The 111,558-nt window shown below is 72.5% G+C and carries 91 protein-coding genes and 1 pseudogene; 41 read left to right on the top strand and 51 right to left on the bottom strand.

Annotated elements, in window-relative coordinates; translation table 11 throughout:
• Positions 1–182: 182 nt before the first annotated feature.
• Complete coding sequence (locus ABZX96_RS17970) at positions 183–545, bottom strand: WhiB family transcriptional regulator (protein ID WP_355545292.1); 363 nt, start codon at positions 543–545, stop codon at positions 183–185.
• A gap of 318 nt (positions 546–863) precedes the next feature.
• A complete protein-coding gene (locus ABZX96_RS17965) occupies positions 864–1,511 on the bottom strand; it encodes a DUF1707 domain-containing protein (RefSeq protein WP_355545307.1) in 648 nt (215 codons plus the stop codon).
• A 268-nt stretch (positions 1,512–1,779) separates the two neighbouring features.
• Between ABZX96_RS17965 and ABZX96_RS17960 the strand changes: the two genes are divergently transcribed.
• The 6 genes and pseudogenes from ABZX96_RS17960 (at position 1,780) to ABZX96_RS17935 (ending at position 12,093) form a co-directional block, all read left to right on the top strand.
• Positions 1,780–3,474, top strand: a complete 1,695-nt coding sequence (locus tag ABZX96_RS17960) for a fumarate hydratase (RefSeq protein WP_355545289.1) — start codon at positions 1,780–1,782, stop codon at positions 3,472–3,474.
• Between the two features lie 369 nt (positions 3,475–3,843).
• Positions 3,844–5,247 (top strand): class II fumarate hydratase, encoded by a 1,404-nt coding sequence (locus ABZX96_RS17955; protein WP_355545286.1) that lies wholly within the window; start codon positions 3,844–3,846, stop codon positions 5,245–5,247.
• Positions 5,248–5,516: 269 nt separating this feature from the next.
• Positions 5,517–6,200: pseudogene (locus ABZX96_RS17950) on the top strand (DUF402 domain-containing protein); the annotation flags it as partial.
• A 497-nt stretch (positions 6,201–6,697) separates the two neighbouring features.
• Positions 6,698–7,381, top strand: coding sequence for a class I SAM-dependent methyltransferase (locus tag ABZX96_RS17945; protein WP_355545283.1), 684 nt, complete (start codon positions 6,698–6,700; stop codon positions 7,379–7,381).
• A gap of 47 nt (positions 7,382–7,428) precedes the next feature.
• Positions 7,429–9,825, top strand: coding sequence for a SpoIIE family protein phosphatase (locus ABZX96_RS17940; protein WP_355545280.1), 2,397 nt, complete (start codon positions 7,429–7,431; stop codon positions 9,823–9,825).
• Positions 9,826–10,620: 795 nt separating this feature from the next.
• A complete protein-coding gene (locus tag ABZX96_RS17935) occupies positions 10,621–12,093 on the top strand; it encodes a catalase (RefSeq protein WP_355545277.1) in 1,473 nt (490 codons plus the stop codon).
• A gap of 84 nt (positions 12,094–12,177) precedes the next feature.
• Here ABZX96_RS17935 and ABZX96_RS17930 read toward each other — a convergent pair whose 3' ends face one another.
• Positions 12,178–14,433: a transglycosylase domain-containing protein gene (locus ABZX96_RS17930; RefSeq protein WP_355545274.1), complete on the bottom strand. Its 2,256-nt coding sequence runs from the start codon at positions 14,431–14,433 to the stop codon at positions 12,178–12,180.
• Positions 14,434–14,781: 348 nt separating this feature from the next.
• Between ABZX96_RS17930 and ABZX96_RS17925 the strand changes: the two genes are divergently transcribed.
• From ABZX96_RS17925 to ABZX96_RS17895, 7 genes are all read left to right on the top strand, one after another.
• Entirely contained in the window at positions 14,782–15,684 is a 903-nt protein-coding gene (locus ABZX96_RS17925; protein WP_355545305.1) for an SPFH domain-containing protein, read from the top strand.
• An 83-nt stretch (positions 15,685–15,767) separates the two neighbouring features.
• Entirely contained in the window at positions 15,768–16,139 is a 372-nt protein-coding gene (locus ABZX96_RS17920; protein ID WP_355545271.1) for a hypothetical protein, read from the top strand.
• A gap of 642 nt (positions 16,140–16,781) precedes the next feature.
• On the top strand, positions 16,782–17,468 hold the full coding sequence (locus tag ABZX96_RS17915) for an ABC transporter ATP-binding protein (RefSeq protein WP_355545303.1): 687 nt from the start codon (positions 16,782–16,784) through the stop codon (positions 17,466–17,468).
• The gene (locus ABZX96_RS17910; RefSeq protein WP_355545268.1) at positions 17,465–19,906 is read left to right on the top strand and encodes an FtsX-like permease family protein; all 2,442 of its coding nucleotides are present in this window, start codon (positions 17,465–17,467) and stop codon (positions 19,904–19,906) included. The genes ABZX96_RS17915 and ABZX96_RS17910 overlap by 4 nt, the downstream gene beginning before the upstream one ends.
• Positions 19,907–20,121: 215 nt before the next feature.
• On the top strand, positions 20,122–20,646 hold the full coding sequence (locus tag ABZX96_RS17905; protein WP_355545265.1) for a PadR family transcriptional regulator: 525 nt from the start codon (positions 20,122–20,124) through the stop codon (positions 20,644–20,646).
• A complete protein-coding gene (locus tag ABZX96_RS17900) occupies positions 20,643–21,332 on the top strand; it encodes an ABC transporter ATP-binding protein (protein WP_355545262.1) in 690 nt (229 codons plus the stop codon). The genes ABZX96_RS17905 and ABZX96_RS17900 overlap by 4 nt, the downstream gene beginning before the upstream one ends.
• Entirely contained in the window at positions 21,329–23,719 is a 2,391-nt protein-coding gene (locus ABZX96_RS17895) for an FtsX-like permease family protein (RefSeq protein WP_355545259.1), read from the top strand. The genes ABZX96_RS17900 and ABZX96_RS17895 overlap by 4 nt, the downstream gene beginning before the upstream one ends.
• A 206-nt stretch (positions 23,720–23,925) precedes the next feature.
• On the opposite strand, the gene ABZX96_RS17890 is transcribed toward ABZX96_RS17895, so the two are convergent.
• Both ABZX96_RS17890 and ABZX96_RS17885 read right to left on the bottom strand, forming a co-directional pair.
• On the bottom strand, positions 23,926–24,894 hold the full coding sequence (locus tag ABZX96_RS17890) for a hydrogen peroxide-inducible genes activator (RefSeq protein ID WP_355545256.1): 969 nt from the start codon (positions 24,892–24,894) through the stop codon (positions 23,926–23,928).
• A 68-nt stretch (positions 24,895–24,962) separates the two neighbouring features.
• Positions 24,963–25,220 (bottom strand): hypothetical protein, encoded by a 258-nt coding sequence (locus tag ABZX96_RS17885; protein WP_355545253.1) that lies wholly within the window; start codon positions 25,218–25,220, stop codon positions 24,963–24,965.
• A 275-nt stretch (positions 25,221–25,495) separates the two neighbouring features.
• On the opposite strand from ABZX96_RS17885, the gene ABZX96_RS17880 reads away from it, so the two are divergent.
• Both ABZX96_RS17880 and ABZX96_RS17875 read left to right on the top strand, forming a co-directional pair.
• Positions 25,496–26,050, top strand: coding sequence for a peroxiredoxin (locus ABZX96_RS17880; protein ID WP_355545250.1), 555 nt, complete (start codon positions 25,496–25,498; stop codon positions 26,048–26,050).
• Positions 26,051–26,054: 4 nt separating this feature from the next.
• Positions 26,055–26,588, top strand: coding sequence for an alkyl hydroperoxide reductase (locus ABZX96_RS17875; protein WP_355545247.1), 534 nt, complete (start codon positions 26,055–26,057; stop codon positions 26,586–26,588).
• Positions 26,589–26,811: 223 nt separating this feature from the next.
• Here ABZX96_RS17875 and ABZX96_RS17870 read toward each other — a convergent pair whose 3' ends face one another.
• The 4 genes from ABZX96_RS17870 to ABZX96_RS17855 all read right to left on the bottom strand — a co-directional run bounded on the left by ABZX96_RS17870 (position 26,812) and on the right by ABZX96_RS17855 (position 32,967).
• A complete protein-coding gene (locus ABZX96_RS17870) occupies positions 26,812–28,443 on the bottom strand; it encodes an AI-2E family transporter (protein WP_355545244.1) in 1,632 nt (543 codons plus the stop codon).
• 536 nt (positions 28,444–28,979) lie between these two features.
• A complete protein-coding gene (locus ABZX96_RS17865; RefSeq protein WP_355545241.1) occupies positions 28,980–29,711 on the bottom strand; it encodes a transglycosylase SLT domain-containing protein in 732 nt (243 codons plus the stop codon).
• Between the two features lie 591 nt (positions 29,712–30,302).
• Positions 30,303–31,625 (bottom strand): PhoH family protein, encoded by a 1,323-nt coding sequence (locus ABZX96_RS17860; RefSeq protein WP_355545238.1) that lies wholly within the window; start codon positions 31,623–31,625, stop codon positions 30,303–30,305.
• A 544-nt stretch (positions 31,626–32,169) separates the two neighbouring features.
• Positions 32,170–32,967: an isoprenyl transferase gene (locus ABZX96_RS17855; RefSeq protein WP_355545235.1), complete on the bottom strand. Its 798-nt coding sequence runs from the start codon at positions 32,965–32,967 to the stop codon at positions 32,170–32,172.
• Positions 32,968–33,094: 127 nt separating this feature from the next.
• On the opposite strand from ABZX96_RS17855, the gene mgrA reads away from it, so the two are divergent.
• Entirely contained in the window at positions 33,095–34,135 is a 1,041-nt protein-coding gene (gene mgrA / locus ABZX96_RS17850) for an L-glyceraldehyde 3-phosphate reductase (RefSeq protein ID WP_355545232.1), read from the top strand.
• Positions 34,136–34,551: 416 nt separating this feature from the next.
• Here mgrA and ABZX96_RS17845 read toward each other — a convergent pair whose 3' ends face one another.
• On the bottom strand, positions 34,552–35,301 hold the full coding sequence (locus ABZX96_RS17845; protein ID WP_355545229.1) for an A24 family peptidase: 750 nt from the start codon (positions 35,299–35,301) through the stop codon (positions 34,552–34,554).
• Between the two features lie 126 nt (positions 35,302–35,427).
• Between ABZX96_RS17845 and ABZX96_RS17840 the strand changes: the two genes are divergently transcribed.
• Positions 35,428–35,832: a DUF192 domain-containing protein gene (locus ABZX96_RS17840; protein WP_355545226.1), complete on the top strand. Its 405-nt coding sequence runs from the start codon at positions 35,428–35,430 to the stop codon at positions 35,830–35,832.
• A 65-nt stretch (positions 35,833–35,897) separates the two neighbouring features.
• On the opposite strand, the gene ABZX96_RS17835 is transcribed toward ABZX96_RS17840, so the two are convergent.
• Positions 35,898–36,308 carry an ArsR family transcriptional regulator gene (locus ABZX96_RS17835; protein ID WP_355545223.1) on the bottom strand — a complete coding sequence of 137 codons (411 nt, stop codon included), beginning with the start codon at positions 36,306–36,308 and terminating at the stop codon, positions 35,898–35,900.
• Positions 36,309–36,471: 163 nt separating this feature from the next.
• On the opposite strand from ABZX96_RS17835, the gene ABZX96_RS17830 reads away from it, so the two are divergent.
• Positions 36,472–37,926: an MFS transporter gene (locus ABZX96_RS17830; protein ID WP_355545220.1), complete on the top strand. Its 1,455-nt coding sequence runs from the start codon at positions 36,472–36,474 to the stop codon at positions 37,924–37,926.
• On the opposite strand, the gene ABZX96_RS17825 is transcribed toward ABZX96_RS17830, so the two are convergent.
• The 15 genes from ABZX96_RS17825 to ABZX96_RS17755 all read right to left on the bottom strand — a co-directional run bounded on the left by ABZX96_RS17825 (position 37,821) and on the right by ABZX96_RS17755 (position 51,565).
• Positions 37,821–39,062: a Cmx/CmrA family chloramphenicol efflux MFS transporter gene (locus tag ABZX96_RS17825; RefSeq protein WP_355545217.1), complete on the bottom strand. Its 1,242-nt coding sequence runs from the start codon at positions 39,060–39,062 to the stop codon at positions 37,821–37,823. The two genes, ABZX96_RS17830 and ABZX96_RS17825, sit on opposite strands and share 106 nt — an antisense overlap.
• A gap of 218 nt (positions 39,063–39,280) precedes the next feature.
• Complete coding sequence (locus ABZX96_RS17820; protein WP_355545214.1) at positions 39,281–39,862, bottom strand: TetR/AcrR family transcriptional regulator; 582 nt, start codon at positions 39,860–39,862, stop codon at positions 39,281–39,283.
• A gap of 163 nt (positions 39,863–40,025) precedes the next feature.
• Positions 40,026–40,634, bottom strand: coding sequence for an OmpA family protein (locus ABZX96_RS17815; protein ID WP_355545211.1), 609 nt, complete (start codon positions 40,632–40,634; stop codon positions 40,026–40,028).
• A gap of 8 nt (positions 40,635–40,642) precedes the next feature.
• Positions 40,643–41,230, bottom strand: a complete 588-nt coding sequence (locus ABZX96_RS17810) for a hypothetical protein (protein WP_355545208.1) — start codon at positions 41,228–41,230, stop codon at positions 40,643–40,645.
• An 80-nt stretch (positions 41,231–41,310) separates the two neighbouring features.
• Positions 41,311–41,982 carry a pilus assembly protein TadG-related protein gene (locus ABZX96_RS17805; RefSeq protein WP_355545205.1) on the bottom strand — a complete coding sequence of 224 codons (672 nt, stop codon included), beginning with the start codon at positions 41,980–41,982 and terminating at the stop codon, positions 41,311–41,313.
• A gap of 23 nt (positions 41,983–42,005) precedes the next feature.
• Positions 42,006–42,170 (bottom strand): hypothetical protein, encoded by a 165-nt coding sequence (locus ABZX96_RS17800; RefSeq protein WP_355545202.1) that lies wholly within the window; start codon positions 42,168–42,170, stop codon positions 42,006–42,008.
• Between the two features lie 390 nt (positions 42,171–42,560).
• Positions 42,561–43,454: a DUF5936 domain-containing protein gene (locus tag ABZX96_RS17795; RefSeq protein WP_355545199.1), complete on the bottom strand. Its 894-nt coding sequence runs from the start codon at positions 43,452–43,454 to the stop codon at positions 42,561–42,563.
• Positions 43,455–43,584: 130 nt separating this feature from the next.
• Positions 43,585–44,526 (bottom strand): type II secretion system F family protein, encoded by a 942-nt coding sequence (locus ABZX96_RS17790; protein WP_355545196.1) that lies wholly within the window; start codon positions 44,524–44,526, stop codon positions 43,585–43,587.
• Positions 44,527–44,652: 126 nt separating this feature from the next.
• Positions 44,653–45,996, bottom strand: coding sequence for a CpaF family protein (locus ABZX96_RS17785; RefSeq protein ID WP_355545194.1), 1,344 nt, complete (start codon positions 45,994–45,996; stop codon positions 44,653–44,655).
• 175 nt (positions 45,997–46,171) lie between these two features.
• Positions 46,172–46,603 (bottom strand): TadE/TadG family type IV pilus assembly protein, encoded by a 432-nt coding sequence (locus tag ABZX96_RS17780; RefSeq protein WP_355545191.1) that lies wholly within the window; start codon positions 46,601–46,603, stop codon positions 46,172–46,174.
• Entirely contained in the window at positions 46,600–47,013 is a 414-nt protein-coding gene (locus ABZX96_RS17775) for a TadE/TadG family type IV pilus assembly protein (RefSeq protein WP_355545188.1), read from the bottom strand. The genes ABZX96_RS17780 and ABZX96_RS17775 overlap by 4 nt, the downstream gene beginning before the upstream one ends.
• A 1-nt stretch (position 47,014) precedes the next feature.
• The gene (locus ABZX96_RS17770; protein ID WP_355545185.1) at positions 47,015–48,367 is read right to left on the bottom strand and encodes an AAA family ATPase; all 1,353 of its coding nucleotides are present in this window, start codon (positions 48,365–48,367) and stop codon (positions 47,015–47,017) included.
• A 13-nt stretch (positions 48,368–48,380) separates the two neighbouring features.
• Positions 48,381–49,097: a Flp pilus assembly protein CpaB gene (gene cpaB / locus ABZX96_RS17765; RefSeq protein ID WP_355545179.1), complete on the bottom strand. Its 717-nt coding sequence runs from the start codon at positions 49,095–49,097 to the stop codon at positions 48,381–48,383.
• A gap of 148 nt (positions 49,098–49,245) precedes the next feature.
• Complete coding sequence (locus tag ABZX96_RS17760; RefSeq protein ID WP_355545176.1) at positions 49,246–50,253, bottom strand: hypothetical protein; 1,008 nt, start codon at positions 50,251–50,253, stop codon at positions 49,246–49,248.
• 394 nt (positions 50,254–50,647) lie between these two features.
• Complete coding sequence (locus ABZX96_RS17755) at positions 50,648–51,565, bottom strand: serine protease (RefSeq protein ID WP_355545173.1); 918 nt, start codon at positions 51,563–51,565, stop codon at positions 50,648–50,650.
• Positions 51,566–51,785: 220 nt separating this feature from the next.
• On the opposite strand from ABZX96_RS17755, the gene ABZX96_RS17750 reads away from it, so the two are divergent.
• Complete coding sequence (locus tag ABZX96_RS17750; RefSeq protein WP_355545170.1) at positions 51,786–53,141, top strand: M14 family zinc carboxypeptidase; 1,356 nt, start codon at positions 51,786–51,788, stop codon at positions 53,139–53,141.
• A 185-nt stretch (positions 53,142–53,326) separates the two neighbouring features.
• Here ABZX96_RS17750 and ABZX96_RS17745 read toward each other — a convergent pair whose 3' ends face one another.
• The 5 genes from ABZX96_RS17745 to ABZX96_RS17725 all read right to left on the bottom strand — a co-directional run bounded on the left by ABZX96_RS17745 (position 53,327) and on the right by ABZX96_RS17725 (position 58,626).
• On the bottom strand, positions 53,327–54,013 hold the full coding sequence (locus ABZX96_RS17745; protein WP_355545167.1) for a hypothetical protein: 687 nt from the start codon (positions 54,011–54,013) through the stop codon (positions 53,327–53,329).
• Positions 54,014–54,212: 199 nt separating this feature from the next.
• The gene (locus ABZX96_RS17740; RefSeq protein ID WP_355545164.1) at positions 54,213–55,685 is read right to left on the bottom strand and encodes a gluconate:H+ symporter; all 1,473 of its coding nucleotides are present in this window, start codon (positions 55,683–55,685) and stop codon (positions 54,213–54,215) included.
• Positions 55,686–56,054: 369 nt separating this feature from the next.
• Positions 56,055–56,465: a RidA family protein gene (locus ABZX96_RS17735; protein WP_355545161.1), complete on the bottom strand. Its 411-nt coding sequence runs from the start codon at positions 56,463–56,465 to the stop codon at positions 56,055–56,057.
• A 5-nt stretch (positions 56,466–56,470) separates the two neighbouring features.
• The gene (locus ABZX96_RS17730) at positions 56,471–57,286 is read right to left on the bottom strand and encodes an IclR family transcriptional regulator (protein ID WP_355545158.1); all 816 of its coding nucleotides are present in this window, start codon (positions 57,284–57,286) and stop codon (positions 56,471–56,473) included.
• Positions 57,283–58,626: a sugar kinase gene (locus ABZX96_RS17725; protein ID WP_355545155.1), complete on the bottom strand. Its 1,344-nt coding sequence runs from the start codon at positions 58,624–58,626 to the stop codon at positions 57,283–57,285. Before ABZX96_RS17725 ends, ABZX96_RS17730 begins: the two co-directional genes overlap by 4 nt.
• 270 nt (positions 58,627–58,896) lie before the next feature.
• On the opposite strand from ABZX96_RS17725, the gene ABZX96_RS17720 reads away from it, so the two are divergent.
• Complete coding sequence (locus ABZX96_RS17720; protein WP_355545152.1) at positions 58,897–60,249, top strand: amino acid deaminase; 1,353 nt, start codon at positions 58,897–58,899, stop codon at positions 60,247–60,249.
• 68 nt (positions 60,250–60,317) lie between these two features.
• Positions 60,318–61,931, top strand: a complete 1,614-nt coding sequence (locus ABZX96_RS17715) for a D-aminoacylase (RefSeq protein ID WP_355545149.1) — start codon at positions 60,318–60,320, stop codon at positions 61,929–61,931.
• 57 nt (positions 61,932–61,988) lie between these two features.
• Here ABZX96_RS17715 and ABZX96_RS17710 read toward each other — a convergent pair whose 3' ends face one another.
• Together ABZX96_RS17710 and ABZX96_RS17705 are read right to left on the bottom strand one after the other, a co-directional pair.
• Positions 61,989–64,013, bottom strand: coding sequence for a P-loop NTPase fold protein (locus ABZX96_RS17710; protein ID WP_355545146.1), 2,025 nt, complete (start codon positions 64,011–64,013; stop codon positions 61,989–61,991).
• Positions 64,014–64,141: 128 nt separating this feature from the next.
• Entirely contained in the window at positions 64,142–65,668 is a 1,527-nt protein-coding gene (locus ABZX96_RS17705; RefSeq protein WP_355545143.1) for a cellulase family glycosylhydrolase, read from the bottom strand.
• A gap of 138 nt (positions 65,669–65,806) precedes the next feature.
• On the opposite strand from ABZX96_RS17705, the gene ABZX96_RS17700 reads away from it, so the two are divergent.
• From ABZX96_RS17700 to ABZX96_RS17690, 3 genes are all read left to right on the top strand, one after another.
• Positions 65,807–66,376 (top strand): hypothetical protein, encoded by a 570-nt coding sequence (locus ABZX96_RS17700; RefSeq protein WP_355545140.1) that lies wholly within the window; start codon positions 65,807–65,809, stop codon positions 66,374–66,376.
• Between the two features lie 87 nt (positions 66,377–66,463).
• A complete protein-coding gene (locus tag ABZX96_RS17695; protein ID WP_355545137.1) occupies positions 66,464–67,675 on the top strand; it encodes a pyridoxal phosphate-dependent aminotransferase in 1,212 nt (403 codons plus the stop codon).
• Between the two features lie 180 nt (positions 67,676–67,855).
• Entirely contained in the window at positions 67,856–68,359 is a 504-nt protein-coding gene (locus ABZX96_RS17690; RefSeq protein WP_355545134.1) for a hypothetical protein, read from the top strand.
• Between the two features lie 283 nt (positions 68,360–68,642).
• On the opposite strand, the gene ABZX96_RS17685 is transcribed toward ABZX96_RS17690, so the two are convergent.
• Positions 68,643–70,496, bottom strand: coding sequence for a phosphoenolpyruvate carboxykinase (GTP) (locus tag ABZX96_RS17685; RefSeq protein WP_355545131.1), 1,854 nt, complete (start codon positions 70,494–70,496; stop codon positions 68,643–68,645).
• Between the two features lie 241 nt (positions 70,497–70,737).
• Between ABZX96_RS17685 and ABZX96_RS17680 the strand changes: the two genes are divergently transcribed.
• Both ABZX96_RS17680 and ABZX96_RS17675 read left to right on the top strand, forming a co-directional pair.
• Entirely contained in the window at positions 70,738–71,466 is a 729-nt protein-coding gene (locus ABZX96_RS17680; RefSeq protein WP_355545128.1) for a hemolysin III family protein, read from the top strand.
• A 664-nt stretch (positions 71,467–72,130) separates the two neighbouring features.
• Entirely contained in the window at positions 72,131–72,808 is a 678-nt protein-coding gene (locus ABZX96_RS17675; RefSeq protein ID WP_355545125.1) for a TetR family transcriptional regulator, read from the top strand.
• Between the two features lie 78 nt (positions 72,809–72,886).
• On the opposite strand, the gene ABZX96_RS17670 is transcribed toward ABZX96_RS17675, so the two are convergent.
• A complete protein-coding gene (locus tag ABZX96_RS17670; RefSeq protein WP_355545122.1) occupies positions 72,887–74,932 on the bottom strand; it encodes a thioredoxin domain-containing protein in 2,046 nt (681 codons plus the stop codon).
• 268 nt (positions 74,933–75,200) lie between these two features.
• Here ABZX96_RS17670 and ABZX96_RS17665 point away from each other — a divergent pair, with 268 nt between their 5' ends.
• The 3 genes from ABZX96_RS17665 to ABZX96_RS17655 all read left to right on the top strand — a co-directional run bounded on the left by ABZX96_RS17665 (position 75,201) and on the right by ABZX96_RS17655 (position 79,669).
• Positions 75,201–75,767, top strand: coding sequence for a Uma2 family endonuclease (locus ABZX96_RS17665; RefSeq protein WP_355545119.1), 567 nt, complete (start codon positions 75,201–75,203; stop codon positions 75,765–75,767).
• 90 nt (positions 75,768–75,857) lie between these two features.
• Positions 75,858–75,995 carry a hypothetical protein gene (locus ABZX96_RS17660; protein WP_355545116.1) on the top strand — a complete coding sequence of 46 codons (138 nt, stop codon included), beginning with the start codon at positions 75,858–75,860 and terminating at the stop codon, positions 75,993–75,995.
• Positions 75,996–76,396: 401 nt separating this feature from the next.
• On the top strand, positions 76,397–79,669 hold the full coding sequence (locus tag ABZX96_RS17655; protein WP_355545113.1) for a tetratricopeptide repeat protein: 3,273 nt from the start codon (positions 76,397–76,399) through the stop codon (positions 79,667–79,669).
• A 500-nt stretch (positions 79,670–80,169) separates the two neighbouring features.
• Here ABZX96_RS17655 and ABZX96_RS17650 read toward each other — a convergent pair whose 3' ends face one another.
• Positions 80,170–80,430 carry a hypothetical protein gene (locus ABZX96_RS17650; protein WP_355545110.1) on the bottom strand — a complete coding sequence of 87 codons (261 nt, stop codon included), beginning with the start codon at positions 80,428–80,430 and terminating at the stop codon, positions 80,170–80,172.
• 4 nt (positions 80,431–80,434) lie between these two features.
• Complete coding sequence (gene mca / locus ABZX96_RS17645) at positions 80,435–81,307, bottom strand: mycothiol conjugate amidase Mca (protein WP_355545107.1); 873 nt, start codon at positions 81,305–81,307, stop codon at positions 80,435–80,437.
• A 95-nt stretch (positions 81,308–81,402) separates the two neighbouring features.
• Here mca and ABZX96_RS17640 point away from each other — a divergent pair, with 95 nt between their 5' ends.
• Entirely contained in the window at positions 81,403–81,813 is a 411-nt protein-coding gene (locus ABZX96_RS17640) for a DUF4307 domain-containing protein (protein ID WP_355545104.1), read from the top strand.
• A gap of 499 nt (positions 81,814–82,312) precedes the next feature.
• Entirely contained in the window at positions 82,313–82,810 is a 498-nt protein-coding gene (greA, locus tag ABZX96_RS17635) for a transcription elongation factor GreA (RefSeq protein ID WP_355545101.1), read from the top strand.
• A 311-nt stretch (positions 82,811–83,121) separates the two neighbouring features.
• Here the strand turns inward: greA and ABZX96_RS17630 are convergent, their stop codons facing one another.
• The 3 genes from ABZX96_RS17630 to ilvA form a co-directional block, all read right to left on the bottom strand.
• Positions 83,122–83,982: an ABC transporter permease gene (locus ABZX96_RS17630; RefSeq protein WP_355545098.1), complete on the bottom strand. Its 861-nt coding sequence runs from the start codon at positions 83,980–83,982 to the stop codon at positions 83,122–83,124.
• On the bottom strand, positions 83,979–85,070 hold the full coding sequence (locus tag ABZX96_RS17625) for an ATP-binding cassette domain-containing protein (protein WP_355545095.1): 1,092 nt from the start codon (positions 85,068–85,070) through the stop codon (positions 83,979–83,981). The genes ABZX96_RS17630 and ABZX96_RS17625 overlap by 4 nt, the downstream gene beginning before the upstream one ends.
• A gap of 556 nt (positions 85,071–85,626) precedes the next feature.
• Positions 85,627–86,790, bottom strand: a complete 1,164-nt coding sequence (gene ilvA / locus ABZX96_RS17620; RefSeq protein WP_355545301.1) for a threonine ammonia-lyase — start codon at positions 86,788–86,790, stop codon at positions 85,627–85,629.
• Between the two features lie 280 nt (positions 86,791–87,070).
• Here ilvA and ABZX96_RS17615 point away from each other — a divergent pair, with 280 nt between their 5' ends.
• The 3 genes from ABZX96_RS17615 to ABZX96_RS17605 all read left to right on the top strand — a co-directional run bounded on the left by ABZX96_RS17615 (position 87,071) and on the right by ABZX96_RS17605 (position 88,463).
• A complete protein-coding gene (locus tag ABZX96_RS17615; RefSeq protein ID WP_355545092.1) occupies positions 87,071–87,571 on the top strand; it encodes a MarR family transcriptional regulator in 501 nt (166 codons plus the stop codon).
• Positions 87,572–87,681: 110 nt separating this feature from the next.
• On the top strand, positions 87,682–88,215 hold the full coding sequence (locus ABZX96_RS17610) for a sigma factor-like helix-turn-helix DNA-binding protein (protein WP_355545089.1): 534 nt from the start codon (positions 87,682–87,684) through the stop codon (positions 88,213–88,215).
• A complete protein-coding gene (locus ABZX96_RS17605) occupies positions 88,212–88,463 on the top strand; it encodes a hypothetical protein (protein WP_355545087.1) in 252 nt (83 codons plus the stop codon). The genes ABZX96_RS17610 and ABZX96_RS17605 overlap by 4 nt, the downstream gene beginning before the upstream one ends.
• Before the next feature lie 436 nt (positions 88,464–88,899).
• Here the strand turns inward: ABZX96_RS17605 and ABZX96_RS17600 are convergent, their stop codons facing one another.
• A complete protein-coding gene (locus ABZX96_RS17600) occupies positions 88,900–90,060 on the bottom strand; it encodes a cystathionine gamma-synthase (RefSeq protein WP_355545084.1) in 1,161 nt (386 codons plus the stop codon).
• Positions 90,061–90,197: 137 nt separating this feature from the next.
• Between ABZX96_RS17600 and ABZX96_RS17595 the strand changes: the two genes are divergently transcribed.
• The 3 genes from ABZX96_RS17595 to ABZX96_RS17585 all read left to right on the top strand — a co-directional run bounded on the left by ABZX96_RS17595 (position 90,198) and on the right by ABZX96_RS17585 (position 92,600).
• The gene (locus ABZX96_RS17595) at positions 90,198–91,307 is read left to right on the top strand and encodes a hypothetical protein (protein WP_355545081.1); all 1,110 of its coding nucleotides are present in this window, start codon (positions 90,198–90,200) and stop codon (positions 91,305–91,307) included.
• Positions 91,308–91,603: 296 nt separating this feature from the next.
• Positions 91,604–92,269, top strand: coding sequence for a peptide-methionine (S)-S-oxide reductase MsrA (msrA, locus tag ABZX96_RS17590; RefSeq protein ID WP_355545079.1), 666 nt, complete (start codon positions 91,604–91,606; stop codon positions 92,267–92,269).
• A complete protein-coding gene (locus tag ABZX96_RS17585; protein ID WP_355545076.1) occupies positions 92,262–92,600 on the top strand; it encodes a hypothetical protein in 339 nt (112 codons plus the stop codon). Before msrA ends, ABZX96_RS17585 begins: the two co-directional genes overlap by 8 nt.
• A gap of 31 nt (positions 92,601–92,631) precedes the next feature.
• Here ABZX96_RS17585 and ABZX96_RS17580 read toward each other — a convergent pair whose 3' ends face one another.
• Positions 92,632–93,111 (bottom strand): hypothetical protein, encoded by a 480-nt coding sequence (locus tag ABZX96_RS17580; protein ID WP_355545073.1) that lies wholly within the window; start codon positions 93,109–93,111, stop codon positions 92,632–92,634.
• Positions 93,112–93,334: 223 nt separating this feature from the next.
• Positions 93,335–93,961 carry a class I SAM-dependent methyltransferase gene (locus tag ABZX96_RS17575; RefSeq protein ID WP_355545070.1) on the bottom strand — a complete coding sequence of 209 codons (627 nt, stop codon included), beginning with the start codon at positions 93,959–93,961 and terminating at the stop codon, positions 93,335–93,337.
• A gap of 55 nt (positions 93,962–94,016) precedes the next feature.
• Between ABZX96_RS17575 and ABZX96_RS17570 the strand changes: the two genes are divergently transcribed.
• Both ABZX96_RS17570 and ABZX96_RS17565 read left to right on the top strand, forming a co-directional pair.
• Positions 94,017–94,910 (top strand): helix-turn-helix transcriptional regulator, encoded by an 894-nt coding sequence (locus tag ABZX96_RS17570; protein ID WP_355545067.1) that lies wholly within the window; start codon positions 94,017–94,019, stop codon positions 94,908–94,910.
• A gap of 551 nt (positions 94,911–95,461) precedes the next feature.
• Positions 95,462–98,266 (top strand): M4 family metallopeptidase, encoded by a 2,805-nt coding sequence (locus ABZX96_RS17565; protein WP_355545064.1) that lies wholly within the window; start codon positions 95,462–95,464, stop codon positions 98,264–98,266.
• 230 nt (positions 98,267–98,496) lie between these two features.
• Here the strand turns inward: ABZX96_RS17565 and ABZX96_RS17560 are convergent, their stop codons facing one another.
• From ABZX96_RS17560 to ABZX96_RS17545, 4 genes are all read right to left on the bottom strand, one after another.
• Positions 98,497–99,912: a serine hydrolase domain-containing protein gene (locus tag ABZX96_RS17560; RefSeq protein WP_355545061.1), complete on the bottom strand. Its 1,416-nt coding sequence runs from the start codon at positions 99,910–99,912 to the stop codon at positions 98,497–98,499.
• 659 nt (positions 99,913–100,571) lie between these two features.
• Positions 100,572–101,942 (bottom strand): DUF2786 domain-containing protein, encoded by a 1,371-nt coding sequence (locus tag ABZX96_RS17555; RefSeq protein ID WP_355545058.1) that lies wholly within the window; start codon positions 101,940–101,942, stop codon positions 100,572–100,574.
• 246 nt (positions 101,943–102,188) lie between these two features.
• On the bottom strand, positions 102,189–103,442 hold the full coding sequence (locus ABZX96_RS17550) for an Ig-like domain-containing protein (RefSeq protein WP_355545055.1): 1,254 nt from the start codon (positions 103,440–103,442) through the stop codon (positions 102,189–102,191).
• Between the two features lie 478 nt (positions 103,443–103,920).
• Positions 103,921–104,223 carry a hypothetical protein gene (locus ABZX96_RS17545; protein WP_355545052.1) on the bottom strand — a complete coding sequence of 101 codons (303 nt, stop codon included), beginning with the start codon at positions 104,221–104,223 and terminating at the stop codon, positions 103,921–103,923.
• 127 nt (positions 104,224–104,350) lie between these two features.
• On the opposite strand from ABZX96_RS17545, the gene ABZX96_RS17540 reads away from it, so the two are divergent.
• Positions 104,351–104,842 (top strand): hypothetical protein, encoded by a 492-nt coding sequence (locus ABZX96_RS17540; protein WP_355545050.1) that lies wholly within the window; start codon positions 104,351–104,353, stop codon positions 104,840–104,842.
• A gap of 277 nt (positions 104,843–105,119) precedes the next feature.
• Here ABZX96_RS17540 and hutH read toward each other — a convergent pair whose 3' ends face one another.
• The 3 genes from hutH to ABZX96_RS17525 all read right to left on the bottom strand — a co-directional run bounded on the left by hutH (position 105,120) and on the right by ABZX96_RS17525 (position 109,406).
• Positions 105,120–106,691, bottom strand: a complete 1,572-nt coding sequence (hutH, locus tag ABZX96_RS17535; RefSeq protein ID WP_355545047.1) for a histidine ammonia-lyase — start codon at positions 106,689–106,691, stop codon at positions 105,120–105,122.
• Positions 106,692–107,063: 372 nt separating this feature from the next.
• A complete protein-coding gene (locus ABZX96_RS17530) occupies positions 107,064–108,158 on the bottom strand; it encodes a GGDEF domain-containing protein (protein ID WP_355545298.1) in 1,095 nt (364 codons plus the stop codon).
• 444 nt (positions 108,159–108,602) lie between these two features.
• The gene (locus ABZX96_RS17525) at positions 108,603–109,406 is read right to left on the bottom strand and encodes an enoyl-CoA hydratase-related protein (RefSeq protein ID WP_355545295.1); all 804 of its coding nucleotides are present in this window, start codon (positions 109,404–109,406) and stop codon (positions 108,603–108,605) included.
• A 642-nt stretch (positions 109,407–110,048) separates the two neighbouring features.
• Here ABZX96_RS17525 and ABZX96_RS17520 point away from each other — a divergent pair.
• A complete protein-coding gene (locus ABZX96_RS17520; RefSeq protein ID WP_355545044.1) occupies positions 110,049–110,240 on the top strand; it encodes a hypothetical protein in 192 nt (63 codons plus the stop codon).
• 106 nt (positions 110,241–110,346) lie between these two features.
• Here ABZX96_RS17520 and ABZX96_RS17515 read toward each other — a convergent pair.
• A partial coding sequence (locus tag ABZX96_RS17515; RefSeq protein ID WP_355545041.1) for an adenylate/guanylate cyclase domain-containing protein occupies positions 110,347–111,558 on the bottom strand: 1,212 nt, incomplete at its 5' end.

The raw sequence follows: 111,558 nt of genomic DNA, 5'->3' as shown, positions 1-111,558 counted from the left end.
ACCCCCGGGCGCGGGGCCCGCGCCCCCGCCCCGGCCCCGCCCCCCCCCCCGGGCCGGGCCGGGCCCCCCCCGGCCGCACTCTTTCCGACATCCCCCGCCTGCTGTTCGCAGCTCCTTCGGTTCGTTCCGCTGTCCGTGGTCTCACATGGCGCCGACGGGCCTTCCGGCACGTGGTGCGGCAGTCAACCCGCGGCGGGCAGCTGCCGTGCCGAGCGCTGGAGCTCGGTCTCCCGGCGACGGCGGCGGGCCAGCACGACCCGGCGCTCGGCCGCCGTGAGGCCGCCCCACACTCCGTACGGCTCCGGCTGCACCAAGGCGTGCTCCCGGCATTCGATCATCACCGGGCAGCGGGCGCAGACGCGCTTGGCGGCCTCTTCCCTCGCCAGCCGGGCGGCCGTTGGTTCCTTGGACGGTGCGAAGAACAGTCCCGCTTCGTCGCGGCGGCACACGGCCTCGGCGTGCCACGGTCCGGCCTCCTCGCGCGAGTGCGCTCGCTGGGGCGGGACAACTGCGACGTCCTGCAGAGGCTGATGCGGTAGCAGCACGGTCTACTCCTGACGACGGCTTCGGCGAAAGAGTCACCCTTGCCCGTCTCGCTGCGCACGACTTTTCGCACCCCGCAGCCGTACGAGAGACGATGCACCCAGCCCTACCCGCTGTACGCGGTCTTATGCACACCGTTGCCATTGCGGGTGTCGCGGGGCTTGGGCGGTCTGCTTCCGGGGCGGGCGGGCCCAGGAGCCGGGGAACGCCGGCGGCGTTGTCCCCGATCTCCGGACGGGCTTGATTCACCGGCCGACCGACCGTCGCATGAAGCCCGCCCGGCACCCCGCACCAGAAGCCACGTCAGCTACCGACGGGGACTACTCCCCCGTCACGCGCTTGTAGAGGTCGCGCACCCACTTGCCGCGCTTGGGGCGGGCCTCGACGCTGCCGAGCAGGGCGTGGCCGTGGACCTCCACTATGGGCGCCTGGGCGTCGTCCGACTCGTTCGTCCGGACCTCGAAGGAGCCGAGGATGCCCGAACCGCTGCTGCGCAGCGTCACGTTCTCCGGGACCCGGATGTCCACGCTGCCGAAGATGCTGGTGGCCTGGATGCGGACGTGCTGGCGTTCGAAGACCGCTTCGGTGAGGTCGATCTCCACGCTGCCGAAGATGGCGACGGCGTTGATGCGGGAGGGCACCCGCCAGCGGCCCTTGCGGGCGGAGGCGCTGAAGATGGCGACCAGTTGCTCGGCGCCCTCGGTCGCCGCCGGTTCCCAGTGGTACGGGCCCGGGGCCGGGCGGTGGTGGTTCGCCGCCTCCGGGAGGTCGCGGATCAGTGGTTGCAGCTCGCCCATCGTCTTGGCCCGGTAGAGGGCGTCGATGCGTTCGCTGTGCTCCTCCGCGTCCAGCCGGCCCTGGGCCAGCGCCTCGCGCAGGATGTCGGCGATCCGGTCGCGGTCCGCGTCCGAGGCGCGGAGGTCCCCTTCGGCGACCGCCGAGGGCAGCCCCGCGGCCGGCTTGGTCAGCCGGACCGGCTGCGGCTCTCTCTTGTCGAGGTCTGCGAGCTTTTCGAGCGGCGATTCGTCCACGGGCTCAGCGTACCCAAACGCGATAGATCGCGACTAGGGGTGCCGGGCCACTCTGGCACGCCACGACCGGACACGACGGCCCGGCGCGCCGCACTCCTGCCGACTGAGCCTTACCTCACAGACCCGCCCGCACCCCGGGGTTCTACGCTGTTCCCGCGCTGCCGCAGTCGTCAGCCGAAGCCCAGTCGAGTGAGGAATGGCCCAGATGTCCCCCGCATCCCGTCCCAGCCGCCCAGCGTTCGAGTACACCGACCTGCTGCCCGTAGGCGAGGACAACACTCCCTACCGCCTCGTCACTTCCGAGGGCGTCAGCACCTTCGAAGCCGACGGGCGGACGTTCCTCAAGGTCGAGCCCGAGGCGCTGCGCAAGCTGGCCGCCGAGGCGATGCACGACATCGCGCACTACCTGCGCCCCGCGCACCTGGCCCAGTTGCGCAAGATCCTGGACGACCCCGAGGCGTCGCCCAACGACCGCTTCGTGGCCCTGGACCTGCTCAAGAACGCGAACATCGCGGCGGCCGGCGTGCTGCCGATGTGTCAGGACACCGGCACCGCCATCGTCATGGGCAAGCGCGGTCAGAACGTGCTCACCCAGGGCCGTGACGAGGAGGCCCTCTCCCACGGCGTCTACGACGCCTACACCGAGCTGAACCTGCGGTACTCGCAGATGGCGCCGCTGACCATGTGGGAGGAGAAGAACACCGGCAACAACCTCCCGGCGCAGATCGAGCTGTACGCGACCGACGGGGACGCGTACAAGTTCCTGTTCATGGCCAAGGGCGGCGGCAGCGCCAACAAGTCCTTCCTGTTCCAGGAGACCAAGGCCGTCCTGAACGAGGCCTCCATGATGAAGTTCCTGGAGGAGAAGATCCGGTCCCTGGGGACGGCCGCCTGCCCGCCGTACCACCTGGCGATCGTCGTCGGCGGCACCAGCGCCGAGTACGCCCTGAAGACCGCCAAGTACGCCTCCGCGCACTACCTGGACGAGCTGCCCGAGGAGGGTTCGCCCACCGGTCACGGCTTCCGGGACAAGGAGATGGAGGAGAAGGTCTTCGAGCTGACGCAGAAGATCGGGATCGGCGCGCAGTTCGGCGGCAAGTACTTCTGCCACGACGTGCGCGTGGTCCGGCTGCCGCGGCACGGCGCCTCCTGCCCGGTGGCCATCGCCGTCTCCTGCTCGGCGGACCGCCAGGCCGTCGCGAAGATCACCGCCGAGGGCATCTTCCTGGAGCAGCTGGAGACCGACCCGGCGCGCTTCCTGCCGGACACCACCGACGAGGAGCTGACCAAGGGCGCCGGGCCGGACCTGGACGCCGTGAAGATCGACCTCGACCGGCCGATGGACGAGATCCTGGCCGAGCTGACCAAGCACCCGGTCAAGACCCGGCTGTCGCTGACCGGCACGCTCGTGGTCGCCCGCGACATCGCGCACGCGAAGATCAAGGAGCGGCTGGACGCGGGCGAGGAGATGCCGCAGTACCTCAAGGACCACCCCGTCTACTACGCGGGCCCGGCCAAGACCCCCGAGGGGTTCGCGTCCGGGTCCTTCGGGCCGACGACGGCGGGCCGGATGGACGCGTACGTCGAGCAGTTCCAGGCGGCCGGCGGGTCGAAGATCATGCTGGCCAAGGGCAACCGCTCGCAGCAGGTCACCGACGCCTGCGCCGCGCACGGCGGCTTCTACCTCGGCTCCATCGGCGGCCCGGCCGCGCGACTGGCCCAGGACTGCATCAAGAAGGTGGAGGTCCTGGAGTACGAGGAGCTGGGCATGGAGGCGGTCTGGCGGATCGAGGTGGAGGACTTCCCGGCGTTCATCGTCGTCGACGACAAGGGGAACGACTTCTTCCGCGACCCGGCGCCGGCGCCCACGTTCACCAGCATTCCGGTGCGTAAGGGCTGAGTCCCGACCGGGCTCGTACGGCCTGACGGTCTCCTCCCGGGGCCGTGCCCGTCAGGGGCGCGGCCCCGGGTCCGCACGCGGGCGTGGGCGCGGGCTTGTGGTCCGTTCGGGTGACGGGTGTGCGCCCGGCGCGCACCGTGCCCGCACCACCCCGGCGCGCCCCCTGCCGCGCCATCCCGGCGTCCCCGCGCCGGGCCGTGACGCCCCCGTCCCCCTACCGGCGGAACGGCGGCGGAACGGCGGCGTCGCGGCGGCGGAAGACGTGCGCCGCTCCGGCAGGCCCGCACCGCTTCGGAAGACCTGCTCCGTTCCGAAAGACCCGCGCCGCTTCCGGGAACAGAACCGCTGTTCGCGGGCACTGACACAGGTATGACTGAGCACAGTGACGACGGCGGGTTCCGGACCGAGCACGACTCGATGGGCGAGGTGCGCGTACCCGCGCACGCGAAGTGGCGGGCGCAGACGCAGCGCGCGGTGGAGAACTTCCCGATCTCCGGGCAGCACCTGGAGCGGGCGCACGTCGAGGCGCTGGCGCGCATCAAGGCCGCCGCCGCCAAGGTGAACGCCGAGCTGGGGGTGCTCGACCGGAACGTGGCGGAGGCGATCCAGAGCGCCGCGGCCGAGGTCGCCGAGGGGCGGTGGGACGACCACTTCCCCATCGACGTCTTCCAGACCGGCTCCGGCACCTCGTCGAACATGAACACGAACGAGGTCATCGCGACCCTCGCCACCGAGCGGCTGGGCCGCGACGTGCACCCCAACGACCACGTCAACGCGAGCCAGTCCTCCAACGACGTCTTCCCGTCCTCCATCCACATCGCGGCGACGCGGGCGGTGACCGGCGACCTCATCCCCGCACTGGAGCACCTGGCGGCGTCGCTGGAGCGCAAGGCGTCGGAGTTCGCGAAGGTGGTCAAGTCCGGACGGACGCACCTGATGGACGCCACGCCCGTCACGCTGGGCCAGGAGTTCGGCGGGTACGCGGCGCAGGTGCGGTACGGCGTCGAGCGGCTGCGGGCGTCGCTGCCGCGGCTGGCGGAGCTGCCGCTCGGCGGCACGGCGGTGGGCACCGGCATCAACACCCCGCCCGGGTTCGCCGCCGCGGTGATCGCCGAGGTGGCGCGGGCGACAGGGCTGCCGCTGACCGAGGCGCGCGACCACTTCGAGGCGCAGGGCGCCCGGGACGGCATCGTGGAGACCAGCGGCCAGCTCCGCACCATCGCGGTCGGCCTGACGAAGATCTGCAACGACCTGCGCTGGATGTCCTCCGGCCCGCGCACCGGCCTCGCCGAGATCAACCTGCCGGACCTCCAGCCCGGTTCGTCGATCATGCCGGGCAAGGTGAACCCGGTGATCCCCGAGGCCGCCCTGATGGTCGCGGCGCAGGTCACCGGCAACGACGCGACGGTCGCCACGGCGGGCGCGGCGGGCAACTTCGAGCTGAACGTGATGCTGCCGGTGATCGCCAAGAACGTGCTGGAGTCGGTGCGGCTGCTGACCAACGTGGCGCGCCTGCTGGCGGACCGCACGATCGACGGGATCACCGCCAACGCCGACCGGGCCCGCGAGTACGCCGAGTCCTCGCCGTCGGTCGTCACGCCGCTCAACAAGTACATCGGCTACGAGGAGGCGGCGAAGGTCGCCAAGAAGTCGCTGGCCGAGCGGAAGACGATCCGCGAGGTCGTCATCGAGTCCGGGTACGTGGAGCGCGGGCTGCTGACGGAGGAGCAGTTGGACGAGGCGCTGGACGTGCTGCGGATGACGCACCCGTAGGGGCGGGAGGCGGGCGGGACGCCGGTGATCCCGCCCGGCCACCGGCCGGTTCGGCTTCGGTGATGGTGACGGTGTTGGTGTCGGCGTTCGCGTCGGCGTCGGCGTTTGCGTCGGCACGACGGCGACGTGCCGGAAGGGCTCCGGCGGTTCCGACACCGGCGTCCCCCAGGCCACCCATCCCGGACACTTCCCCCACGATTGACACTCCCGTAACAGGAGTTGCGGTTTTCGTCACGGCGATGCCGCCCTTCCGGGCCTAGGATCTGCGCATGACAGCGGACATCGTGGAGACGGCGGAGGGCGGCACGGCCGACGTGCCCGGTGGGACGGCCCCCGGGCGCTGGGCTCCGGGGGACCACATCCTGTGGCGCTACCGCGACAACACCGACGACCGCATCCGCATCTGCCGGCCCATGACCGTCGTCCAGGACACCGACGAGTTGCTCGTGGTGTGGATGGCGCCGGGCACCACCTGCGTCAAGCCGGTGCTCGCCGACGGGACGCCGATCCACCGCGAGCCGCTCGCCACCCGCTACACCAAGCCGCGCCGCACCAAGCTCGACCAGTGGTTCGGCGCGGGGGTGCTGAAGCTGGCGCGGCCGGGCGAGCCGTGGTCGGTGTGGCTGTTCTGGGACAGCGCGTGGGAGTTCAAGAACTGGTACGTCAATCTGGAGGAGCCGCGGCGCCGCTGGGCGGGCGGTATCGACTCCCAGGACCACTTCCTGGACCTCTGCGTCTATCCGGACCGCCGCTGGGAGTGGCGGGACGAGGACGAGTTCGCGCAGGCCCGGCACGACGGGCTGATGACGTCGGCGCAGGCCGCGGCGGTCCGGACGGCCGGGCAGGCGGCGATCGAGCTCGTCGAGGCGTGGGGCGAGCCGTTCTCGGCGGGTTGGGAGAACTGGCGGCCCGACCCCTCCTGGCGGATCCCCCCGCTGCCCGAGCACTGGGACACGGTGCCGGACGCGGGGACGGACGCGGGAGCGGACGACGGTGCCCCGGCGTCCGTCGGCGGCCCGGCGTCCGTCGGCGGCCCGGCGTCCGTCGGCGGCCCGGTGCCCGGCGGTGACGGGGCGTCACTGGTCGGACGTTTGCCCGTTCCCTCGATGCCCGACAGTACATATGACGCCACGTCAGACACCGGCTCGTCCAGCCGCCAGAACGGTGATCGGGACGCGCGGCGGGGGCTTCCCGGCGCCCGTGAGCCCCGGTCCGGGCACCGCACCCGCCCGGAGCCTCCCTCGGGCGGCCTCCCCGGTGACCGGAGCGGTGCCGTGCCGCGCGGCACCTCGTGAGCCCCCTTGCTGCGCCCCTGGTCTTCAAACGTAGGATCGTCCTCCGCAAGACTGCACAGGTGTCACTTTCGCCGACACCGACCAGCTGAATTCCACGGGACCCATCTCCGGAGCTGGGAACAGAAATCGACCGCGGTCACAGGAGAGGCGAGGTCGTGAGCGCTGCGAGCTACGACGCATATGTAGGTCTCCACCGGCTAACGCTGGAACGACAGGGGCAGGCCGAGGCGTTCGACGCGATCGGGGACCGGTACGAGGAAGCCTTCCCCCACAAAGAGGGGCAACTCGCCTCCGGGGCCTGGCTGGCCGGCGCGCTGCCGCCCGGCTCGCGCATCCTGGACGTGGGCTGCGGCACGGGCCTGCCCACCGCGCGTCAGCTCGCCGACGCCGGGCACCGCGTGGTGGGGGTGGACCTCTCGGCCGAGATGGTCAAGCTGGCCACCGAGCAGGTGCCGGGCGCCGAGTTCCACCAGGGCGACCTGGCGGACCTCAGGGACGGGCGGCTGGGCGGGCCGGGTTCCTACGACGGCATCGTCGCGTTCTTCTCCCTGCTGATGCTGCCGCTCGCGGAGATCCCGCACGCGCTGCGCATGCTGCACGGACTGCTGCGGCCCGAGGGGCTGCTGGCCCTGGCCATGGTCGAGGCCGACGTGGACGACTGCCCGATTCCGTTCCTGGGCAACACGATCCGGGTATCGGGTTACCTGCGGGACGACTTGCGCCAGGTAGTGCGCGACGCGGGTTTCGAAGTCACCGGGGAGGACTCCTATGCGTACGCCCCGGCCAGCACGGACGTACCACCCGAGATCCAGCTCTTTCTGCATCTGCGACGCGCTTGACACGCAGCGCGCCAGGCGCGCAGCCCCGGACGGATGGAATCCCACGCGTGACGGAGCACCCCACCTCCCATGAATCGCGGCCGGCCGCCCCGCCCGCCGCGTCCTCGGCGACCTCGCCGCGGAGCCAGTCCAGGACCGCTTCGCACGGGGCGGTCCCCGACCCCCGGGGGACGCTGCGGCGGTCCACCGGGACCGGCGCCGGACTGCCCGGAGCCGGCCGTACGGGCTCCGGCTCCGCCGCCGACGTGCCCGGGGAGACGGCCGGCGTCCCGGGCCCGGCGGCCTGCGGGGGCGGCACGGCCACGAGTCCGGTGACCTTCACCGGCCGTGCCGACGACGAGACCGCTTCGGGGCACACGGAGCGCACCGCGGCGCGCGGAAGCGCGGAGGGGCGTCCGGCACCGGAAGGCTCCGGCGTGCCGCACGACACGCCCGGCCGCACGCCGGAGCCCGACCCGGCGGGCGGCCCGCCGGGCGCCGGGTCACCCGCCCGCGCACGCGAAGGCGGGCGCGCCCGTCCGCGCGGGGAGGAGGGCGCCGGGCTGCCCGCGCCCCGGCGTGCCCGCTCCCCGCAGGGCGCCCGCGGCCGGCAGGCGGGCCGGACGGCGGACGAGCCCGGCACCCCGACCGGCCGCGCATCCGCCGACCGCACCCAGCCGCCTCCGGCGCGCTCCGGGCACCCCGCTCAGCCCGGTGACGGCGCCGAGGCGGCGGCCCGGCAGGCGGGCGGCGACCGGCTGCGCTTCATCGGCGCCGCCACCCGCCGGATCGCCCGCGGCATCGACCTGGACGAGATCGTGCTCGGCCTGTGCCGGGCCACCGTTCCCACGTTCGCCGACGCGATCCTCGTCTACCTGCGCGACCCGCTGCCGGTCGGCGACGAGCGGCCCACCGGCCCGGTGGTCCTGCGGCTGCGCCGCACCGACCGCATCCCCGAGGAGCCCGACACCAACGGCAACCGGCTCCCCGTCCTGCCCCCGCAGCCCGACCTCGGCCCGGCGATGGGCGGCTGCGCCGCGGAGAACGCCGAGGTGCGGCCCGGCGGCCCGCTGGCCGAGGTGCTGCGCGGCGTGCGGCCCCTGTTCGGCGAGGCGCCGTCGGCCCGCGCGGCGCTCCCCGAGCTGCTCGGCCCGGACAGCCGGCTGCCCGGCGGCCACCGGGTGATCCTCGCGCCGCTGCGCGGCCGTCGCCGGGTGATCGGCGCGGCGGTCTTCCTGCGCCGCCCCGACCGTCCCGCGTTCGAGTCCGACGATCTGCTGGTGGCGGCGCAGCTCGCCACGCACACCGCGCTGGGCGTGGACAAGGCGGTGCTCTACGGGCGCGAGGCGTACATCGCCGACGCGCTCCAGCGCACGATGCTGCCGGACTCGCTGCCCCAGCCCACCGGCGTCCGGCTGGCCAGCCGCTACCTTCCGGCGGCCGAGACCGCCCGGGTGGGCGGCGACTGGTACGACGCGATCCCGCTGCCCGGCAGCCGGGTCGCGCTGGTCGTCGGCGATGTCATGGGCCACTCCATGACGTCCGCCGCCATCATGGGGCAGCTGCGCACCACGGCTCAGACGCTCGCGGGCCTGGATCTGCCGCCGCAGGAGGTGCTGCACCACCTGGACGAGCAGGCCCAGCGGCTGGGCTCGGACCGCATGGCGACCTGCCTGTACGCGGTCTACGACCCGGTCGCGCACCGCATCGTCGTCGCCAACGCCGGGCATCCGCCGCCGGTGATGCTCCATCGCGGCGGGCGCGCGGAGGTGCTGCGGGTGCCGCCGGGCGCGCCGATCGGCGTGGGCGGCGTGGACTTCGAGGCCGTCGAGCTGGACGCGCCCGCGGGCGCCACGCTCGTGCTCTACACGGACGGCCTGGTGGAGTCCCGCATGCGGGACGTGTGGACCGGCATCGAGCAGCTCCGCGAACGGCTGACGGAGACCGCCCGCCTGACCGGCCCCAACCCGCCGCCGCTGGAGCCGCTGTGCGACGACGTGCTGGACATGCTCGGGCCCGGCGACCGCGACGACGACATCGCGCTGCTGGCCGCCCGGTTCGACGGCATCGCGCCCAGCGACGTCGCGTACTGGTACCTCGACCCCAAGGCCCAGACGGCCGGACAGGCCCGGCGGCTGGCCCGGCGCGCGCTGGCCCGCTGGGACCTGGAGGACCTCACCGATCAGCTCGAACTGCTCGTCAGCGAGGTCGTCACCAACGCCGTCCGGTACGCCGAGCGGCCGATCACGCTGCGGTTGTTGCGGACGGACGTGCTGCGGTGCGAAGTCGGCGACGACGTTCCGCAGTTGCCGCGGCTGCGGCAGGCGCGGCCCTCCGACGAGGGTGGGCGCGGGTTGTACCTCGTCAATCGCATGGCGCGGCGGTGGGGGGCCACGCGGTTGAGTACGGGGAAGGTGGTGTGGTTCGAGTTGTCGATGCCGGTGGGGGTACGGCGGGGGAACTGACGCCGGGCGCCCGGCCGGGGCCGCACCTTCCCGGCCGGGGCCGCACCTTTCGGGCCAGGGCCCGCACCTTCCGGGCCAGGGCCCGCACCTTCCGGCCGGTCCTCCCGCACCTTCCCGGCCGGCGCCACGCCTTGCAGGCTCGCACCTTTCGGGCCGGGGCCCGCGCCTTCCCGGCCGGGGCCGCACCTTTCGGGCCGGGGCCACGCCTTGCAGGCTCGCACCTTTCGGGCCGGGGCCGCCACTTCCAGCCCGTCCGGCGATTGAGGACACCCCGGCGAGCGCGAGTACGGGCTCACGGGCGGGCGGCGGGCGATCTTTGGGCACCGGTAAACGCCGGAAGCGTTGTCCTCAAACGCCGGACGGGCTGGAATTCGCCGGACCGCCGGACCCGGACGAGCCCAACTCGGCACTCACCGGACCCGCCTCCTACAGGACGAGCTCGCACATTCCAGCCCGTCCGGCGATTGAGGACACCCCGGCGAGCGCGAGTACGGGCTCATGGGGCGGGCGGCGGGTGATCTTTGGGTACCGGTGAACGCCGGGGGCGTTGTCCTCAATCGCCGGACAGGCTTGATTTGGCGGGCCACCGTCCATCGGTGCAGGCCACCCACCGGCGCAGGCCGGACGGCCCGATTGGCTGAACGACCGGCGGAGGGGCGCCCGTTGGGTGGGCTCCGTTTCGTACTGCGTCTGGAACTGGACCGCGTCCAGCTGTTGCCGACGGCCAGTCGGGCGGAGTTGACTGCTGGGTGGGCCGCAGGCCCCCCGCACCCATGCCGATGGGAGGCGCTCCCCATGAGCAGCTCCGCGCAGCAGAACATTCCGATTCCGTACACGACCACCAACGCCGGTATCCCGGTGGAGAGTGACGAGCACTCGCTCACCGTGGGGTCCGACGGGCCGATCCTGCTCCAGGACCACTACCTCATCGAGAAGATGGCCCAGTTCAACCGGGAGCGGGTGCCGGAGCGGGTGGTGCACGCCAAGGGCAGTGGCGCGTACGGGTTCTTCGAGGTCACCAATGACGTGAGTCAGTTCACCAAGGCGGATCTCTTCCAGCCGGGCCGGCGGACGGAGATGCTGGCCCGCTTCTCGACCGTCGCCGGTGAGCAGGGCTCGCCCGACACCTGGCGGGACCCGCGCGGCTTCGCGCTGAAGTTCTACACGGATTACGGCAACTACGACCTGGTGGGCAACAACACGCCGGTCTTCTTCGTCCGCGACCCGATGAAGTTCCAGGACTTCATCCGTTCGCAGAAGCGGCTTCCGGACAGCGGCGTGCGCGACCACGACATGCAGTGGGACTTCTGGACGCTCTCGCCGGAGTCGGCGCACATGGTGACGTGGCTGATGGGCGACCGCGGCATCCCGAGGACGTACCGGAACATGAACGGGTACGGCTCGCACACCTACATGTGGGTCAACGCGGGCGGCGACCGCTTCTGGATCAAGTACCACATCAAGACCGACCAGGGCATCGAGTACCTGACCCAGGAGGAGGCGGACCGGCTCGCCGGGGAGGACGGCGACTTCCACCGCCGCGACCTGTTCGAGGCCATCCGGTCCGGCAACGCGCCGTCGTGGACGATGTACGTCCAGGTCATGCCGTTCGCGGACGCGGCGGACTACCGCTTCAACCCGTTCGACCTGACCAAGGTGTGGCCGCACGGCGACTACCCGCTGATCGAGGTCGGCCGGATGACGCTGGACCGCAACCCGGACGACTTCTTCGTCCACATCGAGCAGGCCGCGTTCGAACCGTCCAACATGGTGCCGGGCATCGGCCCGTCCCCGGACAAGATGCTGCTCGGCCGCCTCTTCTCGTACCCCGACACGCACCGCTACCGCATCGGTCCCAACTACGCGCAGCTCCCGCCCAACCGGCCGCGCGTCCCCGTCCAGTCGTACGCGAAGGACGGCCCGATGCGGTACGAGCCCTCGCGCGCGGCGGCGGTCTACGCGCCCAACTCGCGCGGCGGCCCGGCGGCCGGCACGCAGACGTTCGGGGAGCCGGCGGGCTGGGCGTCGGCGGGCGAGATGGTCCGCGAGGCGTACCGGCCGCGCCGCGAGGACGACGACTTCGGCCAGCCGGGCACGATGGTCCGCCAGGTCCTGGACGACGCCGCCCGCGACCGCCTGGTGAGCAACGTCGCCGGCCACCTCTCCAAGGGCGTCAGCCGCCCGGTCCTGGACCGCGCCCTCCAGTACTGGCGCAACGTCGACAAGGCGGTGGGCGACCGGATCGCCACGAAGGTCAACGAGGGCTGACCCACCCCCGTACACCCGAACGCGGCCCCCGCCACACAGGGCGGGGGCCGCGTTCATCTCTCCGCGAGGGGCCCGGTGGGCGTCCTACCGGGGCGGGTTCGGGGGATCGCCGTCGCCGGGATCGCCGTCGCCGCCTCCGTCACCGCTGCCCGACGGGGTGGTCGTGGGAGTGGTCGGGGTCGTCGGAGTGGTGGGGGTCGTCGGGGGCGTCGTGGTGGGGGTGTGGGTGGGCGTGCGGGTGGGGGTGGGGCTCGTCGTCGGCGTCGTGGGCTTCGTCTCCGTCGGCGTCGGGCTGCTGGAGGCGGATTCCGTCGGCGTCGGGCTGCCGCTGGCCGGCGGGGCGGGCGGGGCGGTGACGCCGGGGCCCATGTCCGATTCGAGGTCGAACTGCGCGTCGGCGTCGCCGCCCAGCGCGCCCGTCGTGTACGCGGACCAGACCTCGGCCGGGAAGCCACCGCCGTTGACGCGCGGGACGCCGGCGGTGCCCGCGAGGGTCACCTGCTTGCCGTTCTTGGACATGTCCTCGCCGAACATGCCGACCGCGGTCACCAGCTTGGGCGTGTAGCCGACGAACCACGCCGACTTGTTGTCGTCGGAGGTGCCGGTCTTGCCCGCCGCCTGGAAGTTCGTGCCCCGCATGGCCTTGGCGGCCGTACCGTCGTGGACCACGCCGCGCAGCACGGCGGTCACGGTGTCCGCCGTGTTGCGGGAGATGATCTGGCCGCCGATCGGGTCGGGGAGCTGGGTCTCCTCGTCGGAGCCGTGCACGGCCTTGACGACCAGCGCGGGCTCGACCTTCTTGCCGTGCGCGTCGAAGGTGGCGTACACCCCGGCCATCTGGAGCGGGCTGGCGGGCATGGAGCCCAGCGTCATGGCGGGCCGGGCCACGATCTTGCTGCCCTCCAGGCCGAGGTCGACCGCGGTCTTCTTCAGCTTCTCCATGCCGACGTCCACGCCCATCTGCGCGAAGACGGTGTTGACGGAGTCGTTGGTGGCCTTCTGGACGGTGATGTCCCCGAAGTTGACGTTGTCCTCGTTCTCCGGGGCGAACGGGACGTCGCTGCCGACGACCGGGCGGCGGTCGTCGCCGTTGTAGATCGTGTTCGGGGTGATCGGGTGGCCGTCCTGGGTGACGGACTTGTTCTCCAGGGCCGAGGCCAAAATGATCGGCTTGAAGGTGGAGGCGGGCTGGTAGTCGACCCGGGTCGCGTTGCTGCGGTAGTGCTGGGTGTAGCCCGCGCCGCCGTACATGGCGACGACGTGGCCGGTCTCCGGGTCCACCGAGGCGGCGCCGAGCTGGGCGTTGCGGTCCGCCTCGCGCTTGGGGTCGAGCTTGCTGGTGAGCTTCTCCTTGACCGCCTGCTCCAGCTCCTTCTGGCGCTTCTTGTCGATGCCCAGGGTGATGGTCCAGCCGCCGGCCTGGAGCGCCTGCTCGTCCACGCCGCGCTTGCTCAGCTCCTGGTTGGCGGCGTCGATGAAGTAGCCGACCTGGCCCTCGCGGCCGGGCAGCGGCTTGGGGGCGATGGGCACGGGGAACTTCAGGCTCGCGCGCGTGCTCGCGTCCAGCCACTTCATCTCGACCATGTTGTCGAGGGTGTAGTTCCAGCGCTCCTGGACGCGCTTCTTGCCCGCGTCGGAGGCCACCGCCCAGTCGTACTGGCTGGGGGCCTGCATCAGGGAGGCCAGGTAGGCGCCCTCCGCGACGTTCAGCTTGTCGACGTCCTTGCCGTAGTACGCCTGGGCCGCCGCCTGGATGCCGAACGCGTTGCGGCCGTAGAAGCTGGTGTTGACGTAGCCCTCAAGGATCTGGTCCTTGGTGAGCTTGTTGTCCACCTTGAGGGAGATCACGATCTCCTGAAGCTTGCGGCTGACCGTCTGCTCCTGGGTGAGGTAGTAGTTCTTGACGTACTGCTGGGTGATGGTGGAACCACCCTGCTTGCCCCGGCCCAGGACCGTGTTGAGGATGCCGCGCGCGGTGCCCTTCAGGTCCACGCCCGAGTCGTCGTAGAACGTCTTGTTCTCGGCGGCGACGAAGGCGTGCTGCACTTCCTTGGGGATCTTGTTGATCGAGACCTTCTCGCGGTTCACCTTGCCGGTGCGCGCCATGATCGAGCCGTCCGCGTACTTGTAGACGTTGCTCTGCAGGTTCACGTCGGCGTTGGCCTCGGGGATGTCCACGGACATGTACAGGCCGATGAAACCGAGGATGCCGAGCAGGCAGATCCCGAAGGCGGTCCCCAGGAGCTTCTTCCAGGTGAAGAAGCGGCGTATGCCGCTCTTCTTCCGTTTCGCCCGGCGGTTACGTCCTTGTTGTGCCCGTCTCGCGTCCGCTCGCCCCATCGCCTCAGCAACTCCAGTCGTTCCGCCCCCATTACTCGGCTCACGAAGCTAACACCGCATCTGTCACCAATTACTCATCGATCAAGGCTTTTCCCGACGTGACAAAGAGCACGCGACCTGGGGGAACCGTTCCGGCACCCTCGCCCATCGTTGTGAGAGAACGCTTAAAGTGATATCACTTTGCTAGACCAACGACATCAGCAAAGCCACGAGAAACGGGGAGGCAGCATGTCCGACCGGACACCCGCCGACGGGACCACGCAGGAGACGGCCCACCAGGACGCGACGAGGGCCCTGGCGAAGGGCGAGGCCGCAGGCCTGGCCACCGCCGACGCGGACCTGCCCGACATGCCGGAGCCGCAGGTCCGCGAGGTCGCCGCGCACAGCATCCCCGGCGGGCTCGGGCTCCTGCTGAGCCTCCTCGGCATCGTCCTGGCGATCGGCGTGGTCGTCGGCGGGGGCCTCATCGCCAACGGCGGCAACAACGCGGTCGGCGTCCCGATGGTCGTCGCCGGCGTCCTGCTCCTGCTGACCTGTCTCATCTGCCTGGGCGGCGTGAAGATGGTCGCGCCGGGCGAGGCCCGCGTCATCCAGCTCTTCGGCCGCTACGTGGGCACCGTCCGCACCGACGGCCTGCGCTGGGTCAACCCGCTCACCAGCGCCCGTTCGATCTCCACCCGGCTGCGCAACCACGAGACCGCCGTCCTGAAGGTCAACGACGCGTACGGCAACCCGATCGAACTGGCCGCCATCGTCGTCTGGAAGGTCGAGGACACCGCGCAGGCGCTCTTCGAGGTGGACGACTTCCAGGAGTTCGTCGCCACCCAGACCGAGGCGGCCGTCCGGCACATCGCCATCGAGTACCCCTACGACGCCCACGACGAGGACGCGCTGTCCCTGCGCGGCAACGCGGAGGAGATCACCGAGAAGCTGGCCGTCGAGCTGACGGCCCGGGTGCGGTCCGCCGGCGTGCGGATCATCGAGTCGCGGTTCAGCCACCTCGCGTACGCTCCCGAGATCGCCTCCGCGATGCTCCAGCGGCAGCAGGCGGGCGCGGTCGTCGCGGCCCGGCAGCAGATCGTCGAGGGCGCGGTCGGCATGGTCGAGCAGGCGCTCGACCGCATCAGCCGGCAGGGCATCGTGGAACTGGACGAGGAACGGAAGGCGGCCATGGTCAGCAATCTGATGGTGGTGCTGTGCGGCGACCGCGCCGCCCAGCCCGTTTTGAACACCGGCTCCCTCTACCAGTGAGTCCGCATACACCCGAGGATCGCGCCGGGGGGAGCCCTGGGGCGGCTGCCGGGGCGTCCGGTGCGGCGGACGGGGACGGCGGGGTGGCTCGCGGCGGCGCCCCCGCGGGCAAGCCCGCCGCGCGGCGGGCGCAGCGGCGCAAGCAGGTGCTGCTCCGGCTCGACCCGTCGGTGTACGACGCGCTCGCCCGCTGGGCGGACGACGAGCTGCGCAGCGCCAACGCGCAGATCGAGTTCCTGCTGCGGCGGGCGCTGTCGGACGCGGGGCGGCTGCCGAAGGACGCGGGGGCCATTCCGCGCCGGGGGCGACCGCCGAAGGCGGCGGGTGCGGGGGCGGGGCCGGACAGTGCCCCGGGCGGGGCCGCCGGGGAGCCCGCCGATGCCGTACGTCTCCCGGCCGATGAGCCTCCGGGCCGCGCCGATGGGGCGGCCCGGGACCCGTACGACGACGTGTAGCGCGCCCGCGCCCCGGTCATCCGGCCGGTGGCGTGCGGGTGCGTCGCCGTTTCCGTCGGCGGGGGGGCGGCCCTTACGCGGCCGTTCCGTGTCTGCCGGGGTGCGGTGGCGGTGGCGGGTGATTTTTGGGTGCCGGTGAACGCCGGGGGCGTTGTCCTCAAACGCCGGACGGGCTTGATCTAGCTGGACCGCCGCCCAGCAGCGAACCGGGTGGACTTGATTTGGCCGGGCCGCCGTCTGTCCGAGAACACTTCGGTGAGCGCGTGGACAGGCCCGTGGGCGAGTGGCGGGTGCGCTTGGGGACCGGTGAACGCCGGAGGCGTTGTCCTCAAACGCCGGACGGGCTTGATTTTGCCGGACCGGCGCCTATCAGCCGACGCCCAAGGCATGCACGGATAACGCCAAGGTACGCGCGGATAACGCTGAGGTGTGCGCGGATAATGCCGAGACCCGCGCGGACCATGTAAGCGCTCGGCCACTGCCGAGTAAGCATCCGGTCGGCGATGAGAGCCAGTCCACAAACGCCCCGACCAGAGGCTATACATCGCATGTATACACCTCGTGTACAGTCACCGGGTGTCCCATGGACGCCGTTCCCGTACACCGGACGACGCGTCCCCGCTCATCTATCCGGAGGCGCGCATGACCCCGGCCGGTTCCCTGCTGGAAGCTCGTTCCTTGCGAAAGGCGTACGGTCCGACGCCGGCGTTGGACGGGGCGGACTTCTCCATCCACCCCGGCGAGGTCGTCGCCGTCATGGGCCCCTCCGGCTCCGGCAAATCCACCCTCCTGCACTGCCTCGCCGGCATCATCCAACCCGACGAAGGCACCGTCACCTACGCCGGCCACCACCTCACCACCATGACCGACACCCAACGCTCCACCCTCCGCCGCACCGACTTCGGCTTCGTCTTCCAATTCGGCCAACTCGTCCCCGAACTCACCGCCCTCGAAAACGTCGCCCTCCCCCTCCGCCTCAACGGCACCCCCCGCAAAAAAGCCCAAGAACACGCCCACCACTGGCTCACCCGACTCGAAGTCGAGACCATCGCCCACAAACGCCCCGGCGAAATCTCCGGCGGCCAAGGCCAACGCGTCGCCGTCGCCCGCGCCCTCGCCCCCACCCCCCGCCTCATCTTCGCCGACGAACCCACCGGCGCCCTCGACACCCTCAACGGCGAACGCGTCATGAACCTCCTCACCGACGCCGCCCGCGACACCCACGCCGCCGTCGTCCTCGTCACCCACGAAACCCGCGTCGCCGCCTACTCCGACCGCGAAATCATCGTCCGCGACGGCGTGGCCCGAGAGGTGGGTGCCGCCGTATGACCGCCGTCGACCTCCCCACCCGCAAGCCGGACGCCCCGGCCGGGAAGCCGCCCACGGGCATCGCCGGCTGGGTGCGCGACCTGGCGATGGGCATCCGCTTCGCCGTCGCGGGCGGACGCGAGGGCTGGGCCCGCACGCTCCTGACCGCCGTCGGCGTCGGCCTGGGCGTGGCGCTGCTGCTGGGTGCCGCGTCGGTGCCGGAGCTGATGAAGATCCGGCAGGACCGTGACATGGCCCGCACGCCGTCCTCCGAAATCGTCGGCCCATCCGGCGATTCCCCGCCCGAGATCGACAAGCCCTCCGACCGGTCGATGCTCTACACCCGCGCCGGCACCGTCTTCCGCGGCATCGACGTCGACGGCGTGCTCCTGCGCCCCGAAGGCGCCCACCCGCCGCTGCCGCCCGGGGTGGCCAGGATCCCCGGGCCCGGCGAGATGGTCGTCTCCCCCGCCCTCAAGGACCTGCTGGCCTCCCCGGACGGCGCCCTCCTGCGCGAACGCCTCCCGTACAAGATCATTGGCACCATCGGGGACGAGGCCCTGCTGGGCCCCTCCGAGCACCGGTACTACGCGGGCAACGCCGACCTCGTCTACGAGGACACCGCGTCCCGGATCCTGGGATTCGGCCCCGAGAAGAAGAGCGGTCCCGACCTCAGCCCGCTCCTGATCGTCCTGCTCATCGTGGGATGCGTCGCCCTGCTGATGCCGGTGGCCATCTTCATCGGCACCGCCGTCCGCTTCGGCGGCGAGCGCCGTGACAGGCGGCTGGCCGCGCTGCGCCTGATCGGCGCCGACGCCCGGATGGTCCGCCGGGTGGCGGCCGGCGAGGCGCTGTTCGGCGCGCTGCTGGGGCTGGCGCTGGGGGCCGTCCTGTTCCTGGTGGGGCGGCAGTTCCTGGGCCGGGCCACCATTCTGGACGCCACCGCCTTCCCGTCCGACCTGACGCCGAGCCCCGGGCTGGGGGCGTTCATCCTGGTGGCCGTGCCGGTGGCGGCGGTCGCCGTCACGCTCTTCACCATGCGCCGCGTCGTCGTCGAACCGCTGGGCGTCGTGCGGGAGGGCACCGGAAGGCGGCGCCGGATGTGGTGGCGGCTGCCGATCCCCGTGGTGGGGCTGGCCGTCCTGGCGCTGATGAACGTGAACGACAGCGCCGCCCCGGACACCGTCAACGCCTACCTGGTCGGCGGCGGTGCGGGGCTGACGCTGCTGGGGACCGTCCTGCTGCTGCCGTGGCTGGTCGAAGCGGTGGTGCGGCGGTTCAAGGGCGGGCCGGTGCCCTGGCAGCTGGCCACCCGCCGGCTTCAGCTCAGCAGCGGCAGCGCGGCGCGCGCGGTCAGCGGGATCACCGTCGCGGTCGCCGGGGCCATCGCCCTGCAGGTGCTGTTCAGCGCCACCGTGGACGACTACAGCAAGGAGACCGGTCAGGACTCCACCCGCGCCCAGCTGTACGTGTCCAAGACGACGAAGGACGTCCGGGCCAGCCGGGCGATCATCGACGCGCTGAACGCGACGCCGGGCGTCCGGAAAGTCGTGGGCAGCCTGGAGTCCAGCGCTTCCCGGCCGGGGCCGCCGGGCGAGGGCGAGGAGTACGTCCCGAGCGTCGGCATCACCGTCGGCGACTGCGCCACGCTGCGCGAGATCTCCAAGGCACGCTCCTGCCGGGACGGTGACGTCTTCCTCGTCAAGGACCCCACGGGCGAGTACGACACCAACGACACGCTGAACAAGATCGCCCAGCCCGGCGCCCGGCTGCTGCTCAACGGGGACGGGGAGAAGAACGAGCCCAAGGGCGCTCCCAGGTACTGGACGGTCCCGAAGTCGGCCCAGCGGGTCGACGCGCGCCACGACCCCCTCGGCAACATCACGGAGAGTGTCTTTGCCACCCCGGGTGCCCTCGACACCACGAAGCTGGAGTACGCGTCGGCGAACGCCATGGTGAACGTCGACCGCTCCGACCCGGACGCCCTGGAGCGGGTCCGCAACACCGCCGCCCGCCTCGATCCGCTGCTGCACGTCTCCAGAGTGGAGTCGGTCAAGTACGACGACCGGTACGCGAGCATCCGGCACGGGCTGCTGATCGGCTCGGTGGTCACCATGGCCCTGATCGCGGCGAGCCTCCTGGTCACCACGCTGGAGCAGTTGCGCGAACGCCGCCGGCTGCTGTCGGTGCTGGTCGCCTTCGGCACCCGCCGGGGCACGCTGGCCTGGTCGGTGCTGTGGCAGACGGCCATCCCGATGGTCCTCGGGATGGGGCTGGCGCTCGCGGGCGGCGTGGCGCTGGGCAAGGTACTGATGCGCATGACGCACAAGTCCTTCGCCGACTGGTCGGTGATCTGGCCGCTCGTCGGCGCCGGTGCCGGTCTGATCCTGGTGGTGACGCTGCTGAGCCTGCCGCCGTTGTGGCGCATGATGCGGCCGGACGGGCTGCGGACGGAGTAGCGGCGCCACCGTGTGCGGACGCGCCCCGGGCCGGTGCGGATACCGGTCCGGGGCGCGCGCGCAACGGCGGGCGGTTCCGTCCCGTGCGGGACCCGCCGCCCGGCTCACCCGTACGCGTCCCCCCGTAGCCCCGAACCTCCAGGTCAGCCCCCGTCCAACCTGCTATACACCACACGTATACACCCCGGCTACACCCACGACGTAAGGTGGTCGTCATGTCAATCGGTCATACGCTGCTGGGCCTCCTGGAGTCCGGTCCCCGCCATGGCTACGACCTCAAGCGGGCCTTCGACGAGCACTTCGGGCAGGACCGCCCGCTGCACTACGGGCAGGTCTACTCGACCATGTCGCGGCTGCTGAAGAACGGCCTGGTCGAGGTGGACGGCGTGGAGGCCGGCGCCGGTCCCGAGCGCAAGCGGTACGCGATCACGGACGCGGGCGTGACCGACGTGGCGCAGTGGCTGGCCCGCCCGGAGAAGCCCGAGCCCTACCTCCAGTCGACGCTGTACACCAAGGTGGTGCTGGCCCTGCTGACCGGCCGGGACGCCGCCGAGGTGCTGGACACCCAGCGTTCGGAGCACCTGCGGATGATGCGCGGCCTGACCGAGCGCAAGCGCAAGGGCGACCTCGCCGACCAGCTCATCTGCGACCACGCGCTGTTCCACCTGGAGGCCGACCTGCGCTGGCTGGAGCTGACCGCCGCGCGCCTGGACCGGCTCGCCGAAACGGTTCGTTCATGACGCCCGAGGGATCGCTGCTGGCCGCTCAGGGGCTGCGGAAGACGTACGGGGCGACGCCGGCGTTGGACGGGGCGGACTTCTCCATCCACCCCGGCGAGGTCGTCGCCGTCATGGGCCCCTCCGGCTCCGGCAAATCCACCCTCCTGCACTGCCTCGCCGGCATCATCCAACCCGACGAAGGCACCGTCACCTACGCCGGCCACCACCTCACCACCATGACCGACACCCAACGCTCCACCCTCCGCCGCACCGACTTCGGCTTCGTCTTCCAATTCGGCCAACTCGTCCCCGAACTCACCGCCCTCGAAAACGTCGCCCTCCCCCTCCGCCTCAACGGCACCCCCCGCAAAAAAGCCCAAGAACACGCCCACCACTGGCTCACCCGACTCGAAGTCGAGACCATCGCCCACAAACGCCCCGGCGAAATCTCCGGCGGCCAAGGCCAACGCGTCGCCGTCGCCCGCGCCCTCGCCCCCACCCCCCGCCTCATCTTCGCCGACGAACCCACCGGCGCCCTCGACACCCTCAACGGCGAACGCGTCATGAACCTCCTCACCGACGCCGCCCGCGACACCCACGCCGCCGTCGTCCTCGTCACCCACGAAACCCGCGTCGCCGCCTACTCCGACCGCGAAATCATCGTCCGCGACGGCAAGACGAGGGACATCATGGCGGGCCTGGCATGACCACCCTCGGCCTGCGCCCGGCCACCGGCGCCAGGCCGACCGCGGCCCCCGCCACCGGTCCCGCCGCCTGGGCGCGCGACCTGGCGATGGGTTTCCGGTTCGCCGTCGCGGGCGGACGCGAGGGCTGGATCCGTACGAGCCTGACGGCGCTCGCCGTGGGCCTCGGCGTCGCCGTCCTGCTGCTCGGCTCGTCCGTCCCCACCCTGATGAACGCCTGGCACACCAGGGAGAAGGCGCGCGAGAACCTGGGCCAGGCCCACGAACCGGCCCGTTCGGACACCACCCTGCGCTACGAGCGCGCCGACACCACCTTCCGCGACGAGGAGGTCCGCGGCCGACTGGTGCGGCCGGACGGCGCGCACCCGCCCCGGCCGCCCGGGGTGGCCAGGATCCCCGGGCCCGGCGAGATGGTCGCCTCCCCCGCCCTCAAGGACCTGCTGGCCTCACCCGACGGCGCCCTCCTCCGCGAACGCCTCCCCTACAAGATCAGCGGCACGATCGGGGACGAGGGCCTGCGCGGCCCCGCCGAGCTCACCTACCTCGCGAACAGCCCCGCCCTCTCCCCCTCCGCCGGATACCGCATCGACCACTTCGGCAAGGAGGAGTACCCGCGCCTGCCGATGAGCACCAAGGCCGTCCTGCTGGTGATCACGACGTGCGTGGCGCTGCTGATGCCCGTCATGGTCTTCATCGGCACCGCCGTCCGCTTCGGCGGCGAACGCCGTGAACAGCGGCTGGCCGCACTCCGCCTGATCGGCGCCGACGCGCGCGGCACGCGCCGGGTCGCCGCCGGTGAGACGCTGTTCGGCTCGCTGCTGGGGCTGGCGCTCGGCGCGGCGCTGTTCCTCGTCGCCCGGCAGTGCGCGGGCCTGGTCACCCTCTGGGACGTCAACGTCTTCCCCGCCGACGTGACGCCCGGCCCGGCGCTCGCCGCCGCGGTCGTCGTGGGGGTGCCGGTGCTGTCCGTCCTGACGACCCTGTTCGCGCAGCGCCGGCTGATCGTCGAGCCGCTGGGCGTGGTCCGCGACCGGCCGCCGGTCCGGCGCGTCCTGTGGTGGCGGCTGCTGACGCCGATCATGGGCGCCGTCCTCCTGGCGCCCACGTGGCCGGGGAGCCCGATGGACACCCCGCGGCTGGTCGCCGGGACGCTGCTGCTGCTCCTCGGCGTGACGGCGCTGCTGCCGTGGGTCGTGGAGGCGGTGGTCGGACGGCTGCGCGGCGGGCCCGTGCCGTGGGAGCTGGCCGTGCGCCGGCTCCAGCTCAGCAGCGGCGCGGCGACCCGCGCCGTCAGCGGCATCACCGTCGCGCTCACCGGGGCGATCGCCGTCCACATGCTCTTCACCGGCTTCCAGGCCGGCTTCACCTACTCGCCCGACAAGACGAACCGGCACCCGCGGCTGGAGTTCCGCGCCGCCGCGACGAGCTGGCCGGACACCCGGCGGGCGGTCGCCGATCTGCGGGACGTCCCCGGGGCGCGGGAGGCGCACGGTGTCGTCACCGCGTTCGTGAGCCCGGCGGGCGCCCGGCCCGTCACCGAGGAGTCCGGCACCGGGTCCATGGAGGGTGGCTACGTCGCCGTCGGCGACTGTGCCGCGCTGCGCACCCTGGCCGACCTCGGCTCCTGCGCCGACGGGGACGTCTTCGTCCTGGACGACGGCGTCGACGACAACGTCGCGTACGCCCGGCCCGGCGCCCGGCTCGACCTCAACCCGCCCTGGCCCGACGCGCCGAAGGGCCCGCCCCGGCCGTGGACCGTGCCGGCGTCCGCCCGGTCCGTGAACGCCGCGACCACCGACGCCCGTTCCCTCAAGCACGGCATCCTCGCCACCCCGGCGGCGCTGGACGTCTCCCGGCTCCAGGCACCCGAGATGAACCTGACCGTCGGCTTCGACCCCGCCTCCCCCGACGCGGTGGAACGCCTGCGCAACGCCGCGGCCCGCGTCGACCCGGCGGTCTTCGAGTTCCCCACCGTGCGCGACCCGTACGAGGCCCAGTACGTCGGCCTGCGCACCGGCCTGCTCGAAGGCTCCGTCGTCACCCTCGGCCTGATCGGCGCCGGCCTGATCATCTCGACCGTGGAACAGCTCCGCGAACGCCGCCGCCTGCTGTCGGCCCTCGCCGCCTTCGGCACCCCCCGCGCCACGCTCGGCTGGTCGATCCTGTGGCAGACCGCCATCCCGGTCGCCCTGGGCCTGGGGCTGGCGGTGGTCTGCGGGCTGACGCTGGGTGTCCTCCTGCTCACCAGGGCCGAGAGCCCGGTGGTGGTGGACTGGCCGATGGTGGCCGCCATGACCGGCCTCGGCGCGGGCGTGATCCTCCTCGTCACCGTCCTGAGCCTGCCGGCCCTGTGGCGCATGATGCGGCCGGACGGGCTGCGGACGGAGTAGGGGCGGGGAGTCCGTTACGGGGACGGGGACGGAGCTCCGTTAAGAGGGCGGGGGCTTCGTACGAGGACGAGGGCTTCGTACGAGAACGGCGACGGGGACGGGGACGGGGCTTCGTACAAAGGACGGGGGCGGAGGCGGGCCCCGGAACGCCCCCCGTACGGAAACGCCCGGCCCCCACCCCGCCCATCCGGAAACCCGGAGACGCCCTACTCCCCCGCCGCCCCCACCGTCCGCACCGGCAGCACTCCCATCGCCTCCCGCAGCGCGTCCGCGAACTCCTCGAACTCGCCCTGGCGCGCCGCGCCCGTCCGCATGGCCAGCGCGATCCGCCGTGAGGGGGCGGGCTCCGCGAAGTACCCGGTGGTGAGCTGGTCGTTGCGGGCCGTCTCGACCCGCAGCGCGGTGCGCGGCAGCAGCGTGACGCCGAGCCCGCCCGCGACGAGCTGCACCAGCGTGGACAGCCCGGCCGCGCTGGTGGTGACCGGCGTGCCCGCGTCCCGCCCCACCTCGCGGCAGATGTCCAGCGCCTGGTCGCGCAGGCAGTGGCCCTCGTCCAGGAGGAGCAGGTCCAGGCCCTTCAGCGCCTCCCGCGGGATGTCGCCCCGGCCGCCCAGCCAGTGGTCCTTCGGGGCGACCAGGACGAAGTCCTCGTCGAAGAGGGGGATCTCGGTGACGGCCGGGACGCCGAGCGGCACGGCGAGCAGCAGCAGGTCCAGGCGGCCGTGCGCGAGGCCGTCCAGCAGTGAGGCCGTCTGTTCCTCGTGCACCTGGAGGTCCAGGTCGGGGTAGGTGCCGCGGACCAGCCGCAGTACGGTCGGCAGCAGGTACGGCGCGACCGTCGGGATGACGCCCAGCCGCAGGACGCCGGTGAACGGCGCCCGCGCCGCCTCGACCTCCTCCATGAGGTCCCCGACCGCTTCCAGCACCGTCCGGGCCCGGGCCGCGATCCGCTCCCCGGCCGGGGACAGGAGCACCCGGCGCGTGGTGCGCTCCAGCAGCTGCACGCCGAGCGCTTCCTCCAGCGCGGACACCGAGCCCGACAGCGCGGGCTGGCTCATGCCGATATCCGCCGCGGCCTCACGGAAGTGCAGGTGTTCGGCGACCGCGGCGAACGCGCGCAGCTGCGCCAGGCTCGGCTGCCGCGCCCGTCCCCCCGGGCCCATGGGCGACGCCACTGATAGACACCTCCGATCAACCTGATCAGCCTAACCGTTTCCCCTGGTCGTCACGCGCCCCGAACGCCTCACAGCGGCCGGGTGACGTGCCCGCACCGGGAGCACACCGAGATCGGCTCCCCGTCGATGTCGCGCTGCTCCCACATCGTGTGGCGGCAGCGGGGACAGCCGCTGGTGCGGATGCCGTGCGGACCGAGGAGCGGTGGGTCCGGGGTGGCACGGACGTAGGCGGCGATCCGGTCGCGTTCGAGGGCGCGGTGGGGTCCGGACATGCGCAGCAGATGCGCGAGGCGCGTGCGGGCCTCGTCGGCGAACTCGGATGTCATCGGCTGGGGAGCGTAACGCAGTTGGTCACGCGGAGCGTCGTGATCAAGCCAGTGGCACCCGCCCGGGGGAATCGCCCCGAAGTCCCCTTCACGCCCCTCGCCCCGATATGGCTGCCGTCCGCGCCCCGCCCCGACCATCTTTTAATAAGCCTCACCAATCAAAGCCACCCCCTTCGGCTATTTCTCCGATCAATACCCCCTGTGGCACGCTATGTATTCGTCCAACCCCTCTCGTAAGACCGCAAATAGGACTTACGCAGATCAAGGAGTGCACTTTGCTCACTGTCGGTGACAAGTTCCCCGAGTTCGATCTGACCGCTTGCGTCTCTCTGGAGAAGGGCAAGGAGTTCGCGCAGATCAACCACAAGACCTACGAGGGCAAGTGGAAGATCGTCTTCGCGTGGCCGAAGGACTTCACCTTCGTGTGCCCGACCGAGATCGCCGCGTTCGGCAAGCTGAACGACGAGTTCGCCGACCGTGACGCGCAGATCCTGGGCTTCTCCGGCGACTCCGAGTTCGTGCACCACGCCTGGCGCAAGGACCACCCGGACCTCACCGACCTGCCCTTCCCGATGATGGCCGACTCCAAGCACGAGCTGATGCGCGCGCTGGGCATCGAGGGCGAGGACGGCTTCGCGCAGCGCGCCGTGTTCATCGTGGACCAGAACAACGAGATCCAGTTCACCATGGTGACCGCCGGCTCCGTCGGCCGTAACCCCAAGGAGGTCCTGCGGGTCCTGGACGCCCTGCAGACCGACGAGCTGTGCCCCTGCAACTGGAGCAAGGGCGAGGACACCCTCGACCCGGTCGCCCTGCTGGCGGGTGAGTGACCTCATGGCGCTCGACGACCTGAAGTCCGCCGTCCCGGACTTCGCCAAGGACCTGAAGCTGAACCTCGGCTCCGTCATCGGCAACAGCGACCTGCCGCAGCAGCAGCTGTGGGGCACCGTCCTGGCCTGCGCGATCGCCTCGCGCTCGCCGCGCGTGCTGCGTGAGCTGGAGCCGGAGGCCAAGGCCAACCTGTCGCCCGAGGCGTACGCCGCCGCCAAGTCGGCCGCCGCCATCATGGCGATGAACAACGTCTTCTACCGGACCCGGCACCTGCTGTCGGACCCGGAGTACGGCAACCTGCGCGCCGGCCTGCGGATGAACGTCATCGGCAACCCGGGCGTCGAGAAGGTCGACTTCGAGCTGTGGTCGCTGGCCGTCTCGGCCATCAACGGCTGCGGCATGTGCCTGGACTCGCACGAGCAGGTGCTGCGCAAGGCGGGCGTGGAGCGCGAGACGATCCTCGAAGCCGTCAAGATCGCGTCGGTGCTGCAGGCCGTCGGGGCGACCCTCGACGCCGAGGCCGTCCTCGCGGAGTGACGACGTGCTCGCCGACTTAGGCCCCTTACCGGGCGCGCCGTTGGCACGCGAAGGCCCCGTGGAATCCGGACCAACGGATTCCACGGGGCCTTTTCGCGTACCGGGGGCCTGCTCGTGAGCCACTGCGCCTTCTCGTAAGCCACCGGGCTTTCTCGTGAGCCAGCGGGCCTTCTCGCAAACCACCGGGCCCTCTCGCATACCGCCTCGCGCGGGCCCGCGAGCGCTACCGCGGCTGCTCCTCCCCCGGCGGCGGGGTCGGGGCAACGTCGATCGCCGTGGCGCCGTGCGGCTGGGGCGCCATCCGCAGCGCCTGCTCCCGGGAGTACGCCCGCAGGTAGCCGACCACGGTGTTGGTCACCGCCACCAGCGGCACCGCGACCACCGCGCCCCCGATCCCGCCGATCAGCCCGCCCGCGGCCACGGACAGGATGACGGCCAGCGGATGCACCCGCACCGCCCGGCCCAGGATGAACGGCTGGAGGATGTGCCCCTCGATCTGCTGCACCGCCAGCACCACGATCAGCACCATCAGCGCCGTGAACACGCCCTGCGTCACCAGCGCGACCACGCACGCCAGCGCGCCCGAGACCACCGCGCCGACCAGCGGGATGAAGGCGAACAGGAAGATGAAGACGGCCAGCGGCACGGCCAGCGGCACGTCGAGGAAGTACAACCCGATGCCGATGAAGATGGCGTCGATCAGCGCCACTATCACCGTGCCCCGCACATAAGCCGTCAGCGTGCGCCAGGCGCGCGGCCCCGCGCCCGCCACGCCCTCGCGCGCCGCCGCCGGGACGAGTTTGAGCGTCCAGTTCCAGATGCGCCGCCCGTCGTAGAGCAGGAACAGCGTGGTGAACATCGCCAGGAGGATGCCGGTCAGCACCTCGATGACGACGGTGACGCCCTCCAGACCGGCCGAGGTGATCGCCTCGGTGTTGGCGCCCACCGCCTCCTGGAGCGTCTTGGCGATGTTGTTGATCTGCGACTCGGTGACATGGAACGGGCTCTTGAGCAGCCATTCCTTCAGTTCGGTGATGCCCTCCTGGATGCGCCGGGAGACCGAGTCGATGTTGTCCTGGACCTGCCACACCACGAACCATCCGACCAGGCCCATGATGACGAACCCACCGATGAAGGCCAGCGCGGTGGCCAGCCCCCGGGGCACGCCCCGCCGCTTCAGCCAGGCGACGGTCGGCTGGAGCAGCGCGGTGATCAGCAGCGACGCCACGAAGGCCAGCACGACCAGGCTGATGGAGGAGATGGCCTTCGCCAGCACCCACAGCGCCCCGGCCAGCACGAGCATCCGCCACCCGGCCTCGGCGGCCACCCGCACACCCCACGGCACGGCGGCGACCGGGTCGGGCTTGGCCGACACGGCGGGCGCGTACGTGGGTGGCGGGGGCACCGACTCCGGCGCGGGCGGCGGTTCCGCCGCGGCGATGCCGCCGAAGAGCTTCGAGAAACGCTTCGTCTCCGGCCCGCCCCGCGACGCCCCGCCCGATTCGGCGGCGCCGGCCGCGGCGCGCGGACGCTCGGCGGAGGCACGGCCGGGTGCGCCGGACTCCCCGGCGCCGGTCCTTCCGTACGAGGACGGGGTGGGGGCGCCGCCCGCGTCGGCCGCCGCGTCCACAGGGTGGGACGCCGCCGACGGATCCGTGGACGAGGGCGCCCGCGAGGCTTCCGTCCCTCGGCGCCCGTCCTTGCGTTCCTTGCGCCCCTTGCGCCCCTTACGGGTCGGCTCGGCCGCGGCGTCCGGGGTCGTCCCGCCCGCGCCGCCGTCCCCGCTCCGGCCTTCCGCACCCTCGGGCTCCCCGGCCCCGGCCGCTCGGGTCGCTCCGGTCTCTCCGTGCGTCACCGGCCCCTGCCCGGTTCCTCGGCGCGCCGCTTCTCCGTGCACCGTTTCTCCGTGCGCGGAGGCATCGGCGGCGGAGCGATCGGACGATGCGTCATCGGACGACGCGTCATCGGACGCGGTGGCACCGGGCGCGGCTGCTCCGCCCACGGCACCGCGTCCACCCGCGATGTCCGCACCTGACGGGTCATCCGCACGTGACGAGCCACCTGATGAACCACCCGACGACCTCTCCCCGGCACCACCGCCCGGAGCGTCCGGATGCGCCGCCGCGTGCCCAGCACGCCCCAGCTCGTCCGTGTCGTCGTCCGCCGTCGCGGCCTCCGCTCGGCGGCGCTGGTCCTCCAGCCGCTCCGCGAGCCGCGTCAGACCGGCGCCGAGGCCACCGACCCACTGAGGCAATCTGGACATGTCGTTCCTCTTCCCCTCCCGTCCCCCATGGCTGTCAGGATGACGTTACCGGGGACTGACGTGCGAAACCCCCGACGCGGTTGCCGTCGGGGGTTTCGCAGGTCAAGCAGGTGGCACGGGCCGGGGCCTCAGTACCAGTGGTTGGCCTGCCAGAAGGCCCACGCGCCGCACGGGCTGCCGTAGCGGCTGTCGCTCATGTAGGCCAGGCCCCACTTGATCTGCGTGGCCGGGTTGGTCCGCCAGTCGGCGCCGGCGGAGGACATCTTGGAGCCGGGCAGCGCCTGCATCAGGCCGTAGGCGCCGGAGGAGGGGTTGACCGCGCGGTAGTTCCAGCCCGACTCGTGGGAGACGATGTTGGAGAAGCACTGGAACTGGTCGGCCGGGACGATCTGCCGGGCGAGCGCCTGGGTCTCGGCGACGGTGTACGAGGCCTTGGCGGTGAGGTCGCCGATGCTGTCACGGCTGGTGGAGCGGGAGACGAGGGTGCTCTCCTCGCGCTCCTTCTTCTCCTTTTCGGCCTTCTCCTTGTCGGCCTTTTCCTTGTCGGCCTTGGCCTTGGCGTCCGCCGCGTCCTTCTTCTCCTGCGCGGTGCGGGCGGCTTCCTTGCGGGCCGACTCCTGCGCGGACTTCAGGGCGGCGGCGTCCGCCTGCGCGGACTGGTCTTCGGCCTGCTGCGTCAAAGAGGCCGTCTGCACCTGGGCCTGAAGGCCCGCGGGGATGTCGGCGATCGTCAGACCGGCTGCCTCGGTGTTGGCGACCGAAGGCTGCTCACTGCCCGACGCGACACCGACCACGGCGCCGACGGTGGTGACCGCGGTGGCGGAGGCCACAGCGAATCCCCGGACCGAGATCCGGCTCACACGCTTTCCTTCCAGCATCGCCCACAAGGTGACCAAAGCGGACGCAATCGTGCCCCTGGCTCTGGCCTCCCCTTGTTCCGGCCCCGGTGGAGCAGTGGGAACGGCTGGTCACGGGAGGCACTGGCCCGGTGCGTCCCCCTCGGGGGTGCGCTTGGTGCTCGGGCGGCATACGGCAGCGCTATGAAGTTCTTCGGTTGTTCCACACCGCTGGGGGTGCTGGTGTGCCGTATGCGGGGCCTGACAGAACTGAGACTCTGCCCGAAGCGGATGCGCGGAATCAATTCCCCGTTGGGTGGGAAAGGTCACACCCTGTTTACGCCGTCAGATTTTCGGAAATGCCCACGCGACAGAACGCCGCCCGGCTAAGCTCCATCGCTTCGCCGGGCGGCGCCTTCACTCCACGCGTGGTCAGATACCTCTTGGCCGGACGAATTTGACCTTATGCCGCGTTCCGCCCCCGCCTCGCGGCAGTCGGATCATCCGCATCACGGCAGTCGGACCGTCCGTTTCACGACAACCGGATGGTTCGTTTCACGACAGTCGTATCGTCCGTTTCGCGGCAGTCGGGTCATTCGCCTCGCGGCGGTCCGATCAAATGCCACCGTCCTCCAGCATTTCCGTCACCAGCGCGGCGATCGGCGACCGCTCCGAGCGGTTCAGCGTCACGTGCGCGAAGAGCGGATGGCCCTTCAGCTTCTCGACGACCGCCACCACGCCGTCGTACCGCCCCACCCGGAGGTTGTCGCGCTGCGCCACGTCATGGGTGAGCACCACCCGCGAATTGGCGCCGATCCGGGAGAGCACCGTCAGCAGGACGTTGCGCTCCAGGGACTGGGCCTCGTCCACGATGACGAACGCGTCGTGCAGCGACCGGCCGCGGATGTGGGTGAGCGGCAGCACCTCCAGCATCCCGCGCGAGACCACCTCCTCGATGACCTCCGAGGTCGTCACGGCGGAGAGGGTGTCGAAGACCGCCTGCGCCCACGGGTTCATCTTCTCGGCCTCGGTGCCCGGCAGGTAGCCCAGCTCCTGCCCGCCCACCGCGTACAGCGGCCGGAAGACCATCACCTTGCGGTGCTGGCGGCGCTCCAGCACGGCCTCCAGCCCCGCGCACAGCGCAAGCGCCGACTTGCCGGTGCCGGCCCGGCCGCCCATGGAGACGATGCCGACCTCCTGGTCCAGCAGCAGGTCCAGCGCCACGCGCTGCTCCGCGCTGCGCCCGTGGATGCCGAACGCCTCCCGGTCGCCGCGCACCAGCCGCACGGCGCCGTCGGCCGTGACCCGCCCCAGCGCCCGGCCGCGTTCCGACTGGAGGACGAGTCCGGTGTGCACGGGGAGTTCGGCCGCCTCGGGCACGTACGTCCGCTCCTGGGAGAAGAGGTCGTCGACCTGCTCGGCGGTGATGGCCAGCTCCGCCATGCCCGTCCAGCCGGAGTCGGTGATGGCCAGCTCGGCGCGGTACTCCTCGGCCAGCAGTCCGACCGACGACGCCTTGATGCGCAGCGGCAGGTCCTTGGAGACGACCGTGACGTCGTACCCCTCGGCCTGGAGGTTGCGGGCCACCGCCAGGATGCGGGAGTCGTTGTCGCCGACGCGGAACCCGGCCGGCAGCACCCCTGGATCGGTGTGGTTCAGCTCGACCCTCAGGGTGCCGCCCAACTCGCCGATCGGGATCGGGGCGTCCAGCCGCCCGAACCGCACGCGGTACTCGTCCAGCAGGCGCAGGGCCTGACGGGCGAAGTACCCGAGTTCCGGGTGGTGCCTCTTGGCCTCCAGTTCCGTGACCACGACGACGGGCAGCACGACTTCGTGCTCGTCGAAGCGGGCCATGGAGTGCGGATCCGCCAGCAGGACGCTGGTGTCGAGGACGTAGGTGCGCCGGCCGTTCTCACGGCGTTGCTTGCTGTTCACCACGGGTGGACGAACCCCCTCGGATGAGATCGGGGTGCGACGGCGTCGCGGGGGACGGGACCGGGCTCAGGCCACGATGCGCGGGCCGAGCGCCGGCCCTCCGCGTCGGCCGTGCGATCCGCACGATCCTCCGTGCTGGGCAAAGGGCCTCCCGGGCGGGCGGCGTGGGGCCGACCGCTGAGATACGGCATCCGCCGACAGGTCTTACCGGATGCCGACCTGGAAGGGATATTCCCGCGAATACGTACACCCATGCAATGGCGGACGGCGCACAGACGGTGAACGATTGGTTACAGGGAATGGCGGGCCGAGAAGACACTCCTGAGGTGGCGGCAAAACACGCCGAACCACGCGTACGGAGCGTAGGCGGCGTACGGAGCGTAGCCACCGGAAGGCATGCGGTCCCCCGCATACAACCCCCGCGCGCCGAAGCCGCTTTTCGGCCCTCTTGGGCGTCCGGGGCCTTTCCCGCCTTTCCGGCCGGCCGGGACGAACCACCGGTGCCGCCGGAAAGGCGGAAAAGCGACGAGGAGACCGGAAGGAATCCTCAGAATCCGTAACGGCGGTGCCGCGCCGCGTAGTCGCGCAACGCGCGCAGGAAGTCGACCTTGCGGAACGCGGGCCAGAAGACCTCGCAGAAGTAATACTCGGAGTGCGCGCTCTGCCACAGCATGAAACCGGACAGCCGCTGTTCGCCGCTGGTGCGGATCACCAGGTCCGGGTCGGGCTGGCCGCGCGTGTAGAGGTGCTCGGAGATCATGTCGATGCTGACGATCTCCGCCAGCTCCTCGAAGGTGGTGCCGCGCTCGGCGTGCTCCATCAGGAGGGAGCGCACCGCGTCCGCGATCTCCTGCCGCCCGCCGTAGCCGACCGCGACGTTCACCAGGATGCCGTCGTGGTCGAGGGTGGCCTGCTCGGCCTCTTTCAGTACGCGCTGCGTCTCGGCGGGGAGGAGGTCCATCGTGCCGACGTGGTGCACCCGCCAGCGGCCGTCGGCCGCCAGGCCGCGCACGGTGTTCTCGATGATGCCGAGGAGTGGGGTCAGCTCCTTCTCGGGGCGGTCGAGGTTGTCCGTGGAGAGCAGCCAGAGGGTGACGACCTCGACGTCGGTCTCCTCGCACCAGCCCAGCAGCTCGGAGATCTTCTTGGCACCGGCCTGGTGCCCCTGTTCGGTGGTCCGGCCGTCGGCGCGGGCCCAGCGGCGGTTGCCGTCGAGGATGACGCCGATGTGCTTGGGGACCTGGGCGTGGTCGAGGCGGCCCTCGACCCGGCGTGCGTACAGCCGGTAGACCAGGTTGCGCAGTGCAGGGGGGTACGGGATGCGCTTCCCGGAAAATCGCAGCATGTGTGGTCCAGCCCCTCCGTGCCGAAAAAATGGCGGTCGCCCCGTCGCCTCAAGGCGGCAACTTTACTTCTCAGGCGACGCGCCGACCCAATCAGGTGTGTCACAACTCCGTGATAAGGAGATGACCATGACTGGCACCTCTCCTTTTCACGCCGCGGCCACCCGCTATGACTCGATGGAGTACCGGCGAACCGGTCGCAGTGGCCTCAAGCTTCCGGCCGTCTCGCTGGGCTTGTGGCACAACTTCGGTGACGACCGCACGCTGGAGTCCCAGCGCGCCATCCTGCGCCGCGCGTTCGACTTGGGCGTGACCCACTTCGACCTGGCGAACAACTACGGCCCGCCGCCCGGTTCCGCGGAGCTGAACTTCGGCAAGCTCTTCGCCCAGGATTTCCGCCCGTACCGCGACGAGCTGGTCCTTTCCACGAAGGCCGGCTATCTCATGCATCCCGGTCCGTACGGCGAATGGGGATCGCGGAAATACCTGCTCTCCTCACTCGACGCCTCGCTGAAGCGGATGGGCGTTGATTATGTCGACATCTTCTACTCGCACCGCTTCGATCCGGACACCCCGCTGGAGGAGACGATGGGCGCCCTCACGTCCGCCGTCCAGCAGGGCAAGGCCCTGTACGTGGGCGTCTCCTCGTACACCTCCGAGCAGACCCGCGAGGCGGCCCGCATCCTGCGGGAGATGGGGATACGGCCCCTGATCCACCAGCCGTCGTACTCGATGATCAACCGCTGGACCGAGGACGACGCCCTGCTGGACACGCTGGAGGCCGAGGAGATGGGCTGCATCGCCTTCGCCCCGCTGGCGCAGGGGATGCTGACCGACAAGTACCTGAACGGCAGCATCCCGGAGGGCTCGCGCGCCTCCCAGGGCAAGTCGCTGAACCCGGCGCTGCTGTCCGAGGAGGTCGTCCGGCGGCTGCGCGGCCTGGACGAGATCGCGCGGCGGCGCGGCCAGTCGCTGGCCCAGATGGCCCTGGCCTGGGTGCTGCGCGACCCGCGGATGACCTCGGCCCTGATCGGCGCGAGCAGCGTGGCGCAGCTGGAGGCCAACGTGGCGGCGCTCGGCGCGCCGGCGCTCACGGACGCCGAACTCGCGGAGATCGACAAGTTCGCGACCTCGACGGATGGGGTGAACATCTGGGCGGGGCGGCGCTGAGCGGGGTGTGACCTGAGGGGGGCCGGGGGCCGGGGTGCCGGAGAGTCTGGGAGCCGCGGGTCGTGAGCTGTGACTCGGCGGTCCCGCGGGTCGGCGGTCCTGTGGCCCTGCGGCTCGGCGGCTCCGCGGTGGACCCGGGGCTCGGCCGACGTTCAGGGTCGGCGTCCGGGTCCGGCATCCGCGCCCCGTACGGGAAAACGTACGGATGGACGTGCGCACGTACGGCCGATTCCTTGCGGTCGTCCCCCTTGCGCGCGGCGCCCGAGGCCCCGGAACGATCACTTCCGCCGCACAACAAAAAGCGGGCCGGTCCGTGGGGGGGATACGGACCGGCCCGAGGGGGGGCTTCCACCATAACCCCGTCCGAGGGGTGCTGCGTGCACATACGGCGATTCCGGCGTGGTCCGGTTCGGAAATCACCCCACCGTGGCACCCCCCAGGAGCACCCCGCACCCCGCCCCAATGATCATGAAAGGCCCGTACGGCACCGCCGATTTACGGCCACCGCGCCCGGTCAGCAGCAGCCCCGCGCCGTACACCGCGCCGAGCAGCAGCCCCAGGAATCCCCCCGCGAGGACCACCGTCCACCCGTACCACCCAAGAGCGACCCCCAGCCCGAGCGCCAGCTTGACGTCCCCCAGTCCCATGCCGGCCGGGTTGATCACGTACAGCACGCCGTAGAAGCCACCGAGGGCCAGTCCGCCCAACAGCGCCCCGCCCCAGGACCCGGCCGCGCCCGGCAGCGCCGACAGGACGCCCAGCAGGAGCGCGGCACCGGCCGCGAGCGGCAGCGTCAGCGCGTCCGGCAACCGGTGCACCCTCCGGTCCACGGCCCCCAGCAGCACCGCGACCGGCGCCATCAGCAACCAGGCGGCCAGCTCCGGCCGCGGCCCGGTGGCCCCGGCCAGCACCCCGCAGACCACGGCGGTGAGGGCGGCGGTACCGAGGGCGGCGGGGCCATAGGGCCCGGACGCGCGCGGGCCGCAGGCGCGGCAGCGGGCCGGGCCCAGCCAGCCGTACGCGGGCCCGGTGATCGGGTGGCCGCCCGGGCACGTCGTCCGCCACGCCTCCTCCGGCGGGACGGACAGCCGGTGGACCGGACGCGGTAGGAGCAGCCCGGCCGCGGCACCGTACGCGGCGGCGAGAACCATCAGCATCACAGGCACGGCCCGACCCTAGGGCGATGGTGTGCCCCGTTCGTAAGGCACTTTTGCGCTGGGTGGCGTCTGCGTCCGCCGGTTTCGTCGACGGGCGCTTCCCTTGTCGCGTGGTGACGTTGTAGAACGCCGCTCATGGCGCGCTGGCAGAACGGCTCGGGGTTCCTCCGCTTCGTGGCGGTACCGGTGGACGGCGAGAACGGCGGGGACGGTGCGGGCCGTCATCGGGGCCGGGAGGTCGTCGTCCCGCTGGAGATCGCCGCGTCCTACCGGGCGCGGAGCCGGGGCCTGCTGGGGCGGGACGGGGTGGACGGGGCGCTGCTGCTGTCGCCGGCGAGCGGAGTGCACACCTTCGGGATGCGGTTTCCGATCGATGTCGCCTACCTGGGACGGGACCTGACCGTTCTCGCCGTCCGCACCATGCGGCCGGGGCGCCTGGGGCTCCCCCGGCCCCGCTCCCGCCATGTGCTGGAGGCGGAGGCGGGGGCGATGGCCCGGTGGGGGCTGGGCGCGGGCGTACGGGTGACGGTGGACGAGTGACGGTGGACGGCGAGGGCTGACGGACGCGCCGCCTGCCCCTCCCCAGACCGATCGCCCCGCGCGCTTCACCCCTCCCAGGCGGCCACCAGTGCCAGCAGTCCGGGGAAGCGGGCTTCGAGGTCGTCGACGCGGACGTGGCTGCGCCGTTCCAGGCCGTACTGGCGCTGCCGGATCAGTCCGGCCTCGCGCAGGGCGCGGAAGTGGTGGGTGAGCGTGGACTTGGGGCGGTCCAGGCCGAGCCAGCCGCAGGGGTGGTCGAAGGCGTCCGAGTGGAGCAGCAGTTCCCGGACGATGTGCAGCCGCAACGAATCGCTGAGGGCACCCATTACCGCTTCGAGCCGCAGTTCCTCGCGGGCCGGCTCGGGGAGGGGGTCGGGCGCGCCGGACGGAACCGGGCGTTCCGCGAAGGGCGGGCGAGCGGCGGTGGCGGACCGATCCCCAGTGGGGTCGGGCGGGGCCGCGTTCCGAGAGGTCATGGGTGCTGCCGTCCCTTCGGTGGGCGGAGCCGGCGGGAGACCCTCCGGCCGACGGTGAACGATCCCTTGTACGACTTGCATCGTACTGCGCAGACCCTGTACGACTTTGCTCTACAGCTTGTACGACTGAACTCGTACAGGCCCGCATCAGGAGGGGACCGCCATGCCCACAGCTCTGCCGTCCGCGCGCCCGGCCCATGCTTTACCCGCGCCCACGCGGCACCGGTCCGCCGCGGACCGCGCCGGGGAAACGCCGCCGCTCGACGGCCGGAGGGAGGGGCGGCCGGACGGGGGCGTGCGCACACGGGAGATCTGGTGGGCGGCCTGGCCGGTCTTCGCCGTCTTCGTCCTGTCGAACGCGGCGATGCCCCTGTACGGGATCTGGCAGCACCGGCTCGGCTTCACCTCCGGCACGCTGACCGTCGTCTACGCCGCCTATATGGCCGGGATGCTCGGCGCGCTGCTGGTGGCGGGGGTGGCCGCGGACCGGATCGGCCGCAAACCCGTCCTGATCCCCGCGCTGCTGGCGGCGCTGGCCGCCTGCCTGCTCTACGCGACCGCCGGGTCGGTGGCCGCGCTGTTCGCGGCCCGATTCCTGACCGGACTCGCGGCCGGATCCGCCGTGTCGGCCGGGATGGCGGCGGTCACCGACCTCGCCGCCGGGCGGCGGATCGGGCCGCTGCTGGCCGCGGCGGCGACGGCGCTGGGCGCCGGCACCGGTCCGCTGCTGGCGGGTGCGCTCTCACAGACGGCGCCCGCTCCGACGGTGACCGTCTTCGCCGTCGAGGCCGTCCTGCTGCTCACGGCGCTGGGCGCGGTGGCGCGGATGCCACTGCCCGGCCGCCGGGCGGGGCGACGCTCGGGAGCGGGGGTGAGGACGGGGACGAGTGTGGCGGCCGGTACGACGTCGGCACCCAGGAACACGGGAACGGGCCCGGCAGCCAGCATCGCGGACACGGGAACGGGAACGGCCCCGGCGGCCAGGAACACGGACGCGGCGTCCCAGGGTGCCGACGGCGCCAGGGCAGCCGGTTCCTGGGTGCGCGTGCCGTCCGTGCCGCGTGCCAACCGCCGCCATCTGGCCCTCGCCTTCGCGGCGTTCGTCCCGGGCCTCACCTCCACCTCGTTCGTCCTCTCGCTCGGGCCGTCGCTGCTGACCGGCCTCCTCGGGACCACCGACCGCGCGGTCGCGGGCGCGCTGGCCTTCGTGATGTTCGGTGCGGCGGTGGGCGCGCAGTTCGCGGTGCGGCGGCTGGCCGTCCGCACGATGCTGCTGGTCTCCGGCGCCGCCACGGTGGCCGCCGTGCTCGGGCTGGTCACGGCGGTGTGGACCGGGGCGCTCGCCCCGCTGGCGGTGGCCGCCGTGCTGGCGGGCGCGGCGCAGGGCACGGGGCAGTTCGGCGGGCTCACCCTGCTCGGCCGCGAGGTGCCGGCCGCGCGCCGGGCCGAGGCGAACGCCGCGTTCAACGCGGGCGGTTACCTGGTCGCCGGCGCGCTCCCCGTCGCGGCGGGCTACCTCAGCGACGCGGTCGGGCTCTCGTCGGGAACCACCGTCTTCGGGCTGGTGGTGGCGGCGCTGGCGGTCGCGGGCGGGACGCTGGTCGCCGCGCGCCGCTGAAGCGCGGCGGCCCAGGCCGTGGCCGCGAGCCCGGCCGCCCCCACCCCGGCCCCGACCCACGCCACGGACGCGAAGCCGTACCCCGCGTCGATGGCCAGGCCGCCGAGCATCGGCGTCAGGGTGATGCCGACGTTGAACGCCGAGGTGTTGACGGCGGGGACGAGGGTCGGCGCGTCCGGCGCGAGCGCGAACACCCGGGTCTGCAGCGAGGGGTTGGTGACGTATCCGGTCACGCCGAGGACGAAGACCAGGACGACGACGACGACCAGGTTCGCCGCCGTCAGGGCGAGCAGCGCGGAGGCGACGGTGAGCACGCCGACCCCGAGGGCGAGGGTGCGCAGGGGGCTGCGGTCGGCGGTGCGCCCGCCGATGGTCATCCCGAGCAGACCGCCGACCCCGTACAGCGCGAGCACCGCCGGCACCAGCGGCTCCGGCAGACCGCTGACCTCGGTCAGCAGCGGCGCGAGGTAGCTGAAGGTGACGATGCCGGCGCCGAAGCTCAGCAGGGTGACGAGGTAGGAGACCCACAGCGCCGGGCGCGCCAGACCCCGCAGCTCGGCACGGACGGACGGCGTCGCCCCGCTGCCGGGCCGCCCTGCGGGCAGCGCCACCAGCAACGACACCAGGCTCAGCGCGGTCAGCGCGACCACGGCCCAGAAGGCGGCCCGCCAGCCCACGTGCTGGCTCAGGAGCGTCCCCGCCGGCACCCCGACGATCGTGGCGAGGGTCAGCCCCGACCCGACGACGGACAGCGCCTTGCCCCTCACCTCCTCCGGTACCAGGCTCGCCGCCGTCCCCGCCGCCACGCTCCAGAACCCGGCGTACGCGAACGCGCTGACCACCCGGGTCGCGAACAGCACCTCGTACCCCGGAGCCAGCGCCCCGACGACGTGCCCGGCGATGAAGACGAGTTGGAACCCGAGCAGCGCCGTACGCCGTGGCAGCCGCAGCGTGGCCACGGCCAGCAGGGGGGCACCGACGACCATGCCGATGGCGAAGGCGGAGACCAGCAGGCCCGCTTCGGGGATGGAGACGTGCAGGTCGGTGGAGACGTTGGGGATCAGTCCGGCGAGCATGAACTCGGACGTGCCTTGGGCGAAGATCGCCAGGCCGAGGAGATAGACGACGGGGGGCATCGGGGTGCTCCTGTGGGTGGGTGAAAGACAGGAATGGGGGAACGATCAGTCCAGAACGTGGACACGCGAAAGCACCGGAAGCGGGAAGGGTCGCGCCGGATCACTCGGGAGGCAGGGACGCAGGGACGCAAGGAGGCAAGGAGGCCAGGGAGGCAAGGAGACAGGCACGACCGCACCGCGGCCGTGACGAAGATCTACAAGGGTCGGCGGCCCGCGCCTCAGAACGCGGCCAGCGCCGTGTCCGCGACCGACTCCAGCGCCGCCCGGCCCGCGCCGCAGCGCGCCGACACGCGCAGTCCGCTGATGGTCGCGATGACCAGGTGCGCGAGGGCGCGGGAGTCCTTGTCGGCGGCGATGTCACCGTCCCGCTTGCCCGCGTCGATGGCGGCCCGGAGGGCGGAGAGCCGTTCGCCGTAGTCGCGGGCGAGGGTGCCCGCGATCTCCCGGTCGCGCGCGGCCACTTCGATGGCCGACTTCACGACCAGGCAGCCGCGCCCCTCCTCACGGGGCGGGTACTCTTCGTCGATGATCCGCTGAAACAGGGTGCGGATCTTGCGGTGGACGGGCAGTTCGCTTTCCAGCAGCGCGAACGTCTCGGCGTTCTTGCGCTCCATGAAGCGGGCGAGCGCCCGTTCGTACAGGTCGCGCTTGCTGTTGAAGGCGCTGTAGATGCTGCTCCGCGCCAGGCCGGTGGCCTGACACAGGTCCTGGGTGGACGTCGCTTCATAGCCGGCGGCCAGGAACGCCTCCAACGCGGCGTCGACCGCCCGCTCCACATCGAACTGCCGGGGACGGGCCATGGCAGGACGCTAACAGTTGGTGGATCGATCAGTCCACCAAATCGCGCGCGGATCTCACGCTTCGGGAGGCGGACGAGTTCCCGGGCCCACGGTCGACGCCCGGCCGACCCGCTTCCGCCCCCCAACAGGCCCGCCTTCACGGACCCGTGCGACTGGCCCGCCCTCACGGACCCGTGCGGGGGAAGCTCACCTCGACCCGGCGGTTCTTCTTGCGGCCCTCCTCCGTGGCGTTGTCGGCGATCGGGTACTGCTCGCCGTAGCCGCGGATCTGGAAGGTGAGGGAGGAGTCCAGCGCCTTGGCCAGCTCCCGCTGCACGGCGTTGGCCCGCTGCTTGGAGAGGGTCAGGCCGTGCGCGGCGGACCCAAGGTCGTCGGTGAACCCGAAGACGCGCAGCGTCTTGGCGTTCTGCCGTTTGATCTCGTCGGCGATGGTGCCGATCCGGTCCAGCGCGTCCGGCGAGAGCGCGGCGCTGTCCTTCCCGAAGAGCACCTCGGCCTGGAGGGCGAAGGTCACGTTGGAGTTGGTGTCCTGCCGCCGCTCGGAACCGTCGTCGGTCTCCACGACGGACTTGATGTTGAGCACCTTCGCGGGGGCGAGGGTGGCGCCCTGCACCATGCGAAGGTCGGGGTCGCGGGGGTCGATTTCGACGGGTGGGGCGGAGTCTTCGGTCACGCCCGGCGGATCCTGGGCGTACGCGACGGATGCCGGCACGGTCAGGGCGAGGGCGAGGGCCGTGATGACGGCCGTACGAGCGGCGTACGTCGCGGTCATCGTCCCGCTCACTCCGTGATCTGGAGGGTGACGGTCGGCATGGTGGGGAGCTGGAAGTCGACTTCGGTGACCTTCTGCGGCGGGGCGGGGAATTGGGCGAACACCGGGCGGGACGCGCCGGGCCGCAAGCCGCTGAGCCCCGTCGTGCACAGGCATTCGCCGCTGGTGTCCCGCAGCACCAGGTAGCGCTTCTTGCCCGCCTTGTCGACCAGCGTGGCCCCGGACAGGGACGAACGCGACCGCATCTCCGTCTCACGCGACCGCCAGTCGATCGCGTTGAAGACCCGGGTGCCGTGGTTCGTCACCGTCCCGCTCACCGTGACGAAGCCGCCCGAGTCGCGGACCGCGGAGTGCAGCGCGATGACGATCCCGTCCGCGCCCTTCATCTCGCCGATGACCCGTCTGGTGTCGGCGGCCGGCTCGTCGGGCCCGTTGTCCTTCGGGGCCGGCGAGCCGGCCCGGGGCGTGGTCGTCCCGCCTTCCCGGGCCTGCCCGCCGCCCTCGCCGCCACAACCGGCCGCAGTGAGGGCGAGGCCGACGGCGGTCGCCAGGGCTGCTGCCCCCCTGGCCACCCTCGTGGTGCGCCGCATGCTCATGGTCGCGAATCCTTTGGTCGTCATCCGGTCGTCGTGCACTGCCGCCCTCCCCCACCGCCCGGGCACGCCGCTCGCTCCGCTCACTCCGTGAGGCGTACGGAGAAGAGGTCGGACGCCTCCGGAAGGTCCTGCGGATGCGCCGGGTCCACCGTCCATTCCTTGCCTTCGCAAAGAAGGCGCACGGGAGCCGGGCCGTCCCCTTGTCCGTCGTCGCCATCGTCGCCGCCGGTGGCCGGGGGCGTGGCGGACGAACTGGGGGACGGGCTGGGCGTGGGCCCTGGCCGGAGGGAACAGCGCGGTTCGACCACCGACGTGGCGGCGGCCTCGGCGTGCGTACTCTCCGTCACGTCGACGACGGAATGCCCGACCGTGTCGTCGGTGGTGACCTTCACGGCGAACGACGTGGGCCACGAGGAGGGCTCACACGTGGCGCCGGCCCGGTTGCGCTGGGCGAACCGTTCGGCCTGCGCGCAGGCCTCGCCGGACCCGATGCCGCGCCCGTCCAGCAGGTCGCCCGGGTCCGTACCGCTCAGCAACGCGTCGAGGAGCCCTTCACCGAGCTGATCCCGGTACTTCTGGCCCGCGGCGAGCGCCGCCGCGTCGGCCGCCGACTGCGCGTCGTTCCGTTTCGCCGCCGCCTGCCCGACGGCGAAGAAGGCGAACGCGAGGAAGAGCAGGCCCGCCACCGCGACGATGTAGAAGGGGAGGGCCTGCCCCGCGTCGCGCCGCCCGGGGCCGGTTGAGTGGGTCATGCCCGCGACCGGATGGCGCCCCGCTAGACGCCGACCACCTGGGAGATCTTGTCCGCGATGGCGTTGGCGATCTGGCTGCCGAAGTCCGTGGTCGCCAGGACCAGGACGATGGCCACCACCACCGCGATGATGCCCAGGTACTCGATCGAGGTCTGTCCCCGGTCGTTCCCCAAAACCCGCTTCGCCATCGTGTTCCCCTCCAAGGGAGGCCGGGCCGTTGCGGTCCGGCTGGTCGGTCCCCGTGGTGTCATCGCGCACAGGAGCGATCGCGACACGAGAAACGTACGCCGGAACACCCGCCCCGGAACAGGCCGCCCGTCCCGATTCCCTTGCCCCGGGGGCGAGTCGGCGGCTCGGTGTCACCGGGTGTTGGTGTGGCCGCCGCCTGGCGTCCGGTGTCACTCGACCCACCCCCGTTCAGCCGTCGTCGCCGTCCCGGGCCCGCGTCCGGCGGTGCGGGCGGGCCGGGGGTTCCACGGGTGCCGACTGTGCCATATTTCGTTGCGGGTGCGAAGGGCCCTTCCCGAGCCAGGGAGGGAATCCGGACGCGCGCCACTCCCCTCGCGCCCCCGCGCGCATCAACCGCCGAGCAGCGAGCCGAAGTTGGTGCCCGACCCCAGGAAGAAGCCCGCGATCAGCAGGATCATCGTGCCGGGGACCATGAACGTGGTGATGACCATGGTCGCCTTCGGTACCGCGCGGGCGGCCCGGCGGCGGGCGTTCTGGGCGTCGGTGCGGCGCATGTCGTTCGCGATCTGGATCAGCGTGTCGACGATCGGCGACCCCAGTTCCTCGCCCTGCTGGAGCGCGGTCACGAACTGTCCGACCTGCTCGGAGTCGTTGCGCCTGCGCAGTTCCTCGAACGCCTCGCGGCGGCTGACGCCCATGTCCATCTGCCGCAGGGTGATCCGTAGTTCGTCCGCCCAGGGGCCCTCGTACTTGTCGGCCACCCGGTCCAATGCCTGACGGAAACCGAGCCCCGCGCTGACGACGACGGCCAGCACGTCCAGGAAGTCGGGCAGCGTCCGGTCGATGGTGTCCTTGCGTTGGCGAATCGCCGCCCAGATGCCGACCTCCGTCCAGAACAGCCCGAACAGCACCATCAGCAGCCCCAGCAGTGGCTGACCGCGCAGGAACATCACCAGCGCGCCGCCGAATCCGAGGACGCCGTAGACGGCGCGCCGGGCGGCGTAGCGGTCCACGGTCAGGCCGCCGGGGTTGCCCGCGAGATCGATGCGTCTACGGACTTTGGTGACACGCTTGTCCCCCATCAGGCGTAGGACGAGGGGGGCGTAGCGCATGCCCGCCCGGTCCACCGCCGAGCCGACGGCCGTCGTCCGGGACGCGCCGACCTCCAGGGCCACGGCGATGTCCGGCGGCAGCTTGGCCTCGCGGCGGTAGAGGGCGATGCCCGCGCACGCGCCCGCCACGGAGAGGGCGGCGGCGAGGGCCAGCAGGAGTCCGAGTGCCATGGGGTCCGTTCCTCAGGGGAGTCGTCGGTGCGCGGGGCTCACACGCGGAGGCGGGCGGGGCTCGCGCGCGGAGGCGGGCGGGGCTCACACGCGCAAGTGGGCGGGGCTCACACGCGCAAATGGGCTGGGCTCACACGTCGATCTTGGAGAAGCGGCGGATGAGGAAGAACCCCACCGCGTACAGCACGAACGCCGCGACCACCGCCGCCTGCCCCAGGAACCCCGAGGTCATCCGGTCGATGGCGCCCGGCGCGATCCGGTCCATCAGCAGCAGCGTGCCGATGCCCAGGAACGGCACCACGTACGCCGTGACGACCACCTGGGAGAGCTGCGTGCGGACCTCGCGCCGGGTCTCCTTGCGCTCCTCCAGCGTCTTGGTCAGGTTGCGCAGCGAGCCGACGACCGTGCCGCCCGCCCGGTTGGCCAGCACCAGCGTCGTCACCAGGACGACGAGCTCGCGGGAGGGCAGCCGGTCGGCGAGTTCGCCCAGGGCGTCGTCGATGGAGTGGCCCACGGCGAGCTTGTCGGAGACCTTGGCCAGTTCCTCGCCGGCCGGGGCCTCCAGTTCCTCCGCCGCCATGGCCAGGGCGGTGCGCAGGGCCAGGCCCGCCTGGGTGGCGTTGGCGAGGATGCGGGAGAGCTCGGGGAGCTGGTTGATGAACTTCTCGATGCGCTTTTGCCGCTGCCAGTTCAGGAACGCGAACGCGGCCCAGACGGCGACGACGGCGGCGATCGGCCCGAAGAACGCGGCGAGCGTGGCCTGCGCGACGAGCCACAGGCCCACCACCGCCGTCAGCATGGCAACGAGGAACTCGGCCGGGGTGAGGCTGAGCCCGGTGGCCGCCAGCCGCAGTTCGAGGCGGCGGCCGAAGCGGGTGGCGCGCAGCCGGCGGTCCAGGTTCGGGAAGCGGCGGCGGGTCGCTGGCCGGCTCCCGTGGCCGCCCGCGAGCCGGTCGATCAGCTCCTGTCGCCGGGCCCGCCCGGCCGCGTACGTCCGGACGCCCGCGACCGCCAGCACCCCGCAGAGCAGGGCGGCGCCGAGGGTGAGCAGGGTGAGCCGGTCGAGGTCCATGGTCGTGTGCCGTCCGTCCCGTCGTGTCGGTGGTGGGGGATCCGATAGGTGGTGGGGGTGGCTGCTGTGAGAGAGGAAGAAGAAGCGAGAAGAGGACGAAGAGGTAGGGGGAGAGGAGGGGACCGGTCACCGGTCCGCGGTCCCCCTGGTGGCCAGTTGCTCAGGCGATGCCGCGACGCCGTACGCGGCCGGGACCGGCTCGTTCGCCAGGAAGAGGCGTTCGGCGACCCGGCGGGGCAGCGGGAAGTACCGGAAGCGGCCGTGCACGATCCGGTCCGCGCCCATGGGTTCGGCGTCGAAGCGGCACACGGTCGCCAGGCGGTAGTCCTCGTGGCCGCGCGAGTCGAGGAGGGCGACCTCGGTGATCCGGCGGGATCCGTCGGCGTGCCGGCTGAGCTGCACGATGCAGTCCACGGCGCTGTTGATCTGGTCCCGCAGCGCCTCGAAGGGGATCCGCACGTCGGACATGGACGCCAGGGTCTGGAGGCGCATCAGCGCGTCCTCGGCGCTGTTGGCGTGGACGGTGGCGAGCGAGCCGTCGTGGCCGGTGGACATGGCCTGGAGCATGTCCAGCGTCTCGCCGCCGCGCACCTCGCCGACGATGATGCGGTCGGGCCGCATCCGCAGCGAGTTGCGGACCAGGTCGCGGATGGTGATGCGGCCCTTGCCCTCGACGTTCGGGGGCCGGGACTCCAGCCGGATGACGTGCGTCTGCTGGAGCTGGAGCTCGGCGGCGTCCTCGACGGTGATGACGCGCTCGCCGTCGGGGATCAGCCCGGAGAGCGCGTTGAGCAGGGTCGTTTTGCCCGCGCCGGTGGGCCCGGACACCACCACGTTGAACTTCGCCCGCACCAGCCCGGCCAGCAGCACCACCATCTGCTCGTCCAGCGTGCCCATGCCGATGAGTTCGGGGAGGGTGTAGGCGCGGGGGAAGCGGCGGATGGTGAGGGTGGCGCCGTTCAGGGCGAGCGGCGGGATGATGACGTTGACGCGTTCGCCGGACGGCAACCGGGCGTCGACCATCGGATTCGACTCGTCCACGCGGCGGTTGACGGTGGAGACGATGCGTTCGATCGTCTGCATGAGCTGCTCGTGCGAGGCGAAGCGGACGGGGACGAGTTCCACCCGGCCCGAGCGCTCGACGTAGACCTGGTCCGGGCCGTTCACCATGATCTCGGTGATCGAGGCGTCTTCGAGCAGCGGTTCCAGGACGCCCAGCCCCAGCGCCTCGTCCACCACGCGGCGGATGAGCCGGTCGCGTTCGGCCGTGGACAGCACCGGGCCCTCGCGGCTGATGATGTGCCCCAGGACGCGTTCCAGGCGCGAACGCCGGTCCGCCGCCGCGAGGGACGACATCTCGGCGAGGTCGATCTCTTCGAGCAGCTTGGCGCGGTAGACGGCGACGAGGTGTCCGTCCTCGCGGGGCGCGACGGGCACGTCGGGGGCGGCGATGCGGGCTCTGAGGCTCATGGCGCGGTGGTTCCTCCGGTGGGGCGGGCGTTCGTCCGGTGACGGTGGCGGGCGCGGGGCCGGTCACGGGGGCGGGTGCAGCGCCACAGGTCGGCGCGGGGTCCGTCGTCCGGCCTGCCGGGCGTGGCGCGTGGGCCTCTGGGGCGCCCGGCTCCTCCCCAACCGCCGCCCCGGCTCACGGCTGTCCCGTCCCCTGGTCCGGCAGCGGCATGGTCGCGCTGCGCCGGGCGGGCCAGGGGCCGAGGCCGGGGATGACGGAGGGGATGCGGACGGTGGCGGTGGCCTGGACCGCGTCGCCCTGCGGGCTCACGCTGATCCGCGCGCCCTCCCCGATCCAGCCGCTCATCGCGGCGATGCCCGCGTTCTCGGGGGTGGTGCGGCGGTCGGCCTCGTCCAGGGACGCCGTGCGGGCCGCCGCCCGCGCCCCCGTACCGGCCTGCTGGACGGCGTACGCGGCCAGCCCGAGCTGGATCACGCCCAGCGCGACGGCCAGCAGGATCGGCAGGAACCCGAGGAATTCGAGCGAGACCTGCCCCCGGTCGCGGCCTCGGTCGCCATCCCGCTCCCGAACGCGGTCTCGTTCCCGAACGGCCCCCCGTCGCCTCACGTCCCCTCCCCCTCCTCCCGCACCGCCCCCGCCGTCCCCGTCACACTGAACGGGAAGCTCACCGCCCCCGGGAAGAGCACCGGCACCCGCACGTCCACCGTCGCCTTCCACAGCCCCGCCTCCCCCGGCCCGCAGTCGATCGACGCGTCCCGCCAGGCGGCGGGCAGGTCGTCCCGCGCCGCCGCCTGGCAGGAGCCCGGGCCGCCCGTCTCGGCGGCGGCCCCGGCCCGGGCACCCCGGTCGGCGGCGTGCCCGGCCAGCGCGTACGTGTAGCCGACCAGGACGAACTGCCACAGGAGGGCGAGCACGACCAGGATCAGCGGAAGCAGCCCCAGGAATTCGACGGTGACCTGGCCACGGTCGCGAACCGGGCACCGACCGCCATCCCGCCCCTCCCGTCGACCGCCCACCTCAGCCCTCCGCCCCTGCCCCTGCCCCCGATCCCGCCCCCGCCGGGGAGGCATCGGGCCCACCGGCCCCCGTCCCCGCCGGCAGGGCCTTCCGCCGCCGCCCGGTCAGGGACGGCCGCGCGCGGTGGGTGCCCCGGCCCGGGCGGGCCGCGGCCGGGGCCTCGACGAGGCCGAGTTCGGCGGCCAGCGCCCACAGCGCCTGGCGGACGGCGGACCGGCCGTCCAGGTCCTGCATCCGGCCGCTGTCCACATACGGCTGGAGTTCCTTGAACCCGGCGGGCACGGTGGTGCGGGCCACGGTGGTGCCGGTGGCCTGGGCGACCAGCGGGGGCTGGATCTCGGTGTTGCGGGTGAGGCGGTTGACGACGGTGGTGGTCTCGCCCGCCTTGCGGATGTGCAGCCGGTCCCACAGCCGGACCAGGCGCTTGGCGGCCCGCACGCAGACCACGTCGGGGGTGGTCACCAGGAGGGCGGTGTCGGCGAGTTCGACGGCGGCGGCGTTGCCGGACTGCATCTGGGCGCCGCAGTCCACGACGACGACCTCGTAGCGGGCCCGCAGCGCGGTGAGGATCTGGCGGGCGCCCCGGTCGTCGAGGTCCTCCCCCCGCTCCCCCTCCTCGGGGGCCAGCAGCAGGCCGAGGCCCGTGTGGTGGGCGTGCACGGCGTCCTGGAGGACGCGGGCGGACAGGTCGTGGATGCCGGCCAGGTCCACGATGGAGCGGCGGAACTGGACGTCCAGATAGGAGGCCACGTCGCCGGACTGGAGGTCCATGTCCACCAGGGCGACGCCGCGCCCGGCGGCGCGGGCGGCGAGCGCCAGGTGGACGGCGGTGACGGTGGTGCCCACGCCGCCCTTGGCGCCGGTGACGGTGACGAGCGTCCCGGCGGGCCCGGTCGCCGTCTCGGCGCCGCCGCCCAGGTGCACCCGCACGCCCGTCGCCCACTGCGCGGCGGCCCGGGTGCGGGCGGCCAGTTCCTCGTAACCGAGCGGGAGTCCGACGATGCCGCGCGCCCCGGCGTCCATGGCGGCGGCGAAGAGGGCGGACCCGGCGTCGGCGGTGATCAGGACGACGCCGACGGCGGGGAACCGCACCGCCACCTCGCGGATCAGCTCCAGCGCGGGCTGCGGGCCGATCCGCTCGTGGACGAGGACGACCTCGGGGAGGTCGTCGAAGACCGGTGGCGCGGCCGAGGGGGCGGCGGGCCCGGCCGCGGCCTGGGTCAGGGCGTGCAGCAGCGCCGCTGAGTCGGCGACCGCGGGCGCGGGTTCGGCGTCGGGCAACTGGCTGAGCAGGGAGGACACGGCCCGGGCGGCGTCGGGGTCACCGACGGCCGGGAGGATGCGGATGGTCACCTGGGCCTCCGGGTCACTTGTCGCCGTCGAGGGTGTACGTGCGCTCGTCGGCCGGGATGGTCTCCTCGTCGCCGGGGGCGACGAGGGCGAGTCGGACGTGGGAGGCGAAGGACTCGGCGTAGGCGACGCGCTGGGCGTCCTTGGTGCCGAGAGCGAAGGTGATGGGGACCTGCTCGGTGGTGCGGCGGGAGGCGCTGGTGTCGCCCGGGTCCTTGCGCTTGAGCGGCGTCAGCTCGCCGACCTCGATGACCTCGGCCCCGGCCACGATCACCTTGGACACCGGTTTGTCCTCGGGCCGCTTGCCCTCGAAGGTGGCGTAGATGTTGACCCGCGACCCGGCGGTGATCTTCCCGGCCACGCCGGTGGCCGCGTCGATCATGATGGCGATCTCCTGCCGGCCCGGCTTGAGCGCCGGCCGGGCGACGATCATGTCGTCCTGGAGGAGCGAGCCCTTGCGCAGGCGGGTGACGGCGATCTTGCCGCGTAAGGCCGCGAGGTCGGTGACGGCGGTGGGCGGCAGCCACCGGCGCGGCATCGTCACCTTCTCGAACTGGCCGTCGGTCAGCGGCTCGTAGGGCCGTACGTCGCCGCGCAGGCGGTAGGCGGTGACCTCCGGGCCGACCATGGACCGGGCGTCCCGGACCACCGACAGCACGCCGACGAACACCCCGACGGCGCACAGGACCGACAGGAGCAGCAGGATCACTCCGCGGCGCTGGCGTGAGTTCATGGGCGGGCGACCTCGTTCGGGACGGGGCGGGCCGGGGCGGCCACGCGGGCGGGGGCGAACGGACGAGAACCACTGGACGCCGGGGGGCCGGGTGGACGGGCGGTCGCCGGGGAGCCGGACCGACGGATCGGGCCCGGAACCAGGCCGCTCAGCGGACCCGCTCCACCGTCCGGCGCCCCGCCACGCCGGACGGCGCGACGGGTGCCAGCCCGCGCCGCCGCAGGGCCGACGGAGCCGCCTCGGACGGGGCGGTGGCGGGTCCGGTGAGCGCGGGCCCGGGGGCGGGGCGTGGAGCGCCCGCCGGTTCCCGGCGCGTCAAGGGGGCCGAGCAGAAGGCACACCGGTCGCCGATCAGTTCCAGACCGCACCAGCGGCACTCCTCTCTGCGGACGGACGACACCAGTTGGTAGAGCACGGTCAGGTCCGGGACGGCCGCGGCGAACTCCACCACCTTGTCGGTGCCCCACCACCGCGCGGACTCGGCGGGCAACGGGGCCTCGTACGTGCCCTGGACCTGCCAGGCGGAGGCGAGCGCGGTCTCCACCCACCAGTCGTCGACGGACCGGCCGCGGGCCACCGCGAGCCGGGTGGCGAAGCCGGGCGGGCGCAGCCCGGCGCCCTCGCCGCGCCGGTCGACGGTGACGAGCTGCGGCTGCGGCCCGGCCAGGACGGCGAAGCGGGTGCCCGGCAGCCAGGACCGCAGGTGCGTGCGCAGGTCGACCGGCACCCGGTCCAGTCGGCCGACGGTGCCCAGCAGCGCGCCCGCGTGCACGTAGTGGGCCAGCAGCCGGGCGGCTCCGGCCAGTACGCCGGGGCTGAAGTCGCCCGTCGAGAGCTGCCGCAACTGCCGGGCGAGCACGGCGACCGCCAGCGGCGGCAGGTCCACGGGGACGATCGCCATCCGCTCGCTCTCCAGGACGGCGCGCAGCGTGTGCAGCCGCCGGACGTGTTCCGGGGGGCAGGCGGTGGAGTACAGGACGACGAGGTGGCCGTGGTGGGCGAGGACGGCGTCCACGTCGGTCAGCGCCTCGTCCAGCGGGCGGGCCTGTGGCGACGGGACGACGACGGCGGCCGGGGTCTGCCGGTCGGTGGCCGGCAACGCCAGGTCGGGGCTGGTGACTGCTATCGCGGTCGGCACGTCGCGTCCCCCACTCACTCCGGTCACCGGAAACCCCGGAACCGCAGATCGGCACACCACTGCGCCACAGGCGCTCTTGGCTCAGCACTTTATCCACGAGTTCCGCCCCGGAAAACACGTTCTGGGGGAGTCGTCACGACCGTTCCGTCGTGCCGGTGGGGCGGCGGCGGCCGGTAACCAGCGCTCGGATCGAGGTGGTTGGGCAGGTCATGGGGCCGGCGGCTCCGGTCCCGACGGGGGCCGGACGCGAGGAGCAAGGTATTGATAAAGAAATATTTAAATCGAAACTAGCCTAATTGACACGAGAAATGGACGCGCGTCGCCGGGGCCCGCGGGTGCGTGCGGGCCCCGGCTTCGAGGGGGTGCGCGGAGAGCGCGGTGGGCCGTTCAGCCGTTGCCGTTCAACGGTTCGTCACCGCCGACCGGCCCCCGGCTTGGGGAGCTGGCAGCCGTCCTTGTAGAGGTCGAGCTTGTTGCCGACGCCGAAGCACTTGGTGATGTAGTACGTCTCCTGGGCGTAGTTGATGCCCTGGCGGACGGTCACGGTGCCGTTTTCGTCCACCTCACAGGGGTTGTTGACGGTGCAGCGTCCGCCGTCCTCGTTGCCCGTGTTGTTGATCGCGGTGACCTTGCCCGTGGTGTGGTCGATCACCGGCGAGCCGGAGGTGCCGCCGATGGTCTTGCAGGCGGGGGTGTAGCGGACGGAGTCCTTCCAGGTCCACTCCCCCTCCTTGAGGCGGTGGACGAAGCCGTCGATGGCGCACGTGTAGGTGCGCTTCCAGTAGCCGGAGACGACGCTGATGGCGGCGCCCTTGGCGGGGTGGGTGGCGGCCAGTTCGAGCGCCTTGATGCCGTAGCGCTGCTGTATTTGCGCGTACGTGGACGAGAGCTGGTACAGGGACACGTCGGTGTCGGTCATGGTGCCGTACGCGAGCTTGGTGGCGCGCACCGTACCGGCGTTCCCCGCGTTGGCGTTCAGGAGGGTGAAGCTGCGGGTGGAGGGCCGGTCGACGAGGACCTCGCCGGCGCCCGGCATCCCCTCCGTCAGGCAGTGGCCGTTGGACATGACCAGGGCCGGGTCGTTGTCGGCGGAGGAGGGCAGCCGTATGACCGAGCCGGAGCAGTTGCTCAGGGCCACGGTGCCCGCGTAGGTGATCGCCTTGGCCCGGGGCGCGGCGGCCGGGGCGGCCCGCTCGACCGGCGCCGTCCGCGCCTGGGTGGCCCGGGTGTCGGGGACCTGCGCCGCACCCGCCGGTCCGGCGGTGCCGCCCACCAGCGCCGCGGCGCCGAGGACGGCCGTGATCAGGGCGCCGACGAGAGGTTTCTTCATGGGGGGTCGTCCTCTCACATGTCCGTCACCGAAGTTCCTTCGGTTCGTCGTGCGCATTGTTCGGGGCGGGGCGGTGCGTGACAACGAAGTTGACATTGAGCATGACAAGTTGGCGGGTTTTCACCGTCCCGCCACGTTGACCGACCGCACTCCTTGACCGGGCCATGCCAACGCCGAACACTGTCGCCGTCGCTCGCCGCCCATCCCACAGGAGACCCGCATGCGACTTCGCCACCGCGGTCGGCGCACCACCGCCCTCGCCGCGCTCCTCACCCTCGCGCTCGCCGCGCCCATCACGGCGGCGGCGCGGGACTCCGCGCCGGAGGACCGGCCGGTCAACGCCGCCGCCGGCACCCCGGTCCGGGCCGCCGACCAGGACCGGAACCGGCAGTACGAGGTGACGGGCCCGGCCACCGTCCGGCAGCGCTCCGACCTCGCCTCCACCGGCGTGTCCATCGACGAGGTGCACGGCCGCTCCGTCGTCGTCACCGCGGACGCCGCGCAGGCCGAGGTGCTGCGCACCCTCGGCTACCGGCTCAAGGAGCTGCCCGCGCCACCCGGCGGCACCGGCAACCGGATCAAGGACTTCCCGTCCGGCTACGCGGGCTACCACAACTACGCCGAGGCCACCCAGGAGATCAACACGCTGGTCGGCAGATATCCGGCCATCATGAGCAAGCGCGTCATAGGCAAGTCCTATGAAGGCCGGGACATCGTCGCCATCAAGATCAGCAAGAACGTGGCCCAGGACGAGAACGAGCCCGAGGTCCTGTTCACCGCGCACCAGCACGCCCGCGAACACCTCACCGTCGAGATGGCGCTCTACCTCCTCAAGGAGTTCGGCTCCACCTACGGCAGCGACCCGCGCGTGACCAAGATGCTCGACAGCCGCGAGATATGGGTCATCCCGGATGTGAACCCGGACGGCGGCGCCTACGACATCGCCACCGGCTCCTTCCGGAGCTGGCGCAAGAACCGGCAGCCCAACGCCGGTTCGAGCAACGTCGGCACCGACCTGAACCGCAACTGGGACTTCAAGTGGGGCTGCTGCGGCGGCTCCTCGGGCAGCACCGCCTCCGAGACCTACCGCGGCCCCTCCGCCGCCTCCGCGCCCGAGGTGAAGGTCGTCGCCAACTTCGTCCGCGGCCGGATCGTGGGCGGCAAGCAGCAGATCAAGACCGCCATCGACTTCCACACCTACAGCGAACTGGTCCTGTGGCCGTACGGCTACACCACCGCCGACACCGCCCCCGGCCTGACCAAGGACGACCGGGACGCCTTCGCCGCCGTGGGCCGCAAGATGGCCGCCAGCAACGGCTACACCCCCGAGCAGTCCAGCGACCTGTACGTCACGGACGGCTCCATCGACGACTGGCTGTGGGGCGACCAGAAGATCTTCGGCTACACCTTCGAGATGTACCCGTCCTCGGCGGGCGCGGGCGGCTTCTACCCGCGCGACACCGTGATCGCCCGCGAGACCGCGCGCAACCGGGACGCGGTGCTCCAGCTCCTGGAGAACTCCGACTGCATGTACCGCTCGATCGGCAAGGAAGCGCAGTACTGCGCGACGAAGTAGCGGAGCGGCGCAGTAGCGCAGTAGCGGAACGGCGAAGTGACGGCGTGGCATCGCAGTGGACACGACGTCGTGGCTTCGCGGGGAAGTGACGTCATGACGACCGGCTGAGGCGGCCGGCGTGCCGGGCCCCGAAGCGGCCGGTGCGCCGGTCGCCTCCCGGCTCGCGGCTCGCGAAAGGGGCCCGTTCAGGTCGCGTTCGCGGGCAGGCCCAGGGCGCGGGCGAGGGCGGCGGAGACGAGGGCGGCGTGCTCGGGCAGTTGCCGGGCGGCCCACTCGGTGGCCAGGCGCAGGAAGTCCGTCAGATCGCGTTCGGCGTCCGCGAGCAGGCGGGGCAGTTCGGTGACGGGCAGCTCGATCACCGGGCTGCCGTCCTGCTCGGCGTCGACGGTCAGCCGGACGAGGTCACCGACGCGTTCGGCGAACGGGCCGGGGTCGTGCCCGAAGGAGGCCCAGCCGACGCCGTCCAGGAGCTCGCGCCAGTCGCCCCGCTCCTCCAGCCCGTTGCAGCAGCCCGGCAGCAGGGTGGCGCCGGTCGTGGTGTCCGTGACCCACAGGCCGCCGGAGAGGAAGAGGTTCTCCCCGGCGAGCAGCCCGTGCAGGAAGTCGCCGACCGGATCCGCGGGCCGGGGCGGGTGGGCGTCGTGTGCGGGGCCGTCGCCTTCGGGGCCGGGGCCGTCGTGCTCGGAGGCGAGGCTGTTGCGGGTGGCGGCGACGCTGTTGTGGGTGGCGGCGCTCATCACGGCCGTGCCGACTTCGTCGGGCGTGAGCGCGCCGCCGAGCGGCAGGAAGTCGTACCGTCCCACGTCGGCGACGGGCCAGAGGGCGAAGCCGTCGGGGCCCAGGACTTCCAGGACGGGGCGGAAAACGATCATCGGGCGAGTCTCGGGCACGTCCGTCCGGCGCCGCAACCGGATACCGAGGGGGTGCCACGCCCGGCCCGTCCCCCATGAGAGGCCACGGTCCGGGCGTTCCGGCGTTCGTACGCGCCCGCCCTACGGAAGGCATACGAACCCGCCCGCCCTACGGCTGGTGTTCGTCCGCGTCCCTCCCATGGGATGCGAACGCCGGCCCCTACACCACCAAGCTCACCACCGCCGCCACCGCGAACCCGGCCACCGACAGCACCGACTCCAGCACCGTCCAGGACTTGAGGGTGTCCCGTTCGGAGATGCCGAAGTACTTGGCGACCATCCAGAAGCCGCCGTCGTTGACGTGCGAGGCGAAGATGGAACCGGCCGAGATGGCCATGATGATCAGGGCGAGGTGGGCCTGGGAGAGGCCCTGGCCCTCGACCAGCGGCAGCACGATGCCGGCGGTGGTGACGATGGCGACGGTGGCCGAGCCCTGCGCCACCCGCAGCACCACCGAGACCAGCCAGGCCAGGACGATGACCGGCAGGCCGACGTTCTGGAAGGTGGAGGAGAGCGCGTCGGCCACGCCGCTGCCCTTGAGGACCGCGCCGAAGATCCCGCCCGCGCCGACGACCAGCAGGATGTTGCCGACCGGCTTGAGGGAGGCGGTGGAGACGGTCTCCAGCGACTTGCGGGACCAGCCGCGCCGCACGCCCAGCAGGTAGTACGCCATCAGCAGGGCGATCGTCAGGGCGACGAAGGGGCTGCCGAAGAACTCGATGACCGAGCGGAGGGTGGAGGGGTCCAGGGCGATGGAGGAGAAGGTCGCCAGGAGGATGAGGACGAGCGGGGTGCCGATGATGGTCAGGACGGTGCCGAGCGAGACCGGCTTCTCGTCCGCCGTCACCCCCGCCGCCCGCTGCTCGGCGACCACGGCGGAGCGGGCCTCCTCGGCGGCCTCGACCATGTCCAGCGGGACGGCGACGAACAGGCGCTTGCCGATCCAGGCGGCGTACCCCCAGGCGGCCAGCACGGCGGGCACGCCGCAGACGATGCCCATGAGGATGACCCACCCCAGGCTCACGTTGAACAGCCCGGCCGCGGCGACCGGCCCCGGGTGCGGCGGCAGGAACGCGTGCGTCATGGACAGGCCGGCCAGCAGCGGCATCGCGTAGAGCAGGATCGACTTGCCGGAGCGCTTGGCGACCGCGTACACGATGGGCGCCAGCACGAAGATGCCGACGTCGAAGAAGACCGGGATGCCGAAGATCAGGCCGGTCAGGCCCATGGCCAGCGGCGCCCGCTTCTCGCCGAACAGGCGCAGCAGCCGGGCGCTGAGCACCTCCGCGCCGCCGGAGACCTCCAGGATGGCGCCGAGCATGGTGCCCAGGCCGATGATGATCGCGACGTGCCCGAGGATGCCGCCCATGCCGGACTCGATGACCGAGACGGCGGCGGACTTCTGGACGGTGCCGAAGAGTTCGGTGACCGACAGCCCGGCCGCCAGGCCGACCGCGATGGACACGGCCAGCAGTGCCACGAAGGGCTGCAGCCGGACCTTGATGATGAGGAAGAGCAGCAGCAGGATGCCGAGCGCCGCGACGGTCAGCAGGCCGCCGGTGCCGGGTATCAGGGCGAGCAGTCCGCCGGTGTGGGGTGGTGCCGGTGGGGTGGGGGCCGCGGCGAGGAACATGCGATGACTCCGTTGTCAGTCAGGATCTTCCGGGCAGGGGGGAGCGCGGCACGGCGCCCCGTCGGTACGGGGCGCCGTGCCGTACGGCTGGTGGTGGCTCGGCGGCGAGGGGGCCGGAGGCTCAGCGGTCGTGGTGACCTCCGGGGACGAACGTCCGGAACGCGCGAGGGGATCCGGGGCGCGTTCGCAAGACGCGGTGTGCTCCGGGGAGCGCTCGGAAGCCGCGACAGGATCCGGGAAAGGCTCCGGCGAACGCTCCGGCGGCGCGACGATCTCCGAGGAACGCTCGGTGACCGGGGCGATCTCCGAGGAACGCTCGGGAAACGCGCTGGACTCCGAGGGCGGCGCGGGCGGTAACGGCAAGGGGGATCAGCCCAGGACGGCGAGCGCGTCGATCTCGATCAGCAGGCCCTTGGGCAGGCCGACGTAGACGGTGGTGCGGGCGGGCGCCGCCTCCTTCAGGCCCTCGGCCTCGAAGTACGCGTTGTAGATCTCGTTCATCTCCGCGAAGTGGTCCACGTCGGTGAGGTAGACGCGCAGCATCATCACGTCGTCCCAGGTGGCGCCGCCCTCTTCGAGGATCGCCTTGACGTTGGCGAAGGTCTGGAGGGTCTGCTCGCGCAGGGTCGGGCCGGCCGGGGTGGGGGCCTGGCCCTCCACGGCGGGCAGGAAGCCGACCTGGCCGGCGACCTGGAGGATGTTGCCCTTCTTGACGCCGTGGGAGAACTTGGCGGGCGGGGTGGTGTGGGTGGCCGGGGTGAGCGCGATCTTCTCGGTCATGGGTGTCAGTCCTTGGCTGTGGTGATGGTGCGGCCGGGCGTGCGGGGGCCGGCGGCGGGTGCCGCCTCGCCCCCTGGTGTGTGCAGCCCGGAGTACTCCCGGCTGATGGCGTCGGCGGTGCGGCGCACCAGCGGGAGCAGTTTGAGGAGTTCGTCGCCGGTGACGACGACGCTGGGCGCGGAGACGGACATGGCGGCGACCGCCCGTCCGTCCGCGCCCCGGATGGGGGCCCCGATGCAGTTGATGGCCTCCTCGTGGCCGCCCAGGTCGGTGGCCCAGCCCTGGTCGCGGACCTTGGCGAGTTCGGCGAGGAAGGCGGTCGCGTCGGGGGTCGAACGGGCCGTGTACGCGGGGTACTCCAGCCGTTCGGCGAGCGCGCGGCGTTCGGGTTCGGGCAGATCGGCCAGGAGCAGCTTGGCGACCGCCGCGACGGTGATCGCGACGGGCTTGCCGATGCGCGAGTACATCCGCACCGGGTAGCGGCTCTCGACCTTGTCGATGTAGAGGACCTCGTTCTCCTCGTACACGGCGAGGTGCACGGTGTGCCCGCAGCGTTCGTTCAGCTCGACCAGGTGCGGGTGCGCGATCTCGCGGACGTCGAGGTTCTCGACGGCCTCCTGGGCGAGGGCGAACAGCCGGGCGCCCAGGCGGTAGCGCTGGTCGGGCTGGCGGTAGACGATGCCGTGCTCGTGGAGGGTGCGCAGCAGCCGCAGGGCGGTGGACTTGTGGACGCCCAGGCGGGTCGCCACCTGCTCCAGGTTGGCCGGGCCCTGCGCCAGCAAGGGCAGGATGCTCAGCGCGCGATCGACTGTCTGACTCATGGGGTACGGACCTCCACCCGTGCGGTTCCCGGCCCCTGGCTGCCGCCGTCGCCCGTCCTTTCCCGGGCTCCGCCGTCGTTCCCGTCCCGGCCGGGGGCGGCGTCCCTGTGCGGGTCGCCGTCCTCGGTGGTCCAGCCGGGGCCGAGTCGCAGTCTCCCCCACGCCTCGGGGGCGAGCGCGACAAGGCGGTCGGCGACGGCGCGGGAGGGCGGCTCCCCTACGTCCCCGGTGACGGTCAGGGAGGCGGCGGCCATCAGGTGGCCGTGCCGGATCCGTTCGAAGACCGGCAGCCCGCGCAGCGTCGCGGCCAGGAACCCGGCGGCGAACGCGTCCCCCGCCCCGACCGGCGCCACCACGTCCACCGTCAGCGCCGGGGCGAAGGTCACGGTGTCCGTGCCGTCTTCGTCGCGCGCGTAGACAGTGGCGCCTTCGCTTCCCTGCTTGACGACGAGGGTGCCGGGCTCGGGCAGCGCCGCCCGGACGGCCGCGGGCCCGTGCAGCCCCCAGGCCGCCGCGGCCTCGTCCTCGCCGACGAAGACCAGGTCGCAGCCGCGGGCCAGGTCGAGGAGGAGTTCGGGGCCGTCGGCGGGGTGGGAGGTCCGAGGGGCGTTCGCGGGGGCGGTCCGCGGATCGTTCGTGGGGCCGTCGTCGGAGTAGGCGGCCTGCTCCTCCGCACGGCGCATCGCCCGCGCCCGCCACAGGCCGACCCGGTAGTTGACGTCGAAGGAGACGAGAGGGCGGCCGGGCGCGGGGGCGGTGATCGTGCGCAGCACGTCCAGGCAGCCGTCCGAGAGGGCGGCGGTGATGCCGGTGACGTGCACGACGCGGGCGTCCCACAGGGCGCGTTCGTCCAGCAGCGCGGGCGTCAGCGCGGAGGCGGCGGAACCGGCGCGGTAGTAGACGACTTCGGCGAGGGGGACGGCGGGGGGCGCGCCGGGCGTCCCGGCCGCGGCCGGATCGTCCGATACCGCGTCGGTGGTGTCGGGCCCGGGCTCCGCCCCCGTCGCCCGCTCCCCCACCGTGCGGAAGTAGACGCCGGTGGGCCGGACCGGGTCGCGCTGGACGTGGGAGACGTCCACGCCGTGGGCGGCGATGGTCTCCAGCAGGTGGTCGCCGAACCCGTCGGCGCCCACGCGGGAGAGCCAGCGCGTCCGGTGGCCCGTGCGGGCGAGGGCGCAGGCGACGTTGGACTCGGCGCCGCCGATGCCACGTTCGAAGGACGGCACGTCGGCGAGGCGGCCGGGCCGCGTCGGCATGAAGGTGACCATGGACTCGCCGAGGCAGACGACGTCGGCGCCCGGGTCGGGGCGGGTGCCGCCGGTGTTCGAGGACCTGGTCACGATCGGGTGCGCTCCTTGGCGTCGGGGCCGGTTCGCGGGGTGCGCGACGGTCGGAGGTGCGGGAACGGGGCGGGGACGGGGCCGGCGACCGGTGGTGGCCCCTCGGGGAGGCCACCCGTCCCGATCCCCGGCCGGAGGCGGGGCGTTGCCCGCCGTTCCGGTCCGTGTCGCTCACCATTGACCGGGCGATGGCTCGGATGTTAGACAGCAGTAAGCGATATGCGCAATGGGTGTTGCATACACTGCAACGAGAACTTCGAGGAGGCCCGCATGGCCGCCGGACTGTCCCGCTCCCCACTCGCCACCGGCGCCGGCACCGGCGGCCCGACCGGCGACCGGCTCGCGCAGAAGCTGGACGAGCCGGCCGCCGAGCGGGTCGGTCCGCAGTTCAAGGGCCTGCCGCCGGACGCCGACGGGCTGACCGTCGGCGAGCTGGCCGCCGAGCGGCGCAACCTGTTCACCGGCGGCTTCACCACGCCCGTCCTGGCCCTGTCCGCCGAATCCGTCGCGCACAACCTCGCCCTGATGGAGACCTACTCCGCCCGGCACGGCCTGGCCTTCGCCCCGCACGGCAAGACCTCCATGTCCCCGCGGCTGTTCGCCCGCCAGCTCGCGCACGGCGCCTGGGGCATCACCGTCGCCGTCCCCCACCAGGTCCGCGTCTGCCGCGCGTTCGGCATCGGGCGGATCTTCCTCGCGAACGAGCTGGTGGACGCCGCCGCCCTGCGATGGCTGGCCGGTGAGCTGGACGCCGACCCGGACTTCCGCTTCGTTTGTTACGTGGACTCCGTACGCGGTGTGGAGCTGATGGACGCCGCGCTGCGCGAGGCCGCCCCCGCCCGCCCGGTGGACGTGGTCGTCGAGCTGGGCGCCGGCGAGGGCGCCCGGACCGGCGTGCGGACCGAGGCGGAGTGCGCCGCGGTGGCCGAGGCGGTGGCCGCCGCGGACACCCTGCGCCTGGTGGGCGTCGCGGGGTACGAGGGCGAGGTACCGGAGGCGAGCCCCGAGCGGGTCACCGCGTGGCTGCGCCGCCTGGTGGCGCTGGCCGCCGCCTTCGACGCGGACGGCCGGTTCGCCGCCCTGGGCGCGGACGAGGAGATCGTGGTGAGCGCGGGCGGCAGCGCCTGGTTCGACGCGGTCGCCGAGGTCTTCGCGGAGGTGCCGGAGCTGTCCCGGCCGGTGCTCAAGCTGCTGCGCTCGGGCGCGTACGTCTCGCACGACGACGGCCACTACCGGCGGCTCACCCCCTTCAACCGCGTCCCGGAAGAGGGCGCGTTGCGGCCCGCCTTCCGCCTCTGGGCGCAGGTGGTCTCCCGTCCGGCGCCGGACCAGGCGTTCCTGAACGCGGGCAAGCGCGACGCGGCGTACGACCTGGACCTGCCGCAGGCGCAGGTCGTGCGGTCCGCCCGGGACGGCTCCGAGCGGCCGGCCACCGGCATCACCGTCACCGGCCTGTCCGACCAGCACGCCTGGGTGCGGACCGAGGAGGGCGCCGAGCTGGAGGTGGGCGACTGGGTGGGCCTGGGGCTCTCGCACCCCTGCACGTCCTTCGACAAGTGGCAGCTCATCCCGCTGACCGAGGCCGACGGCACGGTCACGGACTACCTCCGCACGTACTTCTAGACCACCGTCCGGACCACCTTCCGGTCCACCGTCCGAACCACCGTCCGAACCAGGGAGAAGGGCTCGTCATGGATCTCGTCCTGCGTGACGCCCGCGTCGTCGACGGCACCGGAGGTGCCGCGTACCGGGCCGACGTGGCCGTGGACGGCGGCCGGATCGCCGCGATCGTCGGGGAGGGCGAGGGCCGCCGCCCCACCGCCCGCCGGACGGTGGAGGCGGACGGCCTGGCGCTGTCCCCCGGCTTCATCGACATGCACGCCCACAGCGACCTCGCCCTCCTGCGCGACCCCGCGCACGAGGCGAAGGCCGCGCAGGGCGTCACCCTGGAGGTCATCGGCCAGGACGGCCTGTCGTACGCGCCCGTCGACGACCGCACCCTCGCCGAGATCCGCGCCCAGATCACCGGCTGGAACGGCGACGGCTCGGACATCGACTTCACCTGGCGCACGGTCGGGGAGTACCTGGACCGGCTGGACCACGGCTTCGACGGCCGGGGCATCGCCGTCAACGCCGCCTACCTCGTCCCCCAGGGCACCGTCCGGATGCTGGCCGTCGGCTGGGAGGACCGCCCCGCGACGGAGGACGAGCTCGCGCACATGAGGCGCCTGGTCGCCGAGGGGCTGGAGCAGGGCGCGGTGGGCCTGTCCTCCGGCCTGACCTACACGCCCGGCATGTACGCGCGGGACGCCGAACTCACCGAGCTGTGCCGGGTGGTGGCCCGGTACGAGGGCTACTACTGCCCGCACCACCGCTCCTACGGCGCGGGCGCGCTGGAGGCGTACGAGGAGATGATCGACCTCACCCGCGAGGCGGGGTGCGCCCTCCACCTGGCCCACGCCACCATGAACTTCGGCGTGAACAAGGGCCGCGCGCCCGACCTGCTCGCCCTCCTGGACCACGCCCTCGACGGCGGCGCGGACATCACCCTGGACACGTACCCCTACACCCCCGGCTCCACGACCCTGGTCGCCATGCTGCCGAGCTGGGCCAGCGAGGGCGGCCCCGCCGCGATCCTGGACCGGCTGCGCGACCCGGCGACGGCCGACCGGATCCGGCACGTCATGGAGGTCGTCGGCGCGGACGGCTGCCACGGCGTGCCCATCGAGTGGGACACCATCGAGATCTCCGGCGTCTCCGACCCGGCCCTGAACGGGTACGTCGGCAAGACGGTGGCCCAGAGCGCGGCCGAACGCGGCGAGGCCCCGTGGACGACCGCCCGCCGGCTGCTGATCGAGGACCGGCTCGGGACGAGCATCCTCCAGCACGTCGGCCACGAGGAGAACGTCCGGCAGATCATGCGGCACCGCGTCCACACGGGCGGCAGCGACGGCATCCTCCAGGGCGCCAAGCCGCACCCGCGGGCGTACGGCACCTTCCCGCGCTACCTGGGGACGTACGCCCGGGAGCTGGGCGTGCTCTCGCTGGAGGAGTGCGTCGCGCACCTCACCTCCCGCCCGGCGGCCCGGCTGCGGCTGCCGGACCGCGGCCTGGTCCGCGAGGGCTACCGCGCCGACCTCGTCCTGTTCGACCCGGACACGGTGGCCGCCGGGTCCACCTTCGACGCGCCGCGCACGCTGCCGTCCGGCATCCCGCACGTCCTGATCGACGGCCGGTTCGTCGTCGAGGACGGGCGGCGGACGGACGTGCTGGCGGGGCGGACGGTGCGGAGGGAGAAGAGTTAGGGGGCTTCTGACGGATCTCGCCGCCGGGCGGAGCGGGCTCCCCCGGCGGCCGGACCGTCAGTCGGCGGGCCCCGTCCCCGGCAGGTCGCGCTTGGCCATGATCATGAATTCCACCAGTTCGATCAGCTCGCCCGGCCGGTCCGTGACGCCCAGGGCCCGCAGCTCGGCCGCCCGCCGCCGCCGCTCGGGCGTCACCCGGCGGGTAAAGAAGATCACCGGCCCGCCGTACAGTTCCTCGCGCAGTCGCTCAACCATCTCCAGGCCCGCGTACTTGCCCGTGGGCCCCCGGCCGATGTTCGAGATCAGCAGGTCGGGGCGGGACGCCCGGACGGCCGCCACCGTCGAGTCCCGGTCGGTCGACGTCCGTACCTGTGCCCCGCGGTCGGTCAGCATCTCGGCGAGATCCTGGTTCCGTTCCGGCTTGTCGTCCACCCACAGGATGTCCAACGGGGCGGCGTCGGCCTGGAGACCGGCGAGGAACGTGAGCAGGTTCTCCACCGACTCGGCGGTGGGACGCGGCCGGTTGCGCAGGTCGCTCAGCCAGCGGTCCAGGCCGGCGTCCCGGACCGGCCCCGGCCGCGCCGCCTCGGCCCGGCGGGCCGGTTCCGGCGCCGCCGCGTCCTGCGCGGGCCGGACCGTGGGCGGCGCCCAGGCGAACGGCCACCGCTCGGGGCCGTCGTCCGCCGCCTCCCCGGCCGGGAGCCGCCACTCGGCGGACGGCAGACCGGTCGGCGCGGCCGGGCTCTGCGGTCCCTCGCGCAGCCGCAGCAGCAGGCTCGCCGCGTCCGGCAGCCGCATCAGCTCCTCGATCAGCGAGCAGAACGCCGGGTTGATCACCAGCTCCGGGAAGTCGGTGGGGAGCTGGCGCTCCAGCGCCTCCAGCACCACGTCACCGGTCACGCCCAGCGTCTGCGGCGGGGCCAGGTCGTACTGGGCCAGGAACTCCCGCAGCCGCGTCCGATCGCCCTCGCCGTTCCCGTTCCCGTTCGCGTTCCCGTTCGACAGCAGCATCCGCCGCGCCTCCCGGTACGTGCGGAACTCGGCGACCACGTCACCGTCCACCACCCCCACCGCCCCGGTCATCATCCGGTAGAAGTCCGGATAGAAGTGCTGGAGCAGGAGGGTGCGGATGACCGCGCCGGGGCCGAAGTCACGCCACACCGGGTTGAGCGTGGCTTCCAGGACGAAGCCGTTGACCAGGCGCTTGATCCGGCGCGGGTTGCGTCCGGACTGCTGCGCCAGCAGGTCCACCAGCCCGTCGTCCAGCAGCGCCGCCACCCCGGCCGTGCGGGCGCACCAGCGGATGTACTCCTTGACGCCCTGCCCGTCCACGGCCGGGACCCGGTAGCTGGTCTGGAAGATCTTCTCCATGAACGCGGAACCGGCCGGGGAGAGGTCGCGCAGCAGCCCGTTCGGGCCCAGCGCCGAGCGGTCGCAGCCGATGACGAACGCCAGCCCCGGCACGTCCAGATAGATCTTGACGGCCTCGCAGACGGCGAGCACCGTCTCCTCCGAGCAGCGGTCGAGGTCGTCGATGAAGACGACGAGCAGCCGGCGCGGCCGGTGTTCGGCGGTCTCGGCCCATTCCTGGACGAGTTCCTGGATGGCGCCGCGCATCTCGTTGCGGGCCTGGGAGTTGACCGACAGGCTCTGCCACAACTCGTTGACCAGGCCCGCGACGCCCAGCGGCCCGGTGGCGAGGGTTGCGGTGGCGCGCAGCACCCGCAGCACCGCCCGCTGTTCGGACACCCGGTGCAGACCGCGCCGCAGCACCCGGCGGTCGAAGCGCATCAGAACGGACTTGATCAGGCCCTCCAGGGCGTCCGCGCCGGTGGAGGTCCAGGCGTTGTACCAGACCGTCTCGACCTCGGGCGCCCGTGTCAGCTCCGCGTCCACCAGGCGCATCAGGCTGCTCTTGCCCATGCCCCAGCCCGCGTCCACGGCCAGGGTGAAGGGGGTGGAGGCCCGGGAGGACAGCAGCAGTCCGGCGAGCTGCCTGGCGGCCCGGCCGGTGCCGAGCAGGTCGTCGTCCGGCGCGCTCACCGGCTCGTCGTTGAGCAGCGCGAACGGGCCGCGCGCCACGGGCTCCCCGCCGTACGCCTCGGGTTCCCCTGCCGCCCGGCGGGATCGCCTCCGCGGACGGCCCGCTCGTCTCCCCGCCTCCGGCACACCGGAACCGCTCATGCCGCACCCCCCCGTATTCACCGTGTTCAGGGCTTCGGCGTGACCGTCACCGCCTGATCGCCCGGCACGGAGCGTACCGTCAGCACGCGCGCCCCCGCGTCCCACTTCACCACCGCCGCGCCCGTCACCCGCCCGCCCCGCGGGAAGGTGCGTTTCGGCAGGTAGATCTCCGTATGGCCGTTGATGTCCGCCCTCCCCCGCCAACTGACGCGCAGCGTGCGGGCCGCGGCGTCCCAGGTGTACGCCTTCGGGTCGCCGGCGATCGCCCGGGGGTAGGGGCGGTCCAGTACGGGCAGCAGCGGGGTCGGCCGCCCCTTCGCGTCCCAAGGGGCCCACGAGCCGGGGTCGTTGGACCAGTACGCGGTCCCGGCCCCCATCTCCTCCGCCATCCGCTCGACCTTCGCGACGTACTCCAGGGCGCCGGGCAGGCTCACGTTCAGCCCATACTCGCCGAGCAGCACCGGGGCCCGCAGCCGCCGCGCGGTCCGCTCGACCTGCTGCCGCCAGGAGGACAGCGTGCGGTCCACCCAGCGCGCCGTGTCGCCGTCGTACCCGCCACCGAGGTCCATGGGGAGGGGGTACAGGTGCGGGGCGTAGCCGATGCGCGCCCGGTCGCCGTCGCCGCGCGGGTCCTCGAAGTACGGGAGGGCGCTGGGCAGGCCCCAGTTGGTGCTGACCGCCTCCGGCTCGACGAAGATCCAGTGGTCCCGGTCCACGGTGCGGACGGCCTTGATGACCTGCCGGTACAGGGCGGCCAGCGGCCCGGCCTCGAAGTGCGGGCCCTGGACGGAGCCGCCCCAGGGCTCGTTCATCAGGTCGTAGCCGAGCACCGCGTCCTCGTCCGCGAACCGGCGCGCGACGTGCCGCCACGCCTCGGCGTAGTGCCGCCGCAGGTCGCGGCTGGCGGACCGGTTGCCCCAGAAGTGGTCGAAGGCCCGCAGCGCGCCCGGCTCGACGTAGCCCAGCTCCCAGGGGTCCGTCCGCTCCGCGCGCAGCCCGTCGCTCTCGGTGGCCCAGCGCGGCGCGCCGTTGCCGCTGGTGCCGGGCCCGTACACGTCCTGGTGCATGTCCAGCAGCACCCGGTAGCCCCGCTTGGCGTACCACCGCACGCGCTCGGCGACCTGATCGAGGTACGCGTCGTCGTACGCGCCGGGGCGCGGCTCGACGGCCCGCCACTGGAGGAGGAAGCGCACGAGGTTGCTCCCCATGCCCTCGTACTCGCGCCGCACGTCCCGCTCGGTGATCCACGGCAGGCCGCGGGGGTCGTCCTTGGCGCTGCTCGCGGTGTTCAGGCCGCGCAGGACGAGGGCCCGGCCACCCTGGTCGGTGATCCAGCGGCGGCCGGTGGGCGCGTCGGGGGGCGCGTCCGCCTCGGAGGGGCCGACGGCCACGAGGAGGGCGGCGGCCAGCGCCAGGACGAGGGCGAGGACGGCGGCGTGCCAAGGCCGGGAGCGGGGGCGGCGTTTGGCGGCGCTTTCGGGCGCGTCACCGGGCGCGGCCCCTCCGGTCTCGTCATGGGCCTCGCCGTCCCCGTCCGTCCGCATCCCACCCATGTACGGAGCCTAGGTCCGCCCCGTTCATGACAACAGACCGCGAACCGGCCCGGCCCCGCGAGCAACCGGCCCCGCACACGCCTCCTTCCCCCGCACGCCCCCTGTCGCCCCTCCCCCACCCGCCCTACAGTGCGCGGCATGCCGCCGAAGACCCGGATCGTGGCCGCCGTGACGGGGAGTTGCCTGCTCCTCGTCGTGCTGCTGGGCATCGGGCCGGTGCTGACGGGCCTCACCGCGAGCGCCGGTCTCACCGTCGTCCCGAGTGCGCTCGGCGCGCCGCTGTACCTCCCCGGCCTGCGCGTCACGCCGCTGGGGGACACCCCGTGGGCCGTCACCCTGAGCGAGAGTTTCGCCGCGCTGCTGCTGGTCGCGACGGCCGCCCTCGTCATGCGGCGCCACCTGCGCGGGCGGCCGGTCGGGAGCCGCGGGCGGCGGCTCGCGGTGGGGTGGTGGGCGCTGGTCGCGGGGGCGGCGGTGGCCGGGGTGTTCCGGGGGCTGGTGATGGCGCGGCTTACGGAGTCGGGGGTGATGGGCTGGTTCGGGTACGCGGTGGCCGGGGTGCTGTGCGGGGCGCTGTGGGGTGTGGTGCTGGGGTGGCTGCCGGGGCTGGCGGCGCTCGCGAGCACCGGGGCCGAGGGGGGCAGCGGGGGCGGGGCAGCCGGGGCCGGCGGCATTCGGGCTGGTACGGAGCGTGCCGACGGGCGCTGATGAGCGCTCCCACAGGCGCTGACGATGGTCATGACGGTGGTCAAAAACACTCCGCGGGACGGATGGGTCGCCCGTAGGGTGGCTGGCATGCAGGTGATCCAGTCAAGCAAGCTCGCAAACGTCTGCTACGAGATCCGTGGCCCGGTGCTTGAGGAGGCGATGCGGCTGGAGGCGGCAGGTCACCGCATCCTCAAGCTGAACACCGGCAACCCCGCGGCCTTCGGGTTCGAGTGCCCGCCGGAGATCCTGGAGGACATCCTCCGCACGGTCGGCACGGCCCACGGGTACGGCGACGCGAAGGGCCTGCTCTCCGCCCGCCGCGCGGTGATGCAGCACTACCAGACCAAGGGCATCGACCTGTCCGTCGAGGACATCTACCTCGGCAACGGCGTCTCCGAGCTGATCCAGATGTCCATGCAGGCGCTGCTGGACGACGGTGACGAGGTCCTCGTACCGGCCCCCGACTACCCGCTGTGGACCGCGTCGGTCTCCCTGGCGGGCGGTACGGCGGTGCACTACCGCTGCGACGAGCAGGCCGACTGGATGCCCGACCTGGCCGACATCGAGCGCAAGATCACCGACCGCACCAAGGCCATCGTCGTCATCAACCCCAACAACCCCACGGGCGCGGTCTACGACGACGAACTCCTGCGCGGCATCGCGGACATCGCCCGCCGCCACCGCCTCATGGTCTGCGCCGACGAGATCTACGACAAGATCCTCTACGACGGCGCCACGCACACCCCGTTCGCCGCCCTCGCCCCCGATCTGCTGACGCTGACGTTCAACGGCCTGTCCAAGTCCTACCGGGTCGCGGGCTACCGCAGCGGCTGGATGGCGGTCTGCGGCCCGAAGACGCACGCCGCCTCGTACATCGAGGGGCTGACGATCCTGGCCAACATGCGGCTGTGCGCCAACATGCCGGCGCAGCACGCGGTGGCCACGGCGCTGGGCGGCCGGCAGTCGATCAACGACCTGGTACTTCCGGGCGGGCGGCTGCTGGAGCAGCGCGACACCGCGTACGACCTGCTGACGCAGATCCCGGGCGTCACCTGCGTCAAGCCCAAGGGCGCGCTGTACGCGTTCCCGCGACTGGACCCGAAGGTCTACAAGATCAAGGACGACCGGCAGATGGTGCTGGACCTGCTGCGCGCCGAGAAGATCATGATCGTGCACGGCACCGGCTTCAACTGGCCCGAACCCGATCACTTCCGCCTGGTCACGCTCCCCAACAAGGACGACCTCGCGGACGCCGTGACCCGCATCGGCTCCTTCCTGGACGGTTACGGGCAGTACTGACCCCACCCCACCGCCATACGGACGATCAGGGCGCTCCCGTCACGCTGCGGGAGCGCCCGACTCGTCTCTGTACGCGGCACAACTTTAGACACTGTCTAAGCTAGGATGGTCTCCCAGCCGTTGCGTGTACGTACCGCCGCCCGCGTACCTGTACCGCATACGTGTCGCCAGGAGGCCCCCATGTACGAACCGATCCGCACGAAGTCGGTCCACCGCATGGCCGCCGACCGGAAGGTCCCGCAGCGCTCCCGAGAAGAGGAGCTGGACAACCGGCTCGCCGGACATCTGACCGCACTGCTGACCGTCACCGACGAACTGCGCGCCCTCACCCGGCACGCCACCGCCTTCGACGGCGGCCCCGACCTGGGCAGTCCCGCCCTGGACGGCCCTGACCTGCACGCTCCTGACCTGCACGGCCCCGCCCTCGACGGCCCCGCTCTGGACCGCGCCGCCGACCGCATCGCCGAGCAGGTCGCCCGGCTGCGCGGGGGCCGCTACCCGCTGCGCGCCGCCCCCACCGGCGCCGGGGATCCGTCCCGCCTGCCCGCCCTCCACCACCGCGCGCGGACGCTCGCCGGCATCGCCCTCTCCGTCGCCACCTCGCGCGGCGACGCCGCGGCGATCGCCCTCGCCACGGAGCGGCTGAACGCCCATGGGACGGTGCCGGATCTGGCGAGCGCCTAGCACCGGCGTCCCGGGGGACGGCCGATAACGGGCCCCGTCCCCTGAACGGCGGCCCCCTCTGGCGCCCAGGTCACGGCCCCGTACCGCGAGCGCACCCGCTTATACATGCGCACCCGTTCGCGCGTGCGCACCCGCATGGCGGGCGCGCAGCGCACAGGCACACAGGCCGGAGCCCCGCACGCCGTTGTGCGGGGCTCCGGCCTGCCGTTCGTGCGGCGTCGCGGGCGTCAGCCCAGGCGGACATCAGCCCGGACGGGCATCAGCCCACACGCGGGTCCCGACGTCAGCCCAGGCGTTCGACCAGCGCCCGGTACTCGTCCCACAGCTCCTTGGGCGTGTGGTCGCCGAAGGTGTTCAGGTGCTCGGGGATCAGCGACGCCTCGTCCCGCCACACGTCCTCGTCCACGCTGAGCAGGAAGTCGAGGTCGGCCTCGGGGAGGTCCAGGCCGTCGGTGTCCAGCGCCTCCTTGGTCGGCAGGAGGCCGATGGGGGTCTGCACGCCCTCGGCGCGGCCGTCCAGGCGCTCCACGATCCACTTCAGGACGCGGCTGTTCTCGCCGAAGCCCGGCCACACGAAGCGGCCCGCGTCGTCCTTGCGGAACCAGTTGACGTAGTAGATCTTCGGCAGCTTGTCCGCCCGGCCCTCGGCCTCGGCGCGCTTGCCGACGTTGATCCAGTGGCCCATGTAGTCGCCCATGTTGTAGCCGCAGAACGGCAGCATGGCGAACGGGTCGCGGCGCAGCTCGCCGACCTTGCCCTCGGCGGCGGCGGTCTTCTCGCTGGCGACGTTGGCGCCGAGGAAGACGCCGTGCTGCCAGCTCAGCGACTCGGTCACCAGCGGGACGGCGCTGGCGCGCCGGCCGCCGAAGAGGATCGCCGAGATCGGCACGCCCTTGGGGTCCTCCCACTCGGGCGCGATGATCGGGCACTGGCCGGCGGGGACGGTGAAGCGGGCGTTGGGGTGGGCCGCCGGGGTCTGGGAGTCCGGGGTCCAGTCGTTGCCCTTCCAGTCCGTCAGGTGGGCCGGGGCCTCCTCCGTCATGCCCTCCCACCACACGTCGCCGTCGTCGGTGAGCGCGACGTTGGTGAAGACGGAGTTGCCCCACAGGGTCTTCATGGCGTTGGCGTTGGTGTGCTCGCCGGTGCCGGGGGCGACGCCGAAGAACCCGGCCTCGGGGTTGATGGCGTACAGGCGCCCGTCCTCGCCGAACCGCATCCAGGCGATGTCGTCGCCGATCGTCTCCACCGTCCAGCCGGAGATCGTGGGCTCCAGCATGGCGAGGTTGGTCTTGCCGCAGGCGCTGGGGAACGCGGCGGCCACGTACTTGGACTCGCCCTGCGGCGGGGTGAGCTTGAGGATCAGCATGTGCTCGGCGAGCCAGCCCTCGTCGCGCGCCATGACGGAGGCGATGCGCAGCGCATAGCACTTCTTGCCGAGCAGGGCGTTGCCGCCGTAGCCCGAGCCGTAGGACCAGATCTCGCGGGTCTCGGGGAAGTGCGAGATGTACTTGGTGGTGTTGCACGGCCAGGGCACGTCGGCCTGGCCCGGCTCCAGCGGCGCGCCGAGGGTGTGCACGGCCTTGACGAAGAACCCGTCCTCGCCCAGCTCGTCCAGGACGGCCTGGCCCATCCGGGTCATCGTGCGCATGGACACGGCGACGTAGGCCGAATCGGTGATCTCCACACCGAGCGCGGACAGCGGCGAGCCCAGCGGGCCCATGCAGAACGGGACGACGTACATGGTCCGGCCGCGCATCGCGCCCCGGAAGATGCCGCGGTCGCCGGTGGTGCCGTCGCCCTCGCCCGTGAAGATGTCCCGCATCTCGGCCGGGGCCTTCCAGTGGTTGGTCGGGCCCGCGTCCTCCTCCTTCTCGGAGCAGATGAAGGTGCGGTCCTCGACCCGCGCGACGTCCGACGGATCGGACGCGGCGTAGTACGAGTTGGGGCGCTTGATCGGGTCGAGCTTCTTGAAGGTGCCCTTTTCGACGAGCTCCTCGCACAGGCGCTCGTACTCCGCTTCCGAGCCGTCGCACCACACGACGCGGTCCGGCTGGGTGATGGCTGCGATCTCATCGACCCAGGAGATGAGCTCCTGGTGGTTGGTCGGAAGGGTGGGAGCCGCGTTGTCGCGCGCCACGATCGCTCCTAGTTGAGGGTTTTGGACGGACACACACCGGTAACTCACCGGGCGTCCGCTTCTGTGGATGTTCCGCCCCTTGGGGGCTGCGACCCGGATGCTTCGTGACCGCTCATCCGGTGCCGACCGCACTCATTTGATCATCCGACCGCGATCGACATCTGTCCAGAGGGCGCCCTCGTGACCGTCACCACTCCCGGACTAATCCGTAACTTACGGTGGCGTAGGTAGCATTGCGGCCATGACTTCCGCGCCTCACGCCGCCGAAAGCCACAGCTCCCCAGTGACCGTCGCGGCCGACGCGGTCTCCGCGGTGGCTGCCGCTGCGGCGGCGCCCCTCAAGCCGAGACTGCGGGGCTGGCTGCACGCCGGAATGTTCCCCGCCGCGCTCTTCGCCGGCGTCCTGCTCACCGCGCTCGCCGACAGCCCTCGGGGCCGCATCGCCTGCGCGATCTACACCCTGACCGCCTGCCTCCTGTTCGGCGTCAGCGCCCTTTACCACCGCGGCAATTGGAGCCCGCGCGTGGACGGCGTGCTGCGCCGCCTGGACCACTCCAACATCTTCCTGATCATCGCGGGCACCTACACGCCCTTCACGATGCTGCTCGTCTCCGGAACCCGCGGCCAGGTGCTGCTGTGGGCGATCTGGGCGGCGGCGCTGGCGGGCATCGCCTTCCGCGTCTTCTGGGTGGGCGCCCCCCGCTGGCTCTACACCCCCTGCTACATCGCGATGGGGTGGGCGGCCGTCTTCTTCCTCCCCGACTTCCTGCGCAAGGGCGGCATCACGGTGCTCGTCCTCGTCGTCATCGGCGGCCTGCTCTACAGCGCGGGGGGCGTCATATACGGCATCAAGCGGCCGAACCCGTCACCTCGGTGGTTCGGTTTCCACGAGGTCTTCCACACCTTCACGCTGGCCGCCTTCGCGGTCCACTACGTCGGCATTTCCCTGGTGGCCTATTCGCATTCCTGACGGCCGGGCGCCGCTCCTGCGCGGCGCCCCACCGCCCTTCGGTGGCCGCGGCCTCGACGCCGCGGCCACTTGCCACGTCAGGGCCGCGACGCCGGCCAGCACCAGCGCCACGACCGCCGCGGTGCCGCCCATCAGGAACCCTCCGACGCACAGCGCCGCAGCGAGCACAGCGAGGACATCGCTCGCAGTACGCATCTCCGCAACACTCCCTCCAAGCATCACTGTCGGTGACCTTGCCCTCGTCACAGCGTTACACACCCCACTGACAATCAGCGGGGTGTCAGCAGAAGAGACCTGAGGGGCCACCGGAAACAGGCCGGACGACGCGCACCGCACCGGCGCGAACGGAACAAGACCGGACGCCCACCGCACCGGAACGGACGAAAACAAGCCGGAAATGGGTCGGGAACGGGTCAGGAACGCGCCGCGAGACGGGCCGGGAAACCGGGCCGGGGATGGGGACGGGGCGCGAGACGGACCGGGAAACGGGACCGGGAACAGGGCGCGAAACGAGGCCCGGGGATGGGGCGCACGCCACCACTCGTCCGGCCTCCCCCCGGCCGCCAGGCACCCGACCCCCGTCCGGAACGCGCCCGACCGGCCCCGTCCGCCCCCGTCCGCCCCCGCACGGCGCCATGGTCCGCCCCGTCCCTCGTGCCAGAGAATGGCGCCCATGGCCTCAGCACAGACGACCGCCCCCGGAGGGCGCCGCGGGCCGGGCGGGCCCCCGGCACGGCACCCCGCCACCCGGGCCGCCCCGAAGACCGGGCTCCGGGAGCGGAAGAAGATCCAGACCCGCCAGGCGATCCGCCGGGCCGCCTACCGGCTCTTCGCGGAACAGGGTTACGACGCCACCCCCGTCGACCGGATCGCCGAGGCCGCCGACGTCTCCCCCAGCACGGTCTTCCGCTACTTCCCCACCAAGGAAGACATCGTGCTCACCGACGAGTACGCCCCCACCCTGGAGGCGGAGCTCCGGGCCCGCCCCGCCGGCGAACCGGCGATCACCTCACTCCGGCACGTCGCCCTCAACGCGCTCCGCCGCATCGCCACCGAGGACCACGGCGAACTCCTCCTGCGCGTCCGCCTCGTACGGGACGTCCCCGCCATCCGGGGACGCACGGCGGAACACACCGCCCGCGACACCCGGATGATCAGCGCCGTACTCGCCGAACGCACCGGCCGCACCGCCGACGATCTGGAGATCCGGGTCGTCGCGGCGGCCACGATGGCCGCCCTCCAAGAGGCACTGATGCGCTGGGCCGAGCACGGCCGCAGCCGCGACCTGGAAGTCCTCGTCAACCAGGCGATGGACGTCCTCGCCGGCGGCCTGACGCTCTGAGGGCGGGGCCCGGGACGGCCTTGACGGACGCGCACCGGGGAGGCAGCCCCTACGAAACAGGGACCGGCGCGGCGCCCCTCACGGCGTCAGCCGGTCCGTCAGCTCGCCCGGGTCGGTGACCGGCCGGTCGCAGGTGAAGTGGCGGCACACGTACGCGGCCGGGCGGCCGTCCACCAGTGGGCGGTCCTTCAGGAGCGGCACCTCGGGGCCCTCGGGCGCGTCGGGCCGCCCCAGGGCGACGACGGCGCCCGGTGCGACCCCCAGGAGGGCCGCGCGGTGCAGGGCGCGGGTGGCGGGGTCGTCGTCCGGGCCGACCACCGCGACCTCGCGCGGCCCGTCCAGCAGTGCCTCGGCGACCGCCAGCCCCCAGCCGATGAACCGCGGCACCCGGCCGCCCAGCGCGGTGACCACGGTCAGCGCCCGCTCGGCCGCGTCCCGGTGGAGGCCGCTGCCGGTCATCGCCGCGTACGACAGGAGGGCGCCGGCCGCGGCGGTCCACCCGGAGGGCGCGGCGTTGTCGGTCGGGTCCTGGGGGCGGCGGATGAGGGTCTCGGCGTCGTCGGCGGTGTCGTAGAGCGTGCCATCCTCGGCGGTGAAGTGGACGAGGACGGTGTCCAGCAGGAGGCCCGCGAACTCCACCCACACCCCCTCGCCGGTGACCGACGCCAGCGTCAGGAACCCCTCGGCGACATCCGCGTAGTCCTCCAGGACGCCCGCGTTGCCGCCCGCCTTGCCGTCGCGCGAGGTGCGGTGCAGCCGGGCCCGCCCGTCCATATGGACGCGCACCAGCAGGTCGGCGGCGTCCGTGGCGGCCTGGACGAGATCGGGTCGGTCGAAGTAGCCGCCCACCTCCGCGAGCGCCGCGATGGCCAGGCCGTTCCAGGCGGCGACCACCTTGTCGTCCCGTCCGGGGCGCGGGCGCCGGTCACGGGCGGCGAGCAGCCGGTGCTTGACGGAGGCGACCCGCTCGGCGTCCACGAGGGTGTCGGTGTCCGGCAGTTGGAGAACGGAGGCACCCTCCTCGAAGGTGCCCTCCGGGGTGACACCGAAGTACTCGGCCGCCAGCTCCGCGTCCCGCTCTCCCAGCACCTCGCGCAGCTGCTCCGGGGTCCACACGTAGTAGGCGCCCTCGGCGTGCCGGCCGCTGCCGTCGTCGCTGTCCGCGTCCAGCGCGGAGGCGAAACCGCCTTCGGGGGTGCGCAGTTCCCGCACCAGGAAGTCGGCGGTCTCCAGGGCGATCCGCCGGGCGAGGTCGGACCCGGTGCTCCGCCACAGGTGCGCGTAGGCCCGGCACAGCAGGGCGTTGTCCCAGAGCATCTTCTCGAAGTGCGGCACCGTCCACGTGGCGTCCACCGCGTAGCGCGCGAACCCGCCGCCCAACTGGTCGTAGATGCCCCCGCGGGCCATCGCCTCGCAGGTCGCCTGCACCATCTGGAGGGCACCTTCGGAACCGGTGCGCGCATGATGGCGCAGCAGGAACTCCAGCACCATGGAGGGCGGGAACTTCGGCGCGCCACCGAATCCCCCGCGCACCGCGTCGAACTCGCGGGTCAGCGTCATCAGCGCGGACGCCAGCTCCGCAGGCCCCGGCGGCTGCCGCTCCCGGTCCCCGAGCGACGCCGACAGCGACCGCCCCGCCAGATCGGCGGCGATCCGCCCGGCCACCTCCCCGACCTCCTCCCGCCGATCCGCCCAGGCAGACCGCACGCCCTCCAGGATCTGCCGGAACGACGGCATCCCCTGCCGGGGCGTGGGCGGAAAGTACGTCCCGAAATAGAACGGCTCGGCCTCGGGCGTGAGGAAGACCGTCATGGGCCACCCTCCGTGCCCCGTGGCGGCCTGCACGGCCTCCATGTAGACGGCGTCCACGTCAGGACGCTCCTCCCGGTCCACCTTCACCGAGACGAAGTGCTCGTTCAGAAACGCCGCGATGGCCTCGTCCTCGAAGCTCTCGTGCGCCATGACGTGACACCAGTGACATGAGCTGTACCCGACACTGAGCAGCACCGGAACGTTCCGCCGCCGCGCCTCCTCGAACGCCTCGGGTGTCCAGGGCCACCAGTCGACCGGATTGTCCGCGTGCTGAAGGAGATAAGGGGAGGTCACACCAGCCAACCGGTTCATACACCTCAGCCTCTCACAACGCCCGTCCCCGTCGGCGAAGCCCGTGCGGGCGCCGCCTCGCTCGGCCGAACCGGGGCTTCGGCGGGCCCGGCAAAGGTCCCGCCGGTCCTCGGCTCGTCGGCTCGTCGGCGCGTCGCCTCGGAGAAGGGGCGGGCGGGGGAGGCCATCGCGCTCTTCCGGACATCGGGTGCCTCGCCACCGCAGGACAGTAGGTTGAGCCCGGCCCGGCAGCGCCGAAACCGCCGGGGCTCCTCGAAGGAGGCACACCATGGCCACCGAGATGGTGGTGCCCGCGTGGATGCACACCCAGATCAGCGCGGAGCAGTACGACTCCTGGTCCCAGGAGCAGTGCCCCGGCATCGAGGTCGTGGACGGGATGGTCGTCGTGAGACCGAGCGCCTCCAAGCGGCACAACCGGCTGGCCCGGATCCTGGCCAACACCCTGGACGCCGCCGCGGGCCCGGACTGGAACGCCGACACGGACTTCGACGTCCGCCTGCAAGACGTTCCGCTCACCAACCGCCGTTCGGACGTCATCGTCTACCGGGCGGAGACCATCGACGTCACGCCCACCCGCCCCGAGCACGTACTCCTGGTCGTCGAGGTCGTGTCCCCCGGTTCGGAGACGACGGACCGGATCGTGAAGGTGGACCAGTACGCCAAGGCCGGCATCCCCTTCTACTGGCGCGTCGAGCAGGCCGCCACCGGGCTCCCGATCGTCTACACGTACGTACTCGACCCCGCCACCAAGGCTTACAGGGACGGCGAGATGTTCACCGGCGTCATCAAGGCTGCCGCACCCTTCTCCGTCACCGTTGACCTGGGGATCACCTGACAGCGCTGGAAGGTTGTCTCTTCGCGATCGATCGTGATCGAGCTTGATCGATCACAGAGGAAAGCGGAAATTCCGTAATCAACACTGGCCGTGGACAGGCTCGCCGAAATCGTCGCGGCCCACGAAGCCGAACGCGGGGCCCTGACCGAGCACGAAATCGAAGCCGCGCGCCAGGAGCTCTTCGGAAACGTGCGGCGCTCCGGCGACACCGGAGAGGGCACCGCCTGAAAGACCGGCCCTCCGGTCCCTGGTCCTCGTTTCCCGGCCGAGCACATGCCGTGTCCGCGCGGAACCACCTGCCACCCCACCTCTGTCGTCCGCCGCCGGGCGTCCCCCGCCGAGCCCCGCCCCGCACTCCCGGCATCCGCGCAGGCCGGTCCACGCGGCTGCACCCGGGCGACACTCCCGCGCCGGACGCGCACCCCCGTGACCCCGCTGCCGCAACCCTCGGGCGACAGGCAAAGGTGCCGTCGGAGGAGTTATCCACAGCCCTGCCGCTCGGCGCGTGGACGCGGAACACTGTGCGTAGCGAAGGCGATCACCGCCCGAGCGGCCGGGGTCCGCGGGGGCGGGCCGCGGCCGGGAGTCGGCTGCTGCCGGAAGTCGGAGACTGCTGCAGGGGGAAGCGTATGCCGGACTCATCGACGGTTTTGCGGGACGGTCACCGCGCGGATGCCGAAAGGGTGCTGGCGCGGGCCGTGCAGGAGGAGGTGCGGCGTTCGGGAGGGCGGATCGACGCGAGCGCGCTGCTCACTCGGGGGCGGGAGGCGCTGGAGGAGCTGGCCGGGGCCGCGGCGGAGGAGTACGGCGCTTACGTCCGGGCGCTGGACGAGGCGGCGGCCGGGCAGCGGCGGCTGGTCGAGCGGCTGTCGCGCAAGGAACTGGGGACTCCCGTGGTGGCCACGGCCTTCGCCGCGGTGGCGGCCTTCGGGGCGGACCTCGTGTACGGCACGGGCACCGGGCCCGCGCTGGGGGTGGGCGTGGTCGTGGTGGTCGCCGGGGCGGTGGCCACGGTCGTGAAGCTCACGGCGGGCCACTGGCCGGCGGCGCACCGGCAGGCGGGGCTGCGCGGTCAGCCGGGCGGGCCCGAGCAGTTGCGGTTGCAGTGGCTGTCGGCCTTGGAGGTGCGTGGCATCCGGCCGTTCCTGGACCGGCAGCGGATGCTGTCGGGGGCGGCCCGGAGCCGGGCGGGGCAGGCCCCCGAGCGGCACGGTGAGCGGGGCTCGTCCACCGTGGAGCGCGTGGTGCTGCCGCAGGACGGCGCCGCCCGGCGGCGGTCCGTGCTGGAGCGGTCGTTCACCCATCTGCCGCGCCCAGCCGAGCCGTTCACCGGACGGCGCGCCCAACTGACGCGGATCGCCCAGTGGGTGCACGCCGCCCGCGCCAGTACGGAGACCAAACCGACCGTCGTGGTGCTGCACGGCGCGCCCGGTTCCGGACGCACGGCGCTGGCGGTGCGGGCGGCGCACGAGCTGCGCGACCAGTTCCGCGGCGCGTGCGCGGTGGACCTGCGCGGCGACACGCCGGGGGAGACACCGCTGCCCACCAGAGACGCCCTCCTCCATCTGCTCAACCGCCTGGGCGCCCCGCGCGAGCAGCTCCTGTTCCGGGAGCGCTCGACCCAGGACCAGCACGTCAAACGGCTCATCCAGCTCTACCACCAGCACGTGACCGGACTGCCGGTGACGGTCCTGCTGGACGATGCCAAGGACCCTGAGCAGGTGCGCACCCTGGTCCCGGAGCGCTCCGACAGCCTGGTGCTGGTCACGGCCCGGGAGCCGATGGAGCTGCCAGAGGACCTCCGGGCGTGGGTGCGGCACCTGCCGGTGGAGCCGCTGGACACCGGCGGCACGGAGGAGCTGCTGCGCGCGGTGGCGGACGAGGCGGACATCGGGGCGGATCCGTACGACGCCCCGGCGATCAGCCGCGTCACCGACCTGTGCGCCGGGCTGCCGCTGGCGGTGCGGATGGCGGGCACCTCCCTCGGCACCCGTACGCCCGCCATGCTGGCCGGCGATCTCGCGCTCCAGGAGACGGCGGAGCCGGTCGAGCGGGCCCTGCGCATGCGGTACGCGGACCAGACGCAGACGGCGCGGCGGCTGCTGCGCCGTCTCGCCCTGGTGGGCCGGGCCTCGCTGGGCAAGGCCGCCGCGGCGGCGCTGCTGGACGTCGGGGAGCAGGAGGCGCAGCAGCAGCTGACGACGCTGGCGGACGCCGGGCTGCTGGACCGGGTCCGCAGCGACCGGTACCGCCTGCACTCCCTGGTGCACGGCTTCGCGCAGCAGCGGCTGGCGGACGAGGAGGATCCGGGCGAGCGGGCCCTCGCCCAGGAGCGCCTGATCCACAGCTACGCCGAGCTGGCCGACTCCGTCATACGGCTCGTGGACGGCCGGACGTCCACCCGCGCCGACCGGTTCGGTTCGCACGGCTTCACGTCGCTGGACGCGGCGCTCCAGTGGCTGGACGACGAGACCGGGTTCATCACCGCCGCGCTGCGCAACGTCGACCAGGAGGTGGACCAGGAAGTGGTCTCCCACCTGCTGGGCGCGCTCGCCGACTACTGCCTGCTGCGCGGGGACCTGTACCGCCTCGGGGAGCTGAGCGAGCTGACCAAGGCCGCCAACCAGGGGCTGCTGGTGCGGTCCATGCGGTGGCGCACCGGCGTCGCGGCCCGCCAGCTCGGCGAGCTGGACACCGCCCGCACCACCCTGTCCTCCGTCGTCGACCTGTACTTCCAGGCCGAACACCCCGCGGGCGCCGCCCGCGCCCTGCGCGACCTGGGGATCACCCTCCAGCAGCAGGGGAATCTGACGGAGGCCGCCGTGAAGCTGCGGGAGGCACTGGCCCTCCAGACGGACGAGGAGACGCGCGGCGACCGCGCCTGGACGCTGCACGCCCTGGCGGCGGTGGAACGGGACCGGGCCCGCGTCGAAGAGGCGCTGGAGCTGCTGCGCGAGGCGCTGGAGCTGCACCGGGAGAGCGAGAGTCTGCACGGCGAGGGCTGGGCGCACTTCCAGCTCGGCCAGGTGTTCCTGCGGATGGGGGTGGTGCCCCAGGCGGAGGAGGAGTTCCGCGCGGCCACGCACCTGTACCGGCGTACGCACGACGATCGTGGCGAGGCGTGGGCGATGACGCAGCTGGGCCGGGCCCGGCTGGTGGACGGCGACCCCGGCCCGGCCGCGGAGCAGTTGCGCCGCGCGCTGCCGCTGCACCGCCGCCACGAGGACGCCCGCGGCGAGGCGTGGACGCTGTACTACCTCGGCCAGGCGCTGGAGGAGCTCGGCGACCGGGACGCGGCGGTACGGCATCTGGAGCGGTGCCGCACGATGTTCAGCCGGATGCAGGACGGCTACGGGCTGGCCTGTGCCCGGCACCACTCGGGGCGGGTCACCCGCGACCTGCGGGCGGTCCAGACGGGTTCGCTGCGCAACAGCGGGTTCGCCCGGCAGCTCCTCCAGGACGCGCGCAAGGACTTCCAGCGCACCGGCGTCCCGCACGGCGAGGCGTGGTCCTGCCTGGAGTTGGTGATCATCGACGCGGGGAACGGCCGGGCCGCGCAGGCGCTGGAGCTGGCCGGGGAGGCGGCCCGAATATTCGCCGGCTACGGCGATCGCCGGGGCGAGGACTGGGCCCGCTTCCTGCGCTGCACGCTGCTGCCGTTCGCCTCGCCGGGCGGTTCGGTGGTCGGTACGGCCGTCGCGCAGGAGGAGCTGGCGCAGCTGCTGCGGGACGGGCACGACACCCGCGACACCCAGTTGGAGGACTGCGCGGAGGCGCTCTCCCTGATGCTGGAGCGCGACATCGACCCCGAGCCCGACTGGCAGGCCTGGCGCCTGGGGATGGTGCCGAACCGGCACGCGCGGGAGGTCATGGGGGTGTCGATCGCGTCCTGGCCGCGCTGAGGACGGGCCTGGGTGGGCGGCCCCGGACGGGCGGGCCGGGCGCGACCGGGCTCGTGTGCCTCCGGGGGGAGCCGGCCGTCGCGCACCCTGCGAGGGAAACCCGGCACCCGTGCCCAGCTACACAGCACCCGTACCCGGCTACACAGCACCCGTGTCCGGGCACGCGGCAGCCCGGATCGGCCTTCCGCCCGAAGGTCCGCAGACAGCCCTGATCGAGCGCGACGGCTCACCGGGACCCGGCCCAGCCCAAACCGATCACCGGCAACCCGCCCGGCCCAGCCCGAACCCAACGCGCCCAGAACCGAAGATCATCCGAGCCCGGAGGAGGGATGCCGGACGGAGGAAAGAGGCCCGGCCCGCCTCATGACGAGGCCCGGCCCGCCTCACGACGAGGACCGGCCCACCTCATGACAAGGCCCGGCCATCCCGTGAAGAGGGACACCGGATCCGGCGGAGGGCAATGGCTCGGTTCCGCTCCGCCGGGAGGCCGGGGCGGCGACTCAGCCCGTGGGCTGTGCGCCCTTGGCGCCCTTGGCAGTGGCGGCCGGCTTCGTCCCCTCGGGGGAGTCCGGCGCCGGGGTCTCTTCGAAGTCGACCTTCTTCATCTGCTTGTTCATGGACTTCATCAGCAGCCAAACGGCACCGCCGATGACCGCGAAGACGATGAAGCCGAGGACGCCGGGGGTCACCTTGTCCTTGTCGAAGCTGTCGGCAAGGGTGACGAAGTGCGTCAGGGCGAGGGTGCTGGTCGCGCTCATCATGGGGTCAATTGTTGCGGATACCCGCGAAGAGGTCGTCCTCGGGGAGGGACGTGTCCACGAGCGACTTCGCGAGCTCGTACTCCTCCGTCGGCCAGACCTCCTTCTGGATGTCCATCGGCACCCGGAACCAGCCGCCGTCCGGGTCGATCTGCGTGGCGTGCGCGATCAGCGCCTTGTCACGGATCTCGAAGAAGTCCGCGCAGGGAACGTAGGTGGTCAGCGTGCGCTCGCGGCGCTCGAACTCCGACCAGCGCTCCAGCCACTCCCCGTAAGGCGACTCCATGCCGCGCTCCAGCAGCGCCTCGTGCAGCGCGACCGTGCGCTGCCGGTTGAAGCCCTGGTTGTAGTAGAGCTTCTGCGGCTGCCAGGGCTCACCGGCGTCCGGGTACTTCGCCGGGTCACCGGCCGCCTCGAAGGCCACCATCGTGATCTTGTGGGTCATGATGTGGTCGGGGTGCGGGTAGCCGCCGTTCTCGTCGTAGGTCGTGATGACCTGCGGCTTGAACTCGCGGATCAGCTTCACCAGCCGCCCGGCCGCCTCCTCGACGTCCTCCAGGGCGAAGCAGCCCTCGGGCAGCGGGGGCAGCGGGTCCCCCTCGGGGAGCCCGGAGTCCACGAACCCCAGCCACTCCTGCTTGATGCCCAGGATCTCCCGGGCCTCGTCCATCTCTTTCTTCCGCACCTCGTGGATGTGTTCCTCGATGTACGCGTCCCCCTGAAGCTTGGGGTTGAGGATGGAGCCGCGCTCCCCGCCCGTGCAGGTGACGACCAGCACGTCCACCCCCTCGGACACGTACTTGGCCATGGTGGCCGCACCCTTGCTCGACTCGTCGTCTGGGTGGGCGTGGACCGCCATCAATCGCAACTGCTCAGTCAAGACTCGATCCTCAATGAAACGCCGGAGATGGTGCCTCCTATAGTGACCGAAGCGTGGGCCGATTAATTCCTGGTCCCCCACCTGAAGGAGCGATCATGACAGCGCTGCGTGAAGGCGTCCCGGACGGGCGCTACGGCCGTTCCGCGGACCAGCGCGCGGACCGCAAGCTCAAGATCGTCGGTTCGGTGCTCGGTGTGGCGCTGCTCGGTGTGGTGGCCTGGTCCGGCGCCTCCTACATCACCGGCCAGGACCTGAGCGGCCGGGTCATCTCCTACGAGGTGGTCTCCGACCACGAGGTGAAGGTGCACCTGGAGGTCGTCAAGGGCACGGACGACACCGGCGTGTGCACGCTCCGTTCCCAGTCCGAGGACGCCACCGACGTGGGCCGCAAGGACGTCACCATCGACGAGCGCTCCAGCCAGGTCGACACCGAGGTCACCATCCGCACCACGGCGCGGGCGACCAACGCCGTGCTGGTCGGCTGCGGCGCGGCCCGCGAGAACTGACGCCTTCCGCCTGACGCACCGGTCCAGGCTGCCTTCCGCCTGACGCACCGGTCCCAGGCCGCCTTCCTCCCGGCGCACGGGGCCCCGCCCGCCGCCCCGGAACGGCCGGTTGCCGGGCCGGCCGCCGATCCGGACGGTGAACCCGCCGTCACGCGACGCGCACGCCCGCCGTCACTCCGCGGTCGCCACCCACATGGCCCGCACCACCGCTCGTACGGACCAGGAAGCCGCTGATCATTCAGGCGCTGCCCGGGCAGTCGCGCAGGCATACGCGCGGACGGTTTCCGGCCCCGCGGGGTGCCCGGCGCGCGCCGCACGCCACGGCCGGGAGGCGCACGCCACGCGCCACGGGACGCATCGGACATGACGCGTTCCATGCACCCAATCCCTTCCCCGACGTGCGCCGGAATTGTTAGGCTCGTGGTTTCGCCCCACCCGTGAAGGCGTCGCCTTCCTGGTAGGGCGTTTGATTTATCCCCAGTACCGACGAGGAGCACCTGTGACCCAGACCAGCGACAACGTCACCTGGCTGACCCAGGAGGCGTACGACCAGCTCAAGGCCGAGCTGGAGTACCTGTCTGGTCCCGCACGCGCCGAGATCACCGAGAAGATCCAGGCGGCCCGCGAGGAAGGTGACCTGAAGGAGAACGCCGGGTACCACGCGGCCAAGGAGGAGCAGGGCAAGCAGGAACTTCGCGTTCGCCAGCTCACGCAGCTGCTGCAGAGCGCGAAGGTCGGCGAGGCCCCCGCCGCCACCGGTGTCGTGGCCCCCGGCATGGTCGTCACCATCGCGTTCGACGGAGACCCGGACGACACCCTGACCTTCCTGCTGGCCTCTCGGGAGTACGCGAGCTCGGAGATCGAGACGTACTCGCCGCAGTCGCCGCTGGGCGCGGGTGTGAACGGCAAGAAGATCGGCGAGGACGCGGAGTACGAGCTGCCCAACGGCAAGAAGGCGTCCGTGAAGATCCTGGACGCCAAGCCGTACACGGCCTGATCCCCTCGGGAGCCGCGCCCCGGCCGGTGGCTCCCTGATGTCCCTGTTACGAGCGCGGCCCGAAGCCCTTCACGGGGCTCCGGGCCGCGCTCGTGCGTTTTACGGGGTGGGGCGGGCGCGACACGACCCCGGTGCGCGCCGTGCCGGGCGACTCGGGGCGAGCACTTCCCGAAGGACGGCGGGGGAACCCGCGCCCACCGTCCCCGGCCCGCACCCGCGTCCGCCCCGCCCGCGCCGCACCCGCCCCGCCGTGGCCGCAGGGCCCGCGCCCGTCCCGCCAGCCCGCGCCCGTCACCGCACGCGGGCCACGCTCACGCGGTCGCCGAGCGGTACTTGCGCACCGCGAGCGTCCGGAAGGCCACGATGATCAGGACCGACCAGATCAGCGACGCCCATATCGGGTGCTGCATGGGCCAGGCGTCGGCCACCGGATAGCCCTCCGGGAGGTTGCCGAAGAGCTCGCGGGCGGCCTGGACGGTGGCGCTGAACGGGTTCCACTCCGCGATGTGCCGCAGGAACGTCGGCATGTTCTCGGAGGACACGAAGGCGTTCGAGATGAACGTCAGCGGGAAGAGCCAGATCAGGCCGCCCGAGGTGGCCGCCTCGGGGGTCCGTACGGACAGGCCGATGAGCGCGCCGATCCACGAGAAGGCGTAGCCGAGCAGGAGCAGCAGGGCGAAGCCGAGGACGACCTTGCCGAGGTTCTCGTGGGTCCGCCAGCCGACCAGGACGGCCACCACCGCCAGGACCACCATCGTCAGCGCGGTCTGCACCAGGTCGGCCAGCGTGCGGCCGGTGAGGACCGCGCCGCGCGCCATCGGCAGCGAGCGGAAGCGGTCGATCAGGCCTTTGTGCATGTCGTCGGCGATCCCCGCGCCCGCGCCCGCCGTGGCGAAGGTGACGGTCTGGGCGAAGATGCCCGCCATCAGGAACTCGCGGTAGAGCGCGGGGTCGGTGCTGCCGCCGACGTTTATGGAGCCACCGAAGACGTAACTGAACAGCACCACGAACATGATCGGCTGAATGAGCCCGAAAATGATCATTTCGGGGATGCGCAGCATCCGGACCAGGTTCCGTTTGGCCACGACCAGGGAGTCGCGGACGGACCGGCTGATGGCGCCGCGCGCCTGCGGGATCCCGCCGCGCGGGACCGTTTCCACTGCCGAACTCATGCCACGTCCCCCTCGGCCGCCGCGCGCCCGGCGCGCCCGGTCTTCTCCGTCCGTGGGGCCCGGCGGCCCCGCTTGCCCTTTCCGCCCCGCGGGGAGGCCGGTCCGGTGCCGCCGCCCTCGGGGTCGCCGCCGCCGTCGCCGGTGTCCGCCTCGGCCATGTGCCCGGTGAGCGAGAGGAAGACGTCGTCGAGAGTGGGGCGGCGCAGGCCGATGTCATCGATCTCCACGCCGCGCACGTCGAGTTCGCGGATGACCTCGGCCAGCAGCTTGGCGCCGCCGGTCACCGGCATCGTGATCTTCCGCGTGTGCCGCTCGACCGCCGCCTCGCCCTTGCCGAAGCCGCGCAGGACCTCGCCGGCGGTCTCGATGTGCTCGGGCGCGTGCACCACGACCTCGACCCGCTCCCCGCCGGTGCGGGCCTTGAGCTGGTCGGAGGTGCCGCGGGCGATGACCTTGCCGTGGTCCACCACGCAGATGTCGTGCGCGAGGTGGTCGGCCTCTTCCAGGTACTGCGTCGTCAGCAGCAAGGTCGTTCCGCCGGCGACGAGTTCCTGGATGACCTCCCACAACTCCTGCCGGTTGCGCGGGTCGAGGCCGGTGGTCGGCTCGTCCATGAACATCACGGGCGGGCTGACGACCAGCGCGGCGGCCAGGTCGAGGCGGCGGCGCATGCCGCCGGAGTAGGTCTTGGCGGGACGGTCGCCGGCGTCGGCGAGGTGGAAGCGCTCCAGCAGTTCACCGGCGCGCGCCTTCGCGTCCCGCGCGCTCATCTGGTAGAGCTGGCCGACCATCGCGAGGTTCTCACGGCCCGTCAGGTACTCGTCCACCGCGGCGAACTGGCCGGAGAGGCCGATGGAACGGCGGACCGTGTCCGGATGTTTGAGGACGTCGACGCCCGCCACCACCGCCTTGCCCGAGTCGGGCCGCAGCAGTGTGGTCAGGACCCGTACGGCCGTGGTCTTGCCGGCGCCGTTGGGGCCGAGCAGACCGAGGACGGTGCCTTCCGGGACGTCGAGATCGACGCCGTCCAGTGCCCTTACGTCGCCGAAGGTCTTGACCAGACCCTCGGCGTAAATGGCGCCTGGCATGTGGGTACTCCCGAAGTGTGGGTTAGTTCCAGGAAAATCCTACTTTTGCCGGTACGTCCCGCCTCATAGACATCTGCCCCGTAGGCACACAGGAACACATGCCCGGCACGGCACGCCGACGACAGACCCGGATGCTACTCCAAAAACGCGATACATCGCGAGTCGTTGCGCATGTCGTTCGCGATACACGGCCCTCGCCCCACCGGAACGCGTGTTCCGCTCCGTCGGAGATCGCCGGACCGACGCGGCCACCGCTTCCCTGAAGAAGGAATTCCGTTGGCCCGTCTGAGTCTTGGACCTTTGCCCGCCCGCGCCCGGGGCCCCCGGGCCGCCTCGCACAGAGGAGCGACGGTGCCGGATCGCGCGCCCCGGCACGACGCGACATACACAAAACGCGATATACGCCCTACCGCCGCATCATGAAAAGCGGCGGGAAAAAACACGCCCATCCCCTGTGGGCACCCCCGTCCCCACCCCACCCCCATCCGAGGGGCGGGCTCGCCCGTGACCGGAACGTTCACGGGCGCGGTCGACGACCCGGCAGCCGGCTCCCGGTCTACTCCATGACCGTGTACCCCGCCTCGCGCAGCGCCGAGCTCACCTCGACGCAGTGCTCGGGCCCCTTCGTCTCCAGGTGCAGCTCCACCTCCGCTTCGGTGAGCCCGAGCCGCGGATCGGTCCGTACGTGGCTCACGTCAAGCACGTTAGCGTCCACCACTGACAACACCCCGAGGAGCGTGGCCAATGCCCCGGGCCGGTCCGTCAGCCGCAGCCGGAGCGAGAGGTAGCGCCCCGCGGCGGCCATGCCGTGCCGCAGCGTCCGCTGCATCAGCAGGGGGTCCACGTTGCCCCCGGACAGCACCGCCACCACCGGCCCCTGGAAGGACCCGGGCCGCGAGAGCAGCGCCGCCACCGGGCTCGCCCCGGCCGGCTCCACGACCAGCTTCGCCCGTTCCAGGCACAGCAACAGGGCGCTGGAGAGTTCGTCCTCGGAGACCGTACGGACCTCGTCGACGAGATCGCCAATGATTTTGAACGGCACATCGCCCGGCCGCCCGACCTTGATGCCGTCCGCCATCGTCGTCGGCGCCTGGATCGAGACCGGCCGCCCGGCCGCCAGCGAGGGCGGATAGGCCGCCGCGCCCTCCGCCTGCACCCCGATGATCCGCACGTCCGGCCGCAGCGCCTTGACCGCCACCGCGACACCCGCCGCGAGCCCCCCGCCGCCCACGCCGATCACGATCGTCCGCACCTCGGGGCACTGCTCCAGGATCTCCAGCCCCACCGTGCCCTGCCCCGCGATGATGTCCCGGTGGTCGAAGGGGTGGATGAAGACCGCGCCCGTCTCCCGGGCGTACTGCTGCGCCGCCGCCAGCGTCTCGTCCACCACCTGGCCGTGCAGCCGCACCTCCGCGCCGTACTCGCGCGTCGCGGCGACCTTCGGCAGCGGCGCGCCGACCGGCATGAAGACGGTGGACCTGACGCCCAGCAGGGACGCGGCGAGCGCCACGCCCTGCGCGTGGTTGCCCGCGCTCGCCGCGACCACGCCCGCCGTCCGCTCGCGCGGCGACAGCGCGGCGATGCGCACGTAGGCGCCCCGTATCTTGAAGGAGCCCGTGCGCTGCAGGTTCTCGCACTTCAGGTGCACCGGCGCGGACACCAGACCGGACAGGTAACGGCTGCCCTCCAAGGCCGTGGTGCGGGCCACCCCGGAGAGCATCTTCTGCGCTTTCTGCACATCGTCGACCGTGACGGTGGGCAGCGGGCCCGGCACGGGGGCGGAGTCGAGCACCGGTGCGGGTGTGACCGCATGTGGCGGTACGGGAGTGGACGCGTGCGGCGTGTGATCGGCCATGGCGCCAAGTCTTACAGTTCGCCTTCGGGTCGGTCCGGCCGGTCTTCGGACCCGCACGGGTTCGGACAGCGTCGGTACGGCCCGGGCCCGAGCCGCGTACTCTGTCCCCCAATCCGTACGCACCCCATGAAGCGAGCTCCCGGCCATGCCCACCTCTTCGGACATGACGACCCACACCGACCACGCTCTCCTCGACGCGCTCCAACATCAGGTGGCCGTCTTCGCCCGCCGAGCAGAACAGAGCCGGCTGGGCGGCGTCGGGCAGGCGCGCAACTCCATGGACCGCGCCGCCTACCTCCTGCTCAACCGCCTGGACCAAGAGGGCGCGATGGGCGTGAAGGCGCTCGCCGCCGGTATGGGCATCGACTCCTCGACCGTCACCCGGCAGGTCGCGCCGCTGGTCGACGCGGGGCTGGTCACCCGCACCTCGCACCCGGAGGACGGGCGCGCCGTGGTGCTCCAGCTCTCCGAGCGCGGCCGGACCCGCCTGGAGGAGGTCCGGGCCTCACGGCGCGCCCTGATGGCGTTGGTCACGGAAGGCTGGTCGGACGAGGAACGTGACTCCTTCTGCACGCTCCTGACGCGTTTCAACACGTCGTTGTCCACCATCACCGCCACCCTCCCGGCGCCGAGCGCCGCTTCCTGACCCACGGCCGGTCACCGGGCGGCCCGGTGCCGCGAGCCCGCCCCCGCCGCGCCTCTTGACCCGTCGCCGCCGCTTGCCGTGCTATGGAGGTCGAGGGGCCGGGAGGCGCTGTGCGAGAGCGGCGGATTGCGCAAGAGCGCCGCCGCGCCCAGGAGTTCGAACGCTTCGTGGCGGGCGCGGGAGGGCGGCTCCTGCGCGCCGCCGGGCTGCTGACGGGCGAGCCGGACGACCGGCCCGGCCCCGCCGCCGAACACCTCCTCGTCACCGCCCTGGCCCGCACCTACGCCGACTGGGACCGGCTGCGGGGCGAGGACCCGTACGCCCGCGCACGCCAGGAACTCGTCCGCCACTTCGCCCACACCGCCTGGCGCCACCGCCACCCCCGCGGCGGCCTCCTGGACCGCCTCTCCCCCCAGGAACGCCTCGTCCTGGTGCTGCGCCTGTACGAGGGCGTGGCCGAGGAACAGACCGCGGCCCAACTGGGGCTGCCCACCGACCGTGTGCACGAACTGTTCCGGCGCGCCCTCGGGGCGATGCGCAGCGGGTCCCCCGCGCCCCTCCCGGGCGCGCGGCCCTCCCCCGGGAACCCCCCGGGCCCCGCACCCGACCCGACGCTCGCGCACCCGGAGGTGGCCGCGTCATGACGCTCCCCGACCACAAGGAGGACCAGGTCCGGCGGCTGCTGGACGGCCCGCGCCCGCCCGTTCCCCCCGGCATGGCCTTCCAGGCGGCCGAACGGGGCCGGCGGCTCAAGGCGCGCCGCGATGCCCTGCGCCGCCTCGGGCTGCTCGCGGCCATCGCGGCCCTGGCGGCCCTCCTGGCTTGGGCGGCGGTCGCGCATCCGTGGTCGCCGCCACCGCTGAGGACGACGCCCAGTGTGGAGGGGTGGTGAGGGTTCGGGTGGCGGGCTCGCGTCCGGGCTCCGGCTGACGGGCCTTCGGCCCCTCTCGTCCCGCCTCGCCCCACCGTCCGGGCTCCGGCCGACGGGCCTCCGGCCCCTTCCGTCCCGCCTGGCCTCACCGTCCGACGACAGCCCCGATACGGACACACTCGGTCAGACACGCGGGACCGGAACCGATCGCTTCGAGGCGCCCCCTGGCGCGCCGGGCCACGCGGCCGGGAGGAGGTTTCCGGCCAATGTCCCCGAAGCCCCGCGAGCCGCTGCCGCCGGGCCCGGCGCGCCGCCGTCACCGGCCCCCGCCCGCGCCGTACCGACGCCCCCGCCCGCGCTCCCCGGCGGCCCTCCGCACACGCCGGACGGGGCCCGCGGCGCCCCCAGGTAACCAGCGCCGCGGACCCCGTCCGGCCCCGTACTCACCGGCCCCCGGCTACCCCAGGGCCTGCGTCAGGTCCGCCAGCAGGTCGTCCACCGCCTCGATGCCGACCGACAGCCGCACCAGGTCGTTCGGCACCTCCAGGGCGGAGCCCGCCGTCGAGGCGTGCGTCATCCGTCCCGGGTGCTCGATGAGCGACTCGACGCCGCCCAGCGACTCGCCGAGGGTGAACAGCTTCGCGCGGTTGCACACCTCCACCGCCGCCTGCTCGCCGCCGGCGACCCGGAAGGACACCATGCCGCCGAAGGCGCGCATCTGCTTGGCGGCGACCTCGTGGCCCGGGTGCTCGGGCAGCCCCGGGTAGTAGACCTGGGTCACCTTGGAGTGCGAGGCGAGCAGTTCCGCGATCCGCGAGGCGTTCTCGCTGTGCCGATCCATGCGGACGGCGAGCGTCTTGATGCCGCGCATGACCAGCCAGGAGTCGAAGGGGCCGGCGATGGCGCCCATGGCGTTCTGGTGGAAGGCGAGTTCGTCGCCGAGAGCGTCGTCGTTGACGACCAGGGCGCCGCCGACCACGTCGGAGTGACCGCCCATGTACTTCGTCGTGGAGTAGACCACCACGTCCGCGCCCAGGGCCAGCGGCTGCTGGAGGTAGGGGCTGGCGAAGGTGTTGTCCACCACCAGGCGGGCCCCGGACTCCCGCGCGACGGCGGCGAGCGCCGCGATGTCCGAGACGCCCAGGAGGGGATTGCTGGGGGTCTCGACCCAGATGGCCTTCGTCCGGGGACGCAGCGCCGCCCGCACGGCCCGCGGGTCGGAACTGTCGGCCACCGACCATTCCACGCCCCACCGCTCGGCCACCTTGGCGAACAGCCGGAACGTGCCGCCGTACGCGTCATTGGGGATGACCACGTGGTCACCCGGGGTGAGCAGCGTACGCAGCAGGCAGTCCTCGGCCGCCAGGCCGGAGGCGAAGGCCAGGCCGCGGCGCCCCCCGTCGAGGGCGGCGAGGTTCTCCTCCAGGGCGGTACGGGTCGGGTTGGCGCTGCGGCTGTACTCGTAGCCGCCGCGCAGGCCGCCCACACCGTCCTGCTTGTAGGTGGACACCTGGTAAATGGGCGGGACGACCGCGCCGGTCGCGGCGTCGGGCTCTTGGCCCGCGTGGATGGCGAGGGTCTCGAAACGCTGGTGGCGCTCTGTGCGCTGATCACTCATGTCTGCCGAGGGTAGTCGCCCGGGTCGGGCGGCTTTCCGGAACTTTCTGGTTGGCTGGATAGTGGAATACGTACGAGCCACGTGACCCGCTCGCCGGCTCCGCCGCCCGCCCACTCCACCGCCCGGGGACTCGCCTGATGGACGCTCTGCTGGTACTCATCGCCGCCACCGCGATCTGCGGTGTGCTCCTCGTGCCCTGGATGCGGCGCCGGCGGGCCGCGCTCGCGACGGGCCAGGGGGTGGCGGTGGCCACCGACCCCGCCGCGGGGTACGGCTTCGTCCCCGTCCAGCAGCTGGACGTGCGGCTGCCCGGCCCGGACGAGGCCCTGGAAGAGGCGCTGGAGGAGATCCGGCGCACCGGAGAGTGGCGTCCGGCGGCCCAGCTGCTGGCAGCCACCGGGGACGACTGGGAGCGCCGCTGGCAGCGCGTCCAGACGCTGGCCGGGGCCGCCGCCTTCGAACTGGCCGAGGAGCCCGGCCGGGGCGGCGTCTGGCTGCGGACGTGGCGCCTTGAGGCACCCAAGGACGCGGGCGGGGCGCAGACCCACGCGCAGTTCCTCGTCCTTCAGGCGCTGCGCGACCCGGGCTCCCAGGACTACCGCATGATCCTGGAGGAGGCCCGTACGGTCTGCCGCGAGGCCGCCCTGCTGGCGCCCGGCAGCCCCATCCCGTACATCACCGAACTCGCCGTGGCCCGCGGCCTCGGCGACCGCAAGGCCGACTACGAGGAGCTGTGGTCGAAGGTGGCCCAGCGCGCCCCGCACCACATGGGCGCCCACCTCGCCGCGCTCCCCTACTGGTCGCAGAAGTGGCACGGCTCCCGGCAGGAGGCCGACTCCTTCACCGAGCGCGCCGCCGCCTCCGCCCCGTCGGGCAGCCTGCTGCCCGCCCTGCCCTTGTTCTCGGTGTACGAGCACCTGCCCGAGGCCAACATGGTCAGCAGCCTCTACCAGAGCGCCGTCGTGGAGCGCGCCATCGAGGGCGCGCACTACGCGCTCCGCGAGGCCCCGGCCGACCACCCCATGGCGCCGCACGTCCGCCACCTCCTGGTGTGGTTCCTCGTCCGGGCCGAGCGCTACGCCGAGGCGATCGAACAACTCCGCCAGGTGGACGGCCACGTGGGCGCCGTCCCCTGGTCCTACGAGGCCAACCCGGCCGCCGCGTACGCGGCCTACCGGGGCGCCGCCATAGCGGGCTGGCAGCAGATGGGCGGCACGTCGGCGTCGTTCCCGCCGCCGGGGCACTGAGGGGCGGGGCGGGAAGGCCGTCGGGGCGCGGAGACGGGCCGGGCGCGGCGGCCGTCCGGGCGCGGCGGCGCCGTCGGCGAGCCGGTGGGCTCGCCGGACGTCGGCCTTGAGCGGCACCAGCCGGGGACCAGCCGGGACCACCCGCAGGCCGTCCCCGCAGACCGCCTCACCGTCCGCCCTCACCGTCCGTCCTCACAGGCCGTACACGCGGAATTCCCCCCGCCCCGGAAACGTTCTCCGGACAGCCGGCCCGGTCACGGGCCCCGCCCGCCCCGCCGACCCGTCTGGAGCCCGTCATGCTCTTCAGCGCCTTCAAGAACCAGCTCCCCACCCCCGACGAGGCCCTCAAGGGCCGCCCCGAGCCCGCCTTCACCGTCCCCGGACGCCACACCGTCCTCGGCAACCCGCTGGAGGGCCCCTACCCGGAGGGCCTGCACGTCGCCGACTTCGGTCTGGGCTGCTTCTGGGGCGCCGAACGCAAGTTCTGGGAGACCGAGGGCGTGTGGACCACCCTCGTCGGCTACCAGGGCGGGCACACCCCGCACCCCACCTACGAAGAGGTGTGCAGCGGCCTGACCGGCCACACCGAGGCCGTCCGCGTCGTCTACGACCCCGCCCGCGTCTCGTACGGCGACCTGCTGAAGGTCTTCTGGGAGTCCCACGACCCCACCCAGGGCTTCCGCCAGGGCAACGACGTCGGCACGCAGTACCGCTCGGCGATCTACACCCACACCCCCGAGCAGCAGCGCGAGGCGGAGTCCTCCCGCGACGCCTACCAGCCCGTCCTCCAGCGCTCCGGCTACGGCCCCATCACGACCGAGATCCTGCCCGCCGAGGGGCGCCCGTTCCACGCGGCGGAGGGGTACCACCAGCAGTACCTGGACAAGAACCCCGGCGGCTACTGCGGCATCGGCGGCACGGGGCTCTCCTGCCCGGTCGGGGTCGCCAAGGTCGATGGCTGAGCCTCTGTCCCCGGAAGCGAAGGCGACGCTGGAAGCCCTGCTCACGGGCCCCGACCCGGTGAGCAGGGCCCTGCGCGCCCAGATCCCGCACGCCCGCGTGACCGGCCACTGCGGATGCGGCTGCGCGACCGTCGACCTGACGGTGGACCGCACGGCGGTGCCACCGGCCCCCGTCACCGAGAACCCGGCCGCCGACGCCTGGTACGCCGAGCCGGACGACGCCGGGGCGCTGGTGTTCACGAAGAACGGTTACCTCTCGTCGCTGGAGGTCTACTCGTCGTCGGGCGAGTCGGTCGCCGTGTGGCCAAAGCCGCGGTTCCAGGAGGGGTGAGGCGCCGCACCGGGTGCGGAAGTGGCGCCGCCTACTGCTCGAACGCGTACACCCGTACGGAATCGAGGTGGAGCTCGTACGGGCCCATGCAGTCGGCAACGAGGGTGGCGACGAGGACACCGCATCCGCAGGCCATGTTGCGGCCCCCGGTGCCGTGCGGGCCGCAACAGCCGTGGTGCGGGTGCCCCTGGGCACGCAGCCGCAGGTCCGGTACGTCGTCGGGATGCACGACGACGGTGTTCCTCGGCCCGGCCGAGATCCAGTCGGTCATGTCGGGCGGCATGAGCAGTCGGCGCGGATGGTGCGGCCGGGGCTCGCCGGTCGGTGGGACGAACGGTGCGCCCCACGGCTCGGGATCCACCGCGTAGTGCCCTCGCGGCACGGTGGAAGGAGCCAGGAACGTCTTCTTGTCCCGGTCCCTGTCATCGTCCGAGGCCTCCGGCACGGCGGGCAGCTCCACCAGGTCAGGGGTGAGCTCGGCACCGCATTTCGCGCAGAAGAAGACCGTCATAGGGATTGTTGTAGCTGGCAGGCACCTGCCCGCGCATCCTCGTTTCCCGCGAGGCGAGGGCGTTCCTGTTCCGGAATGTGGCAGCAGCAGGCACCGCTGAGCCACGAGGCGGAACTCGCGAGTGCCTTGCGGGCGCCCGGAAAGGCAGCCGGACTCGCTGGTGCGCGTTCCCGGTCCGCTGGCGCCCGTCCTCCTCACCGGTGGGGCACCGCCCGCTCGTCCCCTACCCCGCCTGCCCGGCGGAAGCGGCAGCGGCGTCCGGCGACCCCTTCGCCACCCCCGGCCTCCTCGCCCGGAAGCGGAAGTTGTCCCGGGTCAGGGTGATGGCGGGGGTGTCGAAGCCGACGGCGTGGAGGCGGTGGGGGAGGGTTTCGGGGGGTACGGGGACGTAGGTGTCGCGGAAGTGGATGAGGCGGAAGGCGGTGCTCGCGCGGCCGTCGCAGCCGGCGAAGAGGCCGCCGGGGCGCAGGACGCGGAACGCCTCCGCGAACAGGCGGTCCTGCTGCTGCGGGGACGGCACGTGGTGCAGCATCGTGAAGCAGACGACCGTGTCGAAGCTTCCGTCCGGGAGGGGCAGGTCGGTGCCGTCCGCGTGCAGGACCTCGATCTCGTCGCCGTACTGGTGTCGCAGGCGGGCGGCGGAACTTTCGTCGATCTCGGCGACGGACAGCCGGCCGGGCGCCCAGCGCGCCAGGATGCGGGTGGTGGCGCCATAGCCGGGGCCTATCTCCAAGGTCCGGTCGCCCAGGCGGACGTCCTTCAGCGCCCAGGGCAGCAATTTCCGCTCCACTTCGCGCGCCCAGAGTTGGGAACTGCACAGCCATTGGTGAAAACGGTTCATCGAAGGCATGCGGCGATGCTAGGAAGAGGGCCGTGGTGTCCACCACGGGACAGGGGGACATGTCGTGTCGGCAAACGGACACGGGAACGAGCACGGACACGGGAACGAGCACGGGCCGGGACGCGGTGACGGGCCCGGGCCGGGGGACGCGCCCCAATACGGGTCCGAGCACGGGGGCGAACTGGGCGGCGTCCGGACGACGTTGGTACCGGAGAGCGGGCTTCCCGAGGCCGCGGTGGTCGTCGGCAGCTTTCCCATGGCGGGCGGGCAGTGGTTCGAGCGGCACTGGCACGGGGCGCATCAGCTGACCTGGGCGGCGAGCGGTGTGCTGGCCGTGCGGGCGCGGGGCAACACCTGGGTGCTGCCGCCCGTGATGGCGCTGTGGATCCCGGCCGGTGTCCGGCACGCCACCGGTGCCGCCGGGCCCGCGCTGTTCCGGAGCCTGTATTACCTGCCGGAACGGTGCCCGGTCGGCTGGACCGAGCCCACCGTCGTCGGCGTCTCGCCGCTCCTGCGCGAGCTGATCTCGTACCTGGCCGACGACCGGCTGGACCCGGCGGCCCGGGAGCGGGCGGAGGGCGTCGTCCTGGACCAGCTCCGGCCGGTGACCGTGGCGACGGTGCTGGCGCCGATGCCCCGGGACGCGCGGGCCCGGCGCGTCGCGCAGGCGCTGCGCGCGCGGCCGTCGGACGAGCGGACGCTGGAGCAGTGGGGGGCGGCGGTGGGGGCGAGCGGCCGGACGCTGGCGCGGGCGTTCCTGGCGGACACCGGCATGTCGTACGGGCAGTGGCGGACCCGGGCGCGGTTGCAGGCGGCGATGCCGCTGCTGGCGGGCGGCTCGACGGTGGCGGCGGTGGCCGCGCGGGTCGGCTACTCCTCGCCGAGCGCGTTCGTGGCGGCGTTCCGGCGGGTGGTCGGGGTGCCGCCGGGGGCGTATTTCGTGGGGGGTGAGGGGTGAGGGGTGAGGGGTGAGGCTCTGAGGGGTGGGACCGGGTGAGCACCTGAAGGCGGGCTGCGGGCTCGTCGCCGTTCGTATGGCTTCGTGGGGGCCGGGTGAGCCCTTGAGAAGGCACCGGGTGAGTTCCTGAGGGGTGGGCTGCGGGGCTCGTCGCCGTTCCTATGGCTTCGCGAGGAACGGGCGAGCCCCTGAAGGCGCTTCGTGGCTCGTCGCCGTCCGTGTCCCGTGTGTGGGGGCGGTCGGCCGCGAGGGGCTGCCGCCTCAGTCGTGTGCCAGGCGGGGGGCTCCAGGCTTCGGTCAACCGACCAGCCACAGTCGTCAACTCCCGCACCGCTACGCCCCGTTGACCGGAAATCGTCGCTCCCGCCCCACGCGTCATTGCCGTACCGCCGGGTCACCGCTTGCATGAGCATGCCGGATATGTGACGGCTGACAGGCATGTGACAGAGGGGGATACCTTGCGTGTGTCCAGAGCGCGTTCGGAGAGATCGGGCGGAGCGGAGAGACCCGGGAGAGCGGAGAGAGCCGGGGCGTTCGGGTTCCGGAGCGGGGTGACGAGTGCGGCGGCGCTGTTGGGCGCCGCCGCACTCGTCGTTTCGGTGGTGCCCGCGCAGGCGGCGTCCCCGGGTCCGCAGCCGCCCGAGCCCGGACAGGTGATCGCCGGGCAGCGCACCGAGACCCCGGCGCTGGTGGACGGCATCCGGGAACCTGCCGCGGCCACCGGTGCGGCGGCCGACGCGGCGCGCGGGCACCTCGCGGCGAAGGAAGGCCGCTACCACATCGCCGAACCGGCGCGTGACCTGCGGCCCGTACGGACGGTGACGACGGGCACCCGCGAGGTCGTGCGGCTCCAGCAGAAGCACCGGGGCGTGGACGTCCTGGGTGCCCAGTACGTCGTGCGCATGGAGCGCGAGGGCGGCAAGCGGATCGTCACCGGGACCTCCGGCAGGTACTTCACCGGGCTGCGGACCGGCGTCACGTCCGAGGTGGACGAGGCGCTGGCGATCGAGCGGGCGGTCGACACGACCACGGACCGGCTGGTGGGCAAGCGGATCCCCAAGGACGGCGTGCCGCCGCTGACCGGCACGGCACACGGGCTGGTCGTCCTGCCCAGGGGCGAGGGCGTCCTCACCCGGCACGTCACCGTGCGGGGCGCCCACCCGGTCACGGGCGAGCCGGTGCGGTACGAGGTCTACGTGGACGCCGAGAACGGGTATCCGGTGCTCCAGTACAGCGCCATCAAGACGTTCCGCGCCCCGGGCGCCGGCGCGGCGGCTCGCGCGGACGGGCAGAAGGCGGACGGGCAGAAGGCTTCCGACGCCGCATCACGCCGTCTCCGTGACGAGCCGGGCCCCGTCAAGGGTTCGGGCGTCACGTTCGACGGGACGACCGTCGAACTGCCGCTGGCCTGGGCACAGGACCGCGGGCAGTACGTGATGCGGGACCACACCCGCATGGCGGACACCAGCAAGAACACCCTCGCCACGTGGGACGCGCGCGGCCTGAGCGTCGGCGAGGTCACCGGCAGCTGGCCCTACGGCATCCAGGAATTCGGCTCACCGACCCCCGACTTCGGGAAGGACGCCACCGAGGCGGGCGCCGTGAACGCGCACTGGGGCGCGGGCCAGGTCTACGACTACTACCGCCGGCAGCACGGCCGGGACAGCATCGACGGCTGGGGCATGGCCGTCAACTCGCTGGTGGGCGTGTCCGATGGCGGAGCCCCGTTCGTCGACTCCTTCTGGGACGGCGACAAGGCGGTGTTCGGCGCGGGCGACGAGGAGTACCGCCCGTTCTCCGCCGGTCTGGACGTCGTCGGCCACGAGCTGACCAGCGGCGTCGTGGAGCGCTCCGCCGGCCTCGTCTACGCGGGCCAGTCCGGCGCCCTGAGCGAGGCGCTGGCCGACTACTTCGGCAACGCCATCGAGACCGACGTGCGCGGCATCCCCATGGACAGCCCCGACTCCGGACTGCTGGGCGAGTCGCTGTGCCGGACCAAGTCCCCGCGCGCCTGCGCGGTCCGCGACCTCAACGACGGCCGGACGACCTCGAAGTCGTTCCTCGGAGTGTCCTTCGGCACCGACAACGGCGGCGTCCACCTCAACTCCACGATCTTCTCGGGCGCCCTGTGGGACCTGCGCGAGGACCTCGGCGGCACGCTCGCCGACCGGATCGTCTACAAGGCGCTGACCGAGTACATGACCCCGCTGGACGGCTTCACCGAGGGCCGGGCCGCCGTGCTCGCCGCGGCACGGGGCCTCCAGGTGACCGACGCGCAGCTGAGGGCCGCCGAGCGGGCGTTCAGCGCTCACGGCATCGTGCCCGGCTGGGAACCGGCCATGGGCGTGGACTCCGACGTGCTCCTGGAGCGCGTCAACACGGCCTACCCCACGGTCGGCGCGGGTGGCGGCTGGTGGGTCACGGCCAAGTCGAACGAGAACGGCACCGAGCCGTCCTCCATCTGGGCCGGCCGGACGGACGGCACCGGCGCGCCCCAGCTCATCAGCCCCAACGACGGCCGCATCCACGACTCCCCGGTGACCGACGGCAAGACCGTGGTGTGGGTGGCGCACAACCGCCGGTCCGCGAGCATCCTGGCCCGGCCGCTCACGGGCGGCCTGGTCAAGACGCTGTGGCAGTCGGGCCGCCGGGGCCCGTCCAGCCTGGCGGTCGAAGGCGACGTGGTCGTCTTCGCCAGGCATCCGTCCCCGGGCGCGTGGCACGTCGAGTACCTGCGGATGAGCAACCCGAAGCCGGTGCCCATCAACGAGGAGGAGGACGTGATCACGACCTCCGCGTCGCTCGCGCACGGCCGGATCGCCTACGTCAGGGTCCAGCGCCACGAAACCGGACGCACCTACGACACCGAGGTGTACGACCTGAAGACGGGGCAGCGCACGCGGATGGGGCAGCTCGGGCAGCCCACGAGCCTCGGGCAGACCGCCGTCAACGGCAAGCACGTCTTCTGGCTGGTCCCCACCGATGACGGGTCCGGGTCCGGGATCGCGGCGGTGCGCCGCGCGGACCTGGACGGGACGAACGTGGTGGACATCAGCCCCGGCGACGGCCCGGAGGCGCTGCGCCCCGCCGACCTGCTGGCCACCGAGGACGCGGTGACCGTCCCCACCTATACGCCCGTCCCCGACACCGGCCCCGCCCCCGAGTACCGCAACGAGACGCTGGGCAAGATCTGGCAGCTCTCGGTGGACGGCACGCAGAAGGGCCGGGTGTCCTGCAACCGCGGCGAGCAGGTGATGCCCGCCGTGCCGGGCGGCCGGCAGGTGATCTGGGTCGACGGGACGACCGGTCGCACCAACCTGGTCACGCGGACCCGGCCGGCGGGGCGCTGCGGGTGAGGACCGGGGGGCCGGGTCTCCCTGTGCGGTGAGCCGTACGGGGGTTCCCTAGGGGGCGCGTGGGCGGGCGGACCGCCTCTGGAACTCCCCTAGGGAACGGCCCTGTCAGGGGCCCGGCAGGTGCTTGGCGCGTGCGGGTTCCCTACGGGGTGTCCCGCCGCCTCTTGCGCGCGGCACCGCCACGTCGTCCGGGACGTGGCGGTGCCGTCAAGGGTGGGGCGGAGGTGCCGTCAGCGGCGGGCCGCCGCCGCCAGAGTCGGGGCGTCCAGGGCCAACGGGCCCGCGGCGGACGGGAGGAGCGGGCCGGTGTTCGTCCGCTCGGGTGCGAAGCCCCGCGCGGGCTTGTTCTTGCCCGCGCCGGTGCCCGTGCCGGTGCCCGGGCCACTGCCCGTGTCGCACAGCGCGTTGGCGAGGGTCGCGTTCAGGGCCTTGTCGATGGGGCTCTCCTTCAGCCGCCCGTTCTCGTCGAAGCGCTGGTACTTCATCAGGTTGATGCCGAACGCGACCTGCCGACGGCCGTCCTCGCTGGACAGGACGTTCGTCCCGGCTCCGAAGACCCCGCCGCTGTGGCCCCAGACCCGTCCGCACCCCGGCAGGTCGATGGCGTAGATGCCGAGGCCGTAGTGCCCCTCCACCTCACCCGTCGGGCCGGGCATCGGGACGGTGGTCTGCATCTCCTTGAGCTCGGCGGGCTTGAGCAGCTTGCCGCCCAGCAGCTGACGGTAGAAGTGGTTGAGGTCGTCCATGGTGGACACCAGCGCGCCGGCGGTGCCGGCCCAGGACATGTCGTAGTCGCTGTAGTCGCGCGGCGGGTCGATCAGCCCGTAGAAGTTCTCGTACATCTTGGAGTGCGGGCCGGTGATGCGCGGCGACTTCGGGAAGTAGGTGTGCCGCAGCCCGGCCTTCTTGATCACGTTGTGGGTGATGTAGGCCTCGGGGTTCTGCCCGGTGACCTTCTTCAGCAGCAGTCCGGCGATGACGTAGTTGGTGTTGGAGTACGAGTGCTTCTCGCCCGGCGCGTTGGTGCGCGGCTCCTTCAGGCCCAGGCGGACGAGTTCCTCCGGGGCGATGTGGCGGTAGCGGTAGTCGTCCAGGCTCCTGGTGGAGCCCTCGCGCAGGGAGGGGAAGGCGCCGATGACGTAGTCGCCGATGCCGCTGGTGTGGTTGAGCAGCATGCGGACGGTGATCTGCTTCCCCAGCTCGCCGGGCACGGTCCCGGGGAGGTAGCGGGCGATGGGGGCGTCGAGGTCGACGCGGCCCTTGGCGACCTGCTGGAGGATGGCCACGGAAGTGAACGCCTTGGTGACGCTGCCGACCCGGTGCTCCATGCCGGCGGTGACCGGGCGGCCGGTCTTCACGTCCGCGACGCCGGCGGCGCCCCGCCAGTGGTGGGAGCCGTTGCGGGCGGCGGCGTAGATGCCGTACATGCCCGCGTCGACGACCGCCCGCAGGGACTTGTCGAGGGATTTGTCCCAGGTCCCGGTCGCCCGCGCGGCCAGGGGCGCGCGATCCGCCATGGTGGCGGTGGAAGCGGGGGCAGCGACCGCGGCGGTCGCCGGGGCCAGCGTCGCCGTCAGGGACAGCACGACGGCCGCGGCGATGGCGGCACGGCGTATGCCGCGGCGGTTCGGGTCGGTCAGGGGCATGGGATCTCCCGTCGTCGTCACATCACGTGTCGTCAATGCCTGATCGAACTCGGTACTCCGGCACGTCGACGGCGACCGTGGGTGTCCTCGCACGCCCCGGCCCAGCCCCCGCACGCACCGATCACGACAGGCGCGCCCCGTGCCCTAAGTGACGCATCGTCCGGGGACACCCCTAGGTGGCGCGTCGTCCGGAGAGACCCTTAGGTGACGCGTTGTCCGGACGCACCCTTACGGGCCCCCGTAGGCGCCGGACGCCGTGAGCGCCGTTGCTGTCGTGGCCTTTGATTCTCGCGAACGGCGCGGGGCGGGCCATCGTCCGAGAGCACGAGTTTGATCATGTGCATGGTGCGACGCGAGGACGAGAGGAATCGCGCCGAGGAGGACGTGCGAACAAGCCGCCGGGTCTCGTAAGGGACGTCCCCGAGCCACCGCAGCCGCCCCGCCGGGAGCCCGTAAGGGACGCCCCGGACCACCGTCGCCGCCCCGCCGGGACCCCGTAAGGGACGCCCCGGACCACCGTCGCCACCCCGCCGGGACCCCGTAAGGGACGCCCCCAAGCCACCGCCGCCGCCCCACCGGAACCCGTAAGGGGGGCGCCCCCGGACCACCGTCCCTGCCCCGCCGGGAGCCCGTAAGGCCCCAAGGAACGCCCCCCATCCCTACCGCCCCTGTCCCCCGCTCCCCAGTCGTGCCCGGTCGGCGGCGGCCGTGCCCTGTTCCCAGCCCGCCGCGTCGCGGACGCCCCGGAGCCGGACGGGGGCGGTGTCCGGGAACAGTTCGCCGGTCGTCTCCTCGACGGCCAGCTCGCGGGCGGCCAGGACGGGCAGGAGGTCGGGCTCGGCGTCCGCCGCCTCGGCGGTGGCCTCGCCGGTGGCGGCCGTCAGCCGCCCCCGGATGCGGTCCGCGTACGCGACGAGGAAGGTCTGCCGGAACTCCCGCGTCCGCCGGGACCGGCCGCTGGCGTGATGATCGTCGCTCGCCCGGTGCATGGCGGCGGTGGCCTGCAGGAGGAGCGAGGTGTAGAGCAGTTCGGCCGCTTCCAGGTCGGCGGGGAAGCCCACGACGGTGGAGAAGGCGAGTTCGCCGGACCACACGGCCTGGCAGCGGTTGGCGGCCGCGACGGCGTCCAGCAGCAGGGCCTTCGCCTGCTCGTACGGGCCCTCGATGCCGATGCGCACCGCCGACGGCCCGGGCCCGGCCGCCCCGGCCCGCCCGGCCGCGCCTACCCGACCGCCCGCGCCGGGACCGCTCTCCAGCAAGGCCTCGTCGATGCTGTGCCGCGCCATGAGCTCCTGCGCCTTGGCCGACAGCGCCTCGGCCTCCTCCGCGAAGGTGGTCGCCTCCGCCTTGGCCAGCAGCCCCCGGACGCGCCCGAGCGCACGCGACTCGGCGGCACCGCCCGGACGCGCCGACCGCGGCGCCGGAAGCGGGGTGATGCGGGGCAGCCGGCCGATCACCCGCAGCGCCGCCAGCATGTCGTAGGCGGTGTCGAAACGGGAGGTGCGGCGGCGGCGCGCCAGCTCGTCCAGATAACCGTGATCGGTCTGCCACCACGCCTCGGCCTTCAGGTCGCGCAGTTGCGCGGCCCACCGCGGGTCCCGGGGGCCGGCCGGGTGCCGCCGGGCCTCGGCGGCCACCGCGTCCACGGCCAGCGCGGCCAGCCCGTTGTCGCCCGTCTCCCGCCGCACGATCCGCTCCAGGTCGGCCGGCTGCCAGCCGCCCTCCCAGCAGCGCCGCACGCTCGCCTCGGCGGCGGCCAGCAGCGCCGTGCTCACGGCCTCCTGGCCGACGGGGGCCGCGGCCAGCATCGAGGCTCCGGCTTCCATGGCGTCCGCGGCCTCGTCCCCGTCGGCGGCGTACAGGACGCTGCCGAGCACGGTCCCGACCAGTTCGTCGGCCACCGGGCGCCGCTGCCGGCCCCGGCCGTTCCGCGGGCCCTGGCCGCCGCGGCGCTCCCGCTGCCCGGCCGTCCCGTCCTGCGTCGCGCCGGGCCCGTGCTGTCCGCCTTGTCCGTTCTTGTGCTCGCTCACACGCTCACTGTACGGACGGGGCCCGGGCTCCCCAACGATCTTCCGGGGAACCCGGGCCACGACGGAGGGCCGGGACCGCGACGGGCGGGCGGGCTGATGAGCGGGCGGGCTGACGAGCGGACGGCCATGACGTAGGGCCGACGGCCTCGCGGGCGTGTGGGGCCCCTAAGGGTGTTCACCTCCGGGCGCTCACCTAGGGCTGTTCACCTCGGGGTATTCACCCAGGGGCCTTCACCCCGAGCCCGCTCACTTCAGCGCGCTGCCCGCCACCCACTGCCGCCAGTCCATGTTCCAGCCGTTGAGGCCGTTGTCCGGCTGGATGGTGTGGTCGGGCGAGTTCACCATCCGGACGACGTCGCCGGTCATCGAGTTCTCGAAGAACCAGGCGCCATCCGTGGACGGGTCGTCGGCGCCCTGCACGTCACGCAGGCCGATGCAGCCGTGGCTGGTGTTGACGTTGCCGAAGGTGCCCTTGCTCCAGTAGTTGCCGTGGATGAACGTGCCGGAGGTCGACAGGCGCATCGCGTGCGGCACGTCGGGGAAGTCGTACTCGCCCTTCCCGTCCTTCCTGGTGAAGCCCACCGTGGAGCCGTCCATACGGGTCTCGCGGAACTTCTCGGAGATGACCATCTGCCCGTTGTAGGTCGGGTGCTCCTCGCTGCCCGAGGAGATCGGCAGCGTCTTGATCGTCTTGCCGTCCCGGACCACCGTCATCAGGTGCGTGTCGGCGTCGACGGTGCTGACCTGCGACCGGCCCACGGTGAAGGACACGGTCTTGTTCTGCACGCCCTTGACCCCCGGGGACGCCTCCACGCCGTCCAGCTTGAGGGACATGGTGACCTTGGAGTGGGCCTTCCAGTACTCCTGGGGCCGGAAGTCCAGGCGCCGGTCACCGAACCAGTGGCCGACGACCTTCTGGTTGCTGTCGGCCGAGACCTTGATCGCGGACTCGACGGCCTTCTTGTTCTTCACCGGCTTGTCGAACGTGAGGGACACCGGCATCCCGACCCCGACGGTCGAGCCGTCCTCCGGGGTGAAGGTGCCGATGAAGCTGTGCGCGGGGGAGACGGTGGTGAAGGTCGAGTTCTCCACGGCCTCGCGGCCCTGGGCGTCCTTGGCACGCACCGTGACCGTGTACTTGGTCGAGCGGTCCAGCCGCTCCTTGGGCTTCCAGGTCCTCTTGTCGGCGGACAGCGTGCCCTCGACCGGCTTCTTCGACCCGGCGTTCTTGGAGTCGGCCGCGGTCATCTTGACGTCGGTCAGGGTGCCGTCGGTGACGGTGACCCGCGCGTCGTCGTTGATGCCGGCGTTGGCCGACCCGTCCTTGGGCTGAATCTTGATCTTGGCGTCCGACGCGTTGCGGGCCGCCGCCTCGTCCACCTTCTTGGTCGGCTCCGGCCGGGACCCGTCGTCCCCGCCGCCGCACGCCGCGAGCGTCAGGGAGCCCCCGAGCAGCGCGGCAGTGGCTATCAGGCCCTTGCGGCGCTTGCTGAGCGTCATCACACGCTTCTCCATTGCAACGGAATCATGGAATATCCCCGAGTGGGGCGCCGGGGAACGGAAGGGGAACGGAGACAGACCTTCCAGCCGACGCCTATATGAACGACTGTTCCCTTTAGTCCGTTCCACACCTTTGGTAGGTGTGGGGAATGCCACGCGGCTTATGAGCGGGGTGCGGCGGGAGTCAGGAAGGAGCGCGGGCCGGGGCTCGTACCGCTTCCGAGCAGGCCCGGGAGCAGCGCGGTAGGGACACACCGGGGAGCGGAAAACCGCCGACGGAGACGGCAGGACGCGCGCCGCGCGCGAAGACGGCAGGACGCGTCACTCACGGAGAGCACTTCACTTACGCAGCGAGCCAGGCCGGACACGTCCCGTTCACGGAGCGCACGGACAGCCCCGTTTACAGCGCGCACGGACAGCCCCGTTCACGAAAGCACAGCCCCGCCCTCGGACCGCCCCACCCTCGGACCGCCTGCGCTCAGACCGCCCCGCCCGCGCGCCTCCGCAGCGAGAACACGACCAGTCCCGCCCCGACCCCCAGCGAGGCCACGCCGCCCACGACGTACGGCGTGGTGTCCACGCTGCCCGTGTCGGCGAGCAGCGGGCCGCTCGGGCCGGATTCCGACCGCGCGGCGGCCGGTTCGGCGGACGCGGGGGACCGCTCGGCGGCCGGCGAAGCCCCGCGGTGCTCGACCGTGGCGTTCGCGGAGGGGACGAACCACAAGGCGAGCAGCACCGAACCGGCGGCAGTGGCGGTCAGCAGCGGTCGGCGTGCGCTCATGTGGCGATCCCCCTTACGGGCTCGGCGAATTGACCATGGGCCGTCTCGGGCAGATGTTCGTGGCAGATGTTAGTGACCGCAGCGGGTCGCGGGGAAGCCAGCCCTCCGGATGCTTACGCTCCCAGACATGAACATTGGCGAGACATCACGGTTTGTCCGACTCCGCGTGGAAGTGGTGGTGGAGGTGACGGACCCCGACCAGTTGTCGGGGGCCGCGCTCGACCACATCAGCAGTGACGAGTCCCTGTCGGGCGAGGGCCGTCGGCACGCACGGGACGTGGTCCAGGAGGACCCGGCAGAGTCCCTGGCGTACCTCCTGGACCCGATCGTCCTGGTGCGGGACGTCCCCGGCGTGGAGATGGCGCACGCCTCGTGGAGCGGCGAGGAGGTCGACCACGACCCGGAGACGGTGGCGTGGGACATGGAGGACGCCGCCGAGGAGGACGACGAGGACCTGTACGCGGACCTGGAGGACCTGCACGGCCTGGAGGGTTTCGGAGAGGAGGAGGAACAGGACGCCGAGGAGACCTGGGAGGGGGAAGGCGGCGCCGAACCCGTCCCCAGCGGGCAGGGCGCCTACGCGGTCGGGGACGCGGCCGGTCACGGACGCGGGGCCTGAACCGAGTCGGTGGCGGACGGCGGACGGCGGGGCTCGGGAGCACCGCACGATGCTCCCGACGCTCCCGGCTCTCCCGGCGATCCCACCGGCCTCGCCTGCCCTGCCGGCCCCGCTCCCCGTCCCGTCAGCCCTGCCCCCAGGCCCTCAAGCCCCCGACACGTCAGGCCTACCCTCAGGCCCTCAAACCCCCCGGGCGCATCAGGCGTGCCCCGACCCGCCAGGCAGGTTCCCGACCTGTCAGACCCACCCCCCGACCGCCGGACCAGCCCTCACCCCCTCAGGCCAGTTCCCCCGTCACCTTCTCGGCCGCCGCCACCAGCTCCCCGTCCCGTACGAACCCGTAGGCGGCCTCCAGATCCGGCGCGAGGAAACGGTCCTCTCCCGGCCCCCGCACGCCCGCGGCCCGTACGGCGTCCAGCACCGCGCGGCTCGCCGGGGCCGGGGTCAGGCCCTCGCGCATCTCCAGCGCGCGGGTCGCCGCGTACAGCTCGACCGCGAGCACCCGGGTCAGGTTCTCCACGGCGGTCCGCAGCTTGCGCGCCGCCGACCACCCCATCGAGACGTGGTCCTCCTGCATCGCGGAGGACGGGATGGAGTCGACCGACGCCGGTACCGCCAGCCGCTTCAACTCGCTGACCAGCGCGGCCTGCGTGTACTGGGCGATCATCAGCCCGGAGTCCACACCCGGGTCGGCGGCCAGGAAGGCGGGCAGGCCGTGCGAACGGTTCTTGTCCAGCAGCCGGTCCGTACGACGCTCCGCGATCGAGGCGAGGTCCGCCACGGCGACCGCGAGGAAGTCCAGGACGTAGGCGACGGGCGCGCCGTGGAAGTTGCCGTTCGACTCGACCCGGCCGTCCTCCAGGACCACCGGGTTGTCCACGGCGGCGGCCAGCTCCCGGCTCGCCACCAGCCGGGCGTGGTCGAGGGTGTCCCGGCCCGCGCCCGCGACCTGGGGCGCGCAGCGGACGGAGTACGCGTCCTGCACGCGCGGCGCGCCCGGCTGGCCGTCGATCCCGCTCTGGTGGTGACCGGTGAGTCCCGAACCGGCCAGCACCTTGAGCATGTTCGCGGCGGACGCGGCCTGCCCGGGGTGCGGGCGGATCGCGTGCAGTTCGGGGGCCAGGACCTTGTCCGTGCCGAGCAGCGCTTCGAGGGAGAGCGCGGCCGTGATGTCGGCGGAGGTGAACAGGCGGGCCAGGTCGTCGCAGGCCATAAGCAGCATGCCGAGCATGCCGTCGGTGCCGTTGAGCAGTGCCAGGCCCTCCTTCTCCCGCAGCTCGACGGGCTCCAGGCCGTGCGCGGCGAGCAGTTCGGCCGCCGGGCGCACGACGCCGTCGGGGCCCTCGGCCTCGCCCTCCCCCATGAGCGTCAGCGCGCAGTGCGACAGGGGGGCCAGGTCGCCGGAGCACCCCAGCGAGCCGTACTCGTGGACCACCGGGGTGATCCCCGCGTTCAGCAGGCCCGCCATGGCCGAGACGACGACCGGGCGGACGCCCGTGCGCCCGGAGGCCAGCGTCTTCAGGCGCAGGAACATCAGCGCGCGGACCACCTCGCGCTCCACGCGCGGGCCCATCCCCGCCGCGTGCGAGCGCACGATGTTGCGCTGGAGCTGCGCGCGCAGTTCGGGGCTGATGTGCCGGACGGCCAGGGCGCCGAAGCCGGTGGACACCCCGTAGACCGGGTCCGGTTTGGCGGCGAGGTCGTCGATGAACGCGCGCGAGGCGGCGACGGCCGCCATCGCCTCCTCCGACACCTCGACCCGGGCCGCGCCGCGGGCCACGGCGATGACGTCCTGTGCGGTCGTGCCCGACGTCCTCAGCACCACCGTGTCCACTGTCTGCATATCCATATTCAGGCACCCTAGAGACTGAATCCCTGGATGTCACCACTGGATTCGCAGCGGCCACAGAGGGACGGCGGAGACCACCGCGCACGGCGGGGAGGACGGCGCGGACCGGGGAATCCCCAGGTGGGCGCGTACGAAGCCGCCGGCCCACAGCACGCCGGGCCGACAAGCCCCGCCCCCACGGACCATCGGGCTCGGGCACCGGAACGCCGAACCACCCCGTACGTCACCCCGCACCACCACCGCCCCTACCCCCGACAGCGCCACCGTCCCGCAGCGGCGCCACCGTCCCGCGGCGGCACGGCGCTCATCGCACGCCGCCGCTCATCGCACGCCGCCGCTCACCGCTCACCGTTACTCACCGCTGCTCACCGCTCATCGCCGGAACCGCCGCCGCTCCGGCCCTCCCGGGCGGCGCTCCGGGGCGTCCGCGAGGCGGACCACCGGGTCGTCCGTGCCGCCGGGCCGCCCTGCCACCACCGGCTCGCGCGCCCGCGCGCCCTTGGCCCGGTACTGGGCCGCGTCCGCGAGCCGGAAGAGGCGGCGGGCCGAGCGCACCGGCCCGATCGGGTCGCCCGTCGACGCCACGCCGACCGCGACCCCCTCCCCGATCTCCAGGTCCGCGGCCCGCTCACACACCTCGTGGGCGACCTTGACCACTTCGTCGGCCGGCGGCCCGACCGTCAGCAGGCAGAACTCGTCCCCGCCCAGCCGCGCGGCGAGGGCGCCGGGCAATATCGCGCCGCAGAGCGACAGCACCGAGCCGAACCGTTCCAGCAGACGGTCCCCCACGGCGTGCCCACGCGAGTCGTTGACCCGCTTGAGCCCGTTCAGATCGCACACCACGAGGCTGACCACCGCCCCCTCCCGGCGGTGCCGCTCCAGCGCCTCGTCCAGCCGCACGTCCACGGCGCGGCGGTTGGCGAGGCCGGTGAGCGCGTCGGTGAAGGCGAGCCGGCGGGCCTCCGCCAGCCGCTCGGTCTGGACGATGCCGGCCGCCGTCACCGCCGCCAGCACGGTGGCGAATTCGGCGTCGCCGCGGTCGAAGACCGGTTCCCCGATCGAGCGCGCCACATACAGCTCGCCCCACGCCCGCCCGTGCAGCACGATCGGCGCCACCACGCAGCAGCCCCGGCCGCGGCGGCGCAGGGCGGCCATCCGCTGGTGGTTGTAGGCGCTGCCTTGGCAGTACGGGCCTTCGGCCGTCTCCACCCAGGCGTCGGGGCGACCGCCGCCCGCCCAGCGCTCGTGCAGGAATCCGACGATCTCCGGGAACTCGTGCACCGGGTACGTCTCGCCCTCCGGGAACTCCCGTTCACCGCCCATCAACTCCCCGACGTTCACCAGGACCTTCAGCCGCCCGAGGTCCCGCTCCCACGCCGAGACGGCGGCGAAGGAGCCGCCCAGGGCCCGGCGCGCCCCTTCCGCCGCCGCGCGTACGGACTCACGCGGAGTGTGCGCGCAGGCCATCGCCTGCGCCAGCTCCACCACGGCCCGCAGCTTCGCGTCGCCCTCGCCCGTCACCGGCCCTCACCGTCCGCCACCGGTCATTACACTCCGCCACTGTTCACCACGCTCCGTTACCGTGATGTCATCCTGCACTACAGCGTAGGAATGTTTAACCCCATCCGCCCCTTTCGCTCCCTACCGGCCCGCATCCCGCCCCGATCCCACTCACCCTCTGTTACGCTTCCGGCCGCCCATGCCTGTGACCCGCTGCGACGGTTTCGGCGGCCGGAGCGCCGGTCACTCTCCGCTACGAGCACAGGCCGTCGGACGGGGGCGCACTCCAGCAGGCGGGCACTCTCCAGCTCCACGACCCCCCGCGCTCCGGGAGCGCGCGAGCAGGCGGGCCCCGCCTCGTCCCGACGCCCGCGCCCCCCCGGCACCCCCCCTCGGGCCACTCCCCTTGGCTCACTCCCCCGGCCAGTCCGGTTCCCGCTTCTCGTTGAAGGCGGCGACGCCCTCCGCCCGGTCGCCCGAGAACGCCACGCTGCGCCAGGCGCCGTCCTCCACCTCAAGACCGGCGCGCAGGTCCAGGCCGTGCCCCAGCCGCAGGGCGCGCTTGGCGGCGCGCAGGCCCACCGGCGAGTTGCGGGCGATACCGGCCGCCAGCTCCAGCGCCCGCGTCCGGTCCTGCCCCTCGTCCGCCAGGTGGTCGATCAGCCCCAGGCCCAGCGCCTCGGACGCCTCGACCCGGCGCGCGGTGAAGATCAGCTCCGCCGCGCGGGCCGCACCCACCCGGCGGGGCAGCAACTGCGTCCCGCCGCCACCGGGAATCACACCCACCGACACCTCCGGGAGACCCACCACCGCCGTACTGTCCGCGACGATCAGGTCGCAGGCCAGCGCCAGCTCGAAGCCGCCGCCCAGCGCGAAACCGTGCACCGCCGCCACGGTGGGCATCGGCAGCTCCAGCACCCCGGTGTAGGCGGCGCGCGCGAGCGGGCGCTGCCGCATCAGGTCGGCGTCGGTGAAGGAGTTGCGCTCCTTCAGGTCGGCGCCCACGCAGAACGCCCGTGGGTGGGTCGAGGTCAGCACGACGACGCGGGCCCGCCGGTCCTCGGCCAGCGCCGCGCACGCCTGGCCGAGGGAACGCGCCATCGCCGTCGACACGGCGTTCATGGCCTGGGGTCGGTCCAGCACCAGTTCGGCGACGTGGCCGTGCCACCGCACGAGGACGTGCTCCCCGAACCGCCGCTCGTCGGCCGGGTTCACCACCCCCTCCGCACCGGCACCTGCCGCACCCTCCGCACCGCCTGTGCTCAGCGAGTTCTCCGTGCTCACCGCACCCTCCCTGCTCCCTGTTAACGGTCGTTATCACTCTAGATCGCGACCGGCCGGGAGGGGAGGGACGGCGGCCGACTGATCCACACGCACGGCGGCGCCCCGCTTCGACGCGATCGGGGACCAGGGAGGTGTGGTGGCGACAGCTCCGGCCGCGCCGGAGACCGGAGCGAACCGATCAGAGGTCGGCCTGAATCGGTCCGGGAGCGGCCCGGATCGCGTCGGGGGTCGGCCCGGAACGGTAGGCGTGCGGCTCGAACGGTAGGCGTGCGGCCCGAACGGTAGGCGTGCGTCCCGGAACGGCCCGGATCGCGGCCGATGGGGCGCGAAGAGGGCCGTCACCCGAGGGCCACCACCCGCTACCCCTCGCCTCGCCTCGTCTCGAAGCCATCACGCGCTTCGTCTCGAAGCCATCGCGCGGTCTACGCGACCCAGCGGCCTACAGGAGCCACCGCGAGAAGTCTTCGTGGTGGGTGGCCGTGGCGGCGATGATCTAGTTCTCTCGGTCCGGCTCCCGTAGGCCACTGCCACCAAGGGAACCGGACCGGCCAAGAAGACCGATATGGAGTTGAAGTGAGCGAATCCCGAAAGAACTCGGTGACGTTCTTTCTCCTGGGCGTGCTCGCGTTCCTGGCGGGAATCGCCTTCTGGATCACGTCGGGGAGAGCCTCGGCGGCGGCGACGTTCGCGTGCTCGTCCGTCGTGTTCGCCGGAGCGTGGTTCTTCGAGCGGATGACGAAGCGGAGCGAGGGCGGCCACCGCTGAACCGCCGGACGCGGTGGACCTGAAGGCGGTGGGCCTGAAGCCGATCGGAATCGCTAGCGAAATCGCTAGCGAAATCGCTGGGGACCGGTCGAGACCGGCCCCCCTTTCACCCCCGGCGGCTCAGCAGCCACGGTTCGACGACGCCGAGGCCGCGGACCGGGCGCTGCCACATCGGCTGGAGGGCGAAGCGGTAGGACGGCAGGGAGGGCTCCTCGGTGCCCTCCTCCGCGTTCTCCTTGGCGGCCTTCTCCGCCGCCGCGGCGTCCGCCTCGGACACCGGCGCGTCGCCGGTGCGCCCCAGTTCCTCCGCGAACGCCTCGTCCACCAGCACCGTGTCCTTCGGCGCTATCGACGTCAGGCGGCTGGCCAGATTGACGGTCGTTCCGAAGACGTCGCCCATGCGCGTGGTGACCGTGCCGAAGGCGATGCCCACCCGCAGCTCCGGCATCGTTTCGTCATGCGACATGGTCTCGATGAGGCGCAGTCCGATCTCGGCGGCGGTGCCCGCGTCGTCGGCGGAGAAGAGGACCTCGTCGCCGAGCGTCTTGATCAGTCGCCCGCCGTTCGCGGCCACCAGGTCGGCGGCGGTGGTCTCGAACGCCTCGACGAGCTCGCCCAGTTCCTCTTCCTCCAGCCGCCGGGTGAGCCGGGTGAAGCCCACCAGGTCGGCGAAGCCGACGGCGAGCCGGCGGTCGACCATCTCGGCGTCGTCCTGGGCCTGGACGACGCGGCCGGTGGCGGCGGCCAGTTGGCGGCGCCAGACGTAGACCAGGAACTCCTCCAGCTCCGGGAGGAGGAGTTCGACGAGGGGGTAGGTGATCTCGGTGCGCGTCAGGCCGGAGTCCTGCGGCTCGGTCAGCCCCTCCAGGAAGGAATCTATCTGCCAGTCGGCGAGCCGGGCGGTGGTCTGGCCCGTGGAACGGGCGACCTGCACGGCCATCGCCTCGCTCAGCAGCCCCGCCTCGACCAGGCCCGCGAGCCTGCGCAGGGCCAGCACGTCGGCCTCGGTGAGCGCCTTGACCTGGCCGATGTCGGCGAAGCCCATGGCGCGCCAGAAGCGGGAGGCCAGGTCCATGGAGACGCCGGCGCTGCGGGCGGCCTGGAAGGGGGTGTAGCGGCGGTCGGCGCCGAGGATGAGCTGTTCCAGGCGGATGGCGATGGTGTCGTCGGCCTCGGGCCCCTGCTCGGTGGCACCGGTGCGGCGGGGGGCCGGGGCGCCCGGCCCGGCCGGAGCGGCGCCCGGCTCGCCGCCGCCGGGGGCGCCGGTGGCGGGCCCGGGCTCGTCCGCCGCCGCGTGCCCGGCCGCGGCGCCGGGGCC

Source organism: Streptomyces sp. NPDC003077 (genome assembly GCF_040611095.1).
GTDB lineage: Bacteria > Actinomycetota > Actinomycetes > Streptomycetales > Streptomycetaceae > Streptomyces.
The sequence above is the reverse complement of the archived record's forward strand: the minus strand, read 5'-3'. Positions and strand labels throughout refer to the sequence as shown.

What these genes read in the sequence shown, in the direction of transcription:
- ABZX96_RS17935 (WP_355545277.1), top strand. Translation starts at nt 10,621, where the DNA reads ATGAGCAGCTCCGCGCAGCAGAACATTCCGATTCCGTACACGACCACC.
- ABZX96_RS17730 (WP_355545158.1), bottom strand. Translation starts at nt 57,286, where the DNA reads ATGAGTCAGACAGTCGATCGCGCGCTGAGCATCCTGCCCTTGCTGGCG.
- ABZX96_RS17720 (WP_355545152.1), top strand. Translation starts at nt 58,897, where the DNA reads ATGGCCGCCGGACTGTCCCGCTCCCCACTCGCCACCGGCGCCGGCACC.
- ABZX96_RS17810 (WP_355545208.1), bottom strand. Translation starts at nt 41,230, where the DNA reads ATGAGCATGCGGCGCACCACGAGGGTGGCCAGGGGGGCAGCAGCCCTG.
- ABZX96_RS17885 (WP_355545253.1), bottom strand. Translation starts at nt 25,220, where the DNA reads ATGACATCCGAGTTCGCCGACGAGGCCCGCACGCGCCTCGCGCATCTG.
- ABZX96_RS17560 (WP_355545061.1), bottom strand. Translation starts at nt 99,912, where the DNA reads ATGCCCCTGACCGACCCGAACCGCCGCGGCATACGCCGTGCCGCCATC.
- ABZX96_RS17815 (WP_355545211.1), bottom strand. Translation starts at nt 40,634, where the DNA reads ATGACCGCGACGTACGCCGCTCGTACGGCCGTCATCACGGCCCTCGCC.
- ABZX96_RS17675 (WP_355545125.1), top strand. Translation starts at nt 72,131, where the DNA reads ATGGCGCCCATGGCCTCAGCACAGACGACCGCCCCCGGAGGGCGCCGC.
- ABZX96_RS17820 (WP_355545214.1), bottom strand. Translation starts at nt 39,862, where the DNA reads ATGGCCCGTCCCCGGCAGTTCGATGTGGAGCGGGCGGTCGACGCCGCG.
- ABZX96_RS17580 (WP_355545073.1), bottom strand. Translation starts at nt 93,111, where the DNA reads ATGACGGTCTTCTTCTGCGCGAAATGCGGTGCCGAGCTCACCCCTGAC.
- ABZX96_RS17655 (WP_355545113.1), top strand. Translation starts at nt 76,397, where the DNA reads ATGCCGGACTCATCGACGGTTTTGCGGGACGGTCACCGCGCGGATGCC.
- ABZX96_RS17545 (WP_355545052.1), bottom strand. Translation starts at nt 104,223, where the DNA reads ATGAGCGCACGCCGACCGCTGCTGACCGCCACTGCCGCCGGTTCGGTG.
- ABZX96_RS17840 (WP_355545226.1), top strand. Translation starts at nt 35,428, where the DNA reads ATGGCGCGCTGGCAGAACGGCTCGGGGTTCCTCCGCTTCGTGGCGGTA.
- ABZX96_RS17615 (WP_355545092.1), top strand. Translation starts at nt 87,071, where the DNA reads ATGCCCACCTCTTCGGACATGACGACCCACACCGACCACGCTCTCCTC.
- ABZX96_RS17735 (WP_355545161.1), bottom strand. Translation starts at nt 56,465, where the DNA reads ATGACCGAGAAGATCGCGCTCACCCCGGCCACCCACACCACCCCGCCC.
- ABZX96_RS17585 (WP_355545076.1), top strand. Translation starts at nt 92,262, where the DNA reads ATGGCTGAGCCTCTGTCCCCGGAAGCGAAGGCGACGCTGGAAGCCCTG.
- ABZX96_RS17925 (WP_355545305.1), top strand. Translation starts at nt 14,782, where the DNA reads ATGCCGGAGCCGCAGGTCCGCGAGGTCGCCGCGCACAGCATCCCCGGC.
- ABZX96_RS17605 (WP_355545087.1), top strand. Translation starts at nt 88,212, where the DNA reads ATGACGCTCCCCGACCACAAGGAGGACCAGGTCCGGCGGCTGCTGGAC.
- ABZX96_RS17575 (WP_355545070.1), bottom strand. Translation starts at nt 93,961, where the DNA reads ATGCCTTCGATGAACCGTTTTCACCAATGGCTGTGCAGTTCCCAACTC.
- ABZX96_RS17895 (WP_355545259.1), top strand. Translation starts at nt 21,329, where the DNA reads ATGACCACCCTCGGCCTGCGCCCGGCCACCGGCGCCAGGCCGACCGCG.
- ABZX96_RS17955 (WP_355545286.1), top strand. Translation starts at nt 3,844, where the DNA reads ATGACTGAGCACAGTGACGACGGCGGGTTCCGGACCGAGCACGACTCG.
- ABZX96_RS17800 (WP_355545202.1), bottom strand. Translation starts at nt 42,170, where the DNA reads ATGGCGAAGCGGGTTTTGGGGAACGACCGGGGACAGACCTCGATCGAG.
- ABZX96_RS17715 (WP_355545149.1), top strand. Translation starts at nt 60,318, where the DNA reads ATGGATCTCGTCCTGCGTGACGCCCGCGTCGTCGACGGCACCGGAGGT.
- ABZX96_RS17835 (WP_355545223.1), bottom strand. Translation starts at nt 36,308, where the DNA reads ATGACCTCTCGGAACGCGGCCCCGCCCGACCCCACTGGGGATCGGTCC.
- ABZX96_RS17910 (WP_355545268.1), top strand. Translation starts at nt 17,465, where the DNA reads ATGACCGCCGTCGACCTCCCCACCCGCAAGCCGGACGCCCCGGCCGGG.
- ABZX96_RS17915 (WP_355545303.1), top strand. Translation starts at nt 16,782, where the DNA reads ATGACCCCGGCCGGTTCCCTGCTGGAAGCTCGTTCCTTGCGAAAGGCG.
- ABZX96_RS17745 (WP_355545167.1), bottom strand. Translation starts at nt 54,013, where the DNA reads ATGATCGTTTTCCGCCCCGTCCTGGAAGTCCTGGGCCCCGACGGCTTC.
- hutH (WP_355545047.1), bottom strand. Translation starts at nt 106,691, where the DNA reads ATGGATATGCAGACAGTGGACACGGTGGTGCTGAGGACGTCGGGCACG.
- ABZX96_RS17875 (WP_355545247.1), top strand. Translation starts at nt 26,055, where the DNA reads ATGGCGCTCGACGACCTGAAGTCCGCCGTCCCGGACTTCGCCAAGGAC.
- ABZX96_RS17640 (WP_355545104.1), top strand. Translation starts at nt 81,403, where the DNA reads ATGACAGCGCTGCGTGAAGGCGTCCCGGACGGGCGCTACGGCCGTTCC.
- ABZX96_RS17790 (WP_355545196.1), bottom strand. Translation starts at nt 44,526, where the DNA reads ATGGACCTCGACCGGCTCACCCTGCTCACCCTCGGCGCCGCCCTGCTC.
- ABZX96_RS17595 (WP_355545081.1), top strand. Translation starts at nt 90,198, where the DNA reads ATGGACGCTCTGCTGGTACTCATCGCCGCCACCGCGATCTGCGGTGTG.
- ABZX96_RS17665 (WP_355545119.1), top strand. Translation starts at nt 75,201, where the DNA reads ATGGCCACCGAGATGGTGGTGCCCGCGTGGATGCACACCCAGATCAGC.
- ABZX96_RS17855 (WP_355545235.1), bottom strand. Translation starts at nt 32,967, where the DNA reads ATGCTGCGATTTTCCGGGAAGCGCATCCCGTACCCCCCTGCACTGCGC.
- ABZX96_RS17830 (WP_355545220.1), top strand. Translation starts at nt 36,472, where the DNA reads ATGCCCACAGCTCTGCCGTCCGCGCGCCCGGCCCATGCTTTACCCGCG.
- ABZX96_RS17650 (WP_355545110.1), bottom strand. Translation starts at nt 80,430, where the DNA reads ATGATGAGCGCGACCAGCACCCTCGCCCTGACGCACTTCGTCACCCTT.
- ABZX96_RS17625 (WP_355545095.1), bottom strand. Translation starts at nt 85,070, where the DNA reads ATGCCAGGCGCCATTTACGCCGAGGGTCTGGTCAAGACCTTCGGCGAC.
- ilvA (WP_355545301.1), bottom strand. Translation starts at nt 86,790, where the DNA reads ATGCTCTCCGGGGTGGCCCGCACCACGGCCTTGGAGGGCAGCCGTTAC.
- ABZX96_RS17825 (WP_355545217.1), bottom strand. Translation starts at nt 39,062, where the DNA reads ATGCCCCCCGTCGTCTATCTCCTCGGCCTGGCGATCTTCGCCCAAGGC.
- ABZX96_RS17600 (WP_355545084.1), bottom strand. Translation starts at nt 90,060, where the DNA reads ATGAGTGATCAGCGCACAGAGCGCCACCAGCGTTTCGAGACCCTCGCC.
- ABZX96_RS17750 (WP_355545170.1), top strand. Translation starts at nt 51,786, where the DNA reads ATGCGACTTCGCCACCGCGGTCGGCGCACCACCGCCCTCGCCGCGCTC.
- ABZX96_RS17805 (WP_355545205.1), bottom strand. Translation starts at nt 41,982, where the DNA reads ATGACCCACTCAACCGGCCCCGGGCGGCGCGACGCGGGGCAGGCCCTC.
- ABZX96_RS17530 (WP_355545298.1), bottom strand. Translation starts at nt 108,158, where the DNA reads ATGGCCTGCGCGCACACTCCGCGTGAGTCCGTACGCGCGGCGGCGGAA.
- ABZX96_RS17740 (WP_355545164.1), bottom strand. Translation starts at nt 55,685, where the DNA reads ATGTTCCTCGCCGCGGCCCCCACCCCACCGGCACCACCCCACACCGGC.
- ABZX96_RS17785 (WP_355545194.1), bottom strand. Translation starts at nt 45,996, where the DNA reads ATGAGCCTCAGAGCCCGCATCGCCGCCCCCGACGTGCCCGTCGCGCCC.
- ABZX96_RS17670 (WP_355545122.1), bottom strand. Translation starts at nt 74,932, where the DNA reads ATGAACCGGTTGGCTGGTGTGACCTCCCCTTATCTCCTTCAGCACGCG.
- ABZX96_RS17755 (WP_355545173.1), bottom strand. Translation starts at nt 51,565, where the DNA reads ATGAAGAAACCTCTCGTCGGCGCCCTGATCACGGCCGTCCTCGGCGCC.
- mgrA (WP_355545232.1), top strand. Translation starts at nt 33,095, where the DNA reads ATGACTGGCACCTCTCCTTTTCACGCCGCGGCCACCCGCTATGACTCG.
- ABZX96_RS17795 (WP_355545199.1), bottom strand. Translation starts at nt 43,454, where the DNA reads ATGGCACTCGGACTCCTGCTGGCCCTCGCCGCCGCCCTCTCCGTGGCG.
- ABZX96_RS17540 (WP_355545050.1), top strand. Translation starts at nt 104,351, where the DNA reads ATGAACATTGGCGAGACATCACGGTTTGTCCGACTCCGCGTGGAAGTG.
- cpaB (WP_355545179.1), bottom strand. Translation starts at nt 49,097, where the DNA reads ATGAACTCACGCCAGCGCCGCGGAGTGATCCTGCTGCTCCTGTCGGTC.
- ABZX96_RS17695 (WP_355545137.1), top strand. Translation starts at nt 66,464, where the DNA reads ATGCAGGTGATCCAGTCAAGCAAGCTCGCAAACGTCTGCTACGAGATC.
- ABZX96_RS17630 (WP_355545098.1), bottom strand. Translation starts at nt 83,982, where the DNA reads ATGAGTTCGGCAGTGGAAACGGTCCCGCGCGGCGGGATCCCGCAGGCG.
- ABZX96_RS17680 (WP_355545128.1), top strand. Translation starts at nt 70,738, where the DNA reads ATGACTTCCGCGCCTCACGCCGCCGAAAGCCACAGCTCCCCAGTGACC.
- ABZX96_RS17900 (WP_355545262.1), top strand. Translation starts at nt 20,643, where the DNA reads ATGACGCCCGAGGGATCGCTGCTGGCCGCTCAGGGGCTGCGGAAGACG.
- ABZX96_RS17930 (WP_355545274.1), bottom strand. Translation starts at nt 14,433, where the DNA reads ATGGGGCGAGCGGACGCGAGACGGGCACAACAAGGACGTAACCGCCGG.
- ABZX96_RS17550 (WP_355545055.1), bottom strand. Translation starts at nt 103,442, where the DNA reads ATGACGCTCAGCAAGCGCCGCAAGGGCCTGATAGCCACTGCCGCGCTG.
- ABZX96_RS17690 (WP_355545134.1), top strand. Translation starts at nt 67,856, where the DNA reads ATGTACGAACCGATCCGCACGAAGTCGGTCCACCGCATGGCCGCCGAC.
- ABZX96_RS17960 (WP_355545289.1), top strand. Translation starts at nt 1,780, where the DNA reads ATGTCCCCCGCATCCCGTCCCAGCCGCCCAGCGTTCGAGTACACCGAC.
- ABZX96_RS17905 (WP_355545265.1), top strand. Translation starts at nt 20,122, where the DNA reads ATGTCAATCGGTCATACGCTGCTGGGCCTCCTGGAGTCCGGTCCCCGC.
- ABZX96_RS17700 (WP_355545140.1), top strand. Translation starts at nt 65,807, where the DNA reads ATGCCGCCGAAGACCCGGATCGTGGCCGCCGTGACGGGGAGTTGCCTG.
- ABZX96_RS17705 (WP_355545143.1), bottom strand. Translation starts at nt 65,668, where the DNA reads ATGGGTGGGATGCGGACGGACGGGGACGGCGAGGCCCATGACGAGACC.
- msrA (WP_355545079.1), top strand. Translation starts at nt 91,604, where the DNA reads ATGCTCTTCAGCGCCTTCAAGAACCAGCTCCCCACCCCCGACGAGGCC.